Source organism: Paenibacillus humicola (assembly GCF_028826105.1).
GTDB lineage: Bacteria > Bacillota > Bacilli > Paenibacillales > Paenibacillaceae > Paenibacillus_Z > Paenibacillus_Z humicola.
Genome location: NZ_JAQGPL010000001.1, coordinates 3,191,919 through 3,307,261, shown reverse-complemented (window position 1 = coordinate 3,307,261; position 115,343 = coordinate 3,191,919). Strand labels below are relative to the sequence as shown.

General features: G+C 59.2%; 102 protein-coding genes, 1 tRNA gene, 2 pseudogenes and 1 riboswitch. Of the genes and pseudogenes, 90 read left to right on the top strand and 15 right to left on the bottom strand.

Annotation, left to right across the window (positions count from 1 at the left end):
* Positions 1 to 96 precede the first annotated feature (96 nt).
* The 27 genes from yfmF to PD282_RS14985 all read left to right on the top strand — a co-directional run bounded on the left by yfmF (position 97) and on the right by PD282_RS14985 (position 27,252).
* Positions 97 to 1,386: an EF-P 5-aminopentanol modification-associated protein YfmF gene (yfmF, locus tag PD282_RS15115; RefSeq protein ID WP_420832299.1), complete on the top strand. Its 1,290-nt coding sequence runs from the start codon at positions 97 to 99 to the stop codon at positions 1,384 to 1,386.
* Positions 1,387 to 1,388: 2 nt separating this feature from the next.
* Positions 1,389 to 2,675, top strand: a complete 1,287-nt coding sequence (gene yfmH, locus PD282_RS15110) for an EF-P 5-aminopentanol modification-associated protein YfmH (RefSeq protein WP_274651487.1) — start codon at positions 1,389 to 1,391, stop codon at positions 2,673 to 2,675.
* Positions 2,676 to 2,689: 14 nt separating this feature from the next.
* Positions 2,690 to 3,421 (top strand): elongation factor P 5-aminopentanone reductase, encoded by a 732-nt coding sequence (ymfI, locus tag PD282_RS15105; protein WP_274655241.1) that lies wholly within the window; start codon positions 2,690 to 2,692, stop codon positions 3,419 to 3,421.
* Positions 3,422 to 3,555: 134 nt separating this feature from the next.
* Positions 3,556 to 3,807 carry a DUF3243 domain-containing protein gene (locus PD282_RS15100; RefSeq protein ID WP_274651486.1) on the top strand — a complete coding sequence of 84 codons (252 nt, stop codon included), beginning with the start codon at positions 3,556 to 3,558 and terminating at the stop codon, positions 3,805 to 3,807.
* A gap of 137 nt (positions 3,808 to 3,944) precedes the next feature.
* The gene (locus PD282_RS15095; protein WP_274651485.1) at positions 3,945 to 4,712 is read left to right on the top strand and encodes a DUF3388 domain-containing protein; all 768 of its coding nucleotides are present in this window, start codon (positions 3,945 to 3,947) and stop codon (positions 4,710 to 4,712) included.
* A gap of 17 nt (positions 4,713 to 4,729) precedes the next feature.
* Positions 4,730 to 5,683, top strand: a complete 954-nt coding sequence (locus PD282_RS15090) for a helix-turn-helix domain-containing protein (protein WP_274651484.1) — start codon at positions 4,730 to 4,732, stop codon at positions 5,681 to 5,683.
* A gap of 163 nt (positions 5,684 to 5,846) precedes the next feature.
* Positions 5,847 to 6,338: a YajQ family cyclic di-GMP-binding protein gene (locus tag PD282_RS15085; RefSeq protein WP_274651483.1), complete on the top strand. Its 492-nt coding sequence runs from the start codon at positions 5,847 to 5,849 to the stop codon at positions 6,336 to 6,338.
* 141 nt (positions 6,339 to 6,479) lie between these two features.
* The gene (gene rimO / locus PD282_RS15080; RefSeq protein ID WP_274651482.1) at positions 6,480 to 7,808 is read left to right on the top strand and encodes a 30S ribosomal protein S12 methylthiotransferase RimO; all 1,329 of its coding nucleotides are present in this window, start codon (positions 6,480 to 6,482) and stop codon (positions 7,806 to 7,808) included.
* Entirely contained in the window at positions 7,805 to 8,383 is a 579-nt protein-coding gene (gene pgsA / locus PD282_RS15075) for a CDP-diacylglycerol--glycerol-3-phosphate 3-phosphatidyltransferase (RefSeq protein WP_274651481.1), read from the top strand. The genes rimO and pgsA overlap by 4 nt, the downstream gene beginning before the upstream one ends.
* Before the next feature lie 87 nt (positions 8,384 to 8,470).
* The gene (locus PD282_RS15070) at positions 8,471 to 9,724 is read left to right on the top strand and encodes a competence/damage-inducible protein A (RefSeq protein ID WP_274651480.1); all 1,254 of its coding nucleotides are present in this window, start codon (positions 8,471 to 8,473) and stop codon (positions 9,722 to 9,724) included.
* A gap of 256 nt (positions 9,725 to 9,980) precedes the next feature.
* Positions 9,981 to 11,033 carry a recombinase RecA gene (gene recA / locus PD282_RS15065; protein ID WP_274651479.1) on the top strand — a complete coding sequence of 351 codons (1,053 nt, stop codon included), beginning with the start codon at positions 9,981 to 9,983 and terminating at the stop codon, positions 11,031 to 11,033.
* Positions 11,034 to 11,367: 334 nt separating this feature from the next.
* Positions 11,368 to 12,063 carry a RecX family transcriptional regulator gene (locus tag PD282_RS15060; RefSeq protein WP_274651478.1) on the top strand — a complete coding sequence of 232 codons (696 nt, stop codon included), beginning with the start codon at positions 11,368 to 11,370 and terminating at the stop codon, positions 12,061 to 12,063.
* A gap of 174 nt (positions 12,064 to 12,237) precedes the next feature.
* The gene (gene rny / locus PD282_RS15055) at positions 12,238 to 13,779 is read left to right on the top strand and encodes a ribonuclease Y (RefSeq protein ID WP_274651477.1); all 1,542 of its coding nucleotides are present in this window, start codon (positions 12,238 to 12,240) and stop codon (positions 13,777 to 13,779) included.
* A 79-nt stretch (positions 13,780 to 13,858) separates the two neighbouring features.
* A complete protein-coding gene (locus tag PD282_RS15050; protein WP_274651476.1) occupies positions 13,859 to 14,653 on the top strand; it encodes a TIGR00282 family metallophosphoesterase in 795 nt (264 codons plus the stop codon).
* A 142-nt stretch (positions 14,654 to 14,795) separates the two neighbouring features.
* A complete protein-coding gene (locus PD282_RS15045; RefSeq protein ID WP_006286829.1) occupies positions 14,796 to 15,056 on the top strand; it encodes a stage V sporulation protein S in 261 nt (86 codons plus the stop codon).
* 98 nt (positions 15,057 to 15,154) lie between these two features.
* Complete coding sequence (locus PD282_RS15040) at positions 15,155 to 16,102, top strand: dipeptidase (protein ID WP_274651475.1); 948 nt, start codon at positions 15,155 to 15,157, stop codon at positions 16,100 to 16,102.
* 189 nt (positions 16,103 to 16,291) lie between these two features.
* Positions 16,292 to 18,025 carry a 2-oxoacid:acceptor oxidoreductase subunit alpha gene (locus PD282_RS15035; protein ID WP_274655239.1) on the top strand — a complete coding sequence of 578 codons (1,734 nt, stop codon included), beginning with the start codon at positions 16,292 to 16,294 and terminating at the stop codon, positions 18,023 to 18,025.
* A 1-nt stretch (position 18,026) separates the two neighbouring features.
* A complete protein-coding gene (locus tag PD282_RS15030; protein WP_274651474.1) occupies positions 18,027 to 18,893 on the top strand; it encodes a 2-oxoacid:ferredoxin oxidoreductase subunit beta in 867 nt (288 codons plus the stop codon).
* A 92-nt stretch (positions 18,894 to 18,985) separates the two neighbouring features.
* Entirely contained in the window at positions 18,986 to 19,555 is a 570-nt protein-coding gene (gene pduL / locus PD282_RS15025; protein ID WP_274651473.1) for a phosphate propanoyltransferase, read from the top strand.
* Between the two features lie 216 nt (positions 19,556 to 19,771).
* Positions 19,772 to 21,367 (top strand): tRNA (N6-isopentenyl adenosine(37)-C2)-methylthiotransferase MiaB, encoded by a 1,596-nt coding sequence (miaB, locus tag PD282_RS15020; protein ID WP_274651472.1) that lies wholly within the window; start codon positions 19,772 to 19,774, stop codon positions 21,365 to 21,367.
* A gap of 21 nt (positions 21,368 to 21,388) precedes the next feature.
* Positions 21,389 to 21,895 carry a YlbF/YmcA family competence regulator gene (locus tag PD282_RS15015; RefSeq protein WP_274651471.1) on the top strand — a complete coding sequence of 169 codons (507 nt, stop codon included), beginning with the start codon at positions 21,389 to 21,391 and terminating at the stop codon, positions 21,893 to 21,895.
* Between the two features lie 518 nt (positions 21,896 to 22,413).
* Entirely contained in the window at positions 22,414 to 22,959 is a 546-nt protein-coding gene (gene lepB, locus PD282_RS15010) for a signal peptidase I (protein ID WP_274651470.1), read from the top strand.
* Between the two features lie 165 nt (positions 22,960 to 23,124).
* A complete protein-coding gene (locus tag PD282_RS15005) occupies positions 23,125 to 23,454 on the top strand; it encodes a DUF3889 domain-containing protein (RefSeq protein WP_274651469.1) in 330 nt (109 codons plus the stop codon).
* 187 nt (positions 23,455 to 23,641) lie between these two features.
* Positions 23,642 to 23,959, top strand: coding sequence for a heavy metal-binding domain-containing protein (locus PD282_RS15000; protein WP_274651468.1), 318 nt, complete (start codon positions 23,642 to 23,644; stop codon positions 23,957 to 23,959).
* 187 nt (positions 23,960 to 24,146) lie between these two features.
* Positions 24,147 to 24,533: a DnaJ family domain-containing protein gene (locus PD282_RS14995; RefSeq protein WP_274651467.1), complete on the top strand. Its 387-nt coding sequence runs from the start codon at positions 24,147 to 24,149 to the stop codon at positions 24,531 to 24,533.
* The gene (locus tag PD282_RS14990; RefSeq protein WP_274651466.1) at positions 24,530 to 24,853 is read left to right on the top strand and encodes a rhodanese-like domain-containing protein; all 324 of its coding nucleotides are present in this window, start codon (positions 24,530 to 24,532) and stop codon (positions 24,851 to 24,853) included. Before PD282_RS14995 ends, PD282_RS14990 begins: the two co-directional genes overlap by 4 nt.
* A gap of 185 nt (positions 24,854 to 25,038) precedes the next feature.
* A complete protein-coding gene (locus PD282_RS14985) occupies positions 25,039 to 27,252 on the top strand; it encodes a heavy metal translocating P-type ATPase (protein WP_274651465.1) in 2,214 nt (737 codons plus the stop codon).
* 90 nt (positions 27,253 to 27,342) lie between these two features.
* Here the strand turns inward: PD282_RS14985 and PD282_RS14980 are convergent, their stop codons facing one another.
* Positions 27,343 to 27,777, bottom strand: coding sequence for a hypothetical protein (locus tag PD282_RS14980; protein ID WP_274651464.1), 435 nt, complete (start codon positions 27,775 to 27,777; stop codon positions 27,343 to 27,345).
* A 146-nt stretch (positions 27,778 to 27,923) separates the two neighbouring features.
* Positions 27,924 to 28,175: riboswitch (cobalamin riboswitch) on the top strand.
* A gap of 203 nt (positions 28,176 to 28,378) precedes the next feature.
* Here PD282_RS14980 and PD282_RS14975 point away from each other — a divergent pair.
* The 9 genes from PD282_RS14975 to PD282_RS14935 are packed head-to-tail and all read left to right on the top strand — an operon-like array spanning position 28,379 to position 37,839.
* Positions 28,379 to 29,467 (top strand): ABC transporter substrate-binding protein, encoded by a 1,089-nt coding sequence (locus PD282_RS14975; protein ID WP_274651463.1) that lies wholly within the window; start codon positions 28,379 to 28,381, stop codon positions 29,465 to 29,467.
* A gap of 1 nt (position 29,468) precedes the next feature.
* Positions 29,469 to 30,509, top strand: coding sequence for a FecCD family ABC transporter permease (locus PD282_RS14970; protein WP_274651462.1), 1,041 nt, complete (start codon positions 29,469 to 29,471; stop codon positions 30,507 to 30,509).
* The gene (locus tag PD282_RS14965) at positions 30,506 to 31,321 is read left to right on the top strand and encodes a heme ABC transporter ATP-binding protein (RefSeq protein WP_274651461.1); all 816 of its coding nucleotides are present in this window, start codon (positions 30,506 to 30,508) and stop codon (positions 31,319 to 31,321) included. The genes PD282_RS14970 and PD282_RS14965 overlap by 4 nt, the downstream gene beginning before the upstream one ends.
* The gene (gene cobT / locus PD282_RS14960) at positions 31,318 to 32,412 is read left to right on the top strand and encodes a nicotinate-nucleotide--dimethylbenzimidazole phosphoribosyltransferase (RefSeq protein ID WP_274651460.1); all 1,095 of its coding nucleotides are present in this window, start codon (positions 31,318 to 31,320) and stop codon (positions 32,410 to 32,412) included. The genes PD282_RS14965 and cobT overlap by 4 nt, the downstream gene beginning before the upstream one ends.
* A gap of 29 nt (positions 32,413 to 32,441) precedes the next feature.
* Positions 32,442 to 33,209, top strand: coding sequence for a bifunctional adenosylcobinamide kinase/adenosylcobinamide-phosphate guanylyltransferase (gene cobU, locus PD282_RS14955; RefSeq protein ID WP_274651459.1), 768 nt, complete (start codon positions 32,442 to 32,444; stop codon positions 33,207 to 33,209).
* Positions 33,210 to 33,211: 2 nt separating this feature from the next.
* The gene (gene cbiB, locus PD282_RS14950; RefSeq protein WP_274651458.1) at positions 33,212 to 34,192 is read left to right on the top strand and encodes an adenosylcobinamide-phosphate synthase CbiB; all 981 of its coding nucleotides are present in this window, start codon (positions 33,212 to 33,214) and stop codon (positions 34,190 to 34,192) included.
* The gene (gene cobS, locus PD282_RS14945) at positions 34,174 to 34,980 is read left to right on the top strand and encodes an adenosylcobinamide-GDP ribazoletransferase (RefSeq protein ID WP_274651457.1); all 807 of its coding nucleotides are present in this window, start codon (positions 34,174 to 34,176) and stop codon (positions 34,978 to 34,980) included. The genes cbiB and cobS overlap by 19 nt, the downstream gene beginning before the upstream one ends.
* A gap of 23 nt (positions 34,981 to 35,003) precedes the next feature.
* Positions 35,004 to 36,152: a threonine-phosphate decarboxylase CobD gene (cobD, locus tag PD282_RS14940; RefSeq protein ID WP_274651456.1), complete on the top strand. Its 1,149-nt coding sequence runs from the start codon at positions 35,004 to 35,006 to the stop codon at positions 36,150 to 36,152.
* Positions 36,136 to 37,839 (top strand): cobyric acid synthase, encoded by a 1,704-nt coding sequence (locus PD282_RS14935; RefSeq protein WP_274651455.1) that lies wholly within the window; start codon positions 36,136 to 36,138, stop codon positions 37,837 to 37,839. The genes cobD and PD282_RS14935 overlap by 17 nt, the downstream gene beginning before the upstream one ends.
* 1 nt (position 37,840) lies before the next feature.
* Here PD282_RS14935 and PD282_RS14930 read toward each other — a convergent pair whose 3' ends face one another.
* Positions 37,841 to 38,152 (bottom strand): hypothetical protein, encoded by a 312-nt coding sequence (locus tag PD282_RS14930; protein ID WP_274651454.1) that lies wholly within the window; start codon positions 38,150 to 38,152, stop codon positions 37,841 to 37,843.
* 263 nt (positions 38,153 to 38,415) lie between these two features.
* Between PD282_RS14930 and rpoD the strand changes: the two genes are divergently transcribed.
* On the top strand, positions 38,416 to 39,333 hold the full coding sequence (gene rpoD / locus PD282_RS14925) for an RNA polymerase sigma factor RpoD (RefSeq protein WP_420832298.1): 918 nt from the start codon (positions 38,416 to 38,418) through the stop codon (positions 39,331 to 39,333).
* Between the two features lie 49 nt (positions 39,334 to 39,382).
* A complete protein-coding gene (locus PD282_RS14920) occupies positions 39,383 to 39,610 on the top strand; it encodes a hypothetical protein (protein ID WP_274651453.1) in 228 nt (75 codons plus the stop codon).
* An 81-nt stretch (positions 39,611 to 39,691) separates the two neighbouring features.
* Here the strand turns inward: PD282_RS14920 and gluQRS are convergent, their stop codons facing one another.
* Positions 39,692 to 40,657: a tRNA glutamyl-Q(34) synthetase GluQRS gene (gene gluQRS / locus PD282_RS14915; protein ID WP_274651452.1), complete on the bottom strand. Its 966-nt coding sequence runs from the start codon at positions 40,655 to 40,657 to the stop codon at positions 39,692 to 39,694.
* A 164-nt stretch (positions 40,658 to 40,821) separates the two neighbouring features.
* On the opposite strand from gluQRS, the gene hrpB reads away from it, so the two are divergent.
* The 7 genes from hrpB (at position 40,822) to PD282_RS14880 (ending at position 50,510) form a co-directional block, all read left to right on the top strand.
* Positions 40,822 to 43,359 (top strand): ATP-dependent helicase HrpB, encoded by a 2,538-nt coding sequence (gene hrpB, locus PD282_RS14910; RefSeq protein ID WP_274651451.1) that lies wholly within the window; start codon positions 40,822 to 40,824, stop codon positions 43,357 to 43,359.
* Between the two features lie 69 nt (positions 43,360 to 43,428).
* Positions 43,429 to 43,704, top strand: a complete 276-nt coding sequence (locus PD282_RS14905) for a DUF1294 domain-containing protein (protein WP_274651450.1) — start codon at positions 43,429 to 43,431, stop codon at positions 43,702 to 43,704.
* 236 nt (positions 43,705 to 43,940) lie between these two features.
* Positions 43,941 to 45,512, top strand: coding sequence for an MDR family MFS transporter (locus PD282_RS14900; RefSeq protein ID WP_274651449.1), 1,572 nt, complete (start codon positions 43,941 to 43,943; stop codon positions 45,510 to 45,512).
* Positions 45,513 to 45,678: 166 nt separating this feature from the next.
* Positions 45,679 to 47,763, top strand: coding sequence for a HelD family protein (locus tag PD282_RS14895; protein WP_274651448.1), 2,085 nt, complete (start codon positions 45,679 to 45,681; stop codon positions 47,761 to 47,763).
* Between the two features lie 335 nt (positions 47,764 to 48,098).
* Positions 48,099 to 49,259, top strand: coding sequence for a DUF3900 domain-containing protein (locus PD282_RS14890; protein ID WP_274651447.1), 1,161 nt, complete (start codon positions 48,099 to 48,101; stop codon positions 49,257 to 49,259).
* A gap of 212 nt (positions 49,260 to 49,471) precedes the next feature.
* The gene (locus PD282_RS14885; RefSeq protein ID WP_274651446.1) at positions 49,472 to 49,831 is read left to right on the top strand and encodes a Lin0512 family protein; all 360 of its coding nucleotides are present in this window, start codon (positions 49,472 to 49,474) and stop codon (positions 49,829 to 49,831) included.
* A gap of 16 nt (positions 49,832 to 49,847) precedes the next feature.
* The gene (locus tag PD282_RS14880; RefSeq protein WP_274651445.1) at positions 49,848 to 50,510 is read left to right on the top strand and encodes an HAD hydrolase-like protein; all 663 of its coding nucleotides are present in this window, start codon (positions 49,848 to 49,850) and stop codon (positions 50,508 to 50,510) included.
* 107 nt (positions 50,511 to 50,617) lie between these two features.
* Here the strand turns inward: PD282_RS14880 and PD282_RS14875 are convergent, their stop codons facing one another.
* Positions 50,618 to 51,499 carry a sigma-70 family RNA polymerase sigma factor gene (locus PD282_RS14875; protein ID WP_274651444.1) on the bottom strand — a complete coding sequence of 294 codons (882 nt, stop codon included), beginning with the start codon at positions 51,497 to 51,499 and terminating at the stop codon, positions 50,618 to 50,620.
* Positions 51,500 to 51,891: 392 nt separating this feature from the next.
* Here PD282_RS14875 and PD282_RS14870 point away from each other — a divergent pair, with 392 nt between their 5' ends.
* The 3 genes from PD282_RS14870 (at position 51,892) to PD282_RS14860 (ending at position 54,791) form a co-directional block, all read left to right on the top strand.
* The gene (locus tag PD282_RS14870; protein ID WP_274655237.1) at positions 51,892 to 52,566 is read left to right on the top strand and encodes a response regulator transcription factor; all 675 of its coding nucleotides are present in this window, start codon (positions 51,892 to 51,894) and stop codon (positions 52,564 to 52,566) included.
* The gene (locus tag PD282_RS14865) at positions 52,563 to 54,014 is read left to right on the top strand and encodes a sensor histidine kinase (RefSeq protein WP_274651443.1); all 1,452 of its coding nucleotides are present in this window, start codon (positions 52,563 to 52,565) and stop codon (positions 54,012 to 54,014) included. The genes PD282_RS14870 and PD282_RS14865 overlap by 4 nt, the downstream gene beginning before the upstream one ends.
* 183 nt (positions 54,015 to 54,197) lie before the next feature.
* Positions 54,198 to 54,791 carry an NADPH-dependent FMN reductase gene (locus tag PD282_RS14860; RefSeq protein ID WP_274651442.1) on the top strand — a complete coding sequence of 198 codons (594 nt, stop codon included), beginning with the start codon at positions 54,198 to 54,200 and terminating at the stop codon, positions 54,789 to 54,791.
* 155 nt (positions 54,792 to 54,946) lie between these two features.
* On the opposite strand, the gene thrC is transcribed toward PD282_RS14860, so the two are convergent.
* Positions 54,947 to 56,215 (bottom strand): threonine synthase, encoded by a 1,269-nt coding sequence (gene thrC, locus PD282_RS14855; protein ID WP_274651441.1) that lies wholly within the window; start codon positions 56,213 to 56,215, stop codon positions 54,947 to 54,949.
* A 222-nt stretch (positions 56,216 to 56,437) separates the two neighbouring features.
* Here thrC and PD282_RS14850 point away from each other — a divergent pair, with 222 nt between their 5' ends.
* From PD282_RS14850 to PD282_RS14785, 14 genes are all read left to right on the top strand, one after another.
* The gene (locus PD282_RS14850) at positions 56,438 to 57,328 is read left to right on the top strand and encodes a LysR substrate-binding domain-containing protein (RefSeq protein ID WP_274651440.1); all 891 of its coding nucleotides are present in this window, start codon (positions 56,438 to 56,440) and stop codon (positions 57,326 to 57,328) included.
* A gap of 99 nt (positions 57,329 to 57,427) precedes the next feature.
* Positions 57,428 to 58,519, top strand: coding sequence for an undecaprenyldiphospho-muramoylpentapeptide beta-N-acetylglucosaminyltransferase (locus tag PD282_RS14845; protein WP_274651439.1), 1,092 nt, complete (start codon positions 57,428 to 57,430; stop codon positions 58,517 to 58,519).
* 100 nt (positions 58,520 to 58,619) lie between these two features.
* A complete protein-coding gene (locus tag PD282_RS14840) occupies positions 58,620 to 59,810 on the top strand; it encodes a GntR family transcriptional regulator (RefSeq protein ID WP_274651438.1) in 1,191 nt (396 codons plus the stop codon).
* Positions 59,811 to 60,033: 223 nt separating this feature from the next.
* Positions 60,034 to 60,939, top strand: a complete 906-nt coding sequence (locus PD282_RS14835) for a carbohydrate ABC transporter permease (RefSeq protein ID WP_274651437.1) — start codon at positions 60,034 to 60,036, stop codon at positions 60,937 to 60,939.
* A 20-nt stretch (positions 60,940 to 60,959) separates the two neighbouring features.
* Positions 60,960 to 61,850: a carbohydrate ABC transporter permease gene (locus tag PD282_RS14830; protein WP_274651436.1), complete on the top strand. Its 891-nt coding sequence runs from the start codon at positions 60,960 to 60,962 to the stop codon at positions 61,848 to 61,850.
* A gap of 48 nt (positions 61,851 to 61,898) precedes the next feature.
* A complete protein-coding gene (locus tag PD282_RS14825) occupies positions 61,899 to 63,239 on the top strand; it encodes an ABC transporter substrate-binding protein (RefSeq protein WP_274651435.1) in 1,341 nt (446 codons plus the stop codon).
* A 129-nt stretch (positions 63,240 to 63,368) separates the two neighbouring features.
* Positions 63,369 to 66,620 carry a carbohydrate-binding protein gene (locus tag PD282_RS14820; RefSeq protein ID WP_274651434.1) on the top strand — a complete coding sequence of 1,084 codons (3,252 nt, stop codon included), beginning with the start codon at positions 63,369 to 63,371 and terminating at the stop codon, positions 66,618 to 66,620.
* Positions 66,621 to 66,749: 129 nt separating this feature from the next.
* Positions 66,750 to 67,019, top strand: a complete 270-nt coding sequence (locus tag PD282_RS14815) for a hypothetical protein (protein ID WP_274651433.1) — start codon at positions 66,750 to 66,752, stop codon at positions 67,017 to 67,019.
* A gap of 342 nt (positions 67,020 to 67,361) precedes the next feature.
* Positions 67,362 to 69,746, top strand: coding sequence for an RNA polymerase recycling motor HelD (gene helD, locus PD282_RS14810; RefSeq protein WP_274651432.1), 2,385 nt, complete (start codon positions 67,362 to 67,364; stop codon positions 69,744 to 69,746).
* Between the two features lie 28 nt (positions 69,747 to 69,774).
* The gene (locus PD282_RS14805; RefSeq protein WP_274651431.1) at positions 69,775 to 70,467 is read left to right on the top strand and encodes an HAD family hydrolase; all 693 of its coding nucleotides are present in this window, start codon (positions 69,775 to 69,777) and stop codon (positions 70,465 to 70,467) included.
* A 131-nt stretch (positions 70,468 to 70,598) separates the two neighbouring features.
* Entirely contained in the window at positions 70,599 to 71,156 is a 558-nt protein-coding gene (locus PD282_RS14800; protein WP_274651430.1) for a GNAT family N-acetyltransferase, read from the top strand.
* Positions 71,157 to 71,742: 586 nt separating this feature from the next.
* Positions 71,743 to 73,503, top strand: a complete 1,761-nt coding sequence (gene abc-f / locus PD282_RS14795; protein WP_274651429.1) for a ribosomal protection-like ABC-F family protein — start codon at positions 71,743 to 71,745, stop codon at positions 73,501 to 73,503.
* 121 nt (positions 73,504 to 73,624) lie between these two features.
* Positions 73,625 to 73,870, top strand: coding sequence for a twin-arginine translocase TatA/TatE family subunit (gene tatA / locus PD282_RS14790; protein WP_274651428.1), 246 nt, complete (start codon positions 73,625 to 73,627; stop codon positions 73,868 to 73,870).
* A gap of 57 nt (positions 73,871 to 73,927) precedes the next feature.
* On the top strand, positions 73,928 to 74,536 hold the full coding sequence (locus tag PD282_RS14785) for a TVP38/TMEM64 family protein (RefSeq protein ID WP_274651427.1): 609 nt from the start codon (positions 73,928 to 73,930) through the stop codon (positions 74,534 to 74,536).
* A 249-nt stretch (positions 74,537 to 74,785) separates the two neighbouring features.
* On the opposite strand, the pseudogene PD282_RS14780 reads toward PD282_RS14785, so the two are convergent.
* Positions 74,786 to 75,169: pseudogene (locus tag PD282_RS14780) on the bottom strand (VOC family protein).
* Positions 75,170 to 75,561: 392 nt separating this feature from the next.
* On the opposite strand from PD282_RS14780, the gene modA reads away from it, so the two are divergent.
* From modA to PD282_RS14760, 4 genes are all read left to right on the top strand, one after another.
* Complete coding sequence (gene modA, locus PD282_RS14775; protein ID WP_274651426.1) at positions 75,562 to 76,464, top strand: molybdate ABC transporter substrate-binding protein; 903 nt, start codon at positions 75,562 to 75,564, stop codon at positions 76,462 to 76,464.
* A 15-nt stretch (positions 76,465 to 76,479) separates the two neighbouring features.
* Entirely contained in the window at positions 76,480 to 77,136 is a 657-nt protein-coding gene (gene modB / locus PD282_RS14770; RefSeq protein ID WP_274651425.1) for a molybdate ABC transporter permease subunit, read from the top strand.
* Positions 77,137 to 77,399: 263 nt separating this feature from the next.
* Entirely contained in the window at positions 77,400 to 78,296 is an 897-nt protein-coding gene (locus PD282_RS14765) for a helix-turn-helix domain-containing protein (protein WP_274651424.1), read from the top strand.
* A gap of 277 nt (positions 78,297 to 78,573) precedes the next feature.
* The gene (locus PD282_RS14760; protein ID WP_274651423.1) at positions 78,574 to 79,443 is read left to right on the top strand and encodes a sugar phosphate isomerase/epimerase family protein; all 870 of its coding nucleotides are present in this window, start codon (positions 78,574 to 78,576) and stop codon (positions 79,441 to 79,443) included.
* A gap of 53 nt (positions 79,444 to 79,496) precedes the next feature.
* Here PD282_RS14760 and PD282_RS14755 read toward each other — a convergent pair whose 3' ends face one another.
* Complete coding sequence (locus tag PD282_RS14755) at positions 79,497 to 80,297, bottom strand: sugar phosphate isomerase/epimerase family protein (protein WP_274651422.1); 801 nt, start codon at positions 80,295 to 80,297, stop codon at positions 79,497 to 79,499.
* Between the two features lie 711 nt (positions 80,298 to 81,008).
* Here PD282_RS14755 and PD282_RS14750 point away from each other — a divergent pair.
* Positions 81,009 to 83,066: an acyltransferase family protein gene (locus tag PD282_RS14750; protein ID WP_338045193.1), complete on the top strand. Its 2,058-nt coding sequence runs from the start codon at positions 81,009 to 81,011 to the stop codon at positions 83,064 to 83,066.
* A gap of 622 nt (positions 83,067 to 83,688) precedes the next feature.
* On the opposite strand, the gene xerS is transcribed toward PD282_RS14750, so the two are convergent.
* The gene (gene xerS / locus PD282_RS14745; protein WP_274651421.1) at positions 83,689 to 84,771 is read right to left on the bottom strand and encodes a tyrosine recombinase XerS; all 1,083 of its coding nucleotides are present in this window, start codon (positions 84,769 to 84,771) and stop codon (positions 83,689 to 83,691) included.
* 176 nt (positions 84,772 to 84,947) lie between these two features.
* Here xerS and PD282_RS14740 point away from each other — a divergent pair, with 176 nt between their 5' ends.
* From PD282_RS14740 to msrA, 5 genes are all read left to right on the top strand, one after another.
* The gene (locus PD282_RS14740; RefSeq protein ID WP_274651420.1) at positions 84,948 to 85,694 is read left to right on the top strand and encodes an SDR family NAD(P)-dependent oxidoreductase; all 747 of its coding nucleotides are present in this window, start codon (positions 84,948 to 84,950) and stop codon (positions 85,692 to 85,694) included.
* A 159-nt stretch (positions 85,695 to 85,853) separates the two neighbouring features.
* Positions 85,854 to 87,614, top strand: coding sequence for an ABC transporter ATP-binding protein (locus PD282_RS14735; RefSeq protein ID WP_274651419.1), 1,761 nt, complete (start codon positions 85,854 to 85,856; stop codon positions 87,612 to 87,614).
* Positions 87,611 to 89,401: an ABC transporter ATP-binding protein gene (locus PD282_RS14730; RefSeq protein WP_274651418.1), complete on the top strand. Its 1,791-nt coding sequence runs from the start codon at positions 87,611 to 87,613 to the stop codon at positions 89,399 to 89,401. Before PD282_RS14735 ends, PD282_RS14730 begins: the two co-directional genes overlap by 4 nt.
* 296 nt (positions 89,402 to 89,697) lie before the next feature.
* Positions 89,698 to 90,405: a spore coat protein gene (locus PD282_RS14725; protein ID WP_274651417.1), complete on the top strand. Its 708-nt coding sequence runs from the start codon at positions 89,698 to 89,700 to the stop codon at positions 90,403 to 90,405.
* A gap of 289 nt (positions 90,406 to 90,694) precedes the next feature.
* Complete coding sequence (gene msrA, locus PD282_RS14720) at positions 90,695 to 91,669, top strand: peptide-methionine (S)-S-oxide reductase MsrA (protein WP_274651416.1); 975 nt, start codon at positions 90,695 to 90,697, stop codon at positions 91,667 to 91,669.
* Positions 91,670 to 91,855: 186 nt separating this feature from the next.
* On the opposite strand, the gene PD282_RS14715 is transcribed toward msrA, so the two are convergent.
* Positions 91,856 to 92,542: a phosphatase PAP2 family protein gene (locus PD282_RS14715; protein ID WP_274651415.1), complete on the bottom strand. Its 687-nt coding sequence runs from the start codon at positions 92,540 to 92,542 to the stop codon at positions 91,856 to 91,858.
* Between the two features lie 304 nt (positions 92,543 to 92,846).
* Here PD282_RS14715 and PD282_RS14710 point away from each other — a divergent pair, with 304 nt between their 5' ends.
* Positions 92,847 to 93,341 (top strand): GNAT family N-acetyltransferase, encoded by a 495-nt coding sequence (locus PD282_RS14710; RefSeq protein ID WP_274651414.1) that lies wholly within the window; start codon positions 92,847 to 92,849, stop codon positions 93,339 to 93,341.
* Positions 93,342 to 93,428: 87 nt separating this feature from the next.
* Here PD282_RS14710 and ytxJ read toward each other — a convergent pair whose 3' ends face one another.
* Positions 93,429 to 93,770: a bacillithiol system redox-active protein YtxJ gene (gene ytxJ / locus PD282_RS14705; RefSeq protein WP_274651413.1), complete on the bottom strand. Its 342-nt coding sequence runs from the start codon at positions 93,768 to 93,770 to the stop codon at positions 93,429 to 93,431.
* A gap of 170 nt (positions 93,771 to 93,940) precedes the next feature.
* Here ytxJ and PD282_RS14700 point away from each other — a divergent pair, with 170 nt between their 5' ends.
* From PD282_RS14700 to PD282_RS14660, 9 genes are all read left to right on the top strand, one after another.
* Positions 93,941 to 94,834 carry a hypothetical protein gene (locus PD282_RS14700; protein ID WP_274651412.1) on the top strand — a complete coding sequence of 298 codons (894 nt, stop codon included), beginning with the start codon at positions 93,941 to 93,943 and terminating at the stop codon, positions 94,832 to 94,834.
* 398 nt (positions 94,835 to 95,232) lie between these two features.
* A complete protein-coding gene (locus tag PD282_RS14695) occupies positions 95,233 to 95,832 on the top strand; it encodes a nitroreductase family protein (RefSeq protein WP_274651411.1) in 600 nt (199 codons plus the stop codon).
* Between the two features lie 438 nt (positions 95,833 to 96,270).
* Positions 96,271 to 97,347, top strand: coding sequence for a hypothetical protein (locus PD282_RS14690; protein WP_274651410.1), 1,077 nt, complete (start codon positions 96,271 to 96,273; stop codon positions 97,345 to 97,347).
* A 171-nt stretch (positions 97,348 to 97,518) separates the two neighbouring features.
* Positions 97,519 to 97,609, top strand: a tRNA-Ser gene (locus tag PD282_RS14685).
* Positions 97,610 to 97,914: 305 nt separating this feature from the next.
* Entirely contained in the window at positions 97,915 to 98,706 is a 792-nt protein-coding gene (locus PD282_RS14680; RefSeq protein WP_274651409.1) for an arylamine N-acetyltransferase family protein, read from the top strand.
* Positions 98,707 to 98,730: 24 nt separating this feature from the next.
* Positions 98,731 to 100,476 (top strand): ABC transporter ATP-binding protein, encoded by a 1,746-nt coding sequence (locus tag PD282_RS14675; protein ID WP_420832297.1) that lies wholly within the window; start codon positions 98,731 to 98,733, stop codon positions 100,474 to 100,476.
* Positions 100,460 to 102,337 (top strand): ABC transporter ATP-binding protein, encoded by a 1,878-nt coding sequence (locus tag PD282_RS14670; RefSeq protein WP_420832296.1) that lies wholly within the window; start codon positions 100,460 to 100,462, stop codon positions 102,335 to 102,337. Before PD282_RS14675 ends, PD282_RS14670 begins: the two co-directional genes overlap by 17 nt.
* A 309-nt stretch (positions 102,338 to 102,646) precedes the next feature.
* Complete coding sequence (gene glgP / locus PD282_RS14665; protein WP_274651408.1) at positions 102,647 to 104,806, top strand: alpha-glucan family phosphorylase; 2,160 nt, start codon at positions 102,647 to 102,649, stop codon at positions 104,804 to 104,806.
* A gap of 242 nt (positions 104,807 to 105,048) precedes the next feature.
* Positions 105,049 to 105,522 carry a C40 family peptidase gene (locus PD282_RS14660; RefSeq protein ID WP_274651407.1) on the top strand — a complete coding sequence of 158 codons (474 nt, stop codon included), beginning with the start codon at positions 105,049 to 105,051 and terminating at the stop codon, positions 105,520 to 105,522.
* Between the two features lie 131 nt (positions 105,523 to 105,653).
* Here the strand turns inward: PD282_RS14660 and PD282_RS14655 are convergent.
* From PD282_RS14655 to PD282_RS14645, 3 genes and pseudogenes are all read right to left on the bottom strand, one after another.
* Positions 105,654 to 105,791 (bottom strand): annotated as a pseudogene (locus PD282_RS14655) (Type 1 glutamine amidotransferase-like domain-containing protein); the annotation flags it as partial.
* Positions 105,792 to 105,837: 46 nt separating this feature from the next.
* Positions 105,838 to 106,152: an EthD family reductase gene (locus tag PD282_RS14650; RefSeq protein ID WP_274651406.1), complete on the bottom strand. Its 315-nt coding sequence runs from the start codon at positions 106,150 to 106,152 to the stop codon at positions 105,838 to 105,840.
* Positions 106,153 to 106,178: 26 nt separating this feature from the next.
* Positions 106,179 to 106,553, bottom strand: coding sequence for a DinB family protein (locus PD282_RS14645; RefSeq protein ID WP_274651405.1), 375 nt, complete (start codon positions 106,551 to 106,553; stop codon positions 106,179 to 106,181).
* Between the two features lie 91 nt (positions 106,554 to 106,644).
* Here PD282_RS14645 and PD282_RS14640 point away from each other — a divergent pair, with 91 nt between their 5' ends.
* On the top strand, positions 106,645 to 106,938 hold the full coding sequence (locus tag PD282_RS14640) for a RidA family protein (RefSeq protein ID WP_274651404.1): 294 nt from the start codon (positions 106,645 to 106,647) through the stop codon (positions 106,936 to 106,938).
* A gap of 95 nt (positions 106,939 to 107,033) precedes the next feature.
* On the opposite strand, the gene PD282_RS14635 is transcribed toward PD282_RS14640, so the two are convergent.
* Entirely contained in the window at positions 107,034 to 107,402 is a 369-nt protein-coding gene (locus tag PD282_RS14635; protein WP_274651403.1) for a c-type cytochrome, read from the bottom strand.
* Positions 107,403 to 107,737: 335 nt separating this feature from the next.
* On the opposite strand from PD282_RS14635, the gene PD282_RS14630 reads away from it, so the two are divergent.
* The 7 genes from PD282_RS14630 to PD282_RS14600 all read left to right on the top strand — a co-directional run bounded on the left by PD282_RS14630 (position 107,738) and on the right by PD282_RS14600 (position 114,352).
* Positions 107,738 to 109,048 carry an eCIS core domain-containing protein gene (locus PD282_RS14630; protein ID WP_274651402.1) on the top strand — a complete coding sequence of 437 codons (1,311 nt, stop codon included), beginning with the start codon at positions 107,738 to 107,740 and terminating at the stop codon, positions 109,046 to 109,048.
* Positions 109,049 to 109,188: 140 nt separating this feature from the next.
* Positions 109,189 to 110,088, top strand: a complete 900-nt coding sequence (locus tag PD282_RS14625; protein WP_274651401.1) for an NAD(P)/FAD-dependent oxidoreductase — start codon at positions 109,189 to 109,191, stop codon at positions 110,086 to 110,088.
* Positions 110,089 to 110,196: 108 nt separating this feature from the next.
* Positions 110,197 to 110,649, top strand: coding sequence for a divergent PAP2 family protein (locus tag PD282_RS14620; RefSeq protein WP_274651400.1), 453 nt, complete (start codon positions 110,197 to 110,199; stop codon positions 110,647 to 110,649).
* 129 nt (positions 110,650 to 110,778) lie between these two features.
* Positions 110,779 to 111,870, top strand: coding sequence for a glycosyltransferase family 4 protein (locus PD282_RS14615; RefSeq protein ID WP_274655230.1), 1,092 nt, complete (start codon positions 110,779 to 110,781; stop codon positions 111,868 to 111,870).
* Positions 111,871 to 112,019: 149 nt separating this feature from the next.
* Entirely contained in the window at positions 112,020 to 112,685 is a 666-nt protein-coding gene (locus PD282_RS14610; protein WP_274651399.1) for a response regulator transcription factor, read from the top strand.
* Positions 112,682 to 114,094, top strand: a complete 1,413-nt coding sequence (locus PD282_RS14605) for a HAMP domain-containing sensor histidine kinase (RefSeq protein ID WP_274651398.1) — start codon at positions 112,682 to 112,684, stop codon at positions 114,092 to 114,094. The genes PD282_RS14610 and PD282_RS14605 overlap by 4 nt, the downstream gene beginning before the upstream one ends.
* A gap of 81 nt (positions 114,095 to 114,175) precedes the next feature.
* On the top strand, positions 114,176 to 114,352 hold the full coding sequence (locus PD282_RS14600) for a hypothetical protein (protein WP_274651397.1): 177 nt from the start codon (positions 114,176 to 114,178) through the stop codon (positions 114,350 to 114,352).
* Positions 114,353 to 114,402: 50 nt separating this feature from the next.
* Here the strand turns inward: PD282_RS14600 and PD282_RS14595 are convergent, their stop codons facing one another.
* Positions 114,403 to 115,338 carry a hypothetical protein gene (locus PD282_RS14595; protein WP_274651396.1) on the bottom strand — a complete coding sequence of 312 codons (936 nt, stop codon included), beginning with the start codon at positions 115,336 to 115,338 and terminating at the stop codon, positions 114,403 to 114,405.
* Positions 115,339 to 115,343: the final 5 nt, after the last annotated feature.

The window sequence follows — 115,343 nt, the reverse complement described above, 5'->3', positions numbered from 1 at the left end:
CCCGGGTTGCTTCTTCCATTTCCAATCGGGTAGAATGGAATAGATTCTTGCGGATTGGAATAGATTGACTTTATAAACTTGAGCGGAAGGGGACGCATGCGCTTGAGCACTTCCCAATTTGAACGCGGCCGAATAGGCCGTATCCGACTGCATGTTATGCCGACGCAGCGCTTTAAAACGTTTTCGATATCGCTTTACGCAGGACTTCCTTTAAAGGAAGAGACGGTGACGCCCGCCGCTCTGATTCCATTCGTGTTAAGGCGCGGGACCGCATCGACGCCGGAGACGATCGCGTTCCGGGAACGGCTGGACGACCTGTACGGCGCCGGGTTCGGATTCGATGTCTACAAGCGCGGAGACGCTCAAATCATCCAGTTTCGGATGGACGTGATCAACGACCGGTTTGTTTCGTCGAATCAGCCGCTCCTGCTGTCGTCCTTGAAGCTGCTCGGCGAAGTGGTGACCGATCCGGTCATGGAAGGCGGACGGCTTCGCCCCAAATATGTCGAAGCCGAGAAGGGGACGCTCCGCAAACGCCTCGAAGCGATCGTCAACGATAAAATCCGGTACGCCGCCGAGCGGTGTCTCGAAGAGATGTGCCGGAACGAGGCGTACCGTCTGCACCCGCTGGGCCGGCTCGCCGCGATCGATGAAATTACGCCGGAATCGCTAACGGCGATGTACCGGAGATGGTTGTCCGAGGCGGCGCTTGACTTGTATGTCGTCGGCGACACCGATCTTGAGCAGGTGAAGTCTTATGTCGCCGACGCATTTCGTACCGGGGACGGGGAGCCGTCCGCGTATGCGCTCCCGGATGTTGTCGTGCATCCTTCCGAGGTGCGAACCGTCATTGAGCGAATGGACGTTACGCAGGGCAAGCTGAATATGGGACTGCGCACGAACACGGCCTATGGGGATGACGACTACCCCGCGGCGCTTATGTTTAACGGCATTCTCGGCGGTTATCCGCATTCGAAGCTGTTTATTAATGTCAGGGAAAAAGCAAGCCTTGCTTATTATGCCGCTTCCCGGCTGGACGGGCATAAAGGCATTTGCACCATTCAGTCCGGAATCGAGTTCGGCAATTACGAGAAGGCGACGAACATTATCCGGGAGCAGCTGGACAGCATGCGGTCCGGGCAATATAGCGATTTGGAAATGAATCAGACGAAGGCAATGATCGCCAATCATTTGCGGGAGCTTCAAGATTCCGCAAACGAGATGATCGGCTTCGATTTCAACGCGGTGCTGTCCGGCCGAGAACGGACGACGGCCGAGCTCATCCGGCAGGTGGAGGCGGTAACCCCGGAGCAGATCGCCGCCGTCGCGCGTAAAACCGAGCTTGATACCGTCTACTTTCTGCGCGACCAAAAGGAGGGCGAGTAACGATGGAAACCGTTGCATACCCGGGCGTCCAGGAAACGCTCTACCGCGAAGTGCTTCCGAACGGCCTGGAGGTCGTGCTCCTGCCGAAGCCGGGCTTCAGTAAAACGTACGCTACGTTCTCGACCAAATACGGCTCGGTCGACAACCGGTTCGCGGTCGGAGACGGGTCTCCGATTTCCGTACCCGACGGCATCGCCCACTTTCTTGAACATAAAATGTTCGAGGAACCGACCGGCGACATTTTCGCCACGTTCGCTTCGCAAGGCGCATCGGCGAACGCGTTTACGAGCTTCGACCGGACGGTCTATTTGTTTTCGGCTACCGGACAAATAAACGAAAACCTGGAGACGCTGATCAATTTCGTGCAGCATCCGTATTTTACGGACGAGAATGTCGAGAAGGAGAAAGGCATTATCGAGCAGGAGATCAACATGTACCGCGATAATGCCGATTGGCGCGTCTATTTCGGGCTGATCGACGCTTTGTATCATGTACACCCGGTCCATATCGATATCGCGGGCACGGCGGAGTCGATTCGAAAAATCGACAAAGAAACGCTTTATGCCTGCTACAACACCTTTTATCATCCGTCGAACATGTTTTTGTTCGTCGTCGGGGGATTCGATCCCCGGAACGTTATGGAGCTGATCCGAAACAACCAGGCAGGTAAATCGTTTCCGACGCAAGGCCCGATCACGCGTTATTTCGATCCGGAGCCGGAAACGGTCAAGCTGCCGCGCAAAACGGCCTCGCTTCCCGTTTCGCTTCCGAAATGCATGATCGGTTTCAAGGAAAATCGACCGAGTCTGGCGCCCGATGAACTGCTCCGAACGGAAATCGCCACGAAGCTGATGCTTGACGCGCTCCTTGGTTCGAGCTCGCCCATATATCACGAGCTGTATGACGATAATCTGATTTCCGATTCGTTCGGACACGAATACAACAGCGCCGAAGATTACGCCTTCTCCGTCGTCGGCGGGGAAACGCGCGATCCGGATGAGCTGATCGCCAGATTTCGTACGGCGATTGAAGCCGCAAGCGAGAACGGGCTGCAGGAAACCGCCTTCGAACGGACGCGGCGCAAAAAAATCGGCGGTTATCTGCGCATGCTTAATTCCCCCGAAGCGATTGCAGGCGAATTTACGCGATACCGTTTCCGCGGCGCGGACTTGTTCCGCGTGCTTCCCGTTTATGAAAGCATAACGCTGCAGGAAGCCAACGACCGGCTCAGAAGCCATTTCGACTGGAACCGGATGGCCGTGTCGATTGTCGCCAAGGAAACGAAGTGAAGCCGTTTAAGGATATGACGGTGCTCGTCACCGGGGGAAGCCGGGGGATCGGCGCGGCGATTGCGCGCCGGTTTGCCTCGGAGGGGATGAACGTCGTTATTCATTATCACCAGTCTCATGAAGCCGCCAACGAAACGGCCCGCACATGCCTGCGCGCCGGCGCCGCCAATGTGATGACCGTCTCCGCGGATTTGCGTTCCCGGGAACAGCTTGTGCGCGTGCGGGAAAAGCTGTCTCAGCGGGAGCTTGTTCCCGATATTCTCGTCAATAACGCGGGAATCGCGCATTACAGCATGCTGGCTGACGTGTCGGAGGACGAATGGGACGACGTGATGTCCGTAAACCTGAAAGGAATGTTCCTTTGCACGCAGCTGTTTATGCCGGCCATGATCACTCAGCGGTTCGGACGAATCGTGAACGTATCATCGATTTGGGGAATTTCCGGAGCATCGTGCGAGGTGCTGTATTCGACGACAAAAGGCGGCATGAACGCTTTTACGAAGGCGCTCGCCAAGGAGCTCGCTCCGTCGGGCGTGACCGTCAACGCGGTTGCGCCGGGCGCCGTCGATACCGTTATGCTGGACAACCTGGGCGCGGAAGAGAAGACGGCCCTGGAATCCGAAATTCCGGTCGGCCGCTTCGCGCAGCCGGATGAAATCGCTTCGCTCGTTTATTTTCTTGCACTGCCGGAATCGGCCTACATTACGGGACAAATCATTAGCCCTAACGGCGGGTGGCTGACCTGACGGAGACGAATCTTTTGCTTCGCCGCAAAACGTGAAACTTTCCGGGCCCCGGGCTCGTCGTATAATTAAACCCCTTTGCGCGTACAATACGATTGTTGCCGGGTAACGGTCAACACGCAAAGGAGGAGCAACGAATGACAACCGTCCTTACTAATTTTGACACGTGGAAAGATTTTCTGAAGGAGCGGGTGAACGCAGCGAAGGATATCGGCATGAACGAGGAAGCGATATCCAAGCTTGCTTTTGAGATCGGCGAGTTCCTGAGCGATAAAGTCGATCCCAAAAACGAGAAGCAGCGCGCCCTGAAGGAAATTTGGGACGTTGGAGACGAAGAGGAACGGAAGACGATCGCACGCCTCATGGTCAAGCTGGTTCAGCGTTCGTAAGCAGCTCCCACCGCACAGAAAAGCCTCCCGAATCCGGAGGCTTTTCTGCAATGGTTTGAAATGATCTTGCAGGAATTTGACGAATATTGTAGAATAATATCTTCGTTAACGTCAGTTCCCTATAAATGAGGTGTCTCATGGAGCTCAAACAGTGGTATATGGAATATAAGATACATAAAAACCGTCCGGGCCTGCTCGGCGACATCGCCTCGCTGCTCGGAATGCTTGAAGTGAACATCGTGACGATCAACGGCGTCGAGAATCGGACCCGCGGAATGCTGCTGCAAACGAACGACGAGGAAAAAATCGAGATTCTCGGCCAGATGCTGCAGAAGGTCGATAATATAACGGTGAATAAGCTTCGGCCCCCCAAGCTGGTCGATATATTGGCAGTCCGCCACGGCCGCTATATCGAACGCGACTCCGACGACCGGAAAACGTTCCGGTTTACGCGCGACGAGCTGGGGCTGCTGGTTGACTTTCTGGGCGAGGTGTTCAAGCGGGAAGGCAACCAGGTCATCGGGCTCCGGGGCATGCCGCGCGTTGGGAAGACCGAATCGATTATCGCGGGAAGCGTCTGCGCCAATAAACGGTGGACGTTCGTATCTTCCACGCTGCTTCGCCAGACGGTCCGCAGTCAGTTGTCCGAAGAAGAAATGAATCCGAACAATATATTCATTATCGACGGAATCGTCAGCACGATCCGCTCGAACGAGAAGCATTACGGCCTGCTGCAGGAAATCATGGCGATGCCGTCGACGAAGGTCATAGAGCATCCGGATATTTTTGTGCGGGAATCGGCCTATGAATACAGCACTTTTGACTATATTATCGAGCTTCGCAATACACCGGACGAAGAGATAACCTATGAGACGTTCACGTCGAACTATAACGATTTTGAGTAGAACGGATGGTGTAAAACATGTCGGATTTAGGCGCCTTGCTCCGTAATGCCCGGGAACAGCGGGGCTTGACTCTGGAGGATGTTCAGGAACAGACGAAAATACGCAAACGTTACTTGGAGGCGATCGAAGAAGGCAACTACTCGGTGCTTCCGGGATCTTTTTACGTCCGCGCTTTCGTAAAGAACTATTCCGAAACGGTCGGACTCGATGCGGATGAAGTGCTGCGATTGTATCAGAAAGAAATTCCTTTGCCCGCGCCGGAACCGATTGTCGAGCCGGTGCAGCGCCCGCGGCGTTCGGCTAACAGCTCCACATCGGACCGCTGGAGCCGCTGGGGCTTCCGAGCCTTGATGTGGTCGTTCCTGCTGCTCATCGTTGTCATCGTCTATGTGTTTGCGATCAACCGTCCGGGCGGGGACAACGTCAATTCGGCGGATGACGGGAAAATGACGAATCAGACGGCACCTCCGCCTGTGAATCAGCCGGACGGCAATGCGGCGAAGCCCGGTAACAGCACGGCAAACGATGGCAATACAGCAAGCGGAGGAACGGAGAGCAACGGCGGCACCGCGGATCAGACGCCACCCGGCGGCACAGCGGACGTACCCGTTACGCAGACGACGCTGAATTTGACCCGGACATCGGGCAAAACCGATTATTATGAAATATCGCCTGTAGGAACACATAAAGTGGAAATTAAAGCTTCAGGCGGCAGCAACTGGTTCGGGGTTTCTGAAAACAGCAAAGACGGAAAATTTCTGCTGCAGAAGACGTTAAAAGATGGAGAGACAGCCGAGGTCGATTTTCAAGGGCCGGTTTACATCAACATCTCGAATGCGAAGGTTCTCGACGTGACGATCGACGGCGTGCCGTTGAATGACGGGAACAAAGCCGGAACCTGGCATATGCAGGTTGATCCGGCTGAAGCGGCGGGAACGAACGGAGAGACGGCAAATAATCCGGACGCTTAGTCTGACGATCGTCATGAACCGGTCGCTGACAAATCCGGCGCATCGCCGTGCGGACCGATGGCGAACGAAGGCATCCCGCTGCGCCCGGGATGCCTTTTCTTGCGCCGCGGTTTCGGTTATAATACGTGACATGAAAGTTTTGGAAAGGAGCGGAACCATCGGCATGAGCTCGGAAAATTCTTTTGACATCGTCTCGAAGGTCGACATGCAGGAGCTGTCCAACGCCATTACGCAGGCGGAGCGCGAAATCGAAACCCGTTTCGATTTTAAAGGCAGCAAGAGCAGCATCAAGCTGGAGAAGGACGAGCTTGTCGTCGTATCGGACGACGAATACAAGCTGAAGAGCGTCATTGACATTTTGCAGTCCAAAATGATAAAACGCGGCGTACCGATCAAAAATCTCGAATACGGCAAAATCGAGCCGGCTTCGGCGGGAACGGTCAGGCAGAACATCAAGATGAAGACGGGCATCGAGCAGGATATCGCGAAGAAGATCAACATTCTGATTCGCGACTCGAAGCTGAAGGTGAAAAGCCAGATTCAAGGAGACCAGCTGCGCGTGACGGGGAAAAGCAAGGACGACCTGCAGGCGGTTATGGCTTTGCTGCGCGGGGCTGATCTGCAGATCGATTTGCAGTTTACGAATTTTCGGTAAAACGCTTTCGCATCTCATAGGAAAGTCCCGTTCCGGACGCATTTTGCTTGCGAAAAGCGGGGCTTTTCCTGTTTTGACACGCTATAGGCCATGTATTATACTTGTTAAGAAGCTTTACGGATAAGATCTGGGGGAACATCCATGACGGAAAGAGTGAAGGTAGTCACGCTGGGATGCGAGAAAAATCTCGTCGATTCGGAAATCATGTCCGGGCTTATTCACGAGCGCGGATATCGGCTTGTGGACCAGCCGGAAGAAGCGACGGTGATTATCGTCAATACATGCGGTTTCATCGATGCGGCCAAGGAAGAATCGGTCAATACGATTCTGGATATGGCCGAGCTGAAGCAGACGGCGCGCCTTAAGGCGCTGATCGTGTCCGGCTGCCTGACGCAGCGCTACAAACAGCAGCTGATGGAAGAAATGCCCGAGATCGACGGCATCGTCGGTACCGGGGATTTTCATCATATCAACGATATCGTCGACGAGGCGCTGCGAGGGAAGAAGCCGGTCCGCGTCGGCAATCCGGTGTTCGACTACGAGCGGAAGCTGCCGCGGCTGGTCGCAACGCCCCGTTATACCGCCCACGTCAAAATCGCCGAAGGGTGCGACAATGCGTGCACCTTCTGTTCGATTCCGATTATGCGCGGCAAGTTCCGCAGCCGGTCGATCGAATCGATCGTCGACGAAACGAAGCGGCTTGCGGCGCAGGGCGTCAAGGAAATCAGCCTGATCGCGCAGGACTCGACCAATTACGGGACGGACCTTTACGATACATTCATGCTGCCCGAGCTGCTGCGGCGCGTCAGCGAAGTGGACGGAATCGCCTGGGTAAGGCTTCATTATGCCTATCCGGGTTTTTTCACGGACGAGCTGATCGAAACGATCGCGTCCAATCCGAAAATTTGCAATTATATCGACATGCCGCTGCAGCACAGCGAGGATTCGATTTTGAAGCGCATGCGCAGGCCGGGCAGACAGCGAGACGCCCGCGAGCTGGTTGCTAAAATCCGTTCGCGGATTTCCGATGCGGCAATCCGCACGTCGATGATCGTCGGCTTCCCGGGCGAAACCGACGAGGATTTCGAACGCCTGTGCCAATTTGTGCGCGAGATGAAGTTCGACCGTCTCGGCGTATTTACGTATTCGCCCGAGGAGGATACGCCGGCTGTTCGCCTGCCCGACCACGTGCCGGATGAGATCAAGGAATGGCGGGCCAATACGCTGATGGAGATTCAGCGCGAAGTGTCGCGGGCGAGCAGCGGCAAATATATCGGCCGGGAAATCGACGTGCTCGTCGAGCGTTACGACGGCCGCAGCGATATCTTCGTCGGCCGCTCCGTTTACGATGCCCCGGAGATCGACGGCGAGGTGTTCATCTCCAATTGCCGGGTTCAGATCGGCGAAATTCAAAAGGTGCGTATCACGCACGCTTATGAATTTGATATGTCCGGGGAGGGACTGTCGTGAATTTAGCCAACCGCATCACGCTGGCCCGTATTTTTCTCGTGCCGATCATCATGTTTCTGCTGCTGATCAACATCAATTTAAAGCCGCTGTCTTTTGCCGATTTTTCAATTACTTGGAATCAGATTTTGGCGGCGCTCATTTTCATCATTGCGGCAAGCACGGACGGGCTGGACGGCTATATTGCCCGGAAGAACAAAATCGTCACCAATCTCGGCAAGCTGCTCGATCCGCTTGCGGATAAACTGCTCGTGGCGGCCGTGCTGATTTCGCTGGTGGAGATGAACAAGCTGGGGGCTTGGATCGCCATCGTCATTATTAGCCGCGAGTTTGCCGTGACCGGTCTTCGCCAGATCGCCCTCCTCGAAGGCGTCGTGCTGGCCGCGAGCAAATGGGGAAAATGGAAAACGGCCGTGCAGATTACGATGATCATTGCGCTGCTGCTGAACAATTTTCCGTTTACGTTCGTCCATTTCCGCTTCGATCTCGTATCCAGCTGGGCCGCGGCTCTCATTACCGTTTATTCCGGCATCGATTATTTCGTCAAAAACAAAAACCTCATTCCGTTAACCGAGTGAGGCGGCTCGTGATGATGAAGCATCATCCCTGACATGTCGTGGGATGATGCTTTTCATTCATAAAATAGGCAAAAGGAGCTGCTGTTTATGCGCGCAGAAATTATCGCGGTAGGTACCGAGCTACTCCTCGGGCAAACCGTCAACACGAATGCGACTTACCTTTCGCAGGGGCTGGCGGAGCTCGGCATCGACGTTTATTTTCAAACCGTGGTCGGCGACAACGCCGGCCGTATCCGGCAGGCGATCGAGCTGGCGCGGACGCGGGCGGACGTGGTGCTGTTCACCGGCGGCCTCGGGCCGACGCAGGACGATTTGACCAAGGATGCGCTGGCGGACTATTTAAATCTCTCTTTGACCGAGCATGGACCGTCCATGAAAAAAATCGAAGAAATGGCCGCGAAGCGGGGCATACCGCTGATCGAAAGCAACCGCAGACAAGCGAACATGATCGAAGGCTGTACGCCGCTTGAGAACGAGGCGGGACTGGCTGTCGGAAACGCGCTGACCGTGGACGGGACGCATTACGTGCTGCTGCCGGGGCCGCCGCGCGAAATGCGGCCGATGTTCGACGGTCCGGCCAAAGCCTGGCTGAGGACCGTTTCCGGAGAGGATCGGCGCCTTTATTCCAGGACGCTGAAATTCGCCGGAATCGGCGAGTCCGCGCTTGAGCATCAGCTGATCGGGCTGATCGACGGCCAAAGCGATCCGACGATCGCGCCTTACGCCAAGGAAGGCGAAGTTGCGATCCGGCTGTCAACCAAGGCACTGAGCGAGCGGGAGGCTGCGGGAAGGCTGGACGAGACGGAGGCGCAGATTCGAAGCCTGGTCGGCGAACATCTTTACGCAGCGGAAGATATACCGCTTGAAGAAGCCGTTATTCGGTTGCTGCGATCCGAAGGTCTGAAGCTGGCCAGCGCGGAAAGCGTTACGGGAGGGCTGCTTACCCAGCTCATCACGAATATTCCCGGGAGCAGCGGCGAATTTCTTGGCGGTTTCGTGACGTATACGAATCATATGAAGCACCGGCTGCTCGGTATCCCGATGGCGCAGCTGGAAGGCGAAGGCGCTCCCGGCGCGATCAGCGAATCGACGGCCGCGCTCATGGCGGAGCGAACGCTCGAAATAACCGGCGGCGATTACGGCGTAGCGCTGACGGGTGTCGCGGGGCCCGCAGAGTCGGAAGGCAAGCCGGTCGGACTCGTTTATATCGGCCTTGCGGTCCGCGGCGGGGAGACGGAAGTATACACCGCCCAATTGAATGGAAACCGGGGAATGATTCGGCTCCGGGCGGCCAAATCGGCACTGTACCGCTTGTGGCTGGCATTAAAGGACCGGAAATAACCGTATGAATACGGACGAACTGTCGAGTAAACAAGTCGAATGTGAACGTTTTGTGACGACGGCTTGCCAACCCCGATTTTATCGTCTATAATCGTCATTAGTTGACGGAAGAACCGTGGCGAAGATTACTTTGCTGCGGTTTTTTTTTATTGCCTTTGACCTTCGAAGGGATAGGAATATATGTTCGTAAAAATGCTTGCTAACGCAGGTGAAACAAGGTATCATGAAACTATAAATCGTGAAGGATGTGAATTCGTTGTCAGATCGCCGCGCCGCCCTTGAAATGGCTTTGCGTCAGATTGAGAAACAATTCGGAAAAGGTTCCATTATGAAATTGGGAGAATCCGCTCAGCTGCAGGTCGAAACGGTTTCCAGCGGATCCCTTGCATTAGATATCGCACTCGGCATCGGCGGTTTTCCGCGGGGCCGCGTCATTGAAATCTACGGTCCGGAATCGTCCGGTAAAACGACGTTTGCGCTTCATGCAATCGCAGAAGCGCAGCGCAGCGGCGGACAAGCCGCTTTTATCGACGCAGAGCATGCGCTTGATCCCGTCTACGCGGGCAAGCTGGGTGTCAATATCGACGAGCTGCTCCTTTCGCAGCCGGACACGGGGGAGCAGGCGCTCGAAATTGCCGAGGCGCTCGTGCGCAGCGGCGCGGTCGATATTATCGTCATCGACTCTGTGGCGGCACTGGTACCGAAGGCGGAGATCGAAGGCGAGATGGGAGATTCCCATGTGGGTCTGCAGGCCCGGTTAATGTCGCAGGCGCTTCGGAAGCTGTCCGGCGCGATCAGCAAATCGAAGACGATCGCCATCTTCATCAACCAGCTGCGCGAGAAGGTCGGCGTAATGTTCGGCAACCCGGAGACGACTCCCGGCGGACGCGCGCTGAAATTTTATTCCAGCGTACGGCTTGACGTTCGCCGCGTGGAGACGATTAAGCAGGGGAACGATATGGTCGGCAACCGGACCCGGGTGAAGGTCGTGAAGAACAAGGTTGCGCCTCCATTCAAGCAGGCGGAAGTCGATATCATGTACGGAGAAGGCGTTTCGAAAGAAGGCAGCATCATCGATATCGGCGTCGAAATGGATATCGTGCAGAAGAGCGGAGCCTGGTTTTCGTTCAGCGGCGAGCGCCTCGGACAAGGCCGGGAGAATGCGAAGCAGTTCCTGAAGGATCACCCTGAAATTTCCGCTACGATCGAGCAGCAAATTCGTGAAGCCAACAATATGGCGGCAGCCTCAATGAACCCCGCTTCGTTCAGCAGTGACGAAGAGGACGAGCTTGACCTGGGTCTCGAATAATCGACACACTGCAGGGAGTCAGTCCCGGCAAAGGATAGGCCTGTGCAGGTCCAGAAGGCTTGGTTCAAACAGAGTCCGTTTTTTTCGGAATTATCGATTGACGGAAAAGACCTAATTGCCGCTTCGTTTCAAATATTGCAGTTATTTGTCTGCATGGCCGAAAAGCACCTGACCGGTGCTTTTCGGCTTTCAATTATTATAGCCAGGCTGCCGTTATTATCGGCCAAGCCGATGTTTGGGATTGATTTCGGAATGGATCAAAGGAAGAGCTGCCGATTGCCCTCGAGGACGTCGCGTTTCTTTCTTGAATCGTTCGAGCGGAAGGAGGAAGATGGTGAACAGCGATAGCGGACCCCGCGATGAGCTGCGGAGAATCGCCTCCGTAGAACAGGACCGGAAAGAGAAACGGCGATACCATCTGATTTTGGATGGCGGCGACGAGCCGTTTATGACCGTTCACGAGGACATTTTGATCCGGTTTCGGCTGCTGAAAGGAAGGGAGATTCATCCGGACGAGCTGAAGGATATTATTCGGGAAAACGAACGGCATCGCGCTTATGCACTTGCCTTGTCTTACCTGGGCGCCAGACCCCGCACCCGGACGGAGATCGCGAGGTATTTGGCGCGCAAAGAGCTGGACGAGGAAGCATGCCGTCATGCCGTCGAGCGGCTGCAGCAGGAGCGGCTTATCGACGACGACGATTATGCGGACCGCTTCGTTTCCGAACGGATGCGCTCGCAGCTGAAAGGGCGGAGGCTGCTGCAGCAGGAGCTCATGCAGCGGGGCGTCGCGAAAGAAACGGCCAAAACGGCGGCGGAAGCCCAAGGGGACGACGCGGAGACGGAAGCGGCGGTGAAAGCGGCGCGAAAGAAATGGCCCCATCTAAAAGGCGAGCTTCGCGAAAGAAAGATGAAGCTGGCCGCTTTTTTGCTGCGCCGGGGTTTTCCGGCGCCGATTGCGAGACGCGCCGTTCAGGCCGCCGCCGCTGCGCCGGAAGAAGACGAGACCTGTCAATGGCTTGACAATTGATTTTCAGAAAAGCTAAAATGATTTTGTATTCTTTCTTAACTGAATCGATTTTCCTTCCAAAAATTGATTCTTTGTTTGACTCACAATCAGTGAATGAATCGGGCTGAACACCCGGCTGGAAAACCGAATATCGTCCCAAACGTTTGATTTGGTGGCAACAAGGAGGTGAGTAAGATGTCTTGGATATTCTGGCTCCCGATCACTATCCTTGTTGGCGTGATTTTCTTTGGGGTCGGTTATTTTATTCGAAAGTCGATCGCCGAGGCCAAGATTTCCAGCGCCGAGCAAGCCGCAAGTCAAATTATTGACCATGCGAAGAAAGAAGCGGAAGCGCTCAAGAAAGAAACGGTCCTCGAAGCGAAAGACGAAGTCCACAAGCTCCGTACCGAGGCCGAGAGAGACATACGCGAACGTCGCAACGAGGTACAGCGCCTTGAGAGACGGCTCGTCCAGAAGGAAGAGTCGTTGGATAAGAAAATAGAAGCACTGGAACGCAAAGAAGAGCAGGTGGCCAACAAGGAGAAGCGAATCGAGGAAACGCAGGAACAGATCGATACGCTGTACAAACAGCAGCTTCATGAGCTGGAACGCATTTCGGGCCTGACGATGGAGGAAGCGAAGCAGATCATTCTCACCAATGTCGAGCAGGAAGTGCGTCATGAAACGGCTCAAATGATTAAGGAAATCGAAATGCAGGCGAAAGAGGAAGCGGACAAAAAGGCACGCGACATCATCTCGCTCGCGATTCAGCGCTGTGCGGCGGATCATGTGGCGGAAACGACGGTTTCGGTCGTCGCTCTGCCGAACGAAGAAATGAAGGGCCGCATTATCGGACGCGAAGGCCGCAATATTCGCGCATTGGAAACGTTGACCGGTATCGATCTCATTATCGACGATACGCCGGAAGCGGTCATCTTGTCCGGTTTCGATCCGATACGCCGCGAAATCGCCCGCACTTCGCTGGAGAAGCTTGTTGCGGACGGCCGTATCCATCCGGCGCGCATCGAAGAAATGGTCGAGAAATCGCGCAGGGAAGTGGACGAACGGATTCGCGAATACGGCGAGCAGGCAACGTTCGAGGTCGGCGTTCACGGCCTTCATCCGGATCTGATCAAAATATTGGGCCGCTTGAGGTATCGGACGAGCTACGGGCAGAACGTGCTCAAGCATTCGATGGAAGTTGCCTATTTGACGGGTCTGATGGCAGCCGAGCTGGGAGAAGACATTACGCTTGCGAAGCGGGCCGGCTTGCTGCACGATATCGGCAAGGCGCTTGACCACGAAGTGGAAGGCTCCCATGTCGAAATTGGCGTTGAGCTGGCAAAGAAATACAAAGAACACCCGGTCGTCATCAACAGCATCGCTTCCCATCACGGCGATTGCGAAGCGACGTCGGTCATCGCCATGCTCGTCGGCGCCGCAGACGCCCTGTCGGCAGCGCGTCCGGGAGCAAGGCGCGAAACGCTCGAAACGTACATCAAACGTCTCGAGAAGCTCGAAAACATTTCCGAATCGTTCGAAGGCGTCGAGAAATCGTACGCCATTCAGGCCGGACGCGAAGTGCGCGTCATGGTACAGCCGGAGAAAATCGACGACACGGAAGCGTTCCGCCTGGCACGCGATATCACGAAGAAAATCGAGAACGAACTCGATTATCCCGGTCACATCAAGGTGACGGTCATTCGCGAGACGCGAGCGGTGGAATACGCGAAATAAACCCAATCCGAATACCCTTCCGAAAAGTGGCTGACCTTCAGCCACTTTTCTATTCGTATAACGCAAAGGAGCCAAGATCATGAATGTCCTGTTTATTGGCGATATCGTCGGCAGCGTCGGCCGGGCGGCGGTGAAGAAGGTGCTTCCCTCGCTTCAGAGTAAATACAACCCGCATATCGTCATCGCGAATGGAGAGAACGCCGCCGCCGGCCGGGGCATCACGTCCGCGATCGTAAAGGAACTGCTGGACGCAGGCGTCCACGGCATTACGATGGGAAACCATACGTGGGACAACAAGGACATTTTCGAGTGGATCGACGATCAGCCCAAGCTCGTGCGGCCGGCGAATTTTCCGCCGGGCTCGCCTGGTCAAGGCGCTGCGCTGATTAAAGCGAACGGCAAGGAGCTGGCGATCGTCAACCTGCAAGGCCGGACGTTTCTGCCTCCGATCGATTGTCCGTTTCGGAAGGCGGATGAGCTGCTGGAGCAACTCCGTAACGAGACGAATCATATTCTGGTCGATTTCCACGCCGAAGCGACCTCGGAGAAAATTGCCATGGGCTGGCATTTGGACGGTCGAGCCTCGCTTGTGGTCGGGACGCATACGCATGTCCAGACAAACGACGATACGATACTTTCGGGAGGTACGGCGTATGTAACCGATGTCGGGATGGTCGGCTCCAAGGAAGGCGTGCTCGGCATGGAGCGCGGCGCGGTGATGCATAAGTTTATGACGCAGCTTCCGGCCCGGTTCGTCGTCGACGAAGGCGCGTGGCATTTTCACGCCGTGCTGGCGGAGATCGACGATTCGACAGGACGAGCAAAACGGCTGCAAAAGATACGTCTGACGGAAGAAGATTGGCTGATGCTGTAAACGGCTGCCGTTAGTCTTTGAAAATTCTCACAATTCGGAACAGTTTGCAAAGTATTGCGTCATAAAGAAGGAATTTTATTGCCTCTCTCGAATACTATCTAAATAGTGGCATTCATCCATCATTCCCGAGGAGGTACATTCCATGGAAGTCTTAAAAGTTTCAGCAAAGTCCAATCCAAATTCCGTTGCAGGAGCGCTGGCCGGCGTGTTGCGCGAACGCGGAGCGGCCGAATTGCAAGCGATCGGGGCTGGTGCGTTGAACCAGGCAATTAAGGCAGTGGCAATCGCCAGGGGCTTTGTTGCTCCAAGCGGAGTGGATTTGATTTGCATCCCGGCGTTTACCGATATTGTGATCGATGGAGAAGACCGCACAGCGATTAAGCTCATTGTCGAGCCGAGATAGCGGAGCCATTTTATGATGATCCCGAAATGAAATGAACCTGTTTACGCCGTAGACAGGTTTTTTTGCGTTTAGATTTCAATTGAAAAGGTGGATGGATGATGATTAAACTGCGTTCGGCCGATTTTCATTGCGATGTGATCTGGAAGCTGCTGGAGGACGAAACGTTATCGTTTCGGGATGAAACGTCGGGCAAGCTTGATGTCACCCTGCCGCGCCTGCGTCAGGCGGACGCCGTTCTGCAGACGTTTGCGATCTACGTGCCGGAGCGGATGGAACGCACGATGACGCCGATTTTGCGCAGCATCGACCTGTTTTACCGCAAGGTGCTGACAGCGCCCGGCATGAAGCTGGTCCGCACGAGCGGCGACATCGGCGAGATCGGAAAAAGCGGAACGGTCGGAGCGCTGCTTTCCCTCGAAGGTGCCGACGGCTTGCAGGGGGACCTCGCAATGCTTCGCATCCTTTTTCGGCTTGGGGTAAGGGCTGCGGGACTGACGTGGAACCATGCCAACTGGGGGGCGGACGGCGCACTTGAACCCCGGCAGGGCGGTTTGACAAAAACAGGGAAGGCTTTCGTTAAGGAATGCAATAATCTGGGTATACTGTTGGATGTATCCCATTTATCGGAACGGTCGTTTTGGGACATGGCGGACACGACGGCGAAACCGCTGATCGCTTCCCATTCGAATGCGCGGGCGGTTTGCGACCATCCGCGTAATTTGACTGACGACCAGATTAAAGCGCTAATCGCCATGGACGGCCTGATCGGCCTGACATTCGTGCCGCAATTCGTGAAGCCGGACGCAAACGTTTCGGTTGCCGACGTGTTAAACCATGTCGAACGTGTTTGCGGGCTGGGAGGCGAGGATCACCTGATGTTTGGCTCAGACTTTGATGGGATCGATCATCATGTGGGCGGCCTGGCGCATCCGGGAGAGCTGCATCAATTGAAAGAAGCCCTGCTTAAGGCGTATCCCGAATCGAAGGTGCGCTCGTTCATGAGCGAAAATGCACTGCGATTTTTAGAAAAGCATCTGCCGGATTGAAGATTCGGACACGTTTCAATCTCGTTCCGGTATGGATTCAATCGAAAAGAACTATGCGTAAAATCACGGGAACAGCTTGCTTTTTATGACCTGCAGTCATAGAATTTATTTGACTGTTAAGCACTATATTGATAGGTTGGATGTTGTCGAATGGAGTCGCACGTTCATCCAAAAGAGGAGATGGGCATTTTGATCAGTCAATTGTCTTGGAAGATCGGAGGACAGCAGGGTGAGGGCGTTGAAAGTACCGACCGTATTTTCTCTACCGCACTGAACCGGCTGGGCTACTACTTGTACGGGTACCGTCATTTTTCTTCGCGGATCAAAGGCGGCCATACGAATAATAAAATTCGCATCAGCACGACGCCCCACCGGGCTATTTCCGACGATCTGGACATTCTGGTCGCCTTTGACCAGGAAAGCATCGACTTGAACGCGCACGAGCTTCGCACAGGCGGCGTAGTCGTTGCCGACGCCAAGTTCAACCCGACGCTGCCGGAAGGGGTCAGCGCACGGTTGTTCCCGGTTCCGATCACGTCGATCGCCGAAGAGCTCGGCACTTCCCTGATGAAAAACATGGTGGCATCCGGCGCGTCCTGGGCGCTTCTCGGTCTGCCGCTTGAAGTTTTCAATAAAGCCGTCGAAGAAGAATTCGGACGCAAAGGTCCGGCGATCGTCGAGAAAAATATCGAAGCCGTCAAGCGCGGCTCCGATTTTGTGCTCGATCTGGCCGGCGGTCCGCTCGATGAATTCAAGCTCGGTACGCCAGACGGCAAGCAGAAGCTGTTCATTATCGGCAATGAAGCGATCGGACTTGGCGCGATAGCGGCAGGCTGCCGTCTCATGTCCGCTTATCCGATTACGCCGGCTTCCGAAATTATGGAATATTTGATTAAAAGGCTGCCGAAATTCGGCGGTACCGTCGTGCAGACCGAGGATGAAATCGCAGCCGTTACGATGGCGATCGGTGCCAACTATGCGGGCGTGCGCACGATGACGGCATCCGCAGGTCCCGGCCTGTCGCTCATGATGGAAGCCATCGGCCTCGCCGGTATGACCGAGACGCCGCTCGTTATCGTCGATACGCAGCGCGGCGGCCCGTCGACGGGTCTTCCGACGAAGCAGGAACAGTCCGACCTGAACGCGATGGTGTACGGCACCCACGGCGAAATTCCGAAAATCGTCATCGCCCCGGCGTCGATCGAAGACTGCTTCTACGATACGATCGAAGCGTTCAACCTTGCGGAGAAGTATCAGGTTCCGGTCATTGTCATGACCGACCTGCAGCTGTCGCTCGGCAAGCAGACGTGTGAGATGCTGAATCTGGATGAAATGAAGATCGAACGCGGCAAGCTGATCCGCGACATTCCGGAGCAGGGCGAGAACCAGCTTTTCAAACGCTACGAGTTTACGGAAGATCATGTATCGCCGCGCGTCATTCCGGGCGACAAGAACGGTATTCACCACGTAACCGGGGTCGAACACGATGAAACGGGACGTCCTTCGGAGAATGCGGGCAACCGGAAGAGAATGATGGATAAACGTCTGTCCAAGCTGAACGCAATGCTTATCCGCGACGCCGTTCGCGCCGACGCGCCGAATAAGGAAGCGGATGTGCTCATCATCGGCATGGGCTCGACAGGCGGCACGATCGACGAAGCTCGCCTTCGCCTGGAGAAGGACGGATTAAAAACGAACCATATTACGATTCGTCAAATCCATCCGTTCCCGTCCGACCTGGTCAAATCGTATCTGGACGGTGCGAAAAAGGTTGTTGTCCTTGAAAATAACGCCACCGCCCAGCTCGCTTCGCAGATCAAGATGAACGTAGGCGGCGCAGAGAAAATTCACAGCGTGCTGAAGTACGACGGCAATCCGTTCCTGCCTACCGAAGTGTATAAAGCTTGCAAGGAGTTGAACTAAGATGGCGACATTTAAAGAGTTTCGCAACAACGTAAAACCGAACTGGTGCCCGGGCTGCGGCGACTTTTCGGTTCAAGCGGCGATCCAGCGCGCAGCCGCTAACGTCGGTCTCGAGCCGGAAGGTTTGGCGGTTGTTTCCGGTATCGGCTGCTCCGGCCGGATTTCGGGCTACATCAATGCCTACGGTTTGCACGGTATTCACGGCCGCGCTCTTCCGATCGCCCAAGGCGTCAAGCTGGCCAATCGCGAGCTGACGGTTATCGCCTCCGGCGGCGACGGCGACGGCTTTGCCATCGGCATGGGGCATACGGTCCATGCGATCCGCCGCAACCTGGACATCACCTACATCGTCATGGACAACCAGATTTACGGGTTGACCAAAGGACAAACGTCGCCGCGGAGCGCGGAAGGCTTCAAGACGAAATCGACGCCGGAAGGCTCGATCGAGACGACGCTTTCGCCGCTTGAAATTGCGATGTCGGCAGGCGCAACGTTCGTTGCGCAATCGTTCTCCAGCGATTTGAAGCAGCTGACGGCGCTGATTGAAGAGGGCATCAAGCATAAGGGCTTCTCGCTGATCAACGTATTCAGCCCGTGCGTCACGTTCAACAAAGTGAATACGTACGACTGGTTCAAGGAAAATATCGTCAATCTGGATCAATTCCCGGATTACGATCCATCGAACCGCGTTGCGGCCATGAACAAGATTATGGAAACGGAAGGCATGCTGACCGGCCTCATTTACCAGAATAAACAGCGTAAATCGTATGAGGATATGATCGTCGGCTTTAAAGAGCAAGGTCTTGCGAACCAGGACCTGTCGCTGCCTGCCGATCAGTTCGAGAAGCTCGTTGCCGAGTTTAAATAACGTTAGCCGTTTTGACGAAGGCATACGTTCCGCTTGCGGACCGTATGCCTTTTGATGCATTTACGACGAACGTACCCAGGGGGTTGAAATCGATGAAAATCGTACCGGTTGGCGTATCCGCCAGACATATTCATCTGACGCAGGAGCATGTGGAAGCGTTGTTCGGACCGGGGGCGATGCTGACGGAAATGAAGCCGTTATCGCAGCCGGGCCAATTCGCCGCGAACGAAACGGTTGAAGTGCTGGGCCCGAAAGGCGCTTTTGCAAAGGTTCGTGTTCTTGGTCCCGTACGCAAACAAACGCAGCTTGAAGTATCCCGGACGGACGCCTTCACGCTCGGCATCGATCCGCCCGTGCGCGAATCGGGCAATATCGCGGGTTCGGCGGGGATCACGATCCAAGGCCCATCCGGCAAAGTAACGATCCCGGAAGGCGTCATTGTTGCGGCGAGGCATATTCATTTTCATACCTCGGACGCGGAACGTTGGGGCATTCGCGATAAGCAGATGTTGAAAGTTCGGATCGGCGGGGAACGCGGTCTTATGTTCGAGAACGTCGTCGCGCGGGTCTCGCCGCATTTTGCGCTGGACATGCATATCGACACCGATGAGGCGAACTCGGCCGGCGCGAAAACGGGCGATCAAGCCGAAATCGTCGAATGAGGGCAAGCTTCGCTTGCGCAGCTCCGGGATAATCGAAACAGGTGACTGGCAGCAAGAAAAGCCAGCGGCCTGGCGAATTAATTGGACTTGCCCTTGACGGGGATTTACGGGCGCTTCCGCATTCCAATGGATATGAGGTCTATTCGATGGTATAATAGACTATTGGATTACCGAAAAAGACTGATCCATTCCATATAGAAGGATGTGAACCGACTCGTGAACAAGGAGGGCCAAAACGCACCGGACTTAAAATCCGGCAATAGCGGCAAAGACTACTCCAAATATTTCGATTTCTCCGGTGCCAAAGTGGTGAGGGAGGAAGACGGGCGAACGACGTATCGGATCAAAGGGCGCGACATTACGATCAACTCCGCGCCCAGCTACAAGGACGAGAAGCGCCGGGGCAAAGAGGATGTCCAGGTTCATTACGAATTCGGCATTCCCGATGAGCTGAAGGCGCTTGGCCGGGGCAAGCGCTATTTGATTTATACGTTCGGCTGCCAAATGAACGAGCACGATACCGAAGTGATGAAGGGCATGTTCGAGCAGATGGGCTATGAAGCGACGGAAGACCGGCGCGAAGCCGACGTCATTTTGCTCAATACATGCGCCGTCCGCGAGAATGCCGAAGATAAGGTATTCGGCGAGCTCGGGCATCTGAAGCACCTGAAGACGGAGAAGCCGGAGCTTATTCTCGGCGTTTGCGGCTGCATGTCCCAGGAAGAATCGGTCGTGGGCCGCATTATGCGAAAGCATGCGTTCGTCGATCTCATTTTCGGCACGCATAACATTCACCGGCTGCCGCAGCTGCTGCAGGACGCGCTGTTCAGCAAGGAAATGGTCGTCGAGGTGTGGTCGAAGGAAGGCGACATTATCGAGAACTTGCCCAAAAAGCGTGAAGGCATGCGCGGCTGGGTGAACATCATGTACGGCTGCGATAAATTTTGTACGTACTGCATCGTTCCGTATACGCGCGGCAAGGAGCGCAGCCGGCGTCCGGATGACGTCATCGCCGAAGTACGAGAGCTGGCGCGCCAAGGCTTCAAGGAAATTACGCTGCTCGGTCAAAACGTCAATGCGTACGGCAAAGATTTCGAGGATCTCGACTATCGTTTCGGCGACCTCATGGCCGACATCGCCAAAATCGATATTCCGCGCATCCGGTTTACGACCAGCCACCCGCGCGATTTCGACGATCATCTGATCGAAGTGCTGTCCCGCGGCGGAAGCCTGGTGGAGCATATCCACCTGCCCGTCCAATCGGGCAGCACGGAGGTGCTCAAGCGGATGAGCCGCAAATATACCCGCGAAACGTACCTGGAGCTTGTCGGCAAAATCAAGCGGGCGATTCCGAACGTTGTGCTGACGACCGACATTATCGTCGGTTTTCCGGGCGAGACGGAAGAGCAGTTCGAGGAAACGCTGTCGCTCGTCCGCGAAGTCGGCTTCGATTCGGCGTTTACGTTCATCTATTCGCCGCGTGAAGGAACGCCTGCGGCGGAGATGGCGGACAACATCCCGGACGAGGTAAAGAAACGGCGTCTGGCCCGACTGAACGATCTGATGGCCGAGCTGAGCCTGAAGAGCAACGAAAAGCTTCGCGGCGAGATCGTCGAAGTATTGGTCGAGGGCGAAAGCAAAAACAACGCGAACGTGCTGTCCGGACGGACGCGCACAAACAAGCTGGTCCATTTTGAAGGACCGAAGGAATGGATCGGCCGTTTCGTTCAGGTGCGTGTGACCGAGCCGCAAACGTGGTATATCAAGGCGGAACCGGTCCAGCGGCAGGCGCCGCGCGAAGCGGTATCGTAATCTGGCAGGGGGTTGAGCAGGATGGCTAACGAACAAGCGGCGGCGAATGCGATGGAGCAGAGCCGCGATCAGGAGCACAATCATGAACACGAACACGGCGGATGCAGCGTCCCGTCGTTTAATACCGAGGATATCATTGTACGCGCCGATATAATGGCGAAGACAAAGGAGCTTGCGGAAATGCTGTATACGGCGGAGGAAATTCAGCAGTTCAAGCGCGCCGAGCAGCAAATTCAGAGCAACATGCGCGTACAGGGCCTGATAGCTCAAATCAAGAAAAAGCAGAAGGAGCTCGTCGCCTTCGAAACGACGTTCAAGAACGAGGAAATGGTCGCCAAGATCGAGAAGGAAATCGAGGCGCTGCAGGATGAGCTGGACAACATTCCGATCGTCACCGAGTTCCAGCAAAGCCAGGCGGATATTAATTATTTGCTGCAAACGGTCGTGGCGGTCATCCGCGATACGGTCGCCGAGAAAATTACCGTTGAAGGCGCGGCCGCGCCTGAGCCCGAGAACTGCAGCGACTGAAGAAGAGCTGCCCGGTACGCAATAACCCGCAATCGATCGAACAGGACAGAGCATCGTCTGCCGCAGCCGCGGCAGGCGATTTTTTTATTTCGAACAGACGAAAACGGGGGGCCGTCCGACGGTATCGTCTCTCCGCCGTTTCGTACGGCACGGCGCTCGGCATCCGCAGCGCGCGACATTGGCCCGAGGCTTCTTAAGCGTATAGCATTGGCACACGGCATCCGCATCGCACGGCATGGCACACGGCATCCACAGCGCACGTCATTGGCCGGCGGCTCTGCAGCGCACGTCATTGGCCCGCGGCTCTGCAGCGCGCGGCATCGGCTCGCAGCTTCTGCAGCATACGGCATCGGCTCGAGGCTTCTTAAGCGTACGGCATTTTTGCACACGGCCGGCCAAGGGAATAGCCGCTGCTTTAACCCTATTTTTGTCAATTTGCGCGAAGGCGCCACAACTTTATACGGTCTTCGGTCGTAATAACAAGAGGGCTTTATTTTTATCAAAGGAGCTGGGTAACCATGGAAGAGGAGCCGATCAAACGGCCGGCAAAACGGTGGGTCCGCGAGCTTCGCGAATGGGTTATTTCGCTGGCTATTGCCGTGACCGTCAGCCTGTTGATTCAAAATTACGCTTTTGCGCAAACGAAAGTGCTAAACGTGTCCATGCAGCGCACGCTGTTCGATGGACAGCGGCTGATCGAGGACAAAATCTCGTATCATTTCGAGCATCCGCACCGCGGCGACATCGTCATCATTAACGGTCCGGAAAGCGATAAACGGCTGATTAAACGGGTAATCGGCCTGCCGGGCGACGTGCTCGATTTTCGGAACGGCCTCGTTTATGTGAACGGCAAGAAGCTGGACGAGCCTTACGTGAAAGGACAGACGTTTTCGAACGGGCTTCAGCTGCCGTATACGGTTCCGGCAAATAAAGTGTTCGTGATGGGAGACAACCGCGAAAACAGCATGGACAGCCGCGAAATCGGTCCCATAGCGCTGTCCAGCATAGAAGGCCGCGCCGTATTTCGCCTATGGCCGCTGAACAAGTTCGGCGAGCTTCATTAAGTCTGCCGGCGTTGCGTCCTGCTGAGATCCGAATAGCGGAAGTGGATCCCGCGGCATCTTTACGTCCCGGATCCTTTGGCAGATCCCTGAAGCATTGCGCTTCGGGACGCGCGGAATAGTCCGGACCCCGATGGGGTATATTACCTCCGCCAGGAGGTGACGTTCGTGACGATAAAATGGAAGCTTGCGCTCTGCCTTGCTTTATTGCTCGGTCTGATGCCGGTCTCCGCGGGACGGATAACGGCGGCATCTACAGCCGCACAACCGGAGTATGCCAAGTGGGGCAGAATGGCGATGCAGGAAACGCAAAAACGATATCAAGCCGATATCGTCGACTATAAGCATTTGGGCCGGCGGCAGGAGCAGCCCGGCGTGCTGTCGGAATCGTTCCGGCTGCTGCTGGATCGGAACGGGAGCCGGTTCGGCGTTACCGTCAGCATCTGGTTCGAACGGGACACCGAGCGCGTCGTGCAAATCCGGTTTACGGAGGAGTGAAGCCGAAATCGCGGAGCAATAAAATCGGTACGCAGGGAACGATATTCGGGATCGCTTCCCAAGGTCGATCCTCTCCATTTGCCGTCCAGTCCGGCGCAAGCCGTTTGTTCCGGCCGGCCCGATTTGAAACTTTTCCTGCTCATACGGCGTATGGGATAAAGGAAGTAACAAAATGGGAGGGAATGCAATGATTTTTACGACTACGCCGACGATTGAAGGGCGGCCGATCACCGAATATTTCGGCGTCGTGACGGGGGAAGCGATTATGGGCGCCAACATTGTGCGCGACCTGTTCGCCTCGATTACCGACATTGTCGGCGGCCGATCGGGCGCATACGAAACCAAGCTGAAGGAAGCGCGCGACGTCGCGTTCAGCGAAATGTCAAGCCAAGCGTCCCGGCTCGGCGCGAATGCGATCGTGGGCATCGACGTCGATTATGAAGTGATCCGCGAAGGTATGCTGATGGTAGCCGTCAGCGGCACCGCGGTGCGGGTTTCGGGATAAGCGGCAAAACCTGATGGACGGCATCTGCCCGGAATGGCGGATGCCGTTTTGCTGCATGTTTAAGCGGGACACTCAGAGAACGGGAGGCTCGGTGCGCGGATTCAAACCGAAAGCTGGACACGGGCGTCCGGCAGAAGGTAAAATGTTGCTGCGGATAGGCAATCTCCAGCGGAAGAAGGTCGATGGAATGGATGCTTTCTCGCGAATCGCCGAAGAACGGATCCGGGAGGCGATGGCCCGCGGCGAATTCGACAATTTGCCTGGAGCCGGAAAACCGCTTGAGCTGGAAGAATTGTCCCATGTTCCGGAGGATCTGCGCCTGAGCTACAAGCTGCTCAAGAACGCGGGCGCCATTCCGCCAGAGCTGCAGCTGGCCAAAGAACTGGCGACGCTGCACGATCTGATCGCCTTGTGCAAAACCGAGGCGGACCGGGAGCCGCTGCGCAAACAGCTGAGCGAGAAAAGGCTTCGTTTTCGAATGTTTATGGAGTCGCAAGGCTTGGGGAGCACGGAAGCGTTTAGGCAGTACGAACGGCAAATCCGCTCCCGGCTTGAAGAAGAAGGAGAGGAATGACGCTCATGGAGGAAATGATGGCGAGCGAGCTGGAAACGAGGCTGCGCCAAGGGGAAAAGCTGAACCTGATCGACGTGCGGGAGCGCGACGAATGGCAGTCCGGCCATATTGAAGAGGCCCGGAATATTCCGTTGTCGGAGTTTGTCGGCCGGCTCGGCGAGCTGCATGCGGACGGCGAGGACGAACCGATCTATGTGATTTGCCGCAGCGGCGGCAGGAGCGCCAAGGCGTGCGATTATTTGGCGGCGCAGGGGTACAGCGTGGTCAATATCGTCGGCGGAATGCTCAGCTGGCCGGGAGACGTGGTCGAAGGCGATTGAAGCCGGCTCGAAAACCGGCGTATATTCAAATTAGGACGCTTCGGCAGCGGGATCGCTGCAGGGCGTCCTTTTTTGCATGCTGAATGATCATGAATAAGCGCGATCCGCCATATAGTGAGGAAGGGGACATTGCTGACGAGCGTGCGGCCGGCAATGCTTTCGGCGTTTTGGGAGCTGCGGGAGGGATGAACGTGGAGGGAACGGCTATACTCGATTTGCATATTCAGGGGATGAGCTGTACGGCTTGCGCGGTCCGAATTGAAAAAGCGGTCGGCAAAATGCCGGGAGTATCCGGCGTTTCGGTCCATTATGCGGGCCGTTCGGCCAACATCCGCTTTTCTCCGGAAAACGTCGCGCCTTCAGCCATCATCGAGCGAATCGGACAGCTCGGATTCTCGGCGGCTCCTCTCGGTTCGGACCACGGGAGCGAAGGGGAAATCGCCTCGCTGAAGCTCCGCTTCTTCTTTTCGGCGCTGCTCACGCTTCCTCTGCTGTGGACGATGGCGCATCATTATGAGCTGCTGCAGGGACTGCCGATGCCCTCGCTGCTTCAGCACCCGCTGCTGCAGTTTGCGCTTGCCGCAATCGTGCAGTTCGGGCTCGGCATGCCGTTTTATTTCGGCGCGTATTACGCGGTCCGGGAACGGACGGCCAATATGGACGTGCTTGTAACCGTCGGTACAACGGCCGCTTTTCTGTACAGCTATTACGCCATGCTCAGCGGCGGAGCGCTCTATTTTGAAACGTCCGCCGTCGTCATTACGGCGGTGTTGCTTGGCAAGCTGCTCGAGGCGTCGGCATCCGGGCGCGTGATGCGCGAAAGCGCCGGCTTCGACGCGCTGCAGGCGCAAGAAGCGGTTGTGATTCGGAGCGGTGTGCGCGAGCAGGTGCCGGCGTCGCAGCTGCGCCGGGGCGACCGGCTTGTCGCCTTGCCGGGTAAGCCGATTGCGGCCGACGGCATTGTAGAAGAAGGAACGGCGCCGGTGGACGAATCGCTTGTGACCGGCGAAAGCATGCCGACAGCGAAAGGTCCGGGCGATCCGGTTTACGCCGGCACGTTCGTAACCGCCGGGGAGCTGCACATCCGCGCCGAGTCGATTGGCGCCGACGCCATGCTGGGCCGGATGGCGGCACTGGCGAGAGCCGCGCAATCGACGAAATCGTCGATCGGGCGCAAGGTGGACCGCATGGCCGCCGTCTTCGTGCCGGTCATGCTTGCCCTGTCGCTCGGTACGATGCTGCTCTGGCTGACGGCCCTGAAGCCCGCCGATATTAAGGCGGCCTCCGTGCATGCGCTTGCCGTGCTGCTCGCCGCCTGTCCGTGCGCGCTCGGACTCGCGGCGCCGCTGTCGCTTGTGCTCGCCTCGGGCAAGCTGCTGCGCCGGGGCATCGTGCTTCGCGAAGCCGGCGCGCTCGAACGGCTAGCACAGCTCGATACGCTGGTGCTGGATAAAACCGGAACACTGACGGAAGGCAGGCCTGTCCTGACCGGCATGGCCGCGGTTGACGGCAAAACGAACACGCTGCTGCGAATGGCGGCGGCTGCGGAAGCGGGCGCCGCACATCCTTTTGCAGCGGTGATCGGTGAAGCGGCCGCCAAAGCGGGAATCGCAGCGCCGGCAGCCGGAAGTTTTCGCTCCGTCCCCGGACGCGGCGTGGAAGCCGAGGTCGAAGGCAGGCGCGTCGAAGTCGGCAGCGCGGCCTTCGGCGCGGAGCGGGGCTGGGCGCCCGGACGAGTTTTGGAACAGTTCGCCCGGCGGAGAGAGGAAGCCGGCGAAACGGTCGTGTATGTCGCGCTCGACGGGCGATGCGCGGGGGCGCTTGCGTTTGCCGATCCGGTGAAGCGATCGGCCAGGGCGGCCGTCGCCCGGCTTGCGGATGAGCGCATCCGCGTGCTGATGGCAACGGGCGACCACCCGGCGGCTGCCGTTCATGCGGGCCGGCAGGCCGGAATCGCCGCCGTGCACGCCCAAATGCTCCCGGAGCAGAAGGAAGCGCTGATCCGCAGCATGCAGCGCGAAGGCCGGGTGGTCGGAATGGCCGGCGACGGATGGAACGATGCGCCGGCGCTTGCCGCCGCCGACGTCGGCTTCGCGATGGGAAACGGGACCGAGGCGGCGCTGCGGGCCGGCCATCTGACGCTGATCCGGTCGAGGCTGACCGGCGTATGCGAGGCGGTGCTGATCGGCCGGCTGACAGTCCGCAACATCCGGCAAAATCTCGCTTTCGCGATGCTGTATAACGCGGTCGTCATTCCGTTCGCCGCCTTGGGCGGATTGGAGCCGTGGATGGCGGGAACCGCGATGGCGCTCAGCTCCGTATCGGTCGTCGGCAACGCGCTGCGGCTGAACCGCCGGCTGAATAGGGCGATCCTGCAATCGGAACGTTTGTCCGTATGATGATCGGGCTGCTTATGCATATTTTCGTAAGCTTAAAAAACGGGACATTGCCCCGTTTTTTGGAGGACAGTCAGGTGGTTCGAGTCCCGTTTATTGCGCCGCGGCCCGAGCCTTGGGGCGGTATGCGTCGCCGCAGGAACCGGTTGCGGGAAAGGCGGATTTTTTCACGCCGGCAGTATTCGGGGGAGCATCGCCGCTGCGGTCCTTGCCGGCGGCCGGATCGGAGAATGCCGCCGGAGACATGCCTGGACGTGAATCGGCCTCCCAAGCGGTGCTTGTTTTTTTATCGGTAACGGATGTTTCGCGCTCGTTCGTATCGGCATCTTCGGCCGGTATCGGCCGGACGTCCTTTCCCTGCCGCCGCACCGGTCCGGCTGACGACGGTCCGCTGTTCGCGGCTGCGATTTGCGGACGCGCGTCCGCGGTTTCCGCTGCCAGCGCTCCGGCGCGGACTACCGCCAGAACGGCAGCAGCGGCAAGAACCGGCGTCGCGCCGGCGCCGGCGAGCTTCTTTTTACGACCCATGAACGATAGTGCCTCCTTAAATCCATATCCATGTCAAAAAATGCACTTCTTACCGTATGCATCGGAGTCAGCCAAAAGACCTGGCTTTTGCGGATTTTTATGTATGGACATGTCTTTTGCGGAATGATATAGTTACTGATGCACAATTGAATACGCGAGAAACAGGTGCCAAACGTCTCGAATGGCAGAGCCATTCCGGCGTTCGGCTTAAAATGGGAAGACCGGTGCAAGACCGGCACGGACCCGCCACTGTAAGAAGCGTCCGAGCGAGCGCTGGGGTCAGCGCCCCCGCTTCCGGACAGCGCGCCATCACCATGTCACTGCGGCATAACCGCTGCGGGAAGACGATGAACGCGTTGGCTTCAAGTCAGGATACCTGCCTGTTTCGTAAAAACGCTGCCTACGTGGATTTAGGGAGGTGCTTCCAGATTGAACAGGATACGAATTTGCTTCGGCTATAGCCGGATTCCGCCCGGCCGGAGCAAGCGTCCCGTTCCTTTCCTGTTGTTCGTAACCTGAAGCATTTTCGGCGCATCGCGGCGTCGGAGATGCTTTTTTTCATGCCTCATTTAAACCGACTTATTAGGAGCGAACCCAAACGATGATGCGAAAGAAAAGGAACCAGCCCTTATGGGCAAAAAGATGGCCGGCCCTTCTGCTTGCCGCGCTGCTGCTTACGGCGCTTGCCGCCTGCGGAGGCCCAAAAAACGCGGACCAAGCGCAGCAGCCGGCTGCGAACGGTTCGGGCGGCGGAACGACTAACACGCAAGTCGCCGGAAATGCGGCAGACGATACGACGGCAGACGGCGGCAATGCGGGAGGCGATAAGGTTGACGCGGGCAGTGCCGGAGCGCCGCAGGCGACCGTGTATCCGCTGAAAGTAACGGACGGAACAGGCACCGAGCTGACGTTTCAGCAGGCGCCGCAGCGAATCGTCACCCTGCTGCCGAGTGAAACGGAAGTGGTGTACGCCGTCGGCGCCGGCGACCGTGTCGTCGCCGTAGACGATTTTTCCAATTACCCGAAGGATGCGGAAAGCAAGGAGAAAATCGGGGGGGCCGACGCGAATCTTGAGAAAATCGCCAGCCTGAAGCCGGATCTCGTGCTCGGCTCCTCCAACATGAGCTCGAATACGGTCGAAGCGCTGCGCAAGCTGAACCTGACGGTCTACGCGTCGGATCCGAAAACGTATGACGCCGTGATCGACAAAATCAAGCAAATCGGCGTCATTTTGGACAAGTCCGCCGAAGCGGAGAAGGTCGCCACCCATATGCAGGACGTGCGCAAACAGGTAGAGGAGGCGGTGAAGGACGCGCCGAAGCCGAAAGTCTATTTGGAAATTTCCCCGGGCTGGACAGTCGGGAAAGGTGAATTTCTGGACGAATTGCTGACCATTGCGGGCGGAACGAACATCGCCGACCAAAGCGGCTGGTTCCAGATCGATCCCGAAGCGGTCATCAAAGCGAATCCGGACATCATCGTATATACGTCTCAGGCGGGACTAAAGCCCGGCGAGAAAAACCCGATTCTCGCGGCGATCGAGACGCGTCCGGGCTGGGAGCAGATCAGCGCCGTGAAAAACAACAAGCTGTTCGAGGTGGATCAGGACCCGCTCGTTCGCGTAGGACCACGTCTTTCCGACGGATTGCTCGAGGTCGCGAAGAAGCTCCATCCCGATCTCGTCAAATAAAATGAAACGGAAGCTGTATCTGTACGGAGGAGCCGCGCTGCTCCTCCTAGGCGTATCGATCGTGGTCTGTTTGTCGATCGGGTCGGCGGGTCTGCCGCTTCGCGACGTCTGGGGAATTCTTGTCCATCAGCTTCCTTGGATGAGCGATCCCGCCGCGCACTGGGACGCAGGCGATATCGCGATCGTCACCCAGCTGCGGCTGTCCCGCGTGCTGCTGGCCGTGCTGGCCGGCGCCTGCTTGTCGCTCGCCGGTGCCGGCTTTCAGGGCGTGCTGCGCAACCCGCTCGCCGACCCGTTTACGCTCGGCGTCGCTTCGGGCTGCTCGGTCGGCGCGGCGTTTATGATCCTGTTCGGGTACCAGACGGCGCTCGGCGTCTGGTCGATCCCGCTTGTCGCGTTTGCCGTAGGCATCGCAACGCTGGCCGTCGTGTTCGGGCTGTCCCGGGCAAAAGGCGGCGGCATGGGCATTGAAACGCTCATTTTGTCGGGCGTCATCGTGCAGGCGTTTCTCGGCGCGGTCGTCTCGTTTATGGCGACGCTGTCGCAAAATGTTGTGAACGAGGTCCTGTTTTGGCTGATGGGGAGCTTGAACGGCCGCGGCTGGGAGCATGTACGGCTGATCACGCCGTTCCTGATTGTCGGGCTGCCGGTGCTGATCCGTTTCGCGCAGCCGCTCAATTTGTTCGCCTTCGGCGAGCGGCATGCGGCGCACCTCGGCATCCGGGTCGAACGGACGAAGCTTGTCGTGCTGGCCGTCTCGACGCTGCTGACAGCCGTCGCCGTTTCCATCTGCGGCGTCGTCGGTTTCGTCGGCCTCGTCGTGCCGCATTTGATCCGGCTGCTCGTCGGGCCGGATTACCGGCTGATCATGCCGCTGTCGGCGGCGGGCGGCGGCATTTACCTGCTCTGGTCGGATACGCTGGCGAGGTCGGCGCTCAGCCCCAAGGAAATTCCGCTCGGCGTCGTGACGGCGATCATCGGCGCGCCTTTCTTCGCCTATTTACTCTACCGTCGGAAAGTGCAGCAGGGAGGTGCGGCATGATCGAAGCGCGGGAAGCGGGCAAAACGATCGGCACGAGGCCCATTTTGGAGAAGCTGTCTTTTCGCATGAAGGAAGGCCTGATGTACGGCATAATCGGACCGAACGGCGCCGGCAAATCGACGCTGATCCGGCTGCTGTCCGGCGTCGAAGCGCCGTCCTCCGGCAGGGTGCTCCTTGAAGGAAGTGACGCGTCGGGCTATCCGCGCAGGGAGCTGGCCAAATGGCTGGCCGTGCTGCAGCAGGGCGGGCTCGCTCCCGTGCCGTTTACCGTGCGCGAAGTGGTGGAGATGGGGCGGTATCCGTATCAAAACTGGCTCGGCGAGGAGAAAACGGACGCCAGTCCGGTCGTCGACGAGGCGTTGACCGTAATGGGGCTGCACGAGCTCCGGCGCCGGCGGTTCGACCAGCTGAGCGGCGGCGAGCGGCAGCGTGTGGCGCTCGCCAAGGTGATGGTGCAGGAGCCGCGCCTCCTGCTGCTGGACGAGCCGACGACTTACCTGGATATCGGCTACCAGCTGCAGATGCTCGATACGGTCAAAAGCTGGCAGCGCAGCCGCCGCATCACGGTCGTCGCCGTACTGCATGATTTGAATCTGGCCGCGCATTATTGCGACGAGCTGCTTTTGCTGGCGGGAGGGTGCATCGAAGCGTTCGGGACGCCGCCGGAAATCGTTACCGCGGAGATGATCCGGCGCGTTTACGGCGCCGAGGCGCTTGTGCTGGAGCATCCGCAAACCGGCGTGCCGCAGCTGCTGCTGCAGCCGTCCGAGCCGCCGGCTTATCGGCAAACGAAAGGAACGGGAACGCAATGAACGATAGGACGAAGCATGGAAACGGAAAGAAAATCGACCCGGAGCTCCGGCTCCGGGAAATCGCGGACCGGATCGGGCCTCCGGACCGGGAGGCCGCGGATGCGGCTTTGCGGCACTTGGACAGCCTGACGAAGCCGCCGGGAAGTCTCGGCCGGCTGGAGACGATCGCCGCGCGGCTCGCGGGAATGACGGGCGAGCTCGCGCCTGATCTGTCCCGCCGCGCCGTCGTCGTCATGGCCGCCGATCACGGCGTCTGCGAAGAAGGCGTCAGCGCCTTCCCGGCGGAGGTGACGCCGCAGATGGTTTACAATTTCGCCGCCGGAGGGGCGGCGGTAAACGTGCTGGCGAAACAGGCCGGAGCGCAGGTGGTCTGCGTCGATATCGGCGTAAACGCGGAGCTGGACCATCCGCAGGTGCTCGGCCGCAAGGTGCGCAAAGGGACGGCGAATATGACCCAGGGTCCGGCGATGACGCGCGGCGAGGCGGCGGAAGCGATATTGGCCGGCATGGAGCTGGCTTTCGAGCTGCACGCGGCGGGCTGCCGCATGTTCGCGACCGGCGAAATGGGCATCGGCAATACGACGGCCAGCGCCGCGCTGTGCGTCGCGCTCGCGGGCATGACGCCGGACGAGGCGGTCGGGCTCGGCACCGGCATCGACGAACCGCGAAGACGGCACAAAGTGGACGTCGTGCGCCGGGCGATCGAGCGGAACCGGCCGGATCCAGTGGACCCGCTGGATGCGCTCGCCAAGGTCGGCGGGCTGGAAATCGCCGGCTTGACGGGTCTGATACTCGGCGCGGCCGAGCGGCGGTGTCCGGTCGTCATCGACGGGTTTATCTCGACTGCCGCCGCATTCGCCGCCGCGAAGATCGCGCCGCAATCGTCCGCTTATATGCTCGGCTCGCATTTATCCCATGAGCGGGGCCACCGCATGCTGCTGGAAAAGGCGGGCCTGACGCCGCTGCTCCATCTGGACATGCGGCTCGGCGAGGGAACGGGGGCCGTGCTCGCTTTTCACCTGATCGACGCTGCGGTCGCCGTAATGAAGGAGATGGCGACGTTCGAGAGCGCGGGCGTATCGCGGGAATAAGCCGGATTCGGCCGAAGGGGAGTGAAGGGATGGCGGTGTTCATTACGGGCGGGGCCCGCAGCGGGAAAAGCGACTTTGCCGAGCGTTATGCGATGAAGCTGGCGTCGAGCGGCATCTATGTCGCCACTTCCCGCATTTGGGACGAGGAGACGGCGGAACGCGTCGACCGGCACGAACGGCTTCGGGAGTCGTCCGGGTATCCGTGGACAACGGTGGAGGAGCCAAGTAAGCTTGCAGCTCTGCTGCGGCGGCTGGAGGCCGAAACGGCGGGCGATGCCGGACGTCCCTCCGTGCTGATCGATTGCCTGACGCTGTGGCTTACGAATGTCATGCTGCAGACGGAGGGCGAGCCGGAACCGGGTGACGACATGGAAAAATCAGCCGGCGAAGACGGGACGGTTTTCGGCGCCGCTAAAGGTGAAGCGGATGCCGCCGGCACGGTAACGATGGCAAACTGCCAGGGTGGCGGTCAGACGAAATCCGGTCCGAACGGCTTCCACACGGAAACGGTCTTTGCCGATTCGCCGGGCGACGATAAGGATCTGCCCGCAGACCGGCTCGCGGCCGCCGTCGACGAGCTGGCCGCGGCTGTGGCGGACTACACCGGCCCGCTGCTGCTAGTGACTAACGAGGTCGGCAGCGGGATCGTGCCGGCTTATCCGCTCGGCCGCCGTTTTCGCGATGAAGCGGGCAGGATGAACCGGCGGCTGGCTGCCGTTTGTGAGCAAGCCTTCCTGGTCGTTGCCGGCTTCCCGCTCGATTTGAAGATGCACGCTTTTCGGCTGGAGGAGCTGTAGCGATGCTGTTTTATTCCCTTCCGGAAGCATTGCTCCTCCTTGCCGCCGCAATCGTCATCGACTGGCTGATCGGCGACCCGAAATGGCCGACGCATCCGGTCATTTACATCGGCCGTCTGGTCCGTGCGCTGGAGCGCCGTCTCCGGCCGGAGGGGGTCCGGCTCGGCGCCGTTCAGTTGAAGGTGCGCGGTGCCGTCTTGACCGCGGTGACGACGATCGCCGCATTCGGCGCGACAGCGGCGATTACGGAAGCGGCCAGATGGATTCATCCGTGGCTCGGGTATGCCGCGACGGCCTGGTTGATCTCGTCCACCATCGCCGTCAAGGGACTGAAGGACGCGGCGATGCTCGTTTACCGGCCTTTGATCGCCGGCGACCTGGCGCAGGCGCGAGCGTACGCCGGCCATATCGTCAGCCGGGATACTTCTGCGCTGGACGAGCGGGGCGCCGCCCGGGCGGCGGTGGAAACGGTCGCCGAGAACACGGTCGACGCGCTCGTTTCGCCGCTCGTCTTCGCGCTCCTCGGCGGAGCTCCGCTCGCCATGCTGTACCGGGCGGCCAACACGCTGGACTCAATGGTCGGCTACCGCAGCGACAAGTACGTGCATTTCGGCTGGTCGTCCGCCCGTTTTGACGACGCGCTCAATTACGTGCCGGCGCGGCTGACCGGCCTGCTGCTCGCCTTTGCGGCGCTGCTGCTGCCCGGCCTGTCGGCGGCGCGGGCTCTCCGCGCCGTATTCGTCTTTGCGCACCGCCATCCGAGCCCGAACAGCGGCATTCCCGAGTCGGCGGCCGCCGGCGCAATCGGCATTGAACTGGGCGGACACAACGTTTATTTCGGCACCGTTTCGGAACGGGCGCGGCTCGGGTGGCCGCTGCGGCCGCTCGCGGCCGGGGATATCGTACACACGGTGCGGCTCTTATATACGGTCAGCGCAGCTATTTTGGCGGGGGTGCTCATCTGGTGGTTTTTCGTGCGATAAAAGGTCAGCTGCAGGCAGCCGGCGCGGCTTTTCAGCTGCTGTCGCGGGTTCCGATACCGTTCTCCCTTCCGTTCACGCCGCCGGTGCTGGCGCGCAGCGCGGTTTATTTTCCGGCGGTCGGGGCGCTGCTCGGCGCTGTTCTCGCCATCACCGGCTGGGTACTAGGGAAAGGCGTCCCCGCGCTGCCGGCGGCCGTTCTTCTCCTGATCGTCTGGACCGTCTACAGCGGCGCGCTGCATCTGGACGGCCTGATGGATACGGCAGACGGCGTGCTGAGCCATCGCCCGCGTGAGCGGATGCTTGAAATTATGAAGGACAGCCGGGTCGGAGCGATGGGCGTCACCGCCGCCGCTTTGCTGCTGCTGTTCAAATTTTCGCTTCTGGCCGCGCTGCTGGACGGAGGCCGATGGGCGGAGGCGTGGCCCGCCGTTGCCGCGGCATGCATGTGGAGCAGGCTGTGGCTCGTGTTCGCGATGGCCTGCTGGCCGTTTGCCCGGCCGGACGAAGGGCTTGCCGCCATGTTCGCCCGGGTGAAGCTCCGGCATGCTGCGGCTGCGCTGGCCGTGAACGTCCTGCTGATCGCGGCCGTTTACGCCGCATCCGGCATGCCGTTTGCCGTAAGCGCAGCCTCGATTGCCGTTCAGGCGGCGATCGCTGCCGGTGCCGGAACGGCGGCATGCGGATGGCTGAGCCGAAAGCTGGGCGGGCTCACCGGCGATACGTACGGCGCGGTTAACGAGCTGCTGGAGGCTTTATTGCTGTTTGCCGCCCTCTGGGGCATTAAATGAAGAAAGATAGGAGCTGATTTCCTGTGCTGGAACGATTCGGCCACGGCGGCGATCTGCTGACCGCCCAGGAGCTGTACGGCCTCGAAGCGTCGCGTTACGTCGACTTCAGCGCCAACATGAATCCGCTCGGTCCGCCGCCCTGCGTTGCCGGGCTGCTTCGCAGCTACGCCGATGCGATCGGCCGTTATCCCGATCCCGCGTCGAGAAGGCTGCTCCGGAAGCTGTCGCAGGTTCACGGCATCGACGAGCGGTGTCTCATTCCGGGCAACGGCGCGGCGGAGCTGATCGAGCTGACGGTCCGGCTGTTCGCGCCCTCCGTTACGGTGATTGCGGCGCCTTCGTTCGCCGAGTATGCCGACGCGGCCCGCAAGGCCGGCAGCCGGATCGCGGCGATGCGGCTGAGGCGGGAGAACGGCTTCGCCCTGACGCCGGAGCTAGCACGGCAGTCGCTTGAAAAGCTGCGTGCCGAAGGCGTGCGCCAAGGCGAGGCGCTTTGGCTGCTCGGATCGCCGAACAATCCGACGGGCCGGCTTTGCGATCCGGCTATTGTCCGGTGGTTGACGGCCCAAGGCGAGCGGGTCGTCGTTGACGAAGCGTTCATGGATTTCATTCCGGAGGAGGGCAGGTTCAGCGTCCTGCGGGATGCGGCAGCCGACGAACGGATCGTCGTCATCCGGTCGATGACGAAGTTTTATGCCATTCCCGGCATTCGTCTCGGCTATGCGGCGGCCGCGCCGGAAACGATCGGCCGTCTTAAAGCGCTGCAGACGCCGTGGAGCGTCAATTCGCTGGCACAGCAAATCGGCGAAGCGGTGCTGGAGGACGAGGGCTTCCGAAGCCGGACGCTGCGATGGCTGGCGGAGGAGCGCGGCCGGCTGGCGGAGGGGCTGAAGGCGCCGGGCTTCGAAGTGTTCGACGGCGCGGCCAATTACTTGCTGTTCTCCATTCCGGCCGGGTCCGGGTTCACGGCTTCGTCACTGCAGCGGAGACTTGGAGCCGGAGGCGTGCTTATTCGCGACGCTTCGCGCTTTGAAGAGCTGGACGAAAGCTTCTGCCGGGTTGCCGTCCGGCTGCGCCGGGATAACGAGCGGCTGCTTGAGGAGCTTGAAGCGGCTTTAAAGTCGCACGCGGAAGAGCGGCAAAGGAGCGGACGCGATGAAAGAAAACCGTAAAGCGAAAACCGTCATGCTGCAGGGGACGGCCTCGGACGTCGGGAAAAGCGTGCTGACCGCAGCGCTTTGCCGCATTTTCACGGAAGACGGTTATCGCACCGCTCCGTTCAAATCGCAGAACATGTCGAACAATTCGTACGTCACCTGGGACGGCAGGGAAATCGGAAGGGCGCAGGGCATGCAGGCGGACGCGTGCGGCATTTTGGCGACGACGGATATGAATCCCGTGCTGCTGAAGCCGAAAAAGGATATGATTGCCCAGGTGGTGATCCACGGCAGGCCGCTCGGCGATTACGAGGCGCGCGCCTACCGGGAACAGCTGCTGGCCGAGGCGGAGCCGATCGTGCGCGGATCGCTGGACCGGCTGCGAAACGCCTGCGATGTCGTCGTGCTTGAGGGTGCGGGCAGTCCGGCCGAAATTAATCTGAAGGACCGCGACATCGTCAATATGCGCGCGGCCGCGTGGGCGGAAGCGCCGGTCGTGCTCGTGGCCGATATCGACCGGGGCGGCATGTTCGCGGCGATCGTCGGGACGCTGGAGCTGCTGGAGCCGGAGGAACGCGGCCGGGTATGCGGCTTTATCGTCAACAAGTTCCGGGGCGACGTCTCGCTGCTGCAGCCGGGCCTCGACTGGCTCGAGCGCAAAACGGGCAAGCCCGTGCTCGGCGTCGTTCCTTATCTCCACGGGATTGCGCTGGAGGATGAAGATTCGCTGTCGCTCGACACGTCGCTTGCGGGCGCCGGAACGTCACCCGCTCCGGGAGAGGATCGGCAGCTGGATATCGCCGTCCTTCGCCTCCCTCATATTTCCAATTTCACCGATATCGATCCGCTTCACAGCGAGCCCGACGTACGGATTCGGTACGTTTCGGACGTCTCCCAATGGGGAACGCCGGACGCCGTCATTGTTCCGGGGAGCAAAAATGCGGTGGACGACCTGCTGTATTTGCGGACAAGCGGCCTTGCGGAACGGCTTAAGCGGCATGCCGCTGCCGGAGGGCACACAGCAGGCATTTGCGGCGGTTACGAAATGATGGGCGTGCGGCTGCTCGACCCGCTCCATGCGGAATCGGACCGGGACGAAACGGAAGGGCTCGGCTGGTTTCCGTTCGAGGTGGTGTTTGCGGCGGAGAAAAGGACCCGGCGCGTCGAGGGCATTGCCGCTCTGCCCGGTCTGCCGGCCGGGGAATATACGGTCGAAGGGTACGAAATTCATATGGGTGCCGTCGTCTGGCGGCCTGAAGGCGGGGAAGACGTGCGGCACCCGTTCCGGCTGCGCGACAGTCAGGCCGATGCTGTCGCAATAGCCGGGCCTTCCCCCGGAAACCGAGATAACGGAAACGCTGTTCAATCCGCAGACATCCGGGAAACGGAGGATCATCCTTTGCCGGCTGGGCGGGACGAACAAGGCGGCGCTTGGGGGGAAACGTTTGCGGAAGGCTGCGCTTCGCAGGATGGGCGGATTTGGGGGACCTTTATGCACGGGGTTCTCCACAACGACGGGTTTCGCCGCGCATGGCTGAACCGCCTTCGTGCAGAACGCGGTCTGGAGCCGCTTGCGGACGGCGTCCGGTTCAAGCTGCGCCGGGAAGAGGCGTTTGCAAGACTGGCCGAACACGTCCGCGCGTTTGTCGATATGGACCGGCTGAAGGCGCTGATCGGGCTGCAGGACGAGCGGAGAAAATGACTTAATCGTATTTGTCCTCGCCGATCCGTTCCATCCCGTCCAGAATCAGCTCGGCTTCGGTTTCGAAATTGAGCTGCAGCGGTCCCGGCAGCTTCTCCGCGATCGCACGAACCTCCGGCAGCCGGTACAACGCCTCCATCGTTTGCGGACGGGGATCGAGCCCGGCCATCCAGTCGCGAAAGACGTCGATGAAACGGTAAAACGACGCTTCAAACCGGTCGGCGGCCGGCTCGGCTTCGTCCTCCTCCGCTCGGGACATGGCATTCCAATTCGTAACCGCGGCGTCCAGCGCTTCTTCAACCGTCCTGTTCATCCGGCTTCCTCCCCTTTTTTTCCTCCGATAAAACCGTCCGGCTTCCCCGTTCGTAGATAGATATAGAAGGGGCCAAAAAATAAAAAAACCGACAGCCGCCGGTTTGAAGTTGAAATTTATATTCGCCTATGGTACAATGAATTTTAGCATTAATAGATAAAGGTGATGCATAGATATTACAATAATATCACAATCCACCGGGTTTGTCAAATGGAATTCGTCGGAGCGGTGGGGGCCGGCGGAGGACAGGAGGGGAAAGAACCATGGCGATTCATCCATCCGAATTCGAAAACGCACCAGACGCCGATGCCTTTAAAATCGACGACGATTTGCTTTCATTGCCTCCGGGCATCAAAATCGACGACCCTGTGCGCATGTATTTAAAGGAAATCGGCCGCGTACCGCTCCTTTCGGCCGAAGACGAGGTCGAGCTGGCCAAGCGGATCGTGCAGGGAGACAATGCGGCGAAGCAGCGGCTTGCGGAAGCGAATCTGCGGCTCGTCGTCAGTATTGCCCGGCGTTATGTGGGGCGCGGCATGCTTTTTCTCGATCTGATTCAGGAAGGCAATATCGGACTGTTCAAAGCGGTCGAGAAATTCGATTATTCCAAAGGGTTTAAATTCAGCACCTATGCGACTTGGTGGATCCGTCAGGCGATCACGAGAGCGATTGCCGATCAGGCGCGGACGATCCGGGTGCCCGTTCATATGGTCGAAACGATTAACAAGCTGTCCCGCATCACCCGGCAGCTCGTGCAGACGCTCGGCCGCGAACCGACGCCGGAGGAGCTTGCCGAGGAGATGGAGCTGTCGGTCGAGAAAATCCGCGAGGTGATGAAGGTCGCGCAGGAGCCGGTATCGCTCGAAACTCCGATCGGAGAAGAGAACGACTCGAATCTGGGCGATTTTATCGAGGATCACGATGCGACGGCGCCGGCGGACGCTGCCGCTTATGAGCTGCTGAAGGAACAGCTGGAGGACGTGCTCGACACGCTCACCGAGCGCGAAGAAAGTGTTCTGCGGCTCCGTTTCGGACTTGACGACGGACGTACCCGGACGCTGGAAGAGGTCGGCAAAGAATTCGGCGTCACGCGCGAACGGATCCGCCAGATCGAAGCGAAGGCGCTTCGCAAGCTGAGGCATCCGAGCCGGAGCAAGCGTCTGAAAGATTTTCTGGACTAATTCTTATCGGATCGCGGATTCATGTCACGATAGAAAAGGGGACAACCGTATGGAAGCCGGTTTTGTCATTCACTGCCTTCAATGCGGCGGGGAGCTGCTCGTCGTTCCCGGAAAGCGGCCGTACCGGAAGGAGCAAATCGTATTTGGCACGGACAATTACGGCGCGGATCAAATATCCTGCGAATGCGGCAATGCGCTCGAAGAATACAGCCGTTTCGAACGCGCGGAAGGCCGTGAACCCGAATTTGTCGTAGAATGGCGGGATATTTCAAAATAAAGGCGGAGCCGTCCGTTGGGCCGATCGATCGGCTTAACGGACGGCTTTTTTCGATGACGCCGGGACTTTCCGGATCAGGGTCTAAGCCATTCCTCCGTACAGCCGCTTCAGCAGCTCGTCCGTTACGATTACCGGATCCTTCGGCAGGCTCCTCAAATCGAACCGGCCGACGAGCTCCATCGGGCGGACCGGCTCCGGCCGGTCGATGAGGCCGCTGACGAAGGCGAGCCAGCCCGTAATCCGCTCGGGAGCCGTGCCGGAATCGCGCAGGCTTGCCAGCGCAATGCCGCCATGACGCTTGGCGAGCCGTTTGCCGTCCGGTCCGGCGAGCAGCGGCACATGGGCGAAGCGCGGGGCGGGAAGCTGAAGCGCCTCGTAGAGCAGCAGCTGGCGCGGCGTCGAATCGAGCAAATCCGCGCCGCGCAGCACGTCTGTGACGCCCATCGCGGCATCGTCGACGACGACGGCGAGCTGGTAGCTGATGATGCCGTCCGCGCGCTTTACGACGAAATCGCCGCCCGCCCCCGGTGCGAATGCCTGCGGCCCTGCGGCCCGGTCGACGAACCGGACGGCCCGGTCGCCGACGCGGAAACGGAGCGACGGCGTTTTGGTTGCGGCGCGGGCAGCGCGCTCCGCCTCCGTCAGATCGCGGCAGCGTCCGGGATAGGCCGGGCCTTCGCTGCCGAGACCGTGCGGCGCGCTGGCGATCGCCGCCAATTCGGCGCGGCTGCAGAAGCACGGATAAAGCCAGCCGCCTTCCTGCAACTTCTGCAGCGCTTCTTCATAGAGCGCCTCGCGCTTGCTTTGCGCATAGGGGGCGAACGGGCCGCCGATGTCCGGTCCCTCGTCCCAGTCGAGGCCGAGCCATCGCAGGTCGGCCAGCGCCTGCTCCGCATAACCCGGGCGCGATCTCGGCTTGTCGATATCCTCGATGCGCATGATGAAGCGTCCGCCGGCGCTTCGCGCCTGCAGCCAGGCGAGCAGCGCCGTGCGGGCGTTGCCGATATGCATCAGCCCCGATGGCGTCGGAGCAAACCTTCCGCGCATGATGGCAATCATCTCCTTTAGGCGTAATCGTATCATGCGCGGCCGAGGAGGTGCAATCTCGTCCAAAGCGGCGGTTTTCGAGCCGGACGCTATCTTTTCGGGAGCGAAACCTACTATAATAGGATCGATCAATGGATCGGGATCATCGGAGCGGGTCCTGCACGATGAAGCATGAAAAGAAAGGTATGAATTCGCTGATGAAGGAACGTTTGCCGATCGACGAGGCGCTGCCGGAGCTGCTGGCCCATTTGTCGCAGCGGACGAGCGCGGTGCTTGTCGCGGCGCCCGGCGCGGGCAAGACGACCCGCGTGCCGATCGCGCTGCTGAAGGAGCCTTGGCTTGAAGGGCGGCGCGTGCTCATGCTGGAGCCGCGGCGCCTTGCTGCGCGCGCGGCGGCCGGTTATATGGCCTCCCTGCTCGGTGAACGTCCGGGCGAGACGATCGGCTACCGCGTGCGGCTGGACACGAAGGTCGGGCCGACGACGCGCATCGAGGTCATAACGGAAGGCGTGCTGACGCGAATGCTGCAGCAGGACCCGGCGCTCGAAGGCGTCGGGGCCGTCATTTTCGACGAATTTCACGAGCGTCATCTGCACTCGGATCTCGGGCTGGCGCTTTGCCTGCAGGCCCAGGCGCTGCTGCGGGACGATCTGCGGCTGCTCGTCATGTCGGCGACGCTGGAGGCGAAGCCCGTTGCGGGGCTGCTCGGTGACGCGCCGGTCGTCGTCAGCGAAGGCCGCGCGTACCCGGTCGAAACGCATTACGCGGCGGGGCGGCCGTCCGGGCGCATCGAGGAGGCCGCCGCGCAGGCGGCGGCCGAAGCGATCCGCCGCCACGAGGGCGACGCGCTCGTGTTTCTTCCGGGCGCGCCGGAAATCCGGCGGACGGAGCGGCTGCTCGCCGCCGCCGGTCTCGGCGGCGGCGTACGTATCGTCCCGCTCTACGGCAGCCTGCCGCAGGACGAGCAGGACCGGGCGGTCGCACCGGCGGCGCCCGGCGAACGCAAAATCGTCCTGGCGACGTCGATTGCGGAATCGAGCCTGACGGTGCGGGGCGTGCGGGTCGTCGTCGACGCGGGCTTAAGCCGCGTGCCGCGCTTCTCCCCGCGGACGGGGATGTCCCGTCTGGAAACGGTGCCGGTGTCGGCCGCTTCCGCCGACCAGCGGCGAGGCCGGGCAGGCCGGGAGGCGCCCGGCTTCTGCTACCGGCTCTGGACGGAGGAGGAACACCGCCGGCTGCGTCCGCAGAGCAAGCCGGAGATGCTCGGCTCCGATTTGGCGCCGCTTGCGCTGGAGCTGGCGTGCTGGGGCGTATCCGATCCGGCCGAATTGGTATGGCTCGATCCGCCGCCTGCGGCGGCTTATGCGCAGGCGGGCCGGCTTCTTCAAGCGCTCGGCGCGCTGGACGGCGAGGGCAGGCCAACGGCGCACGGCAGAGCGATCGCCGCGCTCGGCATGCACCCGCGTCTCGCGCATATGGTCATCGAAGCCGGCAAGCTCGGCTTCGGCGCCGAAGCGTGCGAGCTGGCGGCGCTGCTCGCCGGCAGAGATCCGCTGCGCGGCAGCCGAAGCGCCGATATCCGGCTGCGGCTCGAAGCGCTGCGCGGCCGCGGCGAATGGCCGGCGCAGGATGAGGCGGAGCGCCGGCGGATCGCGGCGGAAGCGCGGGAATGGATGCGTGCGGCCGGCATCCGGCCGCCGTCCGCCGCGCGCGGCGAAGACCGGCAGGCGGCGGGCGGAAGCGCCGCCGCCGGACGGCTGGCCGCGCTTGCTTACCCGGACCGGATCGCCCAGCGCCGCGGCGACGGCCGCTTTCTGCTGCGGAACGGGCGCGGCGCCGTCCTGCCGGAGCTGCAGCCGCTCTCCGGCGCGGCGTACCTGGCAGCCGCGGAGCTGGAGGACGCCGGTACGGACAGCCGGATCCTGCTGGCCGCGCCGGTAACGCAGGCGGAGCTCGAGGAGACGTTCGCCGGCCAGCTCGAGACGGAAACGGAGGTCCGGTGGGACCGGTCGTCCGAGTCCGTCCGGGCGCGCAGGCGCGTCCGGCTCGGGGCGCTGACGCTGAAGGAGGGGCCGCTCGAGAACCCGGACCCTGCGCAGGTCGCGCAGGCGCTGCTGAGCGGCATCGCCGCGCAGGGGCTCGGCCTGCTGCCGTGGACGAAGCAGGCGCGGCAGCTGCAGGCGCGCATCGAGCTGATGCGCGCGCACAACCCGTCCTGGCCGGACGTGTCGGAAGCCGGACTCGCCGCCACGCTGCAGGACTGGCTTGCGCCTTATATCGGCGGCATGCGCAGCCGCAGCGATCTGGCCAGGCTGAACATGGCGGCCATCCTGGAGTCGAAGCTCGGCTGGGCCGAGCTGCAGCAGCTCGGCCGCGAAGTGCCGACGCATCTTACCGTGCCGAGCGGCTCGCGCATTCCGCTCGATTATAGCGACCCGGCCGCGCCGGCGCTTGCCGTCCGGCTGCAGGAGCTGTTCGGCTGGCGCGAAACGCCGCGCATCGCCGGCGGCAAGCTGCCCGTCACGCTGCACCTGCTGTCGCCCGCGCATCGTCCGGTGCAGGTGACGAGCGATTTGGCCAGCTTTTGGCAGCACGCCTATTTTGACGTGAAAAAGGATTTGAAGGGCCGTTACCCGAAGCATTACTGGCCGGACAATCCGCTTGAGGCGGCTCCGACCAGCCGGGCCAAGCCGCGGACGTGAATCGTCCTCCGCCGCTTCGTCGGCATCCGTTAATCAACCGATCCGAATCCATGACCGGAGGTGCCCGCCATGCTTGCCGCCATTCTTTATTTCATCGCGATCAACGCCGCCGCGTTTGTGCTGATGGGCGTCGATAAAGCCCGGGCGAGGCGCGGCGACAGCAAGCGGCGGATCCCGGAGCGCCGTTTGCTCGGCTTCGGCGCGGCGGGCGGCGCGCTCGGCGCTATGGCGGCGATGCGGCTGTTCCGTCACAAGACGAAGCACGCTTCGTTCGCCATCGGGCTCCCGCTCATGTTCGTCGTCCATGCTGCGGCGATTTATGTTCTGCTGATGGTTTTGAACTAATCTCTTTGACGCCGCCCACGGAATCCGGGGGATGTACCGGCCAAAAAGCCGGTATGAACAACGTTCCATTTTTTAGAAACGAAATCAATCTTTTCCTACACGAATGCTTTTAAAGGTGCTATGATTAGGTTGGCTGGAGCATCGCCCGCACGGATCGGATCGGCGGTGCTCTTTTTTTTACGAAAATAAGGACGTTCGATCCCGATAAAAGCGTTCGAAGACAGGATGTGGAGGAAATGAATCAACTGGCAATCCCGAGGCCCGGGCAGGCGGAGAAAAAGACGCGCCGCCCGCTCGTTCTGGCCGCCCTGGTGCTGTCCATGTTCATGTCCGCGATCGAGGTGACGATCATTTCGACCGCGATGCCGAGCATTGTGGGCGAGCTTGGCGGATTTTCCCTGTACACCTGGGTATTTTCCGCGTTCACGCTGATGCAGGCCGTCACGATCCCGATCTACGGGAAGCTGGCCGACCTGTTCGGCCGCAAGCCGGTGTTCGTTTTCGGCGTCGTCGTGTTTCTGGCCGGTTCGCTGCTGTGCGGACTCGCGAAGTCGATGGTCATGCTTATCGTATTCCGGCTGATCCAGGGCCTCGGCGCGGGCTCGATCCAGCCGATTGCGATGACGATCATCGGGGATATGTACTCGATGAAAGAACGGGCCAAAATTCAAGGCTACTTCTCCAGCGTTTTCGGCATTTCGTCGGTTCTCGGTCCGCTGGTCGGCGGCTTTATCGTGCAGTATGCGCACTGGTCGTATATTTTCTGGATGAATATTCCGCTTGGCATATTCTCGGTCGCCGGCGTCCTGATGTTTCTGCACGAGGGCATCGACAAACAGAAGCGCGCGATCGACTACACGGGCTCCGCGCTGTTTTTCGTTTCCATTTCGGCACTAATGATCGTCCTGATTCAGGGCGGGGTGGAGTGGAGCTGGACATCGCCGCAGATCATCGCGCTGCTGCTCGTTTTTATTGCGGGGACGGTCTTGTTTTTCTTGCAGGAGCGCAGGGCGCAGGAGCCCATGATGCCGCTCGGCATTTGGAAAAGCAGGCTGATCTCGTCGGCCAACGCGGCGACGTTTACGTCGGGCGCGCTCGTGATCGGCCTCACGAGCTTTCTTCCGACCTACATACAGGGCGTCATGGGCGATTCCGCCTTCGTCGCCGGGTTTACCTTGACCGTCATGACGGTCGGATGGCCGATCGCCGCGCTTGCCGCCAGTCACCTCATTTTGAAGGTCGGCATGAAGCCGACGGTCATCATGGGAGGGATTGCCGCTTTTATCGGTTCGCTGTTTTTCATTACACTCGACCCGTCGAAAGGCGCGGTGTGGGCCGGCGCGGGGTCCTTCCTGACCGGCATCGGCATGGGCCTGACGAGCGCCTCGTTCATGATCTCCATCCAGAACAGCGTGTCGTTTCAAATGCGCGGCGTAGCGACCGCCTCCAACATGTTCATGCGACTGCTCGGCAGCACGGTCGGCGCGGCGGTGCTCGGCGGCGTGCTGAACACCAGGTTCAGCGCGTATTTGGCGGGTGAAGACCGTTCGATAAGCAGCTCGCTGTCGATCGATTCGATCAACCAGCTGCTGAGCGGCTCGGGGACGGGCCAATTGCCCGCGGCCGAGCAGACGGTGCTCAAAGCGGGGCTCACCGTATCGCTCCACAGCGTTTACTGGGCAGTGTTTGCACTGGCGCTGCTGACACTCGTCGGCTCCGTTCTGATGCCGAAGCATCAGGCAGGGGACGATAAGCCGTCAAAAGGTACGCCGAATGCGGACATCCGGCCCACCATTGGCATGGATTGACATCTGCCGAGGGATTGTGGTAAAGTTATTTCTCGCGCGAATTGACACAGTTTCATCATCCGACCGGGCCGCATGCGAATGCGGCTTTCTTTGCTGTTACCGGGACAGGTGCGAAGAAAGCCCGAGACGTTATGCGTCGGAGGTCTTAGAGGGAGGTAACTGACACATGAATGCTCAAAGTGCCTTTCAGGAAGAAGCGGAACGCGTCGGCGACGTGCTGCGCCGCATCCGCAGCCAGCTGAGCGCGATCGGCCCCCGGTACACCGGCGACGATTTTACCGAGCAGATGCTCGATCTGCAGCGTGAGCAGCGCAAGCAGCGCCTCGAGGTGGCGGAGCGGGAGCCTTATTTCGGCCGAATCGATTTTCAGGAGGACCGGCATGACGCTCCGAAGCCGCTGTATATCGGCAAGGCTGGCGTCGCGGACGGGGAGAACGGCAGTCTGCTCGTCATCGACTGGCGGGCGCCGGTAGCGAGCCTGTTCTACGCGTTCAGCGGCGGCGAGACGCCCGTAACGTACGAGTCGCCGGAAGGCGAAATCGGCGGGCAGATTCACTTAAAGCGCAATCTGATGGTCCGCCAAAGCAAGCTCGAGCGGGTCGTGGACAGCTATGTACGCGGCCAGGAGGACGAGGCGGTAACCGACGAGTTTCTGCTCTACCGGCTTGGGGAAAGCAAGGACAACAAGCTTCGGGACATCGTGTCGACAATTCAGCAGGAGCAGGACCGAATCATCCGCACCGACAAAAATAAAGCGGTCTTCATCCAGGGGGTGGCCGGAAGCGGCAAAACGACCGTCGCGCTCCACCGGCTCGCCTTTTTGCTGTATCAATATGCCGGCCGCATCCGGGCGGACCGCATGATCATTTTTGCGCCGAACCGGATGTTTCTCGATTATATTTCCGGCGTGCTGCCGGAGCTGGGCGTCGGCGACATCGTGCAGACGACGTATGCGGATTGGGCGGTCGAAGCGCTTGGCAAGGAGGTTCGGCTTGACGAGGAACGGGACGCGCTGGCGTACTGGTTCGAACGGCCGCGGACGCGGGAGGAAATGGAACGGTCGCCGGGCCGGGTGAAGGGCAGCCTCCGCTTTAAGCAGGCCGTCGACCGGAAGCTTGCCGAGATCGAGGCCTCTCTTCTGCCGGAACAGCCTTTCGAGCCGATAGACGGCATGAAGCTGCAGCCGGAGACGATCGCGGACTGGCTGGCGGTTGACGACCGGGGAGAGCCGCTGATGAAAAGGCGCGAGCGCCTCGTCAGCCGGATCAAACGATGGTTCGAGTCCGAGTGGAAGACGCGCCGACTGACCGACCGGAAGCTGAAGACGAAAGCGTCGGCAAGGCTGAACGCCTACTGCAAGAAAATCCCTTCCTTCACCGCTTCCGGGCTTTACGCTGCGCTGCTCGGCGGCGAAGAAACGGCGCCGGGCCTGACCGCTGCGGAACGCGCAGCTGCGGTCAAGGCGCTGAAACGCGGGCTTGCGCAGCCGGAGGATTTGGCTCCGCTCGTGTATATCCAGCTTAGGCTGTACGGCCTCGCGCAGCCGGCGTACGATCATGTCGTCATCGACGAAGCGCAGGATTATTCGCCGTTCCAGCTGGAGACGCTGAAGCTTTGCCAGCGCCAGCCCTCAATGACGGTGCTCGGCGACCTGCAGCAGGGCATTCACGGCTACGCCGGCATCCACGGCTGGATGGAGCTGACCTCGCTCTTCGGAGCCGAAGAAAGCGGCTTTTTCGAGCTTGACCGCAGCTACCGGTCGACGATGGAAATCATCGATTTCGCCAATCGCGTGCTCGGCGGTATGGGCGAGGGCGTGAAGCCCGCCGTCCCTGTCTTCCGCAGCGGGGAGCCGGTCGAGATCGAAGCGGCGGAGTCGGAGACTGGCCGGCTGGACCGGATTGCGGATACGCTGCGGCAGTGGCAGTCCTCCGACGCATATTCGACGATTGCCGTGCTCGGCCGGACGGCGTCCGCCTGCGAGCGGATCGTAGAGCGGCTAAGCGCGGACGGACTGGAGGCGGCGCTGGTGCGCAGCAAGCAGGTCGCGTACGGCGGCGGCCTGACGGTCGTCCCGGTTTACCTGGCAAAAGGGCTGGAATTCGATGCCGTGCTGATCGCCGATGCGGATGAAGACCGTTACGGCCCGAACGATGCAAAGCTGCTCTATGTCGGCTGCACGCGCGCGCTGCATAAGCTGAAGCTGATCCATGTCGGCGCGCTGACGCCGCTTGCGGGCCCGGCGGAATGATGTCCAGTCAGCCAGCCCGGTATTACGCGAGCCCGGCGAAATAATGTCCGGCCGGCCGGCCGGTCTTACGGATCTCCAGCAGGTGTATTACGGCAGCACCGGACTCGCCCTCCGATTGATGGATGCGGCGGCCGGTGCTTTGTTTTTTTTCGAATACCTGTTTCAGTCCTCTGCGGCTCGCACGTGTGACGAGCACTTATATTTTGGCTCGGACCGGCTTTTCCGGATAGCGATACCTGCTGAAAGATGCCAAGTCCGCGCACGGTGTGCTATGCTAGTGAACTGTACGGCGCAAAGCGCCGCCTGAACAGTCAAACGAAAAAGGGGAAGCCGGCATGGATTTTATCGTTCATTATGTCTCGTTTTTTGTCATCCAAGCGGAAGGGGAGGATGGCGCGTCCAAATCGTTCAAGCATTTTCAGACGCTGGACCGGGACGATTACCCGGAGAGCGCGCTGCAATCGTTTCTGGACGGCGAGTTTCAGCGTATTTGTAAGCGAAAGGCCGAGCGGCATCCTCCCAGTGAGAACGCGCCGACGAAAATCGGCCGGTTCGTTGCCGAGCCGGGCTACGAATTAGCCAGCAACGCGAATTATAACCTGCTGCAGCGGCTGCGGGAGTCCGAATCGAAGGAGGCGTTTCACGGCTTTGCCGACGAGCTCGTCCGGCTCTATATGGAAGCGGCGGCCGTACGCGGCGGCGCCCTGATCGTCGTCAAAGCGACGCCGAATCGGCATACCGACGAGCCGCTGTTGTTCATCCTGAAGTGCGACTTCGAGCAGAAGATCGCCCGCATTACGGACGAAAAGCAGCTCATCGCGCACGTCGAAATGGCCATCAGCGCACGGAATATCAAATCGATCCAATACCCCCATATGCCGGAGGACGGCATGCTCGAGCCATGGGAGCTGAAAATCCACCAGGCGTCGCATGCCCGGTATTTCGAGGATTTTCTGCGGTTTGTCCGCTACGAGAAAGCGATGCCGGAGCTGATGAGCGAGCAGATGATCACGATGGTTCACGAATATATGGAGGACAAATGGCAGGATTACGCCGGCGAAGAGCGGGAGCGGGAAGCGGGGCAATTCGAAGCGTGGGCGGCGAGCGAGAAGCGGGAGCTGATGGAGCGCTGGCCGCAGGAGCAGGTGGCCGCTGCGGCGGAACGGCTCGTAGAGCATCGGCCGAATTTGAGTGTGGCGTTCAAACTGGGCGGCGTTTCGGTAAAAGGTCCGCTCGCCGAGTTCGGACGCTCGATTCATTTCGCCCGCCACAACGGACGGTATGTCGCCTTGATCGAAGGCGATTCGTTTTTGTTCGACCAGCCGATGTCGCCGGTGGAGCTGCTGCAGGCGCCCGAATTGACCGACGTGATCGAGCGGATTGGCGCGGCATCTTCGCCTGAAGGCGATGCGGCTGCGGACCGCGCCTCTGATGAAGCTGAGGCTTCCGGCCGCCTTTCAGGGGAGCGGGAGGAGGACGATTCGACGCCATGGTAACGGAAATCCGGAGGCATGTGCGATACGCGAAACGGGAGCAGCCGTTTTCGGAAACGATTTAACACGATCGAAGCGCCGGCAAATGGACCGGCTTCTTCCGGATCATGACAGCCCGGAATCCGGACGGGTGCGGAAGCGGAGCGGGAGGGACCTGTTTTCTGCTATACTTGGAAGATGAGAGCTTTTCTGGAAACCGATTTGGAGGGATACTCGTGGAAAACAAGTTTTTTATCGAACTCGGCATGGGCACCGATTTGCACGGCCAGAACGTCACGAAAGCGTCCGTGCGCGCGGTGGAGAACGCCATCCGCCACAATTCCATGCCGGGGCTGCGCTCGGTACTGCCGGACAACAGCCTGCACCGGATGAAGGTTAACGTGCGGCTGGCTGTGCCCTGCGACAAGGACAAGCTCGACCATGAGGCGGTAAAAGCGGTGCTGCCATACGGCGAAGTCACCGTCGAGGTGGTGGACGGAGGGATGCTGACGTCGAGCGGCGTCGTGCTGCCGGACAAAGCCGACAAGAACGACCTGATCTACGTCGTCGTCGCGGCCGTGGAGGTCGGCTATTAAGCGGCATGCCGCAAAGATGATCCGGCATATCGCGTTCGATTTCGACGGCACGCTGGCCGATTCCTTCGCGCTGGTCGCGGACGTATACAACGAGCTGGCGGAAAAATACCGGTTGCGGCCGGTCCGTCCGGAGGAATACCGGGCACTTGCGGTCCTGCCGATCCGGGTCCTGCTGAAGGCGCTCGGCATTCCGGCGCACCGCGTATTCCGCTTCCGAAGCATCGGGCGGGAATTCAAGGCGCTCTACGGCAGCGGCGCGGGCGGCGTTCGCCTGTTTCCCGGGATCGCAGAGCTAGTCCGCGGGCTGAAAACCGAAGGCTATACGCTGACGGTCATTTCCTCCAATGCCGGGTCGAATATCTCGCGCATCCTGGCCGATTGCGGTCTGGAGGCGTTCGAAGCCGTTCATTCGTCGGACGGCTTGTTCGGCAAGCACCGCACGATCCGTCGTTATATGCGGGCGCACGGGCTGAAGCCGGAGGAGCTGCTGTACATCGGCGACGAAACGCGCGATATCGAGGCGTGCCGGAAAACCGGCGTACGCGTCATCGCCGCCGCCTGGGGTTTCGAAACGCGCGAAAGACTCGAAGCCGCAGGACCGGATTACATCGCGGATTCGCCCGGCGAGGCGAAGGACTATATCTCGGCGATCAAACGTGAAGCGGGCCGCTCGGTGTGAGCCGGCAGGCCCGTTCCGTTCTTCCCGGCCTGCCGGCGCCGTTTCAAGGCTCCTCTTGAAGAGCGCAGACGGTAGCCTCCTTCGCTGCGATCCCTGTTCATACAAAATCAGAACGCCGGATCGGCGTCTTCGGGCGCCAGCTTGTCGGGGTTCATGACGATATAGATGCGCGAGAAGACCGTTTCGCCCGGCGCGCAGGCCAAAATATAATCAGCTGTCTTCCGGCCCTCGCGAATAAGCCGGAAACCTTCTCCTCCGGCATAGACCGCCGGCTCAATGCGGGTCTCCGTGCTGCGGGAGGCCGCGAAGGTCAGCAGTGCCAGCACACGGTCTTTGCCGTACAGCGGATTGATGGCGGCCTTCACTTTTCCGCCTCCGTCACTTAGGAGAATGCAGTCGTCCGCAAGCAGCTGCACGAGCGCCCGGGCGTCGCCGCTGCCGAACGCCCTGGCGAAAGCGGCCGCCAGCTCCGGCTGCCGCGAGGGCGCAGGCTCGCGCAGACCGTTCCGGTACCGGTCAAGCTTGATCCGGCCGCGGCTGAAAAGCTTCCGGCAGTTGGCCGGCGATTTGCCGAGCAGCGCCGCAATGTCTTCGAACGGGAAGCCAAGCGTTTCCCTCAGGACGAAAACGGCGCGTTCCGCCGGGGAAAGCGCTTCAAGCAGCACGAGGTAAGCGTAAGAGACCTCGTCCTGCCGCTCGGCCAGCCGGGAAGGATCGGTCTCGTCCCGCAGGGCGATCGGCTCGGGCAGCCACGGACCGATATAGCTCACTCTTGTCCGCCGCGCCGATTTCAGCTCGTTCATGCAGCGGTTGGTCACTGTTTTGCACAGGTAAGCCCGAATGCTGTCGATTGCGCCCGGAGGCTGCTGCTGAAGCGCCGCGAACGTATCCTGAACGATATCTTCGGCGTCCTGCCGCAAGCCGAGCATACGGTAGGCGATGGAAAACAACAGCGGCCGGTATTCCTCATAAAGACGTTTAACGTCCACGTTGAAGCACCTTTCCTTTCCCAAAAACGAACAGAGGAAGCTTCTATTATGGTAGATTAATCGTCCCGGACGCGCAAGCCCGGCGCCTGCCGCCGCGAGCAGGAGATGTTCATATTCCGTTCATAAAACGGTCGTATATTCGTTCTGGAAGTTCGAAAAGAGGATCGGCCGGGAACGCCAACATTTCATGCGGACAGAGGAGAGACCGAGCATGACGGAGCAGGGACAAAACACGAAAATAATCGTAAGGCCTGATGACGGGGCTGCCGTTCTCGACCGGTCAAGCGATTGTTTCGGGCTGCGATGCCGGCCATCGGCCGCTGCGGCGGCCGGACAAAAGCGGCGTGAAGGGCGAAGCCGCCCGCTTCGCGCCGAATCGGAGAGGATCGAATATGAGCAAGCTGCTTGTCGTTGACGACGACCCGCATATTCGCGAGCTCGTCAAGCTGTTTTTAACCCGCGAAGGCTTCGACACGGCTGAAGCCGCCGACGGCGTCGAAGCGCTGCGTCTAATCGACGGCGGGCAGATCGCGATGGCGATTATCGACGTCATGATGCCGAACATGGACGGCTGGACGCTCTGCCGCGAGCTGCGGGAGAACACTGATCTGCCCGTCCTGATGCTGACGGCCAAAGGCGAAACGTCGCAAAAGGTGAAAGGGTTCGAGCTCGGCGCCGACGACTATCTTGTCAAGCCGTTCGAGCCGCTGGAGCTGGTCGCACGGGTGAAGGCGCTGCTGAAACGCTACAAGATCGCGGCGTCGCAGACGGTGCAGGTGGGGGAAGTGCTGCTGAGCCGCACCAGCTTCGAGGTCGTAGCAGGCGACTGCAGCATGACGCTGCCGCTGAAGGAATTCGAGCTGCTGTTCAAGCTGGCGAGCTACCCGGGCAAAACGTTTTCCCGCGAGCTGCTGATCGAGCAGATCTGGGGCTATGACTACGAAGGCGACGAACGTACGGTTGACGTCCACATCAAGCGGCTGCGCGAACGGTTCCCCGAGGAGCGGAGCGGCTTCCGCATCCAGACGATCCGCGGGCTCGGCTACCGGCTGGAGGCGGGAGGATGAACCGGCTGAAGCGATGGCTCCGGCAGCTGAGCCAGCGGAGATGGCCGAAATGGACCGAGGTTTTATTCGGAATCACCATGTTGGCGCTGATGAGCGGCATCAGCTGGAGCATCGCCTTCTCGGCCGTTTCGTACGTCAAGGAAAAGCGCGGCCAGTCGGAACAGACGGCGGCGATTGTCCGGGACGCCCGGGTGTTTGCGGCATCGGCCGACCTGACGCCGGCTATTCGTGACAGCCGGCTGCGCGCCGCCGCCGAAGCGAAGCATTATATGATCCTGATCGCCGATGCGGCGGGCCGCATACAGCGGTTCGGCACGGCGTCGGCGGACCGGTTGACCGCTGCGCCCGAAGCGAAGGATGTGCGGACCGTCCTTGCCGGCGGAACCATTCAGCGCATCGAACGGCCGAACCTGTTCAAGCCGGGGGCGATGATCGTCGGCATCCCGGCGAAAGGGCCGACCGGCGGCAGGGCGGCTTTGTTCGTCGAAAGCGATACGCCGAGCTTGTATGACGGGTATGGAAGTCAATTGTTCACGATCTATTTGGGCATGCTGGTCAGCTTTCTGCTCATTTTGCTCCTGCGTCCATGGCGCCAGGGCATGCATGCATGGGTGGAAGTCATCGGCGCGATCCGCCGCATGAGCAAAGGGGACTTCAACGTCAAGCTGAGAGGAGACAGCCGTCACATGCCCGGCCAGCTTGGCGAACTGGCGGAGAGCCTGAACGATATGGCCAGCGAGCTTAGTCAAATGGAAGCGATGCGGCAGGCGTTCATATCGAACGTGTCCCACGAAATCCAATCGCCGCTCACTTCGATTCGCGGTTTCGCGCGCGCCCTGCAGCAGGATGGGCTGAGCGACGAGCAGCGGCTGCATTATTACGGCATCATCGAAACGGAAAGCGTCCGATTGTCCAAGCTAAGCGATAATCTGATGAAGCTGACCTCGCTGGAATCCGACAAGCACCCGTTCGAGCCGAAGCGGTACCGGCTGGACAAGCAGCTGCGCAGCATGGTGCTGGCCTGCGAGCCGCAATGGCTGGAGAAAAACATGCTGATCGACATCGAGCTGAGCGAAATATGGGTCACGGCCGACGAGGATCTGATGTCGCAGGTCTGGATGAATCTGCTGAGCAACGGCATCAAGTTTACGCCCGAAGGCGGAACGATCGGCGTCGAGGCGGTGATCGAGAACGATGCCATTGCCGTCATCCTGTCGGACAACGGTCCCGGCATTTCGGAGGACGATTTGCCGTATATTTTCGACCGCTTCTTCAAAGCGGACAAATCGCGCAACCGCGCAGCGGGCGGCAGCGGCCTCGGGCTGTCGATCGTGAAAAAAATCGTCGATATGCACGGCGGGACGATCGAAGCGCGCAGCTCGGCAGGCGTCGGCACGACGTTTACCGTCCGGCTGCCGCAGCGGCGGAGCGGGACGGGTCCGGCTTAACGCCCGCAGATACGAGTCTGTCCGGTCCGATCGCACACTTGTACGTGCAAGCGTTGATTGTTGTTCGCCGCGGGTGGACGGAAGTCTGCGAACAAAGGGAATTGACCCTGACACGGTGTGATCCTTTACACTGATTGTAAACCGCTTTATGCTGTACCTTGAGCTGAGGAGGGATGAAGGAGGATGACATTTGTGAACGATGCCGTGAATGACGGAAAAGAAAATATGCCGGTGCGTATACTGGCGATCTCCGGGAGCCTGCGCGCCCGGTCGTCAAATTCGGCCCTTCTGCGCGCCGCTGCCGAGGCGGCGCCGGATTATATGGCGATCGCCTGCTACGACGGGCTGGGAACATTGCCGCCGTTCAATCCCGACTTGGACAGCGACGGCGAGCTCGAGGCTCCTGCGCCGGTGGCCGACCTGCGAAGACGGCTGAAGGAAGCGGACGGCGTACTCATCTGCACGCCCGAGTATGCCGGCGGCCTGCCCGGCGCGCTCAAAAACGCGCTCGACTGGGTCGTGTCGTCCGGCGAATTTTACGGCAAACGAACGGCTGCGATCAGCGCTTCACCGTCGCCCGCGGGCGGTGAACGCGCGCTTGCTTCGCTGCTCGTGACGCTCGGCATGCTGACGGCCGACATGCCGGAAGGGGCCGCGCTCACCGTGCCGTTCGTTTCCTCGAAGCTGGACGGCGAGGGCCGCCTTGCCGATCCGGACACGCTCCTTGCGTTGAAGAAGCTGCTTCATACGCTGCAACCGAACGGACCGCTGTCATGAGCGGTCCGTTCTTTGTTGTCGATGCGGGAGAAAGTCAGCTTAGTCGCTTTCCTTTCCGAGGGAAGAACTTGTTCCGCAGCCAAAAGACGACGTCAGCCGTTTCTTCTTGGCCAGACTCCAGAGCCTGGCGGGCAAACGCCGCCGAATAGCCGGTCTTACAACTTCCCGAGATGCGTCAGCCGGCTGCGAAGCTGGCTGCTTCCGATGCGCCCCTCCAGATGATACTCCCGGATCGCGTCGGTATCCTTCAGCAGATGGCCGGTCAGGATGCAGGCGGCCGTCTGTTCGGGATGGACGGCGCCGGAGCGTACCAGCTGCCTGAGCCCGGCGAGCGCGGCGGCGGAAGCCGGCTCGCAGCCGATGCCGCAGCGGTCGATGCACGCTTTCGCATCCAGAATCTCGTCGTCGCCGACGGCGGCCGTCGTACCGCCGGTCAGCTCAAGCATCGCGGCTGCTTTGCGCCAGCTCGGCGGATGACCGATCTTGAGCGCCGTGGCGCGCGTATGCGGCCGGGGTTCGGGGTGGAGCATCCGTTCGCCGCCGGCTGTTGCACCGCTGCCGTCCCGGCCGTTCATCAGCCGGTGGAACGGAGCGGCTCCTTCTGCCTGCACGACTGCAAGCTGCGGGAGCTTGTCAATGAAGCCGAGCGCGTGCAGCTCCCGCAGGCCTTTACCGAGCGCGGCTGCGTTGCCGAGTGCGCCGCCCGGCACAACAATCCAGTCGGGGAGCCTCCAATTCAGCTGCTCGGCGAGCTCGAATACGATGCTTTTCTGACCTTCGATGCGCAGCGGGTTGACGGAATTGCATAGATAGAGCTCCTGCTCCTCCGCATGCGTTTCAAGATAGCGCAGGCCGTCGTCATAGGTGCCGTCGAACGTGCGAATGTCCGCCCCGGCGGCAAGCGTCTGCAGCACTTTGTTGTCCGAGACGTCTCTCTTCGGGACGAGCACAATCGATTGTTTGCCGGCGAACGCCGCATACATAGCCAGTGAAGCGGATGTATTGCCGGTCGACGCGCAGGCGAAGCGCTCGTACCCGAGCGAGATGCCGTGCGAGACGGCTGCGGTCATGCCGTTGTCCTTGAACGAACCGCTCGGATTCTCGCTCTGCGCCTTGAACATGAGCCGCCGGACGCCGGCATAGGCGGTCGCCGGCTCCCGCTCGTACAACCCTGTATTGCCTTCGTTCTTCGTCACGACGGCGCTTTCGGGCAGCTCCGGTGCGATCAGCTCCTTATAGCGCCATACACCGCTCGCATATATGCCGGTCCGGTGCGCCCTGCGCTCCCGGAACACGCGTTTCAGCCGCTCGGGATCCAGCCCGGCGAACGGCTGCTTGACGTCCAGCGGCCCTCCGCATCCGCATGCATACCGCATCGGAGAGAGCGCCGTCTCTTTGCCGCACTCGATGCATACTGCCTTCATTTCGTCAGGCCGCCGTCCGCTTCCATATCCCCCATCGTTACGGAGCGGAATGCCGGAACCGCGGCCTTTCACCTCGCTTTTCAGAAAATTTCCCTTTGTTCGCTTGCGTCAGCCGGCTGTGCTCCTTACAATAAACGTGGACGACTCATAAATCCAATACATATAAATTCAGTCCGCATAATGTATGCTTATGAATAGGAAGCGGGAGGGGACGGAAGCCGGATGAACCTGCACGGGCTTCTCGTTTTTCACCATGTCGCTGAAAAGGGCGGCGTGACGAAAGCGGCGGAGACGCTTCGCATCAGCCAGCCGGCAGTGACGGCGCACGTTCGCAACCTCGGGCGGGAGCTCGGGCTGCCGCTGCTTGCGCCAAAGGGAAGGGGCGTGCTGCTGACCGAGGCGGGCGAGCGGGTCGCGGGGCATGCGGCAAGGCTGTTCGCGCTGCAGCGCGAGATCGAACGCGACCTCGACGCGTTTCGCGCCGGGCAGTCAGGCGCGCTGCGCATCGCGGCGACGTCGCTGCCGGCGAATTATTTGCTGCCGGAGTGTCTGGCCCGTTACCGCGGGGAATGTCCGGGCGTATTCGTGGCCCTGACGACGCTGAACGCCCGGGAAGCGATGCGGGCGCTGCTGCTCTACGAAGCGGATCTCGCTTTTATCGGCGGAGGCGCGGAGCCGCCGGCCGGACTCGTCCAGCGGCTGCTGCTGGAGGACGAGCTCTGGTTTATCGTCCGGGCCGGCCATCCGCTGGCCGGGCAGACGGTGCCGCTGGAGCGGATGGCGCAGGAGCCGTTCGTCATGCGCGAGCCCGGCAGCGCCGCCCGCGAGAAGCTGCTTTCGCTTTGCCGCGTGAAGGGGGTCCGCCCGCCGCGGACGGCGCTGCAGGTAAGCGGCATGCACGAGACGGTCCGCGCGGCGGCCGCCGGCTTCGGTGCGGCTTTCGTATCGTCGCTGGAAGCGAAGGAAGCGGCGGCGGCCGGCGAAATCGCGCGTGTCCGCGTCGACGGCGCCGAGCTGTTTAATCCGGTCGCACTGGTTACGCGCGCGGACGATCCGCTGCCGCCGCCCGCGGCCCGCTTCGCCGCATTGCTGACCGGCGGCGGACAGGCATGAAAAGGCTTCGTCCGGTCATAGGGTGGGAAGCAGGGGAAAGCGTCGCGGAATTTTCGGCGCGGCAGTCGTACACAAAGCAGCGGGGACGGTGAAGCGGCGTTGAGAAAAATTTTGTTCACCGGCGGCGGCTCGGCCGGGCACGTCACCGTAAATCTGGCGCTCATTCCGCGTTTTCTGGCGGAGGGCTGGCAGGTCGATTACATCGGCTCGCAGGACGGCATCGAGCGGCGGCTGATCGAAGCGGTGCCGGACGTGCGCTATTTTGCCATTTCCACCGGCAAGCTGCGCCGGTACATGGACTGGCAAAACGTCAAGGACCCGTTCAAGGTTGTCAAGGGGATTGCCCAGGCATACCGGATCATCCGGGAACGAAAGCCCGACGTCGTCTTCTCGAAAGGCGGCTTCGTCTCGGTGCCCGTCGTGCTGGGCGCGCGGCTGAACCGGGTGCCGGTCGTTATTCACGAGTCCGATATGACGCCGGGGCTGGCGAACCGGATCGCCATTCCGTTCGCGGCTGTCGTCTGCACGACGTTTCCCGAAACCGCCGGACAGCTGGGAAGCGGGAAAGCGCGCTATGTCGGTGCGGTCGTCCGCGAGGACCTCAAGCTGGGGCGAGCCGAGCGCGGAAGAGCGTTCTGCCGGCTCTCCGCAGGAAAGCCGGTGCTGCTCGTCATGGGCGGCAGCCTCGGCTCGCGCAGTATCAACGAAGCGGTACGGTCCGCCTTGCCGCAGCTAACGAGACGGTTTCACATCGTGCATGTGTGCGGCAGGGGACAGACCGTCCGCGAGCTGGAGTCGCCGTCATACCGGCAGTACGAATATGTCGACCGGGAGCTTCCGGACGTGCTGGCGATGGCCGATCTCGTGCTGTCCCGCGCCGGATCCAATGCGATCTTTGAATTTCTCTCGCTGCGAAAGCCGATGCTGCTCGTCCCGCTGACGAAGGAGCAGAGCCGCGGCGACCAAATTTTGAACGCGCGTTCGTTCCAGGCCTCCGGCTACTGCGAGGTGCTGGAGGAAACGGGTCTGAACGGGAGGACGCTTGAACAATCGCTGGCTCGCCTTTACGACAATCGCCGCGATTATATAAGCCGCATGACGAGCGGCGAGCGGCGCGACGCGTTAACGGACGTTTTCGGGCTGATCCGGCGGGAAGCGTTTCAAGCATCCTCTGCAGAAAGACGCTTTTAAATCAACTCCTTACATGATATATTAATTTGAGAACGATATAATATTATTTGATTGAGCAAGCCATCGACGAGGCCGCAGCTCTGCAGGTTTGAAAGGATGGATGGAGCTTTTGAACGTACACGATTCGTCAAAACCAATGTATGAACAGCTGTATACGGCGCTGCTGGAGGCGATCCGTGCGGGAAAATTTAAGGCCGGCGATCGCGTTCCTTCGGAGAAGGAGCTGGCCGAGGAGTACGGCGTCAGCCGCATCACGAGCAAAAAGGCGCTGGAGATGCTGGCGAGCGACGGAAAAATTACGCGCAAGCAGGGGCGGGGCTCGTTCGTTTCCGAGGAACCCCGTCCCGCAGCGGAGGAACCTCGGGAGCGGCATGAGTCTATCGAGGCCGTCCGAAACGGCGAGCCCGAGGGGAAACAAACGCTGATCGGGCTTGTGATGGCCGAGTTCGCGGACAGCTACGGCACGGGGCTGCTTTCCAGCATCGAGCGGACAAGCACGGAGCACGGGGCGCTGCTGATGCTCCGCCGCTCCTTCGGCGATCACGAGAAGGAGAAGGAAGCGATCCGCGCGCTGCTGCGCAGCGGCGTCGACGGGATGATCATTTTTCCGTCGCACGGGGAGCATTTCAACGCCGAGATATTGAAGCTGGTGATCGGGGAATTCCCGCTTGTCCTGATCGACCGCTACCTGAAAGGCGTCGCGACAACCTCCGTCAGTACGGACAATGTATCCGCGGCGCGAGCGGCGACCGAACACCTGCTTGACCTCGGCCACCGCCATATCGCGCTGATCACCGTTCCGCCGGTCGATACGACGGCCGTCGAGGACCGGGTGGACGGCTTTATTCAGGCGCACGCCGAGCGGGGCGTCATGATCGACAAAAGCATATGGCTGAGCGGCATTACGTCGACTCTGCCCAATTCGTTCAAGGAGCCGTATATCGGCAAGGACATCGCCCAGATTAAAGCGCATCTGCAGCGCCACGGGAACATTACGGCCGTTTTCGCGATGGAATACCATATCGCCCTGCTCGTAAAAGCGGCCGCCGAAGAGCTGTCGCTGCGCATTCCGCAGGATTTGTCGATTTTATGCTTCGACAGCCCGCCGGACCCGTTCGGGCATTATTTTTTCACGCATATGATGCAGGATCAGGAGCAAATGGGGCGGATCGCCACGGAAAGCGTGCTGTCGCTGATGCGCGGGGAGAAGCCGCAGAACAAGCTGTTTCTGCAGGCGAAACTCGTAGCCGGCGAATCGACCGGGACATGCCCGGCCGCTCCCGGCTTGTAAGCGCCTCGCTCGCCGATTACGCCGGTTGAATGGATTCCTGACCGGGTCGTCCGAATCTCCATACAAAAAACCGTCCGTTCCAGGGCGGTTTTTTGTTGTTATAATAATATACTTTATGTTAGTTTTAATCGAAAAATGTCATAAAAAAATTCTGTTGACATACAATTATCATATCAATATACTTGCTTGTGTAAGATCAACCGATGAACAAGGGGGGACCGTATTGGAACAAAAACGGACACCTAAGATGGTCCGAACGTGGATCAAAGGCTATTTGTTCATCCTGCCTTCCATTGTCGGGTTCAGCGTCTTTGTCGCCTACCCGCTGCTGTCCTCGATGTATTATGCGCTGACGGAATGGGGCGGGTACGACCGGCCGCGCTTTGTGGGCTTCGCCAACTTCAAGTACATGTTTACGGTTGATCCCGCATTCTGGCCTTCGATCCGGGCGACGTTCTATTTCGTGCTGATGAGCGTGCCGTCGTCGCTCGTGCTCGGCCTGTTTCTGGCGGTGCTGCTGAACCGGAGCCTGCCGGGCATCAAATGGTTCCGCACGATTTTTTACCTGCCGACGGTAGTGCCGTCCATTGCGACGCTGACGCTCTGGTTGTTCATTTACCAGCCGCAGTACGGCCTTGCCAACTCCGTGCTGCGGGCGCTCGGGCTTCCGGACGGAACCTGGCTGACGAGTGAAATGACAGCGCTTCCGTCGATCGTGCTGGTCGGACTGTGGCAGGTCGGGGCGGGAATGATCATTTTTTTGAGCGGCCTGCAGGCGGTCCCGAAGGACATGTACGAGGCGGCCGACGTTGACGGTGCGCCCCGGTGGCGGATCCTTCTGCACATCACGCTGCCGATGATTACACCGATCCTGTTCCTGCAGCTTATTTTGGGAATTATCGGCGCTTTCCAGGCATTCAACCAGGTGCAGGTGCTGACCGGCGGGGGACCGAATTTTTCCACATCGCTGCTCAACTTCAAAATTTACGACGACGCGTTCAACGGCAAGCTGTTCGGCTACTCCATCGCGGAAGTATGGGTGCTGTTTTGCATCATCATGATTTTTACGCTTGTGACCTACCGCTACTCGAACCGGTTTGTGTATTACGAAAGCGACAACTCCCGATAACGAAGAGGTGAACGACGCCAATGTCCAAATCGCAGCCGATGGAGGGAGCCGTCTTGACCGAAACGATCCAAAGCAGCCGCCGCCGGTTTCCAATCCTCGACAGTATTCGTTTTGTCGTCCTGCTCATCGGGGCCGTCGCGATGCTGTTTCCGCTCATGTGGATGATTACGATCGCCCTGAAAAGCGACAACGACGTCTTTCAAATTCCGCCCGAATGGTTCCCGAGAGAGCTTCACTGGTCCAACTTCATTACCGGGACACGGGAAATCAATTTCTGGCATACGTTCGGCAACTCGCTCTTCATCGCCGTGCTGTGCACGTTCGGCCAGATCGTCAGCTCGGTGCTGGTCGGCTACGGCCTCGGGCGGCTGAGCTTTCCGGGGCGGAAAATGTGGTTCTCGCTGTTCGTCGGCAGCCTGATGCTGCCCGGCTTCGTCGGGATGATCCCGATGTTCCACCTCTTCACGAGCATCGGCTGGTACGATTCGTGGCTGCCGATCATCGTGCCCGCTTTTTTCGGCAATGCGACGTTCTCGTTCCTGTTTGTTCAATATGTGAAGACGATTCCCGTTTCGTTCGACGAAGCGGCCAAAATCGACGGCGCCTCGGATTTTTACGTGCTGACGAAGGTGCTTGTGCCGATGACGCTTCCGGTCATCATTACGATGGTCATTTTCGCCTTTCAAGGCTCGTGGAACCAGTATTTGGAGCCCCTGATCTATATTGTCGACCAGAGCAAATGGACGCTCTCGCTCGCAATGGCTTCTTACACCGGCGTCTATTCGACGGCCTGGAACCTGTTTATGGCGGCGGACCTGATTTACATTCTCCCGATGCTGCTGCTGTTCTTCGCCGGGCAAAAATTTTTCATGCAGGGGCTCGGCTCGATCAACTCCGCTTCGATCAAATGACGCAAGACGCCGGCACGGCAATCATGATTCCGAAGGAGGATTTTGTATATGAACAGGAGAACATACAAAAATGTAACCGCATTCATGGTAATTTTGCCCATGGCGGGCGCTTTGGTGGGATGCGGCGGCAGCGGCAGCGGCGGCGGTAATTCGAATGCGAACGCACCCGCTCCGGCCGATTCCGGCAAAGCGCAATCGGTCGAGGTGACGCTGATGACGTGGGAATCGGCGGAAATGAACAACAAAATCATGGCGTCGATGCAAAAATTCGAGCAGGACAATCCGGGCATTACGGTCAAGCTTATTCCGACGCCGCTCGACAACTACGGGGTGAAGCTGAACGGCATGATTGCGGCGAAGAAAGCGCCGGACATTTTCATGACGGGCAACGACATGGTGCTCGACAACGGCGCGCAGGGGCTGCTGTACGACTGGTCGCAGCAGGCGGGGAACGATCAGACGTTCATGAACGGCTTTTATCCCGGCGTGCTGGACAGCTGGCATATCGGCGACAAGCTGGTCGGACTGCCCGGCCTGCTGAATACGTACGGCATTTTCTACAATAAGAAGCTGTTCAAGGACGCCGGGCTGGCGGAGCCGAAAATCGGCTGGACATACGACGAGTTTTTCGCCGATATGCAGAAGCTGTCGAGCAAGAAGGGCGGCGTGCAGCAGTACGGCTACTATGCCGCGCCGGACCCGTTCAACGTTTCGCTGTATTCGGTATCCGCGGGAGGCGCTCCGTTCGCCGATTCGATTTCGAATCCGACGAAGGTGACGATCAGTCCGCAGTTCATCGAAGGCGCGGATCGATACAAGGACGCCGTCAAGAACGGGTATATGAACCCGCCGACCTACGATCTGACGAACGTTATGAGCTCATTTAAGGAAGGCAAGGTCGGCATGACGTATCAGGGGCAATGGGTGGCAGACGACTTGATTCGGACCGCTCCGAAGGATTTGGAATGGGGCTTCGTGCCGCAGCCGGTCGTGCAGAGCCAGGCGGAAATTTACGACGCCGTCGGCTGGTGCAGCCCCGCTTCGATTCAGCATCCGGACGCCGTCTGGAAGGTGCTGAAATATTTGGATTCGAGCATGTATGCGGAAGTGCTGCCGCAGACGCCGGTCGCCCCGGCGGCGTACAAAACGTCCGCAAGCGCCTATTTCGATGCGCTGAAGACGGCGGGTCATCCCGATTTGGGCGAAGCAATCGATCACATTTTAAATTCGAAAAACATTCAGCCGATTCGTTTCCTGACGACGTGGGGAGGCAAAGCCTATCCGTTCATTACGGCAACTTGGCCGAACGTCATGGGCGGCAAGGCGGACGACAGCCAGCTGAACACCATGGCGGACAAAATCAACAAGGTTATTCAGTCGGCGAAGTAAAGGGCCGGCCGAATTCCGGTTCCGCGGATAGGGGGGATGGTTGAAGCTGCAGGATTGGCTGGCGGGGGAAATAGGGACTTATACAAGCGAAATCCGTTTTTGATGCTGATGACGATGGAGGTTTATTTCATGACACGATGGATAAGAAAATCCGGGTGGCTCGCGCTGCCGATGGCGGCTGTACTAAGCTTCACGTCGCTCGCCGGTATCGGGGCGCCGAAGGCGCACGCATTCGCTTCGTCCGATGCGGACACGGCCATTAAGGCGTTCAACACGGCTTTCTGGGACGCGGGCGCGAAATTTTTCCGGGCGAATTCCGGCAGCTCCGACAATCAAGGCTTCTGGATCGAAGCGGAGCTGTGGGAGCTTGTGATGGATGCTTACGACCATACGACGGATGACGGGCTGAAGGCGAAGCTGAGAACTCAGATCGACGACATTTTCGACGGGACGGTTGCCAAATACGGCGACGATTGGACGAACAACCATTTCAACGACGACATCATGTGGTGGGCGATGGCAAGCGCGCGGGCCTATCAAATTACGAAGGAGCAGCGCTATCTGGACAAGGCGAAATATTATTTCCATTTTGTCTACGATACACAGTGGGACGATAATTTCGCCGGCGGCGGCATTTGGTGGATGAACAGCGAGCATACGACCAAGAACGCCTGCATTAACTTCCCGGCTGCCGAAGCGGCGGTTTTCCTGTACGACATTACGAAGGACGACGAATATTTGGATGCCGCCTCCAAGATTTACCGGTGGGGCAAAACGATGCTGACGGACGGGAACGGCAAAGTGTTCGACCGCATCGAACAGGAACATGGCGCCGTACCGGATGCGACGCATTATAACCAGGGCACCTTCATCGGCGCCGCGGTCGGCCTCTACCGCGTAACGGGAAATCCGGTCTACCTGAACGACGCGGTCAAAGCGGCCGCCTTCACCAAAGCGCACTTGACGGACGGCAGCGGGCTGCTTCGTTACGAGGGACCGAACGGCGACCTGAAGGGCGGCAAAACGATTTTGGTGCGCAACCTCGCTTATCTCCAGCAGGCGCTGAACCAGGAGACCGATCCCTCCTACAAAGCGTTCGCCGGCGAGCTTGACAGCTGGCTTGCGTATAATACCGATACCGCCTGGAACAATCGAAACGCGGAAAATCTCGTCGATGGGAACTGGTCGGGACAGCTGCTTGGCGGCACGTACGACTCCTGGTCGGCGGCGGCAGCCGTCGAAGCGCTCACCGTGTTAAAGCCCGGGAATGCCGCTCCTCCGCAGCAGGCTCCGGTCAGCGCTTACGATAAAATCGAAGCGGAAAATTACAGCGTCGGCTACGGGTTCGGTTTGGAGGGCAGCGCGGAAGGCACGCTGCAGCTGGCCGGTATCCAGCCCGGCTACTATGCGGTTTACCGCAGCGTCGATTTCGGCTCGGCCGGCGCCGCCGGAGTTATTGCCCGTGCGGCCAGCGCGACGGGCGGGGGCAACATCGAGATCCGGCTCGATTCGCTGGACGGTCCGCTGGCCGGAACGGTAAACGTCCAGGGGACGGGCAGCTGGAACACGTTTACGGATGCCGTTACGGCGTTTAAGGACGGCCAGGGCAATCCGGCGAAAATTACGGGGGTACACGACGTGTACCTGGTGTTTACGAAAACGAACGATACCTATTTGTTCAATTTAAACTGGTTCAAATTTACGGCGTCCGACCCGTCCCGAACCGATGCCTATGCCAGGCTGAAGGCCGGCAATTATGACGATGGGAAGGGATTCCAGGTCAACAAGGACCAAGGAGATCTGGAATCGATTCAGGACGGCGCTTATGCGATGTACAAAGGCATCGACTTCGGCGCCGGGGCGCCGGGCGTAACCGTTCATGCCGCAAGCGGCGGCGAGGGCGGCCGGGTCGAGATCCGGCTGGATGCCCCGGACGGACCGCTCGCAGGGACGATCGGCATCCCGGCGACCGGCGGGGAGGCGGACTGGCTGGAAATCATGGGAACCGTCGACGATAAGCTGGCATCCGGCGTCCATGACGTGTATCTCGTTTTTCACGGGACGGACGGCGGAGACGTTCCGTTCAAGCTGGACTGGTTCAGCTTCACGACGGTGAAGGGACAGGCGCGAGACGCTTACGGCAAGCTGGAGGCCGAAGACAGCTCCGGCGGCACCGGCTTCGGGACGGAGAACGGAGGCGGCCAGACGTACCTTGCAGGCATATACGGCCCGAATAATCCTTATGCCATGTACAACTATATCGATTTCGGAAGCACGAGCCCGGCCAAAATGTACGTGAATGCGGCGAGCGACACGGGCGGCGGCACGATCGAGGTCCGGACCGACAGCTTAAACGGCCCGTTGATCGCGACCCTACATGTTCCGGGAACCGGCGGCTGGCAAAATTTCCAGGTGTCCGCAGCGGACTTGACGGCTCCCGTCACCGGCAAGCATATTGTGTTCCTGCTGTTCAAAGGCAACGACTGGCTGTTCAACCTCGATAAATTCACGTTCGGCGATCCGGCTGTCTTTACGGCGCCTCCGGTTCAAACGGAGCCTGTCTCGGATCACGTCCCGCCGGGAGACGTCGAGAATGTGCAGGTCATTCGTACGGATGAAGGCATCCGGCTGTATTGGGACGGCCCTTACGATGTCGACGGGCAGAAAGAGCAAATCGCCCTGTTCAGCGGAGGGCGGCAGGCCGGAGACACGGCCGAAGTTGCCCGAGGCGTCCAGACGGTGATGCTGCCGGCTGACGGCATCGGGCAAGAATATTCCATTGCCATCAAGTCGGTGGACGCGTCCGGCAACGTTTCGAGCGGGATAACGGTGGATAGCAAGGAGCTGCCTTTTTTCTCGCTTACGGCGGACGGCAAGGCGATCGATAACGGCGGACAGGCGGAAGACTGGACGAAAATCACGTTTAGCGTATGGGATCATACGTCATCCTTGACGTCCGCGGTCATCACGCTTAACGGCAAGGACTATGTTCTCGATCCGCGGACAAAGCCGGGCATCGACATCGATTTGGCCGGGAATCTCGGCGATACGACGGCTGTCGCGACGTTGGCGGACGCTGCCGGAAACCGGCTGAGCAGGACGTTCGATTTTCGCATCGTCACGAGCGTCCATTCCATGCAGCAGCTCGTCTCCCGGTTTCAGGCATCCGGCGAGCTCGGTAAGGCGCTGGCTTCGCAGCTTGCCAATGCGCTGAAGCAGGCTCAGCAGCAGCTGGATATCGGTAAGCGGGATCAAGCGGGCAAGCATATGCAAGATTTCGTCAAAAGTCTGAATCGCGAAGCATTGAGCGGCCAGGCGTCCGAACGCGCCAAGACGGCGCTGAACGCCGACGCGCAGTGGCTGCTCGATTCCTGGCGGTAAGGAGAGAGCGGCTCGGGCGATAGCCTGCATGCGCCCTTCGCTTAAGGCACTCCTGCGCAATAATTGACAAGCGATCCTGAAACCCGATACAATAGCGAGAGCAAAAGTTTAACTAACGGGAGTGCAGCGATGGCGCAAAAATTTAATATTACGAAGCTTGTACTGGCGGACCGGAGCAAAGAATCGGGCTTGTATCATTTTGTGGCGACCATGTCGGACAACACGCAGTGCAGAATGATCTATACCCGGAATCCGGACTGGAAGCTGATCGACGTCAACCGTTTGCTGACGGTGCCGTGCCCGATCTGCCGGAAAGATTATTATTGCAACTGCCTGGCGCGTCATACCGACGAACTGGAACGGCAGGTTGCGGATAAACAGCTGATTCAAGAAGTTTAAATGGAAAGGCGGTCTGCAGCGAAACGCTGCAGACCGCCTTTTTCAGCTCCGGCGCAAGGTCCGGACGGACGATTCATTTATTCGGATCCAATAACGGTACATATTGTCGTGGGCGAATCAGCGGGTTTCTGTTCTTCAATCCGATCGCGATGAAGTTATCTTTTTCCTGCGGATTAAAATAACGGTTGAACACCATCAAACATTGCGGTAAAATGAAAAATAGACTTCACGCAGAAGGGAAATGGAAATCTGCGTAAATATCCAATTTAATTCTACTATAAGTGCGAGCCTGGTGTCAAGAGCGATTTTGCCCGAAAAAACAGTAGGAAAGGAATGGAAGCGATGAGTGAGGCCGATCGGGAGTGGGCCGTGGAGCAGCGGCGCGTCGACGAGGTCACGGCCGAAATCGACCGTCGTCTGAAGCATCTTGAGCTTCAAACGTCGGATGTGCGGTCGGAGATGGTGGAGATCCGCACGAACTTCTGGGAGGATGTGACGGTCAACTTCGAGGACGCGGCGGAAGCGGCCGAGACGTTCGCCAGCATGAAGCAGCAGGCGGAGCTGCTCTCCGAGCGCGAGAGGACGCACGGGCAAGCCGCGAAGCAGCTGATAACGCTCGGCAAGCTGCGCCATTCGCCCTATTTCGGACGAATCGATTTTCTCGAAGCGGGCGAACGGGAGACGGAATGCGTCTATCTCGGCATCGCCTCCCTGCGCGACCGTACCGACGAGCACTATCTGATCTACGACTGGCGGGCTCCGGTATCGAGCCTGTACTATGATTATCCCCCGGGTCCGGCCAAATACGAGACGCCGGTGGGCGAAATCGAAGGCGAGCTGCAGCTGAAGCGCCAGTTCGTCATCCGCGGCGGGCGCATCGTCAGCCTGTTCGATACGGGCGTTACGATCGGCGACGAGCTGCTGCAGGAGGTGCTCGGCAGGCAGTCCGACGCCCAGATGAGGAGCATCGTGGCGACGATTCAGCGCGAGCAGAACCGGATCATCCGCAACGAGCGCAGCCGGCTGCTGCTGGTGCAGGGCGCCGCCGGGAGCGGCAAAACGTCCGCGGCGCTGCAGCGGGTCGCGTATTTGCTGTACCGGTACCGCGGGACGCTGCGCGCCGACCAGATCGTCCTTTTCTCGCCGAACCCGATGTTCGGCAGCTATGTGTCGACGGTGCTGCCCGAGCTCGGCGAGGAAAATATGCAGCAGACGACGTTTCAGGACTATCTTGCTTTCCGCCTCGGCAGGTCGTTTCGGCTCGAGAATCCGTACGACCAGCTCGAGGCCGCACTAACCGCCCCGCAATCGGAAGAAACGGAAATCCGGCTCGAGGCGATCCGCTTCAAGTCATCGGCCGCCTTCGTCGCGCTGATCGACCGCTACCTCGCTTATTTGGGCGGCGAAGGGCTCCGGTTCCGCGATCTGAAATTCCGGGACGAAACGATCAAGGACGGAGCGGCAATCGCCGAGCATTTCTATTCGATCGACCGTTCCGTGTCGCTTCCGGGTCGCATGAAGCTGACGGCGGAGTGGCTGCTGCGGCAGCTGAAGGAGCGCGAGCGAACCGCGGTTTCCGAGCCGTGGGTCGACGAGGAAGTCGGCCTGCTCGATAAAGAGGCGTATTTAAAAGCCTATCAGACGGTGCGGCGGAACAACGGCTTCCACGAGGAATCGTTCGACGACTATGACCGCGAGCGGGAGCTGCTGGCGCGCTATGTGGCGAAGGAGCGGATGAAGCCGCTGCGCGCCCGTGTAAAAAGGCTTGCCTTCGTCGATTTGAAGGAGGTTTACCGGAAGCTGTTCGCCGATCCTTCGTTCGCCCGCGCTTTCGCCGGGGAAGAAGCGCTGCCCGCGCGGTGGGAGGCGATTTGTAAGCGAACGCTTGATCGCCTGGAGCGCGGCGAGATGGCTTATGAGGATGCGACGCCGTTTCTCTACGCGATCGAGCGGGTGCGCGGGTTTCGGACGAATACGTCCGTCCGTCATATTCTGATCGATGAAGCGCAGGATTACACGGCATTCCAGTTCGCCTTCCTGAAGCGGCTGTTTCCGCATGCCAAGGTGACCGCCCTCGGCGATCTGAACCAGTCGATTCACGCCCACCGGGCGGAAGGAGACGGGGGCTTCGGCGCGCTGGCCGCGCTGTATCCGCCCGAGGAAACGGAGACGATCATGCTGAACCGCAGCTACCGCTCAACCCGGCAAATTGTCGAGTTTACGAGCCTGCTGATCGAAGGCGGCAGCCGGATCGAGCCGTTCAACCGCAGCGGCGAAAAGCCGGCGCTCACCCGCGCGGCGGACACGCCGGAGCTGCACCGGCTGATCGAGGAGCGGATCCGAAGGCTGCTTAGCGGCGGCAGCCGGACGATTGCCGTCATCTGCAAGACGGCGCGCGAAAGCCGCTCCGCATACGAGACGCTTCGCGTCTCGATTCCGGCTTTGCGCCTCATCGAGGCCGAGACGAATACGTTCGAGCCCGGCGTCGTCGTCATTCCGTCGTATCTGGCCAAGGGCGTCGAGTTCGACGCGGTTCTGGTCTATGACGCTTCGGATCGCAGCTACGGCCTGGAGAGCGAGCGGCGGCTGTTCTATACGGTCTGCACGCGGGCAATGCATTCGCTGTGCCTGTTTGCGGCAGGCAGCTGGAGCCCGCTCATCCCGGAAGAGGCGAAGCGGCTGTGCGAAACGGTAACGGAGGCGGGAGCCGCAAAGAGTGACCGGTAACGGATATGAGAGATGGAGGGAAACGGAAATGATAAAAGCGGTTATTTTTGATTTCGACGGTCTGATCATCGACACCGAAACGTGCGAAATGAATGCATGGCGGGCGATGTATGAGGAGCACAACGCTCAGTTTCCGGAGGAGGTGCTTCTCGGGCGAATCGGTACCCGGGATGCGTTCGATCCGTTTGAAGAACTCATCGGGCGGGCTTCAGCCGCGCTCGATAAGGAGTTGCTGCGGGAGGCATTCCGCGTCCATTTACAGCGCCTGCTCGATTGCGAGCAGGCGAGACTGGGCGTCGAGGACTACCTGCGAACGGCGAGAGAGCTCGGCCTGCATATCGGGCTGGCGTCCAGCTCGAACCGGATTTGGATCGAGCCGTTTCTGGAGAGGCTTGGGCTGCGGCATTATTTCGATGCGATGCGCACCTTCGACGATGTGAAAAACGCGAAGCCGGACCCCGAGCTGTATCAGCGCGTCCTTGCCGATTTCGGCATTTTGCCGCAGGAGGCGATCGCCTTCGAGGACTCCGTGAACGGCTCGCTGGCCGCCGTGCGCGCCGGGCTCCACTGCGTGATCGTGCCGAACGCGACGACGCGGCGAATGACGTTTCCCGCCGGCGTGTTCGCTCGGCTCGACTCGATGGCCGAGCTGCCGCTTCGGGAGCTGATTCGTTCGATCGGCGACGAATCGCTTGACTCTTCCGGGGTTGCGGGCGCCTGACGTCAAACGGCGGGGTGTATTCGGGCGGTGCGAGGCAACTCGTAACGGCAGCGTTCTGCCTGCCGTTACAGTCGCCTGGGCGGCGGCTGGGAGCCGTACAGCGTTTGGATACGAAGGAGCGTGGATTTCCAATGGCAGGCGATTGCGTGTCGCTGGTAAAGCCGTCCGCCGGACTGCGGGACGGCTACATGGATTTTTACCGGGAGTGGAAGGACAGCGGCGAGGATATGGTTCCCTGGGTCATTAGCCGGGAACCGGACGATTTTGACGCGATGGTGCAATTTCTGCACGATCAGGAACGGGAGGACCATCTTCCCGGCTGGGTGCCTTCCTCCACGTATTGGCTCGCGGCCGGGCGGCGGATTGTCGGGGCGGTCAACATCCGCCACCGGCTGACGGAGAGGCTGCTGCAGAGAGGCGGCCATATCGGCTACGGGATCCGGCCCTCGGAGCGGCGAAAAGGCTACGCGACCCGGCTGCTCGCATTATCCCTGGAGGAAGCCCGGCGTCTGGGAATCGCAAGCGCCCTGATCGTCTGCGACAGCTGGAATATCGCCTCCGCAAAAACGATCCTCAATAACGGCGGCGTACCGGATGCCCATTTTACGGAAGAGAACGGAAACGTCATCAAACGGTTCTGGATTCCGCTGCAGTTTCGTACGGCTCCGGGCGAGCGTAACCGGCGTTAATGCGAGCTCGGGCGTATAATTCGCAGTCGCAAGAAGCGGCCGAGTGGCGGCCAAACCTCCGATTTCATGGCAGGGTTTGGTTTGCGGCAGCCGCTTTTTATGTTATAATGAGTGCGCTTTTATTTTGATCGTAAGAAGGAGGCCTCCAATTTAGACCGATGTGGAACTAATTCCCCTGTCGAGCATTCGAATGAACGACTGGCGAGGCTTTGCCTGCGGGCGGAGCGGAATTGGACACGTGTGTCGATTGGAGATGACTCCTTTGCGCCCGCCGAAAGCCGGCCTTTCCGTTGAAAGGGAAGCCGCTTAAGGCGAACTGCCGTTTGGTCTTTTGCCGCCATGGTGCGGTTTAAGAGGCGATCGGCCGTGTCCAGTTCCGTTTGTTTATCCGCAGCCGCAGGCCCCGAGCCTGCGGCTTTTTGGTTTTCAAGATGAAGCGCGGACCATTGCGCCTTCATTCTCCCGCCAGTCAAGGAAGGGACTTGCCGCGCTGCCGAAGGCGGGCCGTTCCTTCCGGTCGTTTTCGAATGTCATTGTCCCATGCTGCTTGATGCACGATAAAAAATAAGCGAAGCGGTGATGAACGATGACCTTGATAAGCTGTCGCGGCTTAACCAAAAGCTACGGCGATATAAACGTCCTCCGGGACGTTCGGCTGGATATCGCGGCCGGAGAGCGTGTCGGCCTCGTCGGCATGAACGGTGCCGGCAAAACGACGCTGGCCAATCTCATTTTCGGGAGCGTCCGGCCCGATGAAGGAACGATTCTGCGCGGCAGGGAAGAGCTGAAAACCGGATATTTGCTGCAGTCTACCTCCTATACGGCGGGCACGTTTCGCAAAATGGCGGTTGATGACGCTCAAGCGGGTGCTAATGGCAGGTTTCTGGAGCTGACGAGCCATCTCGGGCTGAAAAAGGTGCGGGAGTGGTCGGGGGAACGTTTTGCCGGACTAAGCGGCGGGGAGAAAACGAAGCTCGCGATCGCCCATATTTGGTCGTCGAAGCCCGATCTGCTCATCCTCGACGAGCCGACGAACCACCTCGATTTCGAGGGAGTGGAATGGCTGATCGGCGAGCTGCGAACGTTCGCAGGTGCTGCGCTGATCATTTCACACGACCGGTATTTTCTCGACCGGACGGTTAACCGCATCGTCGAGCTTGAAGGAGGCGCCTCGGTTGAATATCCCGGCAGTTATACGTTTTACCGCGAGGAGAAGGCGCGCAGGTTCGAAAGCCGGCTGCGCGAATACGAGAAGCGGATCCGATACGAACAAAAAATCGAAGCTGAAATCGACCGGCTGGACAGCTGGTCGTCCAAGGCGCACCGCGAGGCGGGCAAGACCGGCAAAATGGCTGAAATGCGGGCGGGCGTCAAGGAATTTTACCGGGGCAAGGCAAAAAAGATGGACCGGCAGATCAAATCCCGGACGAAGCGGCTGGAGAAGCTGCGGACCGAAGGGGCGGAGAAGCCGGAGGAGGAGGCGCAGGTGCGCTTTAGCTGGGACAGCCCGGACAAACGCGGGCGCCGCATCGTCCATGCCGACCGGATCGGGCAGGCGTTCGGCTCGCGCACGCTTTTCCGGGACAGCTCCTTTTCGGTTCTGCTGGGAGAGAAAATCGGACTGATCGGCAAGAACGGCTGCGGCAAAACAACCCTCCTCCGAATGATCGCCGGCACCGAAACGCCGGCTTCGGGGCAGCTGTGGGTCAGCCCCGCTGCGCGGATTGCCTGGCTTACCCAGGATGTGGGCGATCTCGATCCCCGCCGGTCCGTGCTGGAGCAGCTGCAAGAGACGCACGCGCTGCGCGGGGAAATATCCAAAGCCCGCACACTGCTGGCCAATATGGGCTTTGACGAATCGATGCTGGCGAAACCGATCGGACAGCTCAGCCTCGGGGAGCGGACGCGGGTCAAGCTGGCGGAGCTGATGCTGCTGGGGCACGACCTGCTCATGCTCGACGAACCGACGAACCATCTCGATCTCGCAAGCCGGGAACGGCTCGAGGAAACGCTGACGGAATACGACGGCACGCTGCTGGTCGTCTCCCACGACCGTTACTTGCTGGAAAAAATATGCGACAAGCTGCTGGTGTTTGGAGACGGCGCGGTTCAAAGGAGCGAGCACGGCTTCCATGCCTTTATGGAGCGGGCGGAGCGGGAGCGGGCCGCGCCGCGGGAGGACGATGCGCAGCTGCTTGCCGAGCGGCATATGCTGATCGGCAACCGCATCGCCGCCCTGCTGGGCGAGCTGAGCCTCTGTTCGCCGGGCGACGCGCTGTACGGCGCGCTCGACGCCGAGTTCCGGCAGCTGACGGAGGAGAAAAAACGGCTGCAGGAGAGGCTTTAGCCCGCGGGTCATTTCGAAGGACGGCTTCATCTTTTCGACATGAAATGTTCATGAAGAGCCGGATTCAAACCGGACGGCGTTGTGCTATGATGGAAACAAAAAGCTGCCGGAGGTAGAATCGATGTCGGATATCGGATTGCCCGGTTTCATTTTATTGATTGTCGTCGCGCTGCTGCTGTTCGGACCGAAAAAGCTGCCGGAGCTCGGCAATGCGTTCGGGCGGACCTTGCGCGAATTCCGCAAAGGTGCCAGTGAATTGATGAGCGAAGGCGAGCGCCGTCCCGAGCCCGGCCCGCGGAGCGCCGCCGCTCCAGAGCCGATCGAAGCCGTTCAGCCGACCGAGTCGAAGAAGGAGCTTCCCGAATAGGGGGCTCCTTCTTGTTTCGTATGCGCTGCAATCGCGGACAGGAGGAGGGGGAAAAGGATGAGACGCTGGCTGCTTCTGCTGCTGTATATGGCTTTGCTCTCGGTTGTCTGGCATTACAGGCACGACGTGCTGGAATGGATGAGGAGCGGACAGGCTCCCCTCTATATGTCGCTGCCGGCCGTCACGCTGCTGGCTTTTGTCCCGGTCGTGCCGTACGGTCTCGTGATCGGGCTGATGGGCCGCATGTACGGCGCGCTGGCGGGCGCACTGATCAGCTGGGCCGGAGCATGGGTGGCCGCGGTCGCGATGTACGGGCTGTTCCGTTCCGCTCTGCGCCTGAAGGGAAAGGCTTATATCGAACGGCACAAAGGCTTCGAACGGTGGACGTCGTGGATCGAGCGGCATCCGTTCGGATTCGTGCTGCTGTCCCGCCTGACTCCGGTGCTTCCGCAGGATGCGGTCAATATTTACGCGGCGGTCGCCGGAGTGCCGTTTCCCGCGTACGCTGCGGCGTCGGCGCTCGGCAAGCTGCCGGGAATGCTCGTTTTCGCGTTCATCGGGCGGCACCTTGCGGCGAACTGGCATTCGTCTCTGGCCGTTGCCGGCGTATACGCCTGCTTTCTGCTGGCCGTATACGGAACGTACCGGGTATGGGCTCGTAATTAAAGGCTTGAGGCGGAAAATGAACCTGCTTTGCGTAGATGGGACCTGCCTGCCGCGATCTGATGTCCGCCCAGGCTAACAGATCGGCCGGAGTTTCCGGCCGGTCTGTTTGACTTATGCACCTGCGATCGGCCGCTTCCGGGCTAAACGGCTTGTGATGCGAGTACGGTCCTTTTGCCGTTTCAACCGGTTAATTTTCCGAATGGGCCCGGCTTTCCCGATTTCCAGTCCGGACGGTTTGCCAAACATCGGCTATTCGTCCGGACTCGCCTCCATAAACTCCAGGCGGTTGCCGAACGGGTCATCCGCATAGAACCGGCCGATGCCTTCGTCGGCCCTGGCGTCATCGTCCCGGACAGCGATGCCGCTGTCCGCCAAATGCTCCCGAAGCGCGTTTAAACCCCGGACGCGAAAGGCCGGATGTGCTTTAACGGCGGGCACGAAATTCTTTTGCACCCCGATGTGAACCTCGTGGGCGCCGCACCGGAACCAGACGCCGCCGCGTCCCCGCAGCGGTTCGGGCTTTGGGATTTCCGCCCGCCCATGCAGCTCCCTGTAAAACGCTCTGGCTCTCGCCTCTCAGCCTTCAGGCCCCGCCAATTGAACATGGTCGATCCCGGCAAACGAAAATGCCATGCCGTCGCCTCCTTTTTTATCTCGCGAGTTAAAACCCGGTTCCATTCCCATTATATCTTCCTTGCCGCCAAAATTAGCCTTATTTATCATATCTCGACAGCTTCTCCGGTGCTGTGTCAGTTGCGGAAAGAGGTGCCGGTTTTTGCCGGGTGATATGGTTTGTCCGCGCTGAACCATCATTTCTCATACCCGTTCGTTTAGATTGAATTATAGGATTGAAAGATATATATTATATGAAGTAGTTATATTTAGATATAATTAGACTAGAATTAGAGGAGCTAAGCTGTCGGTGTCGTATGGCTACGCACAGTTGAAAACAGGCAGCCGACTGATGCCGTCTGCGCCGTTTAGCGAAAGCAAAGCGATCTAACCGGAAATTCGGAGGGGAACTCATGTTTAAACGTGCAAAAGGCAGTATCTTATTGATCGCGTTTATCGCCGCAGCTCTCGCGTTCGCAGGCTGCGGAGCGAGCAATACGGGGGGCGGCGCGCTAACCGGGAATGCCGGCGGAGCGGGGAAAGCGCAAGGCTCAATCGCGGCGGGCGGGCCATCATCGAATGGCGCGGGCACGAACGAGACAAACGGGAAACCCGCGGAAACGGTGGAGCTGACCGTTTCGGCCGCGGCCAGCTTGACCGATGCGCTCAATGAAATCAAAACGGCCTACGAGGCCTCTCATGCCGGTATCCGTATCAACTTTAATTTCGGCGCGTCCGGCGCCCTGCAGCAGCAGATCGAACAAGGAGCGCCGGCGGACCTGTTCCTTTCGGCCGCAACGAAAAACATGAAGTCGCTGGTGGACAAGCAGCTCATCGATACGAACCATGAAACGAACTTGCTGAACAACGAGCTGGTCGTCGTCGTGCCGGCCGATGGGGCTGCGGCGATCGCAAACGAAGCGGATTTGACGAAGGCGAGTGTGCGGAAGATCGCGATCGGCATCCCGGAGAGCGTCCCAGCAGGCAATTATGCCGAGGAGTCGCTGATCAGCGCCAAGCTGTGGGAAACGCTGCAGAAGAAAACCGTTCAAGGCAAAGACGTCCGGCAGGTGCTGCAGTACGTCGAAACGGGGAATGCCGACGCCGGCTTCGTGTACAGGACGGACGCTTTGACATCTAAGAAGGTGAAGGTCGCCTTTTCCGTCGATCCGAAAAGCTACTCGCCGATCGAGTACCCGGCCGGGATCGTCAAAGCGACGAAGCACAGCAAGGAAGCCGAAGATTTCTACTCGTATCTCCAGTCGGATGACGCTCTAAACGTATTCGTCAAATACGGCTTTTCGATTCCGAAGTAACCGGCGTCTACAATGATGAACTGGAACGATTTTTGGTCCCCGGTCCGGCTGTCGCTCCAAATCGGCTTACTGTCGAGCATCGCGGCGCTTGTCGCGGGAACGGGCATTGCCTGGCTGTTGTCTCGCCGGGCATTCCGAGGAAAGCTGCTGGTGGAAACGGCGCTGATGCTGCCGCTTTTGCTGCCGCCGTCCGTCGTCGGCTTTCTGCTCCTCGTGCTGCTTGGCCGGCGAAGCTGGGCCGGGCGTTTCATTGAGTGGCTGTTTTCCGCGCCGATCGTGTTTACCTGGTGGGCGGCAGCCGTCGCCTCGTGCGTGGTCGCTTTTCCGCTCGTCTACCAGACGATGAAGACCGGCTTCGCTTCGGTCGACCGAAATCTGGAGGACGCGGCGCGGTCCATCGGGGCCGGCGAATGGCAGGTGTTCCGGCATGTTACCCTTCCGCTGACCTACCGGCCGCTCCTGACCGCGTATATTCTCGGCTTTGCGCGCGGCCTCGGCGAATTCGGCGCCACCCTGATGATAGCCGGCAACATCCCGGGCAAGACGCAAACGATTCCGACGGCGATTTATATCGCGGTCGATGCGGGGAATACGACGATGGCCTGGGCTTGGACGGGTTCGATCATCGTCATTTCGTTTCTGCTGCTGCTGGTCACCGGCCGCAAGTCGTAAACGGCTCATTGGCGATTCATCCGCGGCGGCAGATTTCAAGATGGCACTCAGGGCCATCTTTTTTCTTTTTTTGGGCCTCGAAAAAGGAATGGAAGGCGCGAATGCGAGTCATAGCCCGGCTCCCGCAGGTAGCTGATGAACATGCGGGATTATTTTTATTGATGTTCGCCGGAATACGCAGGACTTTGCCATGCCGTTTTCGAAAAGGAACAAGAGACGATTTCCAAGGCCGCTCTTTGACCTTGCAGGTGCAGGAGGCTGCGATGACCGCTCCGTTCATGCTTCGTTACGAATACCGCAAGAGCTCGCCGGCCAAGGCGCTGTGGCTGCAGTCGCACGATCATTTCGAAATTTTTTATTTCCACGAAGGGCAGGGCGATTATCTGATCGGGGATCAAATCCATGCCCTTCAGCCGGGAACGCTTATCATTATGCACGGGCTAACCCCGCATTCGCCAAGCAGCTTGGGCGAGCACCCGTACGTCCGCTCGCTCATTAATTTCGATCCGGCGTACGTCCGCACGGCGTCCCGGCAGCTGTTCGAGGTTCACGTGCTGGAGCCGTTCGAAAAGCTGTGCAACCATGCGGTCCGTCTGCAAAGCGGTCAGCAGAAGGAGATGGAGGAGCTGCTGGCCAAAATGAACGGGCTGTACGGCAGGGAGGGGGCCGCCGCCTATGACCGGTTCCGGCTTGCTTTTCTCGATGTGTTGTTATTCATCTGCGATGTGCTGCGGGAGCCCGTCAGACAGAACCGCGAGGAGCGGCAGCAGCCGCACGTTCGCGATGTCCTGTCGTACCTGGAGGAGCATTTCCGCGAGGACGTCACGCTCGAAAGGCTGGAAAACAGCCTCCACCTGAACCGTCATTATCTCGCCCGGACATTCAAGAAATGGACCGGCACGACGATTTTTCACTATTTGTACCGGAGGCGGGTCAATCAGGCGAAAATCGACTTCCTGCTCCAGCCGGACAAGACGGTGACGGATGTCTGCTTCCAGACCGGCTTCAAGAACGTTTCGCATTTCAGCCGCGTGTTTAAGGAGCACGAAGGCGTCGGCCCGGAGCAGTTCCGGCGAAGCATGATGCGGATGTCCGCCGGCGGTGCCGATAAAGTCAATCTCAGCAAAACGGCCGGCCCATTTTCATCAACGAGGCAGTAACGGGTCCCGCTCGCCGTTTGCTATGGTGGGAAAGAACGCGATTGCCTGACTGCAAAAGCCGTCTTAATCGTTGAAATGGTGAAGCGCATCGATTTGCAGACCTAAGTGAGGAAGAACCGATGGGCAGCAAGCGTGATCGTTACCGGGAGGAAGAAACGAAGGGCAGCAAGCGTTCTCGTCTCCGGCGAGTTCGCGCTTGAAGGCCGTCAAAGGAAAAGGTGTCCCGGGCCGCGGGCTGCAGCCTGCTTGGCGCCGCAACGAAAGGAGAGCCAATACGATGAGTGTTAAACTTGGCATGCGAATTCCGCCGAAGATCGGCGCGGAAGGGATCGAAAAGGCAGCGGTATGGGCGAAGGAAGCCGGACTCGACGTTCTCGACGTGCCGCGGCTTAATCCCGAGGTGAAGGAGGCGTGCGCAAAGGCCGGCATCGGGATCGGATCCGTCGACGCGGCGGGCGTAGGCCGTCTGCTGAGCCGTGACGAAAGGCGCCGCGCCGAAGCGGCCGCCTCCATCAAGGAGCAGATGACCGCGATGTCGCAGCAGGGCGGGAGCGTCATGTTCATGTGTCTCGTACCCGAGGACCCCGCGCTGCCGCGCAAGGAAGGGTTCGCCATCTGGAAGGAATCGTTCCCGGACGTCGTCCGGCATGCGGAAAGCTGCGGCGTTTACATCGCCATCGAAGGATGGCCGGGTCCGGCGCCGCATTACCCGACGCTCGGCTGCACGCCCGAAATGTGGCGCGCGATGTTCGAAGCGGTTCCGTCCAAGCACTTCGGTCTCAACTACGACCCGTCCCATCTGGTGCGGCTAGGCATTGATTATATGCGCGCCCTGGACGAATTCGGCGAGCGCGTGAACCACTGCCACGGCAAAGATACGTCGGTGATGGAAGAGGAGCTGTACGCTGTCGGCGTGCTGCCCGCGACGTTCGGCGAGAAATACGCTTTTTCGGAAGGCTCCTGGCGGTACACGGTTCCCGGGCGCGGCGACGTGGACTGGGGCAAGGTATCGGCAGGGCTGAGCCGGCTTGGCTACGACGGCGCAGTCAGCATCGAACTGGAGGATCACGATTACTGGGGCTCGCTCGAGGCGGAGCGACAAGGCATCATTGCCGCCGCCGAGCATCTGGCCCGTCATTTCCGCTGAGCGGCAAAACGGCCGTCCGCCAATCGATCGACGATTGCGCAGACGGCCGTTTTTTATTTTCCTTCGAAGCGGGCTTTAAATGTTTGCGCCATCCAGAGGCAGACGTCCCATAAATCGGCGACGGGCTGGTTCGTAAACGGCAGCGTGTGCAAATAGCCCGGCGGCCCGAATTCGGGCGTGAAGGTGACGAATTCGGCGCCGGCCTTCCGTTTCTCCTCCACGATCCGGTCCCACCAGCCGAGATGGCGGCTGAGCTCGCGGGAATATTCGGGGGCGCGCGGGTCCGGCACCTGCGGCCCTTCGGCATAACCGACCCGGCCATGAATGTGAAGGACGCGCGGGAACGCCGCCTCCAAATGCGCCTCCTGGTTGTCCAGCGTCGATTCGCAGACGCAGCACCAATGGCTGAAATCCGCCGTCAGCTTCATTCCCGGAACCTCGCGCAGGACGCGGGACGTATCCCACGGATTGAATAAGGCTCGTCCGCGATGCGTCTCATGGCCGACCGGAATGCCGAGCCCGCGTTCGATTTCCGCCGCTTTGCGGAAAAAAGCGACCTGCTCCTCGACAGGCATGCTGTCTGATACGCTGTGCGAGGTAATGCTGAGCGGCCGAAAATCCGCCGCCCGATTGACCTGCCGTTCGAAGGAGTCTAAGTGTTCATCGCCGGCCGTGAACACCATCGCGATATAATCGAAGCCGTACGACCGCAGCAGGTCGCGGAAACGCTGCTCATCCTCCGCCGCAGGCAGCGGCGCTTCAACCCCGTCGTAGCCCGCTGCGGCAATTCGTTCGAACTGGCTCTCGAGCGAGCCGTTCATGCCCCACAGCGCTTTAATCAGTTTCAATTTCATTGTCAAATCCTCCTTGTCCTGTATCATTCCGCCCCTTCCGGGCGGGCAGGCAGACGTCCAAATGAGAAGAAGTCCAATAGGCAACTTATACTTTCTTATATTTAAGTGCGGTCCGCCATGGAAAAAATCGAACGAATGATGGATAAATTTGATATGGAAAGGGTTCCGAAGGTGATAAAAATTAATGCCATTAATAGTATAGGTCATAAACGATCTGCGCAGCGTAGCAGCCGTGAACTTCGATACATCAGGGGATAGGAGGCCTGCGTAAGGGTTCGGCACACCGGCGGTGGAATGATTTCGGGCTTAACGTGATGTTTGCAGGACGAGTCGAAATTATAGACGGCGGCTTGTCGTTTACTGCCTGTCATCCAGGTCCCGCTCCCAAAAAGACCCGCTGCCGGGCAAGCTGCAGTCTGCAAAGCGGCTTCAACGAGCGGGAGGCGGTACGGCGTCGATTCGGCGCCGTTACTGTCGAGTTTCGCGCTTTCCCAGGAAATTGATCGCCGAATCATCGCAAGCTTGAAGGCGTTACCTTTTTGTAAATCTTCTTGTTCCGAAGCGTGCTAAAGTTGGTTTTGCCGAAATGAACGGCGTCATTTCAAACGGAATAGGAAGTGCAGCAGTATGAACAGCCTCCCCAAAGACAGCAAAAGCCGGCCGAAACCGCTCGGTGCGGGCAGCCATTGGTCAAAGGCGGTGCGATTTCAATTGCCCAAATCGAGAACGGCGGAGATGCAAGCGTCCGACCAGCCGTCTTCGGAACCGGAACGCCGGTATATGCCGGGGCTCGACGGGCTCAGAGCGCTCGCCGTGCTGGCCGTTATCTTCTATCATCTGAATTACGGCTGGGCGCCCGGTGGATTTCTCGGCGTGGCTGTCTTTTTCGTCCTGTCGGGCTACCTGATTACGGATTTGCTGGCGGCGGAATGGCGGGAGGCCGGGCGGATCGATTTGAAGCGCTTCTGGGTGCGCCGGTTTCGCCGGCTCGTGCCCGCGCTTGTCGTCCTTCTTGCGGCGGCCGCGGTTTGGGAGGCCGCATTCGAGCAGCCGGGGCTGACGGCTCTGATGCAAAATGCGTTGTCCGCGCTGCTGTACGTGAACAACTGGTGGCTCATTGTTCACCAGGTTTCTTACTTTGAGAGCTTCGGTCCGGCATCGCCGGTCGGCCACCTGTGGTCCTTGTCGGTAGAGGAGCAGTTTTACCTGCTGTGGCCGTTTCTGCTGTTGGCCGGGTTCCGCTTCATCCGCCGCCGCGGCCTGCTGCTGGCGGCAATTGTCCTGCTGGCCGCCGGGTCGGCTGTGCTGATGGCAGGGCTGTACCAGCCCGGTTCGGACCCCAGCCGCGTCTATTACGGAACGGATACCCGGGCTTTCGGGCTGCTCATCGGCGCGGCTCTTGCCGTCGTTTGGCCGAGCCGCAGGCTCGGCAGTACCGTTTCGGCCGGCGTCCGTAAGACGGTCGATGCGGTTGGGACGGCCGGCCTGCTCGCCGTGCTGCTGATGATGTGGCGGATCGACGAGTATAACGATTTTCTGTACCGAGGCGGCTTTGTAGTATTGTCTGTTTGTACGGCCGCAGCCGTCGCGGCGATCGCCCATCCGGCAAGCCGGCTTGGCGCGTTCATGTCGTGGAAGCCGCTTCGTTGGATCGGCGAACGTTCTTACGGCATTTATTTGTGGCATTATACCGTGATTGTGGCGACGAGCCCGGCCGTCAACACAAATGGCGTCAATGTGCCGCTCTCGCTGCTCCAAATTGCGGTCAGCTTCGGGCTGGCGGCACTGTCGTACCGGTATATTGAACGCCCGATTCGAAACGGCGCGTTAAAGGGGCTGCGGCGGCGAATGACGGCCGCCTGGAGGGGCGCCCGTCCCGCAGCGAAAGGAAAAATGACCTATGCATCCGCGCTCTGCCTGCTGATGATCTGCCTGATCGGCGCGGCTTGCAAGGATTCCACATCGCCGGCTCAAGCAGCTTCGAATCCGCAAACGCCGGTCATGTCCGGCGACGGGCAGCAAGCGGCCGGTGAGCCGGCAGCCCGGAACGGTCAGCCGGGTAGCGGCGAATTGCCGGCGCAATCGGACGCAGCCGACCAGCCGGGCGGCGGTGAAACGCCGGCGCAATCGGGCGGTGCCGGTCAGCCGGGCAGCGGTGCAACGCCGGCGCAATCAGGCGCTGCGGGCGCCAGCCCGGGCTCGGCCCAAGCGGGGACCGGTGCGCCCCGGCAAGGCAGAGACGGCGGGCCGAACCAAGGCGCGGCCGGTACCGGCGCCGCAGGCAAGCCTGCGGCCAAAGCGGGTGAAGGAGTTACGGCGATCGGCGATTCCGTGCTGCTCGGCGTATCCAAACAGCTGGAGAAGCGGCTTCCCGGTATCGTCGTCGATGCCAAAGTCGGGCGGCAAATGACTCAGGCAGCCGACGAACTGACCAGGCTGAAGGCGGAAGGGAAGCTGGGCAGCCGCGTCATTATCGAGCTTGGAACGAACGGGCCGTTCGCCAAAAAGCAGCTCGTCAAGCTGCTGGACGCGTTGAAAAGCGCCGATCGGGTGCTGCTCGTCAATACCCGCGTCCCCCGCAAATGGCAGGACGACGTGAATAAGTCGCTGAAGTCGGCAGCGGCGGATTATCCGAACGTAAAGCTGGTCGACTGGTACGCCGCGAGCAAGGGCCATGACGCGTTTTTTACCCGCGACGGGGTTCATCTGCAAACGGACGGCGCCAAGTTTTACGCCGCCATGCTGGCCGATGCGCTGCAGCAGGAATAGGCGAGCTGCGGCAGACGCGACGCTGCAGCATCTTGCAGCATTGCGGTGAAGCCGAACACCGCGGGCATACATCCGCGAAGTGCTAGACGCTGCGGTTCATATGCGGAACCGCCATGCCGCGAGTACGCTCGAGAGAGAGCCGAACCTCGACAATGACAAGACCAGGGAGCACGCTCCCTGCCTTGTCATTTTTGTTTCGAGCGTTCATCCACGATCCGCCTTTTATGGTATAATGTTGAACATTCGCAGTTTCTTCCGATGCGGTATACATTCAACAGGGAGCAAATGGAATGGGCATAGCGACAGTCGCTGCCGGACAATGTCCGATTTTATCGAAACCTCGGATACGAAATCACCGAGCGGCACGAGTATCCGGAAAAAACGGATGGCTGGTATACCATGCGCAAAACGCCGCTGTAGGACAAGCGAGAATTCGAACACATGCCGGCTAAGTGCCGAGAACAAGCCGCCGGCACCGACGTACTATTTAGCATTCGCCAATCGGCTCATGCCTTAGATTGGTCCCCACTCCGAGACGAGCTGAGCGGAGACAAAAAAAAGGGCCGCTCACGCGGCGCTCTCCTTGGCCCGGCTCAAGCAGCCTAAAGCAGGCATTTTCTCATTACGCATCCTTCGGCCGGTCGATCGCTTCGGCCATCGTTTTATCGGTCAAATGCGCGTAAATTTGTGTCGTTTCGGGCGAAGCGTGCCCGAGCTGCTCTTGCGTTTTGTACAGATCGTTGCGCAAATAGTAGTCGGTTGCGAACGAGTGGCGCAGCTTATGAACGGACAAATACGGTTTGCCGAAGCGCCTGGCGTATTTGACGACCATTTCCTGCACGGCCCGTTTGGTCATGCGCGTGCCTTCCTTTTTCCCGTTGGCCAGCGCAAGGAAAAGGGCCTTTTCCCGCTTCGGGGCTTTGTAGCGCGATTCCCGCTCGGACAGGTACCGCTGCAGCTCAAACACCGCCTCCTGACGAAAATAAACCGGCGTCTTGAACGTGTCGTCGTTGCTGCCCTTCCGGTATACGTATACGAGTCTTTTTTTCAGATCGACATCGTCGACGTTCATGTTCACGAGCTCCGACACGCGCAGCCCCGAGTTGAGGATAAGGCTGATGATGCACGTGTCCCGTACGCGATTGTGCATATAAGCGTACGCCGCCTGCTTGTTGCCTTCGATTTCCGTGCCGTAATCTTCGTTTATGTAACGAATGAATTCGTCGATTTCCTGCTCCTGCAGCAGCTTGCCCTCGAGCTTGGCGGCCGTATCCTTCGGCTTGTGCGTCCGCTTGATCGACACCTTCGCCATCACGTTGCGCTTCAGCAGCGGATAAAAGTTGTCATCCTCGGCGATTTGGCTCAAATAATGAAACAGCGAGCGGAGGGAAGAGAGCTTCCGCGAAATTGTCGTTTTGTTGTTCGCGTGGTCCGGATGGACGGTAAGAAACATTTTATAGTTGTCGATGCTGTCCATATGCAGCCTCTCCAGCTCCTCGAGCCGGATGTCCCGCATCGCCGGCCCTTCGGCCAGTCCTTCCGCCAGCATCCAGGAAAAAAACGTCTCATAGTCCCGCACGTATTCGAGCAGGGAAGAAGGGGACAGATCGGGCAGCTTATATTGAATAAATTTCTCGACGTACCAGGGCATCGAGGGCGTCCGCCGGTCCAGCTCCTGCCGGTCCTTCACCTTGATGATGTTCACGCTAAAATCACCTCGCAGTCGTTGACGTTCGAACCGATCGTCTGTCGTTTTATTTTACCCGAGCGGGCCGGGGATGTAAATCGCCGCATGGAACGTTTGTTCTTGTGGCCGGACAAAACTGTGCTAAAATGGGAAGAAGCTGAAATACATATCCTAATGACGGAGGCGGAACAGGGATGACCTACAACGGAAAAACAGTACTGATAACGGGGGCGGCCGGCGGGATCGGCTCCCGTTTGTCGCAGGCGTATGCCGCCGAAGGCGCGGACGTCGTGCTCACCGACCTGGAATCGTCCGGCGGTTCGGCGCTGGCGCAGCGGATTGCGGCCGGCGGCGGTTCGGCGCGGTTTATTGCGGCTGATTTGACCGATCCGCAGCAGATCGAAAAGCTGTTCCAAACGATCGATTCGCTGCATGGCGGAGTCGATATTCTCATTAACAATGCCGGGAAAGGCATTTGGAAATCGCCGCTCGAGCTGTCCGTGGAGGAATGGGATCAGGTGCTCAATCTCAATTTGCGGGGGACGTTCCTGTGCTCGCGGGAAGCCGCGAAGCGGATGAAAGCGCGAGGCGGCGGACGCATCGTCAATATCGCTTCGACCCGCGCGTTCATGTCCGAGCCTTTCGGCGAGGCGTACGGCGCTTCGAAAGGCGGCATCGTCGCTTTGACGCACGCGCTCGCCGCATCGCTCGGCGGATTCGGCATCACCGTGAACAGCATCAACCCGGGCTGGATCGAAACCGGCGATTACGAAGCGCTCCGGAAGGCCGATCACGAGCAGCATCCTGCGGGCCGCGTCGGCCGCCCCGAAGATATTGCCCGGGCGTGTCTCTATTTGACGGCGCCGGGCAACGATTTTGTGACCGGTACGAACGTGACGGTCGATGGCGGCATGACCCGCAAAATGATCTACGAGCCGTAAGCGGCGCCCCGGCATGCCGTCACTGGCGCGATCATGAAACCCGGCGCAGTGGCGACCATACCCGGGCAGACAGATCCAACGGATAATCGAACGTTATCGCACTAAAATTTAATGAGGCAAATCTTTAATGGCATGAAGGATCGGAGGCGACGTTCGTTTATGGGGCGGGAAACGAGAAGCAATTCCGTGCATCATTACCGCAGTCTGCTGCAGCGCTACCTGCTCCCGCAGCGGAAGGCGCTGATCGGACTCGGCATCCTGCTGTTTGTTTCGATCGGCATGCAGCTGATCAATCCGCAAATTATCCGCTATTTTATCGATTCCGCCCAGTCCGGGGGGAATTTGACGCCGCTAGCTGCGGCAACCGGGCTGTTCATCGGATTTTCGCTGATCCAGCAGGTACTTTCGGTCGCGGCGGCTTACGCCGGCGAAAATATCGGCTGGAAAACGACGAACGAGCTGCGCAGCGATCTGGCCGCCCACTGCCTGTCGCTCGACATGACGTTTCATAAAGCGCATACGTCGGGCGCGATTATTGAACGGGTGGATGGCGACGTCAATGCGCTCGCGAATTTTTTCTCCAGCATGATCGTCCAGCTGCTCGGCAACCTGCTGCTCATGGTCGGGATCGTCGTGCTGCTGTTTCGCGAGAACTGGATCATCGGCACGGCGATGGCGGGCTTCGTGGCGCTTGCCGTTTTTCTTATCCAGTGGGTTCGCCGGTTCGCCGTTCCCGTCTGGTCGCAGTGGCGACAAGCGAACGCCGACTTTTACGGCTTTATCGGCGAGCAGCTCGACGGCACCGAAGATATCCGGGCGAACGGCGCTTCGGGCTTCGTCATGGGCCGGTTCTTCGACATGCTGCGCCGCATGCTGCCGCTGCGGGTCAGGGCCTTCCTCGGCTTCGCGGCGATGTGGAACACATCGATTCTCGTCTTTGCGGTCGGCAATGCGCTGGCGTTTGCGATCAGTGCGTATTTGTGGCGAAAAGGAGCGGTTTCGATCGGAACGGTGTACCTGATCTTCTACTATACGGAGCTGCTCTCCGCGCCAATCGAGAAAATCCGTACGCAAATCGAGGATCTGCAAAAGGCGGACGCCAGCATCTCGCGCATCCGGCAGCTGTTCGCGACGACCGCGCGCGTTGCGGACGGGCCAGGGACGGCGCTGCCTGCCGGTCCGCTTGCCGTCCGGTTCGACGGGGTATCGTTCGGCTATGACGACGATGAAATGACGCTGCAGCGGCTTTCGCTGAATTTGGCGCCGGGCGAGGTGCTCGGGCTGCTTGGCAGGACCGGAAGCGGCAAAACGACGCTTGCCCGCCTGCTGCTTCGTTTCTATGACCCGCAGCTTGGCTCCATCGAGCTTGGCGGAACGGACATCCGCCAGTGCAAGCTGAAGGAGCTGCGCTCGCGGGTGGCGATGGTGACGCAAAACATCGAAATTGTTCAAGGATCCGTGCGCGACAATTTGACCTTCTACGACGATTCCGTCCCGGACGACCGCATCGTCCGGGTGCTGGAGGAGCTTGGCCTCGGCGAGTGGCTGGCGTCGCAGCCCGACGGCCTCGATACGGAGCTCGCATCGGGAGGCGGCAGCCTGTCGGCCGGCGAGGCGCAGCTGCTTGCGTTCGCCCGCGTATTTCTGGCCGATCCGGGGCTCGTGATCATGGACGAAGCGTCCTCGCGGCTCGACCCGCTGACGGAGCAGCGGATCGAGCAGGCGGTCGGCAAGCTGCTTGCCGGCCGTTCCTGCATCATGATCGCGCACCGGCTGGCAACGGTACAGCGAGCCGATTCGATCGTCATCCTGGAGGATGGACGAATCATCGAATCCGGCAAACGCGAACGGCTTGCCCGCGATCCGCACTCCGTTTTCTCCCGCATGCTTGCAACCGGTCTCGAGGAGGTGCTGGCGTGAACCCGTTTCGTTTTCTATGGCGGATGATCCGCTTCAGGCCGGGACTGTACGGCATCAATGCTTTCGCCTGGGTGATGATCGCGCTCGCCCCCGTCGTTCCGGGCCTGCTGACGAAACAGTTTTTCGATTCGCTGACGGGGAGCTCGACGCTCGGCTTCGGAACCGGGAGCATCGTCGCCCTGCTGATTGGAGCGGCGGTCGGCCGGGTAGCGCTCATTGTGTTCGGCTTTATTACGGACGTTCATTTCCGTTTCCGGATGGGCATGCTCGTTCGCCGCAATTTGCTGGAGCATGTGCTTGGGCAGCCGGGCGCGAGGGCGATCCCGTGCTCGCCGGGCGAAGCGATCAGCTACTTCCGGGACGATGTCGATCAATGCGAGGAAGCGGCGAGCTGGTCGGTCGATACGCTCGGCATGGTGTGCTTTGCCGCGGTTTCGAGCTTCATTCTGGTGCGCATCGACGCGCAGATGACGCTGCTCGTGTTTTTGCCGCTTGTGCTCGTCGTGACGGCGGCGCAGCTGGCCACGTCGCGGCTGCAGAAGTACCGGGCGGCGAGCCGCGAGGCGACGGCGCGCGTCACCGGGGCGATCAGCGAAATGTTCGCGAATGTGCAGGCAATCCAGGTGGCTGGAGCGGAGGCGAGAGTCATCGACCGGTTCAAACGATTCAGCGAAGACCGGCGGAAAACGATGCTGAAGGACCGACTGATGGGGGATGCGCTGACGTCCGTATTTGCCAACTCGGTCAATCTCGGGACGGGGCTGATCCTGCTGCTGGCCGGCCAGAAAATGCGCAGCGGCGCCTTCACGGTCGGTGATTTCTCCCTGTTCGTGTATTATCTGACCTTCGTGACTCAATTTATTACGAACGCGGGGCGGTTTATGGCCTATTTCAAGCAGATGGGCGTCTCGCTCGTCCGGCTTGCCGAGCTGCTTCAGGGAGCGTCGCCGGATAAGCTGACCCGGTTTGCGGCACTTCCGTTGAAGAAAGGCGGGCGCGGACAAAATGCCGCAGAAGCGTCTCGCGCCGTTTCCTCCGCAGCAGGCGAGTGGCTTGATACGCTGGAGGCCGAAGGACTCACCTATCGTTTTCCCGAAACGGGGCGCGGCATCAGCGGGATCAATTTGCGGCTGGAAAAAGGGTCGTTCACCGTCGTTACGGGGATGATCGGCTCCGGCAAAACGACGCTCGTCCGCACGCTGCTCGGCCTGCTGCCGAAGGACGGCGGCACGATCAGGTGGAACGGGAGCCTCGTGGAGGATCCCGCCTCCTTTTTCGTCCCGCCGAGAAGCGCGTATACGGCGCAGGTGCCGCGTCTTTACAGCGACACGCTGCGGAACAATATTTTGCTCGGTCTTGGCGGCGGAGACGACAGCCGGCTCCAGCTCGCCATTCATTCCGCGGTGATGGAGGACGACATCGTTCGGCTCCGGGACGGCCTCGAAACGATGATCGGCCCGCGGGGCGTCAAACTGTCGGGCGGGCAGGCGCAGCGGACGGCGGCGGCACGGATGCTGGTCCGGGATGCCGAGCTTTACGTGTTCGACGACTTGTCGAGCGCGCTTGACGTCGAGACGGAGCGGAAGCTTTGGGAGCGGCTGTTCCGGGAACGCGGCGGCGCAGCCTGCCTCGTCGTATCCCACCGCAAGGCGGCGCTCATGCACGCCGATCATATTATCGTAATGAACAACGGCCGGATTGAAGCGGAAGGTTCCGCGGAACGGCTGCTCGCAGTCAGCCCGTCGTTCCGTAAGCTTTGGCACGGAGAGAACGAAACGGCAGGTTAACGAAAAAGCTCGCCTATCGAAACGTAACGGGGCCGCCCGGCTGCTAAGCCGGGACGGCCCTGATTTTATTTTCACAGGGAAGAACGATTACCTTCATGCCGGGAGGGAATACAGGAATATTTGCGATTTGTTGTGACACAATACAAGAGGTGTGAATCGCTGCTTAGCTGAAGTTCACAAAACAGGGAACAGATTCCAGGAAAAAGAACGGGAGCTCGACCAAGCGTTCTCCTGGAAGACACTTACGGTGAAAGTTGCTTGCAATGAACCCCATTTGTTGAGGAGGAATTAGAAAAATGCCAGCCCAATACGGTGCGCATGAAGTCATGGAAGTTCACGAGGTGCTCAGCTGCGAAATCGACGCGATCAACAATTTCCAATTGTATCGTCCGCACGTGAAGGACCAGCAGCTCGCGCATATGCTCGAGCATCAGCTGCAATTTATGATGAACGGCTATCAGTCCTTCGTTCAAATGCTGAACGGTCAAGGCATGGCTCAAGCCGTACCGTACCGCGCGCCGAAGAACGCAAACCCGGTGTACGGCCTGCGCCAGCCGGGTCCGGTTGCGCCGAATACGTCGGCAGAGCAAATCGACGACCGCGATATTGCTTGCGGGATGCTGGGAGCCCACAAATCGGCTGCTGCGAAGAAAATGATGGCCGCACTGGAATGCGCCGACCCGCAAATCCGCGGCATGGTTCAGCAGTCGGCCAACAACTGCGCCGAGCTGGCTTATGAAACGTGGCAGTACATGAACCAAAAAGGCTATTACCAAGTGCCGACGATGAAGGAAGTCACGACCCAAACGATGCTGAATGCATACGCAGCTCCCGGGATGGAAGCTCAAGCGATGCCGTCCATGCCGATGCAGCAGCAGCAAAGCGGACTTGCCTTTTCGCTGCAGCAGCAAGGCACGCTTGCTTCTCCGATGCCGGTCGCGCAAACGAATATGACCCTGCCGACCATGGCGGCTCCGGTTCATCAAACGGGCATGCCTCAATAAGGCATCCCTGATCAAATGTCGGCTTTCAATCGAAGGACCCGCGCGGGATGCGACGGGTCTTTCGCCTTGAGCCCGAGAGGGTGTACGCCGCCTTGCCTGGGGAGGCCGCCACAGCGATTTTGCGGTTATCAATCCAGCGGGATTTTCACAAGTTTGCTCCTTTATCGGCCGATTCCGGTTCCGTTTCCGTCAATAGCCCTCGAAAAGGGCGGCGGACGGACGCAGGTTTTCGTCATGCCAGGATTTGGTGTATCATAAGGACTAGAACTGCGATCAGGAGGGATAGCCAATGACGGCGAATGAACATCAAGAGGGACGCGAGGAGCTGGCGACGTTTGCGGGAGGATGCTTCTGGTGCATGGTGAAGCCGTTCGACGAGCTGCCGGGAATCATAAAGGTCGTATCCGGCTATACGGGCGGCCATACGGAAAATCCGACCTACGAGGAGGTTTGCTCCGAAACGACCGGCCATGCCGAAGCGGTGCAGATTACGTTCGATCCCGGCTTGTTCCCGTATGAGAAGCTGCTCGGGCTGTTTTGGCAGCAGATCGATCCGACCGACGCCGGAGGGCAATTTCACGACCGGGGCTCGTCGTACCGGACCGCCATCTTCTACCACAACGAGGAGCAGCGGAAACAAGCGGAAGCATCCAAACGGGAGCTTGAACGCAGCGGCCGGTTCAACAAACCGATCGTAACCGAGATCGTGCCGGCGGGTCCCTTTTATCCGGCGGAGGACTATCACCAGGATTATCATAAAACGCATCCGTTCCGCTATAAAATGTACCGGACCGGCTCGGGCCGCGACGCCTTTATCCAATCGCACTGGAATACGGAGAAGGACAAGTCAAAGCTCCGCGGCAGGCTGACGGAGCTCCAATTCGACGTGACGCAGAACAGTGCGACGGAGCCGCCGTTCCGCAATGAATTTTGGGACAATCACCGGGAGGGGCTGTATGTCGACATCGTTTCCGGCGAACCGCTGTTCAGCTCGCGGGACAAGTTCGATTCGGGGTGCGGCTGGCCGAGCTTTACAAAGCCGGTGCATGAGGGTCAGGTGACCAAGCAGGGCGATTACAGCCACGGCATGGTCCGTACGGAGGTGCGAAGCCGGCAGGCGGACTCCCATCTCGGCCACATCTTCAACGACGGTCCGAAGCCCGGCGGACTCAGGTACTGCATCAACTCCGCGGCGCTTCGCTTTATTCCCGTCGAACGACTGGACGAAGAAGGCTACGGGAAATTTAAATCTCTGTTTGAATAAATCCCATGTAAAAGTTGCATCGACGGCTTTTGCCAGGCGTGGACGGGCCGCCGCAGCCGCGTCCGTCTTGACCGTTTGACCGGGTACGGATGTGCGTCCTGCCGCTAATAACCCTTGGCCTCTTTAGCCGCATGCCAAAAAATAAACCGGCCCGCCATCGCTTACCGATGAAGGCCGGTTTTTCCGTTAAAAATCGATATCCGCCTTTTGCAGCGCCGGATTCGCCTTGCGCGTCTTTACCGTCTGTTCCATCAGGCCCAGCAGCCGGTAGACCGTATCGGCCAGCAGGATGCCTGCGACGGCATCCATAATGGCATGCTGCTTGATGAACACCGTTGACAAAATAATGATCGAAGACATGCCGTAGATCAGCGTCTGGTTGCGCTTGTTTTTGAAGGAACTGGAATACAGAGCCTTCATCACCAAATAGCTGGAGAAGCAGTGAATGCTTGGAAAACAGTTAAAGGGGGCATCGTGGCCGTAAATGTAATCGAGCAGCCTCGAAATCGGATCCGTACCGTCGACATAGGGCCGGGGAACGGTCGTTTGAAACACCATGTAGATCGAATAGCATATCAATGCACAAATCGTGTAGGTGAGCAGGGTACGCGCGTATACCTTTCGATCTTTCATGAAAAAATAGATCAGGCAAATATAAATATAAAAAATCCATACGGAATAGGGCAGTACGAACGCTTTTACGACCGGAATGATCCGGTCCAGATCCGTCACCAGACTGTAAACCTGATTGGCCGGATGGTTTACCTGCGCGTACAACCACCCCAGAACCGGGAAAATCAGCATGCCGAGCAGCGGTTTATATCGGTTCCAGGCCGCAGCGATATTCGGTTTGGTCATCGATAAACGCTTCACCGGTGCATCCTCCTCTCCCCCAAAAGGACTACTCCGTATCCCGGTTAGAAATACGCGAGTGCTATGATAAAATATCGCCGCCGAATTTGCAATCGGAAAAAACGGCTGAATCGGCCAGCAAACCCGCAAATCGCTGAGTTTAGGTTGCCATAAGCCGCAAGATCGCCTGTTGTCGATTTTCGAACTTGTCTGTCGACGATCACAGTTATTAAACGAGCCTGACCTTGAAAAGGTTCTATTCAAAACCTATATACCCGTTGTAAACTTGTACATATCGGAATTTTAGAGAAAAGAGGAGCAGGAGATGGAGCTGACATTCGAACCGTTTCGCATGGAGCATCTGAAAGGAGTACGCGGCATTTACAACGATTACGTCGTGAATACGACCGTAACGTTCGATCTGGAGGCAGTGTCGGCGGAGGAGATGAAGTCGAATATCGTCAATCCCGACCCGAGATTCAAAACGTTTGTCATTCTCGATCGGGGAGAGCTTATCGGCTACATCCTGCTGACGCAATACAAGAAAAAGCGGGCCTACGATATTTGTGCCGAAGTGACCATCTATTTAAAGGCGGAGACGACCGGGCAGGGGATCGGCTTCCGGGCGCTGCAGTTTATCGAGTCGTATGCGGTGCAGAACGGCTTTCAGGTGCTGATCGCGACCATCTGCTCGGAGAACGACCGGAGCATCCGGCTGTTTGAGCGGAACGGATACGAGCAGTGCGCCTACTTCCGGGGGGTCGGGTATAAGTTCGGACGAAAGCTGGACATCGTGTGCTTTCAGAAGCAGCTCGGCTGAGCGCCAGCCTGCTGCGAAAAGGAAAAACGAAAGGAGCAGGCCTGCCGATCGGCAGAAGCCCGCTCCTTTTTGCTTGGCGGTCGAGGTTTAATTGAGGACGGCCGTCATATGCTCGGTCGTGATCGACCAGTGGGATGCACTCCACACTTTTTCCTTGTTTTTGATCAAAATGATTTGCGGGGATTCGTGCTTCACGGCCGTATCCTCGGCAATTTTGTTCGATACCGGGCGGGACTCGATTACCTTTACCAGCACATAGTCGGTATCGGCGGCTGGATTTTCCTGCAAATAGGCGTTGAATTCGTTCAGCGCGTTCGCGCTGACCGGGCACGTCGTGCTGTGCTTGAAAATGACCAGCTGCTTGTTCGCCGACTCGGAATAAGCGGATTCCCAATCCGCCAGCGATTCGATTTCGCGGTATTGCTTCATAGGGCAGGAGCTCCTTTCAAAAATACGATGGATGAATATGGACCGGTGGCTTCATTATAACCATTCGATTTTTCGGATACAAGCTCGATCATGAGAGAATCCTAATGATACGTCCCCCTTTAATCCGACGTTTCGTGCGAACTGTAGGAATGAGGGGGCGAAACATCACGATGGAATCGAAACGCTGTTTGTTTTGCGATCGGCTCGTGCCGATCAAACCGAACGACGATTACGACTGGTATATCGGCTGCTTCTGCGCGCCGGGCAGCGGTTATGCGCTCCGAAAAGACAGCTATGAAACGTACAAGTCCGTTTCCTACCAGACAAAACGGGCGCTGTTCCCGCTTATTTCCGGTTATATCCGCGAGCTGACCGACTGCGGCGAAACCGTCGCCTTGGCGGACGAGGATTTGGCGGCAATCGGCAAATCGCCCCGTATACCGGCAACGATCGACGCGAAGGGCGAGCGGCTGCTGCAGTTTTTGCACCGGCATTCGGACGGTCCGGGGGAGCCGGTCATCCTTCATCAGCTTACGGAAAGCTATAATTTGACTTATTCCCCGAATCTCCAGGAGCTCATTTATATTATTGAGAAGCTGAAGGATGAAGAAATGCTGGAGCGGACGGGCTCGACGTTTAAACTGACGGAGACGGGCTGGAAGACGGCGGTGGCGCTGGCCGGAGGCAAGCGGCTGAAGCCGTGCTGCGTCTTCGTGCCGGAGGAGGAGCAGCTGCGTTACGAGTGGCAGGCGAACATTTTTCCGAAGCTGGAGCAGTGCGGGTATATGCCGCAGTTCGTATCCGGCGAAGATGGCACGGACAGCGAAACGCTGCTGCGTCAGCTCGCGGAAAGCAAGCTGCTGGTCGCCGATTTGTCGGACCCGTCGCCGGAAATGTACGTTTCGGCAGGCTATGCGCTCGGTCTGCAGCTGCGCGTGCTCTGGACGGCCAAACGAAGCGAAGCCGGTAAAATGGCGGTGCGGCTGGAATCGATCAGACCGCTCTTGTACGAGGAAACGGAAGAGCTGGCGGAGCTGCTGCAGCAGCGGCTGAAGTCTCGTTAACCTTGTGCCGGCGGCAGGTCTCCTTGCGGAAAGCTCCCGTACTGGTGTATCATTTGTACAGGTTTGAAGGGAGGGACAACGCATGGGAGTGCCGGCAGGTGTATGGATTTGTGCGATAATCATTGCCATTGCGGTCACGTGGCTTACGCTTTGGGTGACGAAAAAAGCGTACTCGAAAAAATGGGAAGATTCCGAATAACTAGACAATACGAATCAGCCGGTATTTAACGCTGCCGTTTGAACGGCAGGCGGACGCTCAAGGCGCGTCGACAGACGGGCCTTTCATTTTCAACCAGATATCTTAAAATTTAACCTTTTCTTTTTGCGGCGGTTGGTTTATAATAACCTTCGAGCGGTAATATCTCAAATTTGAGAAACATAATTTGGAGGGAAAGAAAATGGAGAAAACATTTTTCGAATCTATAGTGAACCGGCGCACCTATTACGGAATCGGCAAAGAATCGACGATATCCGACGAACGCATCATGGAGGTTGTGAAGCAGGCGGTGAAGCATACCCCGTCCGCCTTCAACTCGCAAAGCGCCCGCGTCGTCGTGCTGTTGAACGAGGAGCATAACAAGCTGTGGGATTTGACGACATCCATTCTGAAGTCGATCGTTCCCGAAGACCAGTTCGAATCGACGGCTCAGCGCATGAGCGGATTCCGGAGCGGATACGGCACCGTGCTGTTCTTCGAGGATCAGACGGTCGTCGAATCGCTTCAGGCGCAGTTACCGACCTACCAGGACCGGTTCCCGATCTGGTCGCAGCAGTCTTCGGGCATGCTGCAATATGTGATTTGGACGGCATTGGAGAACGAAGGGCTCGGCGCATCGCTGCAGCATTACAATCCGCTGATCGACGAGCGGGTGAAAGCCGATTGGAAGCTCCCCGAAACGTGGCAGCTCGTAGCGCAAATGCCGTTCGGCAAGCCGACGGCACCAGCGGGAGAGAAGCAGTTCCAGCCGCTTGAAGACCGCATTAAGCTGTTTAAATAAACCGCTAAAGAACAAACCGGCAAGCAGCCGGTAAACCTATCATTACCGGTATGAACCGGCCGCAGCTGCGGCCGGTTTTTTGACATAATAGCATAAAATCCGCCGCGGACGGCGGGAGCCATTTCTTTCTGATCACGCAGGAAAGTATGAATGTTCGGCTCGCTTATTTTATACATCTAAGGGAGGAAGCCTGATGCTCCGCCGGGAAGGCACATTGTTCGTGCGTCGAAAGCCAGGCCGGATAATTACGGTGTCAATTGCAACAATAAGAGCAGCCGGCTTATCCGAACCTTTTATTCCAAATCCAGGAAGGAGGCTTGCAGCAGCGCGAAGCAGTAATTCAGCCGAGGCTCGGCGGCTTGAATTCAGGGACGGCCATGGACGGAACGGTCGGAGTCGTGAAGGAGAACGTTTATGCGACGAAGGAGGGACTTAGCATTGCGAAAGAAGCTGATGCTGTATTTCGGACTGATCGGTACGATGCTGTTTGCTGCGACCGCGGCGGCCGACGATTCGGACATCGTGCCGATCGATTCGCTGAAGCCGGCGATCAAGATGGAGAAGCCGGTTCTGACCGGCACCGGCGGTCCGCTTCTGCTCAGCGATTCGCCCGAATCGCCCAAGACGGAGGGTGCGTATTACCGCGACAATGTCAGCGGATCGTTTCGGGTCTTTTGGCATCATCAGAATATGTCGGGACAGCCGATGACGATATCGGTGGCCGTCACGAATAATACAGGCGCGCCGGTCATGCTTTTCTCGAACGGAATCGGCATCGGAACGAACTATTATCCCGATGTGGCCGGCCAGGATTCCCTGACCGCGTTTATGAAAAATCGGGCGGCGCAGAAGCTCGAGGCCGTGCTGAATCCGGGCGACAGCTACTTCCTGGATACGGTGACCGCCGATACGTATACGACGAGCGGTATTGCGCAGTTTGACGCCGTTTCGCTGCAAGGCCACCGCGATGCCGCCGTGACGGTGACGACGCTCGGTTACCGGACGGCAAAGCCGGAACGGCCGGACCAGATGCCTATTTTGCCGGGCGACGTACATGTGCGCGGCACGTTCCCCCATTCCGACCGCGCGGGGACGCTCCAGTACAATACGTCCTCGGCCAATGCGCTTATCCGGATCTCGTCGTCGGCTTCCGGCCCGTACAGCGATTCGATGCCGGGAGAGTACGAGGAGGGGTATGATGCGGTGGACGGCGGAACGGTCGTTAATAACGGGAACTACGGCGTCTTGTATAATCTGAGCGTCGTCATCAATAACGAAGAGGACGCCAAGCGGCGAATCGAAGTATACGACAACCCGTCCGGAGGCGGGGGCCATTATGTCGTCGGGTGGGGAAAGGACCTGGAGGAATCGCAATATTTGAATTATCTATATGCCTGGAAGGTCGCCGATTTCAACGTGAACAAAAAAGGGAAAACGGTCGAAGCGCAGCTCAGCTTAACGGGCGGCGCCGCAGGGCCGCAGGTGCTCTATTTTACGAACAGCGCACTGCAGTAAATTGATCGCGCGCTTCCGGGCGCAGACCGTCCGGAGGCCGCTTGCTTAGGGCAGGACCTTCACGGCTCCGACGGTTCCGTCCGTTCCCGGCAATCTATTTTCCACTTGAAAATGCGCTCGAATCCGTGTATCATATAAAAGCTGTCGCAAAATAGATTGACAGTAGGTCATGGAGAGATACCCAAGCGGCTCAAGGGGACCCTCTGCTAAGGGGTTAGACTGCGCAAGCGGTGCGAGGGTTCGAATCCCTCTCTCTCCGCCATTTTGAATGGCATGACCAAATCGCCTTGCAGGGGCGATGGCACTCGAGTTCAAAGTACACCGTCCATATACCGGCAACCGAAACCGTGGAGACACGGTTTTTTTTGTTGCGTCGAGGCAGCCGGACGGCTGTATCTTACGGCGGGGAAGATGGCACTCGACGGAACAAGCGGCGGCGCATATGCCGCGGCTTTGTGCCGCGTTCAAGAAGGTGCGGCCCTTGCATATATAAGGAAGGAGAACGCGGCGGCACCGCGAATGTCTTATAGGAATGTTCAAATCCGCACCTGGAGAGGAGTCATGCCGATGAATAATACCCGCGACACCTTGAAGCCGGAAACGGCCGCTTATTTGGCCCGTATCGGGTACGACGGTCCGATGGATGGAAGCGCCGCCGCGCTGGCCGGACTGCAGGACGCGCATCTTCATGCGGTCCCTTACGAAAATTTCGATTTGCTGCCGGACAGGCGGGTGCCGCTTTCCCTGGAGATCGGCAAGCTGTATGACAAAATCGTCGTTCGACGCCGCGGCGGCTACTGCTTCGAGCTGAACGCGCTGTTCGGCTGGCTGCTGCGAGAGCTGGGCTACCCGGTAACGGACTTTGTCGCCCGCTTCTGGCGCGACGAGCCGGACCCGCCGCCGAAGCGGCGGCATCATGTGCTGATGGTCCGCGCCGATGATGCGGATTACTTGTGCGATGTCGGCGTCGGAGGCATCGTGCCGCGCCGGCCGATTCGGATGGAGGAAGGACTGGAGCAGCGGCAGGGCGACGAGGTTTACCGGCTGGAGCGCGATGCTCAGTATGGCTGGATGCTTTGCGAGCTGAAGGCCGGGGAATGGAAACGGATTTATTCCTTCACCGAGGAACCGCAGCTGCCGAAGGATTTTTTGTTTGCGAGCTTTTGGTGCGAGCATGCGCCGGAATCGATTTTCGTGCAGAGCGCCATGGCGGCGATTCGCACGCGCGATGGCCGGAATACGCTGGCGGGCGACGAATTTCGCCTTTTCCGGAAGGACGGCGTCCGCGCGTTCGTCCCCCGTTCGAAAGACGAATATGCCGCGGCTCTGCGCGACTATTTCGGGATTGTGCTCGATTGATCTACACGCGGGGAGGCCTTTATTTTGCATTTCATGAGAAATTATGTCCGCAAATACGGCGTCCGGTTTTGTCTGGGCGTCCTGCTCGTGGCGTGCGAGGCGATGTGCGATCTGATGCAGCCGACGATCATGTCCCGGATTGTCGACGTCGGCGTCGCGTCGAACAGTATGAGCACCGTTCTTCATTACGGCGAGCTGATGCTGCTGATCACCGCAGCCGGCGCGTTTGCGGCATCGGGCCGCAACCTCGTTGCCAGCCGGGTGTCCCAGAGCTTCGGCGCGGATTTGCGGCTCGACTTGTTTCGAAAGATCCAGCAGCTGTCCTTCGAAAATATCGACCGCTTCGACCGCGCCTCGCTCGTTACCCGTTTGACCAACGACGTCACGCAGGTGCAGAACTTCGTCAACGGGATGATGCGGTTCTTCGTCAAAGCGCCGATGCTTTGCATCGGCGGCCTTATCATGGCGGTCCGGCTCAATCCGCATCTGTCGCTCGTGCTGGTCGTCGTCGTACCGGTCGTTGGCGCGCTGATCGCGCTCAATATGAAGGTCGGCTTTCCGCTCTTCATGAAGGTACAGCAGGCGATGGACCGGCTGAACGGCGCGATGCGCGAATATTTGTCCGGAGTGCGCGTTGTGAAAGCGTTTAACCGCTTCGATTACGAGGTCGGCAAATTCGGCCGGATCAACGACGATTACCAGCGCCGTTCAATCACCGCCCAGCGGGCGATGTCGGTGTTCAACCCGGCCATCACGCTGACGGTCAATTTCGGCATCGTCGCCGTGCTGCTCATCGGCGGCATGCGGGTCAATGCCGGCAATATGCAGGTGGGCCATATCATCGCGTTCGTCAATTACATGACGCAAATTTTGTTCGGCCTCATGACGATCTCGATGGTATTCACGATGTTCGTCCGGGCAAGGGCGTCTTCCGGACGCATCGGCGAGGTGTTCGCGGAGAACAGCCGTCTGACCTGGAACGAGGAGGCGTCGCGGCGATTCGCCGGCAGCGGCTTGATTGAATTCGACCGTGTCGGCTTTTCCTATGACGGCCCGTCCGGCGCGCTTGTACTTAAATCGGTCGACCTGACCGTTCATCCGGGCGAAACGGTCGGCATCGTCGGCTCGACGGGATCCGGCAAAACGAGTCTCGTCAATCTGGTGCCGCGATTTTACGATACCGTCGCCGGCGAGGTGCGGGTGAACGGCGTCGACGTTCGTGAGCTCGACCCCCGCATCCTTCGCGAGAAGGTGGCCGTCGTGCCGCAAAAAACGGTGCTGTTCACCGGCAGCATCATCGAAAATATCCGGTGGGGCAGCGAGAACGCGTCGATCGGCGAGGTCGAACAGGCGGCGAAAATGGCGGCGGCGCACGATTTTATTTCCGCTTTACCCGAAGGCTACGAGACGAAGCTCGGCCAGGGCGGCGTCAACCTGTCGGGCGGGCAGAAGCAGCGGCTGTCCATCGCAAGAGCGCTCGTACGCAAGCCCGACATCCTCATTCTCGACGACTGCACAAGCGCGGTGGACGCTGCGACGGAAGCGTCAATCAAGGCGGCGCTGCGCCAGTTTGCGAAGGGCATTACGTGCCTCTTAATCGCCCAGCGCATCACGTCGGTGATGGATGCGGACAAAATCGTCGTGTTAAGCGACGGCGAAATCGTCGGCATCGGCAGCCATGAAACGCTGCTGGGCAGCTGCGAGGTGTACCGGGAAATTTACCGTTCCCAAATCGGAAAAGAGGTGGAAATCCATGCCGCAGCCGAATGAGCAGGAACCGAGACGTCCGGCAGCCTCCGTTCCGGGCCCGCCCGGTATGCCCGGCGGATTCGGGGGAAGGCCCGGCGGCAGAGGCGGGCCTGTGCAGAAGCCGAAAAATTTCCGCGGCACGCTGCGGCGGCTGTGGTCGTACATCGGGCAGGAACGCAGGCGGCTGTCGCTCGTTTTCGCGTTTATTTTGGTCGATGCACTCGTAACGCTCGTCGGTCCGTACTTGATCGGCCGCGCTGTCGACTCGATGGCCGGCGCGGCGGGGAACGTGAACTTCAAGCTGCTGCACATCGTGCTGATCGCGCTGGCGATTTCCTACGTCTGCGACGCCGGACTGACGCTCATGCAGGGCTGGATGATGGCGGGCATTGCGCAGCGGATCGTAAAGGCGCTGCGGGAAGCGCTGTTCGGCAAGCTGCAGAAGCTGCCGCTCGCTTTCTTCGATACGCGCAGGCACGGCGAAGTGATGAGCCGGCTCTCAAACGATATCGACAACGTCAATATGACCGTCTCGCAGACAACGACGCAGCTGATGACGGGAGCGATCGCGATCGTCGGTTCGCTGATCATGATGCTCGTGCTGAGCCCTCTGCTGACGCTGGCGAGCCTCATTACGGTTCCGCTCGTTTATGTGCTGGCGCGGACCGTGACGAAACGGACGAGCGTCCTGTTCCGCAACCAGCAGGCGCAGCTCGGCAAGCTGAACGGGCAGATCGAGGAGACGATTTCCGGTCTGCTGGTCGTGAAAGCGTTCAATCATGAGGAGAAAGCGATCCGGGAATTCTCGGAAGTGAACGGCAGGCTGCGCGAGGTCGGCACGCAGGCGCAGATCTGGTCCGGCTTCCTGATGCCGCTGCTCGGCGTCATCAACAACCTCGGCTTCGCCGCAGTGGCGATCGTCGGCGGCATATTGGCGATCAAAGGGCTCATCTCCGTCGGCGTCATCGCCAGCTTCCTCAGCTATTCCCGGCAGTTTGTCCGGCCGCTGAACGACATCGCCAACACGTATAACGTGCTGCAGTCGGGCATCGCCGGAGCGGAGCGGGTGTTCGAGGTGCTTGACGAGAAGGAGGAGCCGGACGATCCGCCGGGCGCGGCCCAGCTGGTCAATCCGAAGGGGCTTGTGGAATTCGACAACGTGTCGTTCGGCTACCGCCCCGAAGCGCCGATCCTGAAAAACGTCAGCTTCGCCGCCGCGGCCGGCAGCAGCACGGCGCTTGTCGGCCCGACCGGGGCGGGCAAAACGACGATCGTCAACCTGCTGACGCGGTTTTACGATACGACGAGCGGCACGATCCGCATCGACGGACGGGATATCCGCTCGTACACCCGGGACAGCCTGCGCAAAGCGTTCGGCATCGTGCTGCAGGACACGTATTTATTTTCCGGAACGATCAAGGAAAATATTAAATACGGCAGGGAGGACGCCACCGACGAGGAGGTGAAGGCTGCGGCGGTTATGGCCAATGCGGACGGCTTCATCCGGCGCCTGCCGCTGCAGTACGACTCGATGCTGTCGGAGAACGGCGGCAATTTGAGCCAGGGCCAGCGGCAGCTGCTCGCCATCGCCAGGGTTATTCTCGCCCGGCCGTCGATCCTCATTCTGGATGAGGCCACGAGCAGCATCGACACGCGGACGGAGCTCCACATTCAGGATGCGCTGCTGCACATCATGCAGGGACGAACGAGCTTCATCATCGCCCACCGGCTCAACACGATCCGCGACGCCGATTCGATTATGGTGATCGACCGAGGCGAAATCGTCGAGCGGGATACGCACGAAGGACTGCTTCAAGCGGAGGGCGTCTACTACCGGATGTTTTACAACCAGTTCAAAAATTTGGAAGGGGCCTTCGATTAAGCCGCGGTATTCCGCGGCTTTTCTCTTTGTAGCGGAATAGGTTCACACTTCACGTTCCTTTTGCTATCGGTTGAAGGGAAGATATTTGTTCCGCCGTCGGATAGACGGCTTCAGCCGTTATTGCCGGTTTTTCCGGGCTTCGGCGAGCCGGGAGCTTCGAACGGTCGGATGCGGCTCAGGGGGCGCCGCTTTCAAGCGGAACCGGTTTACCGCCGCTTCGCAGCAGGGATAGGCACGAGTGCCGGTCTTTTGCATAGGATATCGGGTAAGTTCCGGCACAACCATCTCGTAAAACGTGAGGTGATGCTTATGTGTACCTGCGCGGCCTACTTCTCCGCGGAGTTCGGGCTTGACGAGTCGCTGCCGATTTACTCGGGCGGGCTGGGCATTTTGGCGGGCGATCATATGAAAGCCGCCGGCGATCTGGGACTGCCCCTCGTCGGGGTCGGCATCTTTTACAGCTGCGGCTATTTCGAGCAGCGCATTTCTGAGAGCGGCACCCAGGAGCATCTGTATCCGATGCTCGACCCGGACCGATTGCCGTTGGAGCCCGTGCTGGACGCCGGCGGCCGTCAGCTGCTCGTCACCGTACCGCTGGAGGGACGGGAGGTCTATTTGAAGGCGCTGGTCGCCCGGGCCGGGTCGGCTCCCGTCTATCTGCTCAGCGCGGACACGGAGCTGAACGGCGAGCACGACCGGAGGCTGACGGACCGGCTCTACCCCGGCGATCCCGCCGTCCGGATCGGGCAGGAAATCATACTCGGCATCGGCGGCGTCCGGCTGCTGGCTGCCCTTGGAATCGTGCCCGGCGTATGGCATATGAACGAAGGGCACTCCGCCTTTCTGACGCTCGAGCGGATCCGGATGCTGTCGGCCGAAGGCGTTCCGTTCGAGACGGCGCTGGAAGCGGTCAAGGCCGCCACGGTGTTTACGACGCATACGCCGGTTCCCGCCGGTCACGATATTTTCAGCGAAGAGCTGGTGGACCGTTTTTTGGGCGGCTATTATTGGCAGCTTGGGACGAGCCGCGAGCGGATTTTGGAGCTCGGCCGGGCGGAAGGCGGCTTCAACATGACCCGCCTCGCGGCAAGCGCTTCCGCAAAGGTGAACGGGGTCAGCCGGCTTCATGCCGAGGTGACGAAAAAGCTGTTTCACCGCTGGATGCCCCATATCCCGGGCGAAGATATTCCGGTAGAAGCGATCACGAACGGCATCCATACCGAAACGTGGCTGTCGCCAGAAATGAAGGCGCTCTTCGACCGGCATTTACCGCAGCAGTGGAGAGCGAAAGCGGCCAAAACGGAGCTGTGGGAGCCGATTCGGGATATCCCGGACCGGGAGCTGTGGGAAGCGCACGAGCAGGCGAAGGGGCGTATGCTCCGGGAGCTCGGGCTGCCGGCGGCTGGCGGGGGACGGCTGCCGCTGGTCATCGGATTTGCGCGCCGGTTTGCGACGTATAAGCGGGCGCTGCTCGTCTTTCGGGATCCGGAGCGGCTCGCGCGCATCCTCCGCGATGCGGAGCGTCCCGTCGTCCTCGTCTTCGCCGGCAAAGCGCACCCCGCGGACGGCGCCGGTCAAGAGCTGATTCGCGGCCTGTCCCGTCTGACCGCGGATGAACGGTTCAAGGACCGCGTCTTTATCGTCCCGAACTATGCGATGGATATCGCGAAACGCCTCGTTCAAGGCGTCGACGTTTGGCTGAACACGCCGGTCAAGCCGATGGAAGCGAGCGGGACGAGCGGGCAGAAAGCGGCCGTTAACGGCGTGCTTAATTTGAGCGTGCTCGACGGCTGGTGGTGCGAAGGCTATAACGGCCGCAACGGCTGGGCGATCCCCGGCGCGGAAGAGCTGGAGGACGACGCGCGCGCCGACCAGGACAGCCGGGCGCTTTACGAGCTGCTGGAGAACGAGGTCGTGCCGCTTTATTACAGCCGCGGCGGCGATGACGTTCCGGGCGGATGGACCGCTATGATGAAGGAATCGATCGTTTCGCTGGCGCCGCAGTTCAATACGACGCGTATGGTGCTCGATTACTGGCGCACCCTGTATGCGCCCGTTTCGGAACGGGGAGCGCGCTTTGCCGCGGACGGCTTCGAGCTTGCACGGAAGGTGGCGGACTATAAACGGTTCATCCGCAGCCATTGGCGCGAGGTGTCCGTTCGCCACATGGAGGTGGCATCAGCGCAGGGCACAAGGATCGGACTGCCGAGCACGGTTTGCCGGGTCGAGGTCGTTCTCGGGCCGATCTGGCATCAGGATATCCGGGTTGAAGCGGTCGGTCCGGACGGAAAAGGCGGCATTTGGAAAGCGCCGCTGACCATGGTCAAGCAGCTGGGGACGGGATGTTATCTGTACGAAGGCGCACTGCCCGGCGACGGCGCGCTGCTGGCTGGGGCAAACGTGCGCGCAATGCCGGTCAGTCCGGATTTCGCTCATGAATTCGAAATGGAGCTGGCGGCATGGGGGTAAGCGGAAAATAACGTTTTTTGCCGAAAAAGCTGTCCACGATCTTGCCGAAAAAGCAAGAAGGACAGCTTTTTTTCGCGATTAAAAAGTTCTCATGAATTTCTCATAAAAAGCGTAATCCATTGCGAGCAATCCGAATGCGCTCTCATTGGCAAAATCGGCCTTATTTTGATGTGCTATAGTTAATGCTGGAATCAATACCCCGGAAGCATTGACTACTATCAAGATGGAGGCCGCATAGCAGAATGTTCAAGAAAAGACTTTCAAGAACGATTGGAATCGGCATATGTATCGCGTTAGGCTTTTCTGCGTTTACCTTCGGTGCGCCGTCCAAGGCGAGCGCCGCCACTCCCGAATCGCTTAAGCTGATCAGCGTCGGCAAACAATTTCTCGGCACCCCGTATCTGTTCGGCGCCGATTCCGGAAGCACGACCGCTTTCGACTGCTCTTCCTTTACGCAATATATTTTTAAAAAGCTCGGCGTTACACTGCCCCGCACCTCTTCCGCGCAGGCATTGAAAGGGAAAAAGGTGGCGAAAGGATATCTCAGCGTCGGCGATTTAATCTTTTTCAACACGAGCGGGAAAGGCATCAGTCATGTCGCGATTTACGCAGGTAACGGAAAAATGCTGCACAGCGCCGGCAGCGGCGTAAAAATCACGAGCATGAACATCTCGTATTGGAAAAATAAATTCGTCACCGCGCGCCGCGTCCTTTAAACGAACAACACTTACATAAGACGGCCCCTTAATCGGGGGCTGTTTTTTATTACCTATAGGTTATGTTAAATGAAAATCGCTTGGGGAAAGGCGGTTTATTTCGCGTCCGATCGCCTAATTTTTCAAAAATGCTAAGGCGAATACAGTTTCCAATGCCCTTCGGAGACCACTTCGACTGCTCCGTCGACCACTTTGATGGCGGTCTGATCATCAATCGCATACGCCGGCCCCTGTATCCCGGCGGCCCATCTTTCTGCATCAGCCATGGTTTAATTTAAAGCGATGTTTTATTGAGCACTAAATTGCAATTAGGATTTACACGATTTCCTTAAGTTCATATACCATGGAGTGCATGCCTGGACTTAGCCGTTCAAGATTTTTAACATCTTCGGCAGATGCTCTTCCTTCCGGTGACTGGAATGCCTTGTTGATGTCTTCCATGCTATCCCAATCCAATTCGGCTACGAGATAGTAGGGATCGGCTCCTCGAATCGGTACTGAGTTACGGCTTAAGGAATAACGGCGGAGACCCGGAAGTTTTTTTGCCAAAGGAATGTGTACCTCGCGATAGTGGTTCTCAAACGCCTCTGTATCACTTGGCTCGGGGTATAGAATTAAGAATCGGACCATTAAAATACCTCCTAAATTTTCAATGTTTACAATTTGAATTCAGATTTGATTAGCGTCCGCAAGCCGGTTTGCTCCAAAATGCTTTGGAACGACGTCGTCAAATGCCAGGCCAGCTGGCCAAGCGTGCGGTGTCCCTCCACGATCGGCTGTATAAGCGATGCGTCTGTCAGAGAGTCCAGCACTTTCAGCGTGGTTGCGCTTTCGGCTTGCAAATCTTGCACCGCTTGTTTTAAAGTCGAGTACATTGTCCTTCCTTTTCTCAATCGTAGCATCAAAATACGGCTTTGATTTCTTTTCATTTGCGATCTTGAATGACCATTTCTTACATCGACAACGCGCGTGCCGGAGACCGAGCGGTTCTTTCTGCCGGGAATGAGTATATCTTCAATAAAGCAAATCAAATAAAGAGCTTCCCTCGTTCGCTGAAGAGCGGGATTTATAAGGTCATTTTGGAAAATTGGCAACAGCACTTACACTAGTGGCGGGGCGGACATGGGGAGCTGGAAGCGTGAACTAACGGCTGCTGAAGGATACCAGTTCGCACGGAGTGCCGGTTTGGAAGTGCTTGCGATGCTGCGAAGCGGGCTCGGTTCACTCGATCAAGTGAAACGCGTCGTTAAAGTGGAAGGTATTGTTAATTCCGTTCCCGAATTCGAAAGGCCGAATATTGTGCTGAACGGATTTTCCGATCTGATGCGGGAGGTGTTTGGGAAGAAGGGCGCCAAGCGTGGTCGGTGCCGGGAGCGGACTTGCTTCGGGAAAATCCAGCGATCGTGGCCGGCTTGATCTTTGAGGTGTAAAGCTGGCTGAGCGGGTAAAATGAAAAGCCGGGCCGTCCGTGCATGAAGTCTTAAGTCGCACGGGCGTTCCGGCTTTTCGCCTTATTTATGGGCAGCCAGCCACTGGGATAAGGCCGCAATTTGGTCGGCGCTCAGCGTGCTTTTGAAGGCCGGCATGCCGCCGCCGCCGTTCTCGATCTGCGCCGCGATCTTGTCCTGCGAAAGCTCGGCGCCGATCTTCTGCAGATTCGGCCCGACGCCCCCGGACAAGTCCGCCGCATGGCAGCCGATGCATTGCGCTTTATAGACCGCTTCGGCATCCGCTGCAGCGGTGTTTCCGTTAGCGCCGGAATCCGGCGTTCCGGCGTTCGTTTCCGGAGGGGCGGGGGTCGCTCCGTTATTGCCGCCGCAAGCGGTCATGCCCGCAAATAAGCACATCAGCAAAAGCAGCAAACCGATTTTCTGGTACATGTTTGAAGTCCTCCTCAGGCGTTTTCGGAGAAAACGCGGCATCGTAAGAAACAGCTTAGGCGTTTTCGGAGAAAACGCGGCATCGTAAGAAACAGCTTAGGCGTTTTCGGAGAAAACGCAGCATCGTAAGCAAGCGCTAAGGCGTTTTCGGATATCCCTATTTTCCCCTTATTGGCCTGCTTCATTCGGGAATTTAATAAGAACGGGCGAAACCGCGCCCGAGATCTGAACTTTATTTTGAAACGATTCCGCCGGGTCGAAGGAATCGGAGTCCGGCTGTTGAATGTTGTGATTAAAGAACGAAGAAGCAGTCACTTTTGGGGGGACATTGTCCGATGATGTCGAAAAAGCCGGGACAGGAGCCGGCGAAACGAATATCGCGCAGCGAAACGAATCTCGAAACGGAAGCGCGTAAAGCGGCGGCGAATTCACCGGCAGGCGACCGCATTCGCGGCGGTCAGAAGCCGTTCTCGGCCGGAGCGCTTATCCAGCTGCAGCGATCGATGGGCAACCGCGCATTGGGCCGATGGCTCGGGAACGGAAGGCCGCCGGCGGAATTGACGCTGCAGCGCAAGGAAAACCGCACCGGTATGCCGGACGTGCTGAAATCCGGCGTGGAGCGCTTAAGCGGAATGACGATGGACGATGTGAAGGTCCATTATAATTCCGTTAAACCGGCCGGGCTGCAGGCGCTGGCTTATGCGCAGGGGACGGATATTTACGTCGGGCCCGGACAGGAGAAGCATTTGCCGCATGAGGCTTGGCACGTCGTCCAACAGCGCCAGGGCCGGGTCGCGCCGACGACGGAAGTTAGCGGCGAGGCGGTGAACGACGAGCGGTCGCTGGAAGAGGAAGCCGATGCGATGGGAGCGAGAGCGCTTCAGGCCGGGAGCGGCACCGTTCAGCGGAAAGCGGACGGCACGGGAGAGGTCGCCGCGGAAGCTGACTCATCCGCCGGAATTGAAAGGCCGTCGCGGGGCAGCGGCATCGTCCAGCGGAGGGTGGTGACGGGCAGCGGCGATGAAGCGACCATCGACGATATCGCCGAATATTTCGATACGAACGATTTGAAGCAGGCAATAAGCGATCGCGATTTAAAGCGGGATTTAACCAAGGAAAATAAAAACGACAAAAGAGATTTAACCATCCGGGAGTTTCTGGATAAAATCGGCGCGATCGGCGATTCGAAATCGGATTCCGAGGACGACAGCGACGATGAATGGGATCCGGCCGATTATGCAGCCGACCCGATGGATCCCGACGACGTGCTTTCCTCCGATGTCCGGAAAAGCTTGTCCTTCGATTCAACGGCGAAAGGTTGGATGAAGACCGATACGCCGAAAGACGCGTCCGGCAGCTATGTCTGCCATATCTGCCGCCAAAAAATCAAGAAAGGCGAAAAGGTCGACATGGACCATCTTCCGCCTTGGAAAGATCGGCTTCATGCGTTCATTACAGAAGAGCAGCTGACGGAGGACGACACGGACGAGCTGAGCGGGGCCAATATGAAGAAGCTGTACAACATGCGGGGAAGCGTATTCGCACATTCCTCGTGCAACCGGGGACATTCGGGCGAACAAAATTATGTCAAGAAGTGGGGCAGCGCGGAAAACTGGTACAAAGCCGGCGGCGGCGCGCCTTTCTAAAGGTTCACCCGGGCCGGATAGCCCGGGCCGTTTTTTTTTTGTTAGGCGGGCGCGAAGGATAAAAAAAACGATCCGAACCATAATGAGAGAAAAGAACGCTTCGAGGCGGGATTCCCCGCATCTCGGTCGGGAGGTCGGATATGGTTTTCGATTGCGCAATTATCGGAGGCGGGCTCGCGGGACTTCAGGCCTCCATTCAGCTGGGAAGATACCGCCACCGGACATTGGTGCTGGATTCGGGCGATGGCCGCTCTTCGCTGTGCCGCTGCTATCACAATATTATCGGCTGGCCGGACGGCGTCAGCGGTCAGCATTTGCGGCAGCTTGGCCGGCTTCAGGCGGAGCGGCTCGGGGTCGAATTTGTCCGTGGACGGGTTGTACGCGCAGAGCGGAACGGCACCGCCGGCTTCATGCTGACCGGGGATAACGGCGATGTCTACGAGTCGAAGCGGATCTTGCTGGCGACGGGCGTGCAGGACCGGATTCCGCTGAAGGAGCAGCTGCTGGACTGCCTCGGCCTCAGCGTATTTATCTGCCCGGACTGCGACGGCTACGAGACGGCGGACCGGAAGACGCTCGTCATCGGCTCGGGCGATGCCGGCGCTTCGATGGCGCTGACGCTCACCTTTTGGACACGCGATCTTATCTATATTAATCACGAGCGGACGGAGATCGGCGCTGCATATCGGGACAAGCTGGTTCGTCACGGCATTGTTTATGTCGAGGATGCCGTGGCGGAGATCGCGCACGAGCAGGGCCGGCTCGAAGGGATCCGGCTTGCCGGCAGCGGCGAATGGCTGACGGCCTCGCACGCATTCGTCGCCTTCGGCGGAAACAAGGTGAGAACGGAGCTTGCGGCTCAGCTCGGCGTTCCCGTAGCCGGCAGCGGCCACATCGAGGTCGATCCGCGCACGAAACAGACGGCATGCGAGCATATCTGGGCGGCCGGCGACGTGACCGCCCACTCCGAGCAGGCGGCGATCGCCATGGGGGACGGCATTCAAGCGGCCATATGGATTCACAAAAGTCTTTTGTCGTAAGCTGCTTCTGTTATAATCGATAGTAATACCCGGTTCATTTGACCTCCCGGTCGGACCGGTACGGACATGTGCCGCAAGTCGAGGTACGAGCAAAGGAGCAAGCGCACGTTGGGCATTTTTTTTAATTTTCCGCTTATGGCCGCCTTGGTCGCAGTCGTAGCCGCGCAGGCAATCAAAATTCCGCTGTATTGGATAACGAACAAAAAGCTGACCATCGGGCTGGGCTTCAGCACGGGCGGCATGCCGAGCTCGCATTCGGCGGCGGTCTGCTCGCTCGCGTCCGCAGTCGGGATGCAGGAAGGGCTGGCTTCGGATTCGTTCGCAATCGCCGTCGTTTTCAGCATCATTACGATGTATGACGCGGCCGGCATCCGTCGGCACGCCGGACTGCATGCCGCAATATTGAACCGAATCGGCAAAACGATGTCAAAGCCGGAGCAAGGAACCGAGGAGTCGTGGCCGCTCAAGGAGCTGCTCGGACACCGGCCGATCGAGGTTTTTGCCGGGGCTTTGTTCGGGATCGCCGTTGCGCTGGTGCTGCGGGTGTCGATTTTTTCCTGAACATCGGGCTCCGCCGGTACAAGCTCCAAATCCCCTCTTCATGATACCTGTCTAACAACTTCGGTTCGGCCGGCGAATAATTTGGTAGAACCAACAGTAAGCAGGTATGGAGGGGACCCCGAGTTGAATGTGCTCATTATCGCGCCGGAACAAATCCCGGTGCCGCCGCCGGTCGGAGGATCGGTCGAACACAGCGTCTATCAAATCTCGCGGCGCTTTCCATCCCGGCACCGGGTGACGGTCGTCAGCCGCAAACGAAACGGACTGCCGTCCCGGTCGGTATACGGCAATTTAACGATTTTACGCGTCGCCGCAGCTTCGAAGAAGCAGTATATTGCCAAGGTGCTGAAAAAAGTCGGCGGCAGGCGGTTCGACATCGTCCAGATCGACAACCGGCCGTCTTTCGTTCCGGCCGTGCGCAGGGCTTTTCCGAAAACGACGATTTCCGTCTTCCTCCACTCGATGACCTTCGTCTCGCCGCCGATGACGTCCGTCCGGAAAGCTGCGGCGGAGCTGCGGCTGGCGGATATGATCGTCGGCAACAGCCGTTCGCTGCAGCGCACGCTGTCCGCCCGGTTTCCGCGGCTCCGCGGACGGATCGCCTACGTTCATCTCGGCGTCGACCTGGACCGTTTCCGGCCGTCCGGCAGACGGAGATCGTCCGGTAAAGGCTTTAACGTCCTGTTCGCAGGCCGGCTGATCCCGCGCAAAGGGCTGCCCGTCCTGATGAAGGCCGTGCGCATCGCGCGCAAATCGGTGCCGGGAATGCGGATTACGGTAGCGGGAGGGACCAACAAAGCGGGCTATAAAGCGCATTTGAAGCGGCTTGCGGCTTCCCTGCGGGTCCCGGTCACGTTCAAAGGGTACGTGTCTCGCGGCGGAATGCCGGGATTTTACCGTTCCGGCGACTGCTTCGTCTGCCCGTCGCAGCGCCACGAGGCGTTCGGACTCGTCAATGTCGAGGCCATGGCGTCGGGCCTGCCGTGCGTCGCGTCCCGGAACGGGGGGATTCCGGAAATTATCCGGCATCACCGGAACGGGCTGCTCGTCACCGCTTACCGGAAGCCGCAGGCGTTTGCCGACAAACTCGTCAAGCTTGCACGGAACTCGGCGCTGTCGGCCCGGCTGGCGAGGCAGGCGAGAAAAGATGCTGTAAGCCGGTTCGGCTGGAGCGGCACGGCCGCCCGGCTCGCCCGGCTGTATGCTGCCAAAGTACGATGAATGAATGGGGACTTCGTTCGAAACGAATGCGAACGAAGTCTCTTTTCCTTTTTCCGCATGATCAGCCGGTTTCACAGACCTTTTTCAGCTTCGTGCCTTATAATGGGCAAGACAGGATGGAAATCATTCAACGTTGACGGAGGGTCTTGATGTACAAAATCCTGTTGATAGAAGACGAGCCGAATTTTGCCCGTTTCGTCGAGCTCGAGCTTGTCCATGAGGGCTATGCGGTGCAGGCTGCGTCGGACGGGCCCGCAGGATTGCGGCTGGCGCTGGAGTCGGACTGGGATTTGATCCTGCTGGACGTCATGCTGCCCGGCATCGACGGATTTGAGGTTTGCCGGCGCATTCGCGGGAAAAGCGGCAGTCCGGTTATGCTGCTGACGGCCCGCGACAGCGTATCCGACCGGGTGAACGGGCTCGACTACGGCGCAGACGATTATTTGCCCAAGCCGTTCGCTATCGAGGAGCTGTTCGCCCGTATGCGCGCCATTTTGCGCAGGACGAGGTGCGGCGGCGATCAGCCGCTTGCGTTCCGCGATCTGCGGCTAAACCCGGTCTCGCGGTCGGTGACCCGAAACGGGGTGGGCATCGCGCTGACGAAGCGGGAGTTCGATCTACTGTCCGTTTTTATGCATAATGTGAACCGGATCTTGACAAGGGACGCACTGATCGACAGCGTCTGGGGCATCGACGCGGACGTGGAGACGAACGTCGTCGACGTTTACGTCCGTTATTTGCGAAATAAGCTGAGCGGCTGCCCGGAAGACGGCTACATTCAGACGATCCGCGGAATCGGGTACGTGATGCGATGACAAACCTGCTGAAGCCCTTGAACGCTTTGCCGCTCAAATGGAGGCTTGCCGCCTGGTCGTCCGTGCTGATCCTATTCCTGATCGTCGTTTATAACGGCGTGCAGTATCTTGTCATCGACCGCTGGGCGCTCGGCCAGGAAAAACGGCAGCTGCAGAAGGAACTGGAAGAAATTCAAGGGTTTTATGCGGATCCCGGTGCGCCCGGACTTGCGCAAAGCCGCGGCTTTTTGGGCAAAATGAACGACAGCCATCAAATGATCCGGATCCTGAATGACGCAGGCGTCCCGGAGCTGACCGTCAGCAACCGGCTGCCCGCGGATTGGGTAAAGCCGCAGCAGGCGGCGGAACCGGAAATGACAAGCCAGTGGCACGGGGACGATCATCTGCTCATTCTGCGGAGTCCGTTCCGGGCGAAGGCTTTCGCCGGCACGATCGAAATGGCGCAAAATCTCGAAAAGTATGAGAGTCTGACTCATCTTTTGTTCTTGGTTATGGGATTCGGCGGTTTGTTCGGCATCGCGCTCGGCGCCGGCGGAAGCGTGATGCTTGCCGGGCAGTTCGTCAAGCCGATCCGTCAGCTGGCCGGCACGATGGGCCGAATCCGGCAGAACGGGCTGTCCGAACGGGTAGAAATCGGAGGGACGCGGGATGAGCTGTCCCGGCTCAGCCAGGTGTTCAACGAGATGATGGACAGGCTCGAGCGCTCGTTTATGCAGCAGAAGCAGTTCGTCGAAGACGCTTCGCATGAACTGCGTACGCCGATCGCGATTGTCGAAGGCCATCTGGCGATGCTGAACCGGTGGGGCAAGCACCGCCCGGAAATTTTGGATGAATCGCTGCAGGCTTCCCTGCGCGAGCTTGCGCGCCTTAAAGATTTGACGCAGGAGCTGCTGGCGCTGTCGAAAGCGGAAGCGCCTGCAGCGGGCGAGGAGCGAAGCGCGCTCCTCTCGGACCCTTTTTGCGTCGTTCGGCGCATGGTTGCCGACTTCGGCAGCCTGCATCCGGAATTCACGTTCGAGCAGGAGCTTCCTCCAAACGACGCCGGATACCTTGTTGGTTTCACTGAAGATCATTGGCAGCAGACCTTGCTGATCCTGCTTGACAACGCCGTTAAATATTCGGGAGACAACCGGCGGGTCAGAATCAGGGGTTCCATTGCCGGCGACGGAGGCATGGAGCTGGAGGTGGCCGATTACGGCATCGGCATTCCGCAGCGGGACCTGGAGCGTGTATTCGAACGGTTTTACCGGGTCGATAAAGCCCGAAGCCGCGATCAGGGCGGCAGCGGTCTCGGACTCGCGATTGCCAAACGGCTTGTCGAACGGTACAGCGGTTCGATCTCCGCTGCGAGCGAAGAGAATAAGGGAACGACGATAAAGATCTCACTGCCGAGCGGTGCGAAGCGTTGAACGGAGGAAAACGGACCTATCGAATATGCGGCGGATTTGCGCCGTTTTTCAGGACGTCGGGAGAAAGGTCAGGTGAGGGTCATGAGCGTCCGATGGCTGCTTTATCTTGTCTTGTTGGCTGCCGGCCTTGCCTTGTATGCAACGTTAATTGACGGCAGCGCACCCGTCGGTGTTAAAATCGCCGGCGGGGAGGCCGGCTCTGCCGCCCTGTTCGCCGGCTCGGTTTATTTTTTGCGCAGGCTGCCGGGACGGCCTTGAACGGCAAAACCGGCCCTGCCTGTACGGCGGAGCCGGTTGTTTTAAATCCGTTACGCATTCGGGATATTCGTTTTACGGAATTTGTCCATTGCCGCGGTCAGCTTGTAATCGTTCGCTTTGGCGGTGTTCATAAATTTTTGCAGCAGTGTCAGGTAGCTGCTTGAGGACGGGTCGTGCCACTGCAGCATGAGCGAGTATCCTTTCTTGGCGTTCGGCTGCATCGTTTTCGTCTCGTAGTCGAAGAGCGGCGTATTGTTCACGCCGTAAAACGTCAAGATTGTATACTGCTTGAACAGGCTGTTAACCTTCGCTGCACGATTGGAGTTCGGAAACCGCTTGAGGAAGCTTTCCTGCAGGAGCGCCCGGTTGACGATCTGCTGGTAGCCGATCATCAAACCCGCGTCCTTGACGCTCGGCTGCTCCGATTCTACGGCCATGATATCGAGATACGCCTGGATATCGGCGGTTACGAATGACTGGAACGGCTTGAATGCGGCGTAATCCACCACCGGGAAAAAGAAGCCTTCCGCCGTCTCCAGTCTATAACCGCTCGCTGCCGCCGACAGCAGCAGCGCTTTGACCGAAGCGTCTTTCATCCGGGCCGCGACGGTGGTGAAGGTGTCCCCTTGTTGATACACCTTGGCGATGGAATTCTGCACATGCTGGGTGCCGATCCGCTGGTCCGTCGCAGGAAGCGCCTTAACGAGCGCGTTTTCCAAATAAAGCACCATAATCGTCGACTGGTAGGCGGTCAATTCGCCGATATGCTTTTTCAAATAAACGATTGCGGACGGCAGCTGTCCCGGTTGGGCGAGCAGCGCCTTATAATGAGCCATTGCGGCATTCTGCTGCTCCGGCGAATGCGTCGCCGTCTGCAAAGGTGACATCGCGGCAGCTCCGGCTGCACCGGTCTGGACGGTCAACGCCAATGCGGCGACTGCGGCCAGCAGGGCGGTTTTGGACATCAGCGCTTTTTTCGTTCTCATTTCAG

Excerpts from the sequence above, each read along its gene's own strand:
- yfmF (WP_420832299.1), top strand. The coding sequence starts at position 97 with ATGCGCTTGAGCACTTCCCAATTTGAACGCGGCCGAATAGGCCGTATC.
- yfmH (WP_274651487.1), top strand. The coding sequence starts at position 1,389 with ATGGAAACCGTTGCATACCCGGGCGTCCAGGAAACGCTCTACCGCGAA.
- ymfI (WP_274655241.1), top strand. The coding sequence starts at position 2,690 with ATGACGGTGCTCGTCACCGGGGGAAGCCGGGGGATCGGCGCGGCGATT.
- PD282_RS15100 (WP_274651486.1), top strand. The coding sequence starts at position 3,556 with ATGACAACCGTCCTTACTAATTTTGACACGTGGAAAGATTTTCTGAAG.
- PD282_RS15095 (WP_274651485.1), top strand. The coding sequence starts at position 3,945 with ATGGAGCTCAAACAGTGGTATATGGAATATAAGATACATAAAAACCGT.
- PD282_RS15090 (WP_274651484.1), top strand. The coding sequence starts at position 4,730 with ATGTCGGATTTAGGCGCCTTGCTCCGTAATGCCCGGGAACAGCGGGGC.
- PD282_RS15085 (WP_274651483.1), top strand. The coding sequence starts at position 5,847 with ATGAGCTCGGAAAATTCTTTTGACATCGTCTCGAAGGTCGACATGCAG.
- rimO (WP_274651482.1), top strand. The coding sequence starts at position 6,480 with ATGACGGAAAGAGTGAAGGTAGTCACGCTGGGATGCGAGAAAAATCTC.
- PD282_RS15070 (WP_274651480.1), top strand. The coding sequence starts at position 8,471 with ATGCGCGCAGAAATTATCGCGGTAGGTACCGAGCTACTCCTCGGGCAA.
- rny (WP_274651477.1), top strand. The coding sequence starts at position 12,238 with ATGTCTTGGATATTCTGGCTCCCGATCACTATCCTTGTTGGCGTGATT.
- PD282_RS15050 (WP_274651476.1), top strand. The coding sequence starts at position 13,859 with ATGAATGTCCTGTTTATTGGCGATATCGTCGGCAGCGTCGGCCGGGCG.
- PD282_RS15045 (WP_006286829.1), top strand. The coding sequence starts at position 14,796 with ATGGAAGTCTTAAAAGTTTCAGCAAAGTCCAATCCAAATTCCGTTGCA.
- PD282_RS15040 (WP_274651475.1), top strand. The coding sequence starts at position 15,155 with ATGATTAAACTGCGTTCGGCCGATTTTCATTGCGATGTGATCTGGAAG.
- PD282_RS15030 (WP_274651474.1), top strand. The coding sequence starts at position 18,027 with ATGGCGACATTTAAAGAGTTTCGCAACAACGTAAAACCGAACTGGTGC.
- pduL (WP_274651473.1), top strand. The coding sequence starts at position 18,986 with ATGAAAATCGTACCGGTTGGCGTATCCGCCAGACATATTCATCTGACG.
- PD282_RS15015 (WP_274651471.1), top strand. The coding sequence starts at position 21,389 with ATGGCTAACGAACAAGCGGCGGCGAATGCGATGGAGCAGAGCCGCGAT.
- lepB (WP_274651470.1), top strand. The coding sequence starts at position 22,414 with ATGGAAGAGGAGCCGATCAAACGGCCGGCAAAACGGTGGGTCCGCGAG.
- PD282_RS15000 (WP_274651468.1), top strand. The coding sequence starts at position 23,642 with ATGATTTTTACGACTACGCCGACGATTGAAGGGCGGCCGATCACCGAA.
- PD282_RS14995 (WP_274651467.1), top strand. The coding sequence starts at position 24,147 with ATGGATGCTTTCTCGCGAATCGCCGAAGAACGGATCCGGGAGGCGATG.
- PD282_RS14990 (WP_274651466.1), top strand. The coding sequence starts at position 24,530 with ATGACGCTCATGGAGGAAATGATGGCGAGCGAGCTGGAAACGAGGCTG.
- PD282_RS14985 (WP_274651465.1), top strand. The coding sequence starts at position 25,039 with ATGAACGTGGAGGGAACGGCTATACTCGATTTGCATATTCAGGGGATG.
- PD282_RS14980 (WP_274651464.1), bottom strand. The coding sequence starts at position 27,777 with ATGGGTCGTAAAAAGAAGCTCGCCGGCGCCGGCGCGACGCCGGTTCTT.
- PD282_RS14975 (WP_274651463.1), top strand. The coding sequence starts at position 28,379 with ATGATGCGAAAGAAAAGGAACCAGCCCTTATGGGCAAAAAGATGGCCG.
- PD282_RS14970 (WP_274651462.1), top strand. The coding sequence starts at position 29,469 with ATGAAACGGAAGCTGTATCTGTACGGAGGAGCCGCGCTGCTCCTCCTA.
- PD282_RS14965 (WP_274651461.1), top strand. The coding sequence starts at position 30,506 with ATGATCGAAGCGCGGGAAGCGGGCAAAACGATCGGCACGAGGCCCATT.
- cobT (WP_274651460.1), top strand. The coding sequence starts at position 31,318 with ATGAACGATAGGACGAAGCATGGAAACGGAAAGAAAATCGACCCGGAG.
- cobU (WP_274651459.1), top strand. The coding sequence starts at position 32,442 with ATGGCGGTGTTCATTACGGGCGGGGCCCGCAGCGGGAAAAGCGACTTT.
- cbiB (WP_274651458.1), top strand. The coding sequence starts at position 33,212 with ATGCTGTTTTATTCCCTTCCGGAAGCATTGCTCCTCCTTGCCGCCGCA.
- PD282_RS14935 (WP_274651455.1), top strand. The coding sequence starts at position 36,136 with ATGAAAGAAAACCGTAAAGCGAAAACCGTCATGCTGCAGGGGACGGCC.
- PD282_RS14930 (WP_274651454.1), bottom strand. The coding sequence starts at position 38,152 with ATGAACAGGACGGTTGAAGAAGCGCTGGACGCCGCGGTTACGAATTGG.
- rpoD (WP_420832298.1), top strand. The coding sequence starts at position 38,416 with ATGGCGATTCATCCATCCGAATTCGAAAACGCACCAGACGCCGATGCC.
- PD282_RS14920 (WP_274651453.1), top strand. The coding sequence starts at position 39,383 with ATGGAAGCCGGTTTTGTCATTCACTGCCTTCAATGCGGCGGGGAGCTG.
- gluQRS (WP_274651452.1), bottom strand. The coding sequence starts at position 40,657 with ATGCGCGGAAGGTTTGCTCCGACGCCATCGGGGCTGATGCATATCGGC.
- hrpB (WP_274651451.1), top strand. The coding sequence starts at position 40,822 with ATGAAGCATGAAAAGAAAGGTATGAATTCGCTGATGAAGGAACGTTTG.
- PD282_RS14905 (WP_274651450.1), top strand. The coding sequence starts at position 43,429 with ATGCTTGCCGCCATTCTTTATTTCATCGCGATCAACGCCGCCGCGTTT.
- PD282_RS14900 (WP_274651449.1), top strand. The coding sequence starts at position 43,941 with ATGAATCAACTGGCAATCCCGAGGCCCGGGCAGGCGGAGAAAAAGACG.
- PD282_RS14895 (WP_274651448.1), top strand. The coding sequence starts at position 45,679 with ATGAATGCTCAAAGTGCCTTTCAGGAAGAAGCGGAACGCGTCGGCGAC.
- PD282_RS14890 (WP_274651447.1), top strand. The coding sequence starts at position 48,099 with ATGGATTTTATCGTTCATTATGTCTCGTTTTTTGTCATCCAAGCGGAA.
- PD282_RS14880 (WP_274651445.1), top strand. The coding sequence starts at position 49,848 with ATGATCCGGCATATCGCGTTCGATTTCGACGGCACGCTGGCCGATTCC.
- PD282_RS14870 (WP_274655237.1), top strand. The coding sequence starts at position 51,892 with ATGAGCAAGCTGCTTGTCGTTGACGACGACCCGCATATTCGCGAGCTC.
- PD282_RS14865 (WP_274651443.1), top strand. The coding sequence starts at position 52,563 with ATGAACCGGCTGAAGCGATGGCTCCGGCAGCTGAGCCAGCGGAGATGG.
- PD282_RS14860 (WP_274651442.1), top strand. The coding sequence starts at position 54,198 with ATGACATTTGTGAACGATGCCGTGAATGACGGAAAAGAAAATATGCCG.
- thrC (WP_274651441.1), bottom strand. The coding sequence starts at position 56,215 with ATGAAGGCAGTATGCATCGAGTGCGGCAAAGAGACGGCGCTCTCTCCG.
- PD282_RS14850 (WP_274651440.1), top strand. The coding sequence starts at position 56,438 with ATGAACCTGCACGGGCTTCTCGTTTTTCACCATGTCGCTGAAAAGGGC.
- PD282_RS14840 (WP_274651438.1), top strand. The coding sequence starts at position 58,620 with ATGGAGCTTTTGAACGTACACGATTCGTCAAAACCAATGTATGAACAG.
- PD282_RS14830 (WP_274651436.1), top strand. The coding sequence starts at position 60,960 with ATGTCCAAATCGCAGCCGATGGAGGGAGCCGTCTTGACCGAAACGATC.
- PD282_RS14825 (WP_274651435.1), top strand. The coding sequence starts at position 61,899 with ATGAACAGGAGAACATACAAAAATGTAACCGCATTCATGGTAATTTTG.
- PD282_RS14820 (WP_274651434.1), top strand. The coding sequence starts at position 63,369 with ATGACACGATGGATAAGAAAATCCGGGTGGCTCGCGCTGCCGATGGCG.
- PD282_RS14815 (WP_274651433.1), top strand. The coding sequence starts at position 66,750 with ATGGCGCAAAAATTTAATATTACGAAGCTTGTACTGGCGGACCGGAGC.
- helD (WP_274651432.1), top strand. The coding sequence starts at position 67,362 with ATGAGTGAGGCCGATCGGGAGTGGGCCGTGGAGCAGCGGCGCGTCGAC.
- PD282_RS14805 (WP_274651431.1), top strand. The coding sequence starts at position 69,775 with ATGATAAAAGCGGTTATTTTTGATTTCGACGGTCTGATCATCGACACC.
- PD282_RS14800 (WP_274651430.1), top strand. The coding sequence starts at position 70,599 with ATGGCAGGCGATTGCGTGTCGCTGGTAAAGCCGTCCGCCGGACTGCGG.
- abc-f (WP_274651429.1), top strand. The coding sequence starts at position 71,743 with ATGACCTTGATAAGCTGTCGCGGCTTAACCAAAAGCTACGGCGATATA.
- tatA (WP_274651428.1), top strand. The coding sequence starts at position 73,625 with ATGTCGGATATCGGATTGCCCGGTTTCATTTTATTGATTGTCGTCGCG.
- PD282_RS14785 (WP_274651427.1), top strand. The coding sequence starts at position 73,928 with ATGAGACGCTGGCTGCTTCTGCTGCTGTATATGGCTTTGCTCTCGGTT.
- modA (WP_274651426.1), top strand. The coding sequence starts at position 75,562 with ATGTTTAAACGTGCAAAAGGCAGTATCTTATTGATCGCGTTTATCGCC.
- modB (WP_274651425.1), top strand. The coding sequence starts at position 76,480 with ATGAACTGGAACGATTTTTGGTCCCCGGTCCGGCTGTCGCTCCAAATC.
- PD282_RS14765 (WP_274651424.1), top strand. The coding sequence starts at position 77,400 with ATGACCGCTCCGTTCATGCTTCGTTACGAATACCGCAAGAGCTCGCCG.
- PD282_RS14760 (WP_274651423.1), top strand. The coding sequence starts at position 78,574 with ATGAGTGTTAAACTTGGCATGCGAATTCCGCCGAAGATCGGCGCGGAA.
- PD282_RS14755 (WP_274651422.1), bottom strand. The coding sequence starts at position 80,297 with ATGAAATTGAAACTGATTAAAGCGCTGTGGGGCATGAACGGCTCGCTC.
- PD282_RS14740 (WP_274651420.1), top strand. The coding sequence starts at position 84,948 with ATGACCTACAACGGAAAAACAGTACTGATAACGGGGGCGGCCGGCGGG.
- PD282_RS14735 (WP_274651419.1), top strand. The coding sequence starts at position 85,854 with ATGGGGCGGGAAACGAGAAGCAATTCCGTGCATCATTACCGCAGTCTG.
- PD282_RS14725 (WP_274651417.1), top strand. The coding sequence starts at position 89,698 with ATGCCAGCCCAATACGGTGCGCATGAAGTCATGGAAGTTCACGAGGTG.
- msrA (WP_274651416.1), top strand. The coding sequence starts at position 90,695 with ATGACGGCGAATGAACATCAAGAGGGACGCGAGGAGCTGGCGACGTTT.
- PD282_RS14710 (WP_274651414.1), top strand. The coding sequence starts at position 92,847 with ATGGAGCTGACATTCGAACCGTTTCGCATGGAGCATCTGAAAGGAGTA.
- ytxJ (WP_274651413.1), bottom strand. The coding sequence starts at position 93,770 with ATGAAGCAATACCGCGAAATCGAATCGCTGGCGGATTGGGAATCCGCT.
- PD282_RS14700 (WP_274651412.1), top strand. The coding sequence starts at position 93,941 with ATGGAATCGAAACGCTGTTTGTTTTGCGATCGGCTCGTGCCGATCAAA.
- PD282_RS14695 (WP_274651411.1), top strand. The coding sequence starts at position 95,233 with ATGGAGAAAACATTTTTCGAATCTATAGTGAACCGGCGCACCTATTAC.
- PD282_RS14680 (WP_274651409.1), top strand. The coding sequence starts at position 97,915 with ATGAATAATACCCGCGACACCTTGAAGCCGGAAACGGCCGCTTATTTG.
- PD282_RS14670 (WP_420832296.1), top strand. The coding sequence starts at position 100,460 with ATGCCGCAGCCGAATGAGCAGGAACCGAGACGTCCGGCAGCCTCCGTT.
- glgP (WP_274651408.1), top strand. The coding sequence starts at position 102,647 with ATGTGTACCTGCGCGGCCTACTTCTCCGCGGAGTTCGGGCTTGACGAG.
- PD282_RS14660 (WP_274651407.1), top strand. The coding sequence starts at position 105,049 with ATGTTCAAGAAAAGACTTTCAAGAACGATTGGAATCGGCATATGTATC.
- PD282_RS14650 (WP_274651406.1), bottom strand. The coding sequence starts at position 106,152 with ATGGTCCGATTCTTAATTCTATACCCCGAGCCAAGTGATACAGAGGCG.
- PD282_RS14640 (WP_274651404.1), top strand. The coding sequence starts at position 106,645 with ATGGGGAGCTGGAAGCGTGAACTAACGGCTGCTGAAGGATACCAGTTC.
- PD282_RS14635 (WP_274651403.1), bottom strand. The coding sequence starts at position 107,402 with ATGTACCAGAAAATCGGTTTGCTGCTTTTGCTGATGTGCTTATTTGCG.
- PD282_RS14630 (WP_274651402.1), top strand. The coding sequence starts at position 107,738 with ATGATGTCGAAAAAGCCGGGACAGGAGCCGGCGAAACGAATATCGCGC.
- PD282_RS14625 (WP_274651401.1), top strand. The coding sequence starts at position 109,189 with ATGGTTTTCGATTGCGCAATTATCGGAGGCGGGCTCGCGGGACTTCAG.
- PD282_RS14610 (WP_274651399.1), top strand. The coding sequence starts at position 112,020 with ATGTACAAAATCCTGTTGATAGAAGACGAGCCGAATTTTGCCCGTTTC.
- PD282_RS14605 (WP_274651398.1), top strand. The coding sequence starts at position 112,682 with ATGACAAACCTGCTGAAGCCCTTGAACGCTTTGCCGCTCAAATGGAGG.
- PD282_RS14600 (WP_274651397.1), top strand. The coding sequence starts at position 114,176 with ATGAGCGTCCGATGGCTGCTTTATCTTGTCTTGTTGGCTGCCGGCCTT.
- PD282_RS14595 (WP_274651396.1), bottom strand. The coding sequence starts at position 115,338 with ATGAGAACGAAAAAAGCGCTGATGTCCAAAACCGCCCTGCTGGCCGCA.